Here is a 115,343-nt window from a genome sequence, read left to right as displayed (position 1 = left end):
TTGATTTGTTTTTTGCATGGATAAAATATAATGAATTAAGAATTATTTAGAAACCTTTTTTATTCAATAATTCATCTTTATTTTTTCCAATTATACGTTCAAGTCTTTTAATTTGAGAAATCGCAGTTTTGTTATTAGGATCTAGCTTTAAAACCTCTTGATAATTTTTATAAGCTTCATCTTCTTTTAGCAATCGTTGATAAGCAAAACCGAGATTATTTAGTGCAACTGGATATTCAGACTTTGCTGTCAATGCTTTTTTGTAATGAATTACTGCTGATTTAAAGTCATTTTGAGCAGCTAGTGCAAAGCCTAATGCATTTTCTATAAGTGCTTTAGCTTCTTTTGGTTCTCCATCAAGTTTCTTCAAGGCTTGTTTTAAAGTTGATGTGGCTTGTGGATATAATCTTTTCTTTAATTGAACAGATGCTAATTCATACATTTTAGCTGAATCTTCTTTTGTATTTGAATCTTCTTTCTCTAATTTTATTAGCTTCATCTCATCTTTTCTTACTTTATATAGTTGTCTTCCTACTAAAATAGCAATAACTACTAAAAGCAAACATAGTCCTATTAAGTAAGTTTGAGGAAGATTAACTATCATCATCTAAACTCAAATAATAATTTGTTGAGCATATGGTAATTATTTATTATCATTATATTCTTAATTTTTGGAATTTCTTCTTTATTCTTTTATCTTAATTCATTATTAATACAATAACTTTAAAGAAAAAGATTATTCGAACATTTTTAACCTTTTGAATTAACTGCAATATTTGTGAATGTTTTAGGATCTGTAACTGCTAGTTGAGCCAACATTTTTCTGTTGATTCTTACATCAGCTTTCTTTAAGCCACCCATAAATTTGCTGTAACTTAATCCATTTAATCTTGCTGCTGCATTGATTCTAGCTATCCAAAGTCTTCTGAAATCACGCTTTCTTCTTCTTCTATCTCGATAAGCATTACAGAGGGCTTTCATCACTCTTTGGTTTGCAGTTCGGAAAAGAGTTCCATTTCCTCCTCTAAATCCTCTCGCTAGACGAAGGATTTTGTTTCTACGTTTTCTAGCAACATTACCTCTTTTAACGCGTGCCATAATTAATAATCAGAAAAAAGAAATTGAACTAATAAACGTTTTTAAGAAGACTTATGCATAAGGAAGCATGAGGCTTACGTTTTCTGCATCACGTTCATCTACGACTGCTTTTGTTTTAAGGTGCCTTTTTAATTTAGGACTCTTGTGGTCGAGTAAATGATTGTGAAATGCACGACGTCTCATGAACTTGCCAGTGCCTGTTGCTTTGAACCGCTTTGCAGCAGCTTTGCGGGTCTTGAGCTTTGGCATTGAAAAAGCGTGGTTAGTCTACAAGAATACGTCCTTAAGCTCACTTAAGCCAACCCAAAATTATTAAATTCTTGCTGAAAGGAGATTTTTGTTGTGATTAAAAGTTATTTACAGGGTCCAAAACGTTTCTTGCTTTCTGGTTTGCTACTTTTGATTAGCTTGTATGAATCAAATAAAGTTTGCATTGCTAATACTAATAAAGTTGAGGTTTTTGCAACTCATCCTGCAATTCCTAGTACACCTTTAATTAGTCAAGAAAAAAATGTGCTACTTGTTGGGATCAAACCATATTTGGGAAAGCAAATCATTGCGCACAATAATTCGCCATCTTTGAGACTTATTAGTAATGGAAGAAATTTGATTCTGAAAGATGCTAATGGAATCATCCGAAAGGCTAAAGAAATTAATATTGGTTGGCGAGAAGAACAACTACTCAAACCAAAAGTGTTTGTTCGTCAGAAAATTGGTCCCTTCGCAAGTTTCGAGTCTGCTGAAAGATTGGCAAATGATTTAAAAGATAGAGGTATTGAATCAACGATTGCTCATCCGTTTGATTGGGAAGTTTGGGTCTCGGGCCATATCCAAATTCCACAATCAATTAAGTCGACCTATCAAAAGATTGAAGTTTCAAAGACTGTTTTACCTTATCTAGATGCAAATAACGCAAATATTGCTCTTAAAGGGCCTATTTCTTTGCAAGCCCCTGATGGATTGCGCTTGGACAAGGGCATATATTTAGGTCCGTTTTCTATTCAGCCAGATGCATATGGAAGTTGGACTTTAATTGAGCATGTTCCTATTGAGAGATATTTAAATGGAGTAGTTCCTTATGAAATTGGCGCAACCTCTCCTGAAGCAGCACTAGCAGCGCAGGCTGTTTTAGCTAGAACTTGGGCTGTCGCTAATAGTCATAGATTTAAAGTTGATGGATACAATCTTTGCAGTAATACCCAATGCCAAGTTTACAAGGATCCATCAAAAGCTAATCCAAAAATTAAAAAGGCAATTAAAAAAACTGCTGGCAAAATTCTGACCTGGAATAAAAAACCAATAAATACCGTATATCACGCAACGAATGGTGGAGTAATGGCCTCGGTAGATGAAGCATGGTCAATTAACAAAGTTCCTTATCTACAAATGCGCTTGGATGGGCCAAAAAGGTGGATTAGTACGGTTGATTTACCTCTATCAAATGAAAAGTATTTGAAATCTTTTTTATTTTCAAAGTCTGAGGCTTTTGGTTCTGATCATCCACTTTTCAGATGGGAAAGAACGTTAGAGTCTTCTCAGATATCTAAACAGCTTAATCAAGCTAAAAAAGTTAGCAGTTCTTTTTATCCAAATAAAATTAAGGTTGATCAGAGAGGAAGTAGTGGGAGAGTCACTTCATTGAAGCTTGAAGGAAAGACTGGTTCAGAAGTTTTCCTTAAACTTGATGACATTCGACGTGTTCTTAGACAATTACCAAGCACATTATTTGTTGTTAAAGAAAATAAAGATGGTAAATGGCTTTTTTCTGGTGGAGGTTTTGGCCATGGAGCAGGAATGTCTCAGTCTGGGGCTATAGAGTTAGCGAGAAATGGATGGACTACCAAACAAATTCTTTCCCATTATTATCCAAAAACTAGATATGGATTTTTGCCTTAGTGATGAAAGCCTCTTAGAGTAAAAAGTTGATAAAAGGAAAACTCCATGGCTTTAGCCAAAATCAGTGGAGCAAACCGACGCATTAAATCAATACTGTTTTTGATTTGCTGCGCTTTGGCGGGAATTTTTCCCCATTTGTTGGAGCCTAGCAAGAATTTATTTCCTTCAATCACCTTGGCTTTGATATTGGGTGGGTATGGATTAAGAGTTGTTTTAAGAGATCGCAGAGAAAATTATCAATTACAAAAAGAGTATCTATTTGAGGATGACAATTTTTTTGAAACTCTTCCCAAAGTCGATGTATTGGTTGCAGCACGCGACGAAGAAAATGTAATAGAAAGATTAGTTTCCAGACTTTTATCAATTGAATACCCAGAGGAGAAGCTTTCTCTATGGATAATTGATGATGGTAGTCAAGATCAAACACCTAATTTATTACACAAATTACGTACAAGTTTCTCTAGAATTAACGTGTTAAGTCGTCCGTTGATGAGTGGTGGTGGTAAATCAGGAGCTCTTAATTCTGTATTGAATAAAACAGATGGAGAATGGTTATTTATTCTTGATGCTGATGCGCAATTACAGAGCAATATTTTACTTAGAGCCATTAGTCTTGCGTTGCATGGTGGTTGGTCCGGTGTGCAGTTACGAAAATCAGTTGTGAATTGTGACTTGAATCCAATTGCTGCTTATCAAGCTATGGAGATGGCAATGGATGCAGTTATTCAAAGGGGCAGACTTGCTTGTGGAGGTGTATCGGAGTTAAGAGGAAATGGTCAATTAATTAATAGAAAAGCTCTTGAATCTTGTGGTGGATTTAATGAACAAACTATCACAGACGATTTAGATTTAAGTTTCCGCTTTTTATTAACCCGATCGCCAATCGTAATAATGTGGGATCCTCCTATCCAAGAAGAAGCAGTTGAATCATTGTTTGCTTTATTTCGACAAAGAAAAAGATGGGCTGAAGGAGGCTTACAAAGGTTTTTTGATTACTGGCCTTTATTGATTTCAAAGCGCTTATCAAATTTTAAAAAGTTAGATTTAGCTTGTTTTTTCTTATTACAATATGTGTTACCAGTTGTCTCATTTATAGATTTAACTGTATCAATCATTTTATTTAGAATGCCGTTATATTGGCCTTTATCTATAGTTGCTTTTGGTATTTCTAGTTTAGCCTATTGGAAAGGATGTTCTAGCTATAGTGAAGGTCCACGCTTACCTTCACCTAATTTTATTAATATACTTGGAGCCACAATTTATCTTGCACATTGGTTTATCGTCATACCATTTATAGTATTTAAGATGTCTTTATTTCGTAAGAATTTGATTTGGGAAAAAACTGATCATGTTGGTTCTTGATTAAGTTTTTTATTCAAGATTCACTATTTCTCCGTTAAAGAAGTCTGCAAATTGCTTAGCTTTTTGATCAATAGAGTTTGAATCTAAATTATTAATTGATTGCATTTTTTTCTTTTCATTTAAAGGATTTTTATTGGCTTCTCTATCAAGTTTTAATTCATTTTTTTGTTCGCTTTGGTTAGGAATGGTTTCGCCTTTTCTATCATTAGATAAGTTATCTTTTTGTTGAATTAAACTAACTTTGGTTAAGGATCCTCTTGCTTTGTAAAAAGCATCTTCAATAAGACTTTTTCGACTTTGAATCATATTTATCCATTTTTCTGAAATCGCAATTTCAGCAGAATCTGAGTTCACGTTTATTAATTTAGCTTGTTGCGAAAGTAGCATTTTGGTGGAAGGAAGCTCTAACATTGCTATCACATTTTTCCAAAGAGTATCAAGATTTACATTTTCGCTTGGTTGAGACTCTTTTTGATAAGAGGTATTTTTTATTAGTTCTTTTTTGTTATTTGATTCTATTTCGACTGCTGTATAATCCTTATTTTCAAGCTCCGAAAGTTTAGTTTTTTTTGCTTTACTCGAGGTTTGTATTTCTATATTCTTTTCTTTTGAATCTTCATTTGAGAGCATTCCTAATAATTGAATTTCTAACCATAAGTTTGGCTGATTACTATTTCTAATATAGTTTTCTGAACCTTTTAATTTAGCCTGAAGGCTGAGTATATGATCTAGAGTGATTGAATCTGCTAAGTCTTTTAATTTTTCACTATTCTCTTGTGTAATATTATATAAATTACTTGGATAGTTTGTGACTTTTTGGACAACTAAGTCTCGTAAGATTGACGCTATTCCTTGTAAAATAGCAATTGATTCTTTACCCTGATTAATTAAGCGATTGCAAATATTTAAAATAGAATAAGCATCTTTATTTATTAACGATTTTGCTAATATTATTAACTCTTCTTCTGGTACAGAACCTATTAGGTTGATGATGTTTGATTGAGTTATTGGTGGAGGAAGCAAATTTACTTGATCAAGTAAACTTTCCGCATCTCTCAATCCTCCTTGGGAATGCTTTGCAATTAATGATATTGCCTCTTTGTTGATCACAATACCCTCTTTTTCAGCAATATTGATTAAATGACTTTCTAAATCATTCAAGCCTATCCTTTTAAAATCAAAGCGCATACATCTACTAAGAATTGTAGGTAAAACGCGTTGAGGATCTGTTGTGGCAAGAATAAATACAACTTGCCGAGGTGGCTCTTCTAATGTTTTTAGAAGTGCATTAAAGGCAGCTGTTGAAAGCATATGGCATTCATCTATTACATAAACTTTCCAGCGAGCTTTTGCAGGAGCAAATTTAGACCGTTCTATTAATTCACGAATATTTTCAACACCAGTATTGGAAGCAGCATCAATTTCAATTACGTCCAATGCATTGCCTAAGTTAATCCCTGTACAGAGCTCACACTCTCCACAAGGTAAAGTTGTGGCTTTTTCACTTCGTAAACAATTTAAAGATTTTGCAAAAATTCTTGCACTTGATGTTTTGCCTGTTCCTCTAGGGCCAGAAAATATATATGCAGGGGCAATACGATTACTTGTTAAAGCCTGTTTTAAGGTAGATGTAATTGGACCTTGCCCAACTAGCTCGTCAAAGCTGGTTGGCCGATATTTATGGTGTAATGGCTCATAAGCATTTATCATTTGCAACTAAAGATATTTATGATTTTTAATATTTATTTAACTGATCATAATCTAAGTTGAAAATCATTGAAGAAAAATTTGACTAATTTAATTCTTAAAGATTTTAAGATTTTTCTAGTTTTTTTTAATAAAGATATTCAAAAAATTTATCCTTTCTAGGCAGATTCCTTAACGATTCGTTTTTCATTTGATAATAGAGGAACCACTTTTCCTCCTGTAATTTCATCAACCATTTTTTTTGTTACATTGAAGCTTTTAATCTTAGTTTGAGATGGAAGGCTATACATTAAATCTAGCATTATTTCTTCAACAATTCCTCGCAAAGCTCTAGCACCAGTTTTTCTTTTATATGCTTCTTGTGCAATTGCTTCAACAGCATCTTCTTCAAATGAAAGCTCTACATTATCCATACTTAACAAGGTTCTAAATTGTTTTACTAAGGCATCTCTTGGTTCTGTGAGAATAGATTCGAGAGCCTTAGCATTTAATGGTTCTAATATCGCACTTACAGGCATTCTTCCAATAAATTCTGGAATCAAACCATATTTCACTAGATCATCCGGCTCTAGGTCATTAATTAAGTCTGTACCAATACGATCTCGATTTGATTTGGTTCTGGCTCTATTTTCATTTGGTATGAAACCAATTGAATTTTTCCCAAGTCTTTTTTGAACTACATCATCTAAACCAACAAATGCTCCACCGCATATGAAGAGTATTTGGCTAGTGTCAATTTGAATAGCATCTCCGTAAGGATGCTTCCTGCCTCCTTGTGGTGGCACGTTAGCAACTGTACCCTCTAGCATTTTTAGTAGAGCTTGCTGGACGCCTTCTCCCGAAACATCTCTGGTAATTGATGGGTTTTCACTTTTTCTAGCAATTTTGTCAATTTCATCGATATATATAATTCCTCTTTGGGCTAAATCTACATCCATATCTGCTTTTTGTAGTAGACGTAAGAGAATGTTTTCTACATCCTCACCAACATATCCAGCTTCAGTGAGAGTCGTTGCATCAGCAACAGCAAATGGAACATCTAGCATTTCAGCTAATGTTTGGGCGAGTAATGTTTTTCCACACCCAGTTGGGCCTATTAATAAAATATTTGATTTTTGTAATTTTGTTGCCGTTAAATCAGTCTCGCCAGATCCATCCCCTTTCCATGCAAGTCTCTTATAGTGGTTGTAGACAGCCACTGATAAGATTTTTTTTGCTGATTCTTGCCCCACGACTTGATCGTCTAAAAATTTTTTAATTTCAATGGGCTTTGGTATGGACGCCAAAGTTGGAGCAGGTTTAGTTGTTGTTGTGGCATCTTTAGCTTTACGGCTTTGCTCATGTCCATTTCTTTGATGAGTTGGATTATCAATGAGTTCTTCATCTAAAATTTCATTACATAAGTCGATACATTCATCGCATATGTAAACTCCTGGACCAGCAATGAGTTTCCTCACCTGATCTTGTGCCTTGCCACAAAAGGAGCATTTAAGATGGGCCTCAAATTTTGCCATCGAGCTCTAAAAAAAACAGATTGGATAGACCGATAATTAATTTTATTCAGTCTCAAGTAATAGGATCATTGAGGATTGATGTCTTGTCAGCTTTCCTTAATGATTCATATGGAGTTGAGATTAGAAACCACTTTGTCGATCAGGCCATATTCAACCGCTTCTTGAGGAGAAAGAAAGTGGTCTCGATCAGTGTCTTCTGAAATCTTTTCAATATCTTGCCCAGTATGTTCAGCTAAAAGTGAATTAAGAGTCTCTTTTAAATAGAGAATTTCTTTTGCTTGGATTTCAATTTCCACAGCTTGCCCTTGAGCTCCACCAAGAGGTTGGTGAATCATTATTCTGGAATTGGGTAATGCAAGTCTTTTTCCTTTTGCCCCTCCAGAGAGAAGAAAAGCTCCCATGCTTGCTGCAAGGCCGTAGCAAATTGTTATGACATCCGGACTAACTTGCTGCATGGTGTCATATATCGCTAGTCCCGCAGTTACGGATCCTCCAGGAGAGTTGATATATAACTGAATATCTTTTTCTGGATCATCAGCTTCTAAAAAAAGCATTTGAGCAACTAATGCATCAGCAACTTGATCATTTACATCGGTTCCAAGAAAGATGATTCTTTCTCGAAGTAATCGAGAGTAAATATCAAATGCACGATCACCTTGACCTGATTGTTCGATTACTGTTGGCAGTACTCCCGGTCCTGAAAACAGACAAGAGTTTTTCCATAAACTATTTATGGGGTGATTTTGTCTTGCTTCAATCAACTTGAACTGTAGATAGCTATTACTTGTAATCTATGTGTAGAAACTAGGATTTGGGTGTTTTAGAACTTTTCTTTTCTTTATTCGTTTTTGTTGTTGTCTTTTTTGAACTTTTCTCTTTGCTTTTATCCTTAGTTTTTTGTGGGGTTTTCTCTATAACAGTATTATTCTCTTCAAGCCAGACAAATAATTTTTCTTGTAATAAATCATCGGTAATAGCCTCTTTGAGTCGATCTTTGTCGATATTTTTTTCGTTTGAAAGTTTGATATCAGATTCAACTTGTTCAAGTTTTGAATTGATTTCTTTTTCTGAAACTTCAATTTTTTCAGATTCAGCTAAAGCATTTAGAGCGAGTTTTTCACGAAGCTTTTTCTCTGCTTCGCCTTTTGAGGATTCCATTAGCGATTTAACCAGCTCTGGAGTAAACATTGATTTGACATCGATACCTTGCTGAGCAAAATTTTGAGCTGTCTGTTCAACAATTAGTCGCACCTCTTGGTCAATAAGACTTTTTGGTAGCTCAACCTCTAGTTCTTTGACTAAAGCGTCAAGAAGTGAATCCTGTCTATTTTTCTTTTGTTTTCTTTCAGTATCCTCTTTAAGCCTTTTTTCAAGATCTGAACGTAAGTCAGACATATTTTCTTTATCACTTGCTTGCTTTGCAAAATCGTCATTTAGTTCTGGTAATTCCTTGATTTTTAAATCTTCCAGACTGACATTAAATTCTGCTTTTCTGCCTTTGGCATCTTCTTGATGATAATCCTTCGGAAATTCACACTTTAATATTTTTTTATCGTTGATGTTCATTCCAATGACACCCTCAATAAAACCAGGAATCATTCGCCCTTCTTCAAGTTCGATTTCTACTGAATCTGCGCTTCCACCTTCAATTTCGCTTCCATCATCTAAGAAACTTCCTTTAAAGCTTACTAAAGCAATATCTCCTTTTCTTGCGGCACGATCACTAACTGGCACCTTAGTTGCTAGTTGAGATCGGGATTGCTCAATAAGCTCATCTACTTTTTTTGGATCAAAGATTAAATTCTCTACCTCTGCAGTAAGCCCTGAAGATTTTTTTAAACTTGGGATAGGGGCTATATCAGTTTCCAGGTTTAATATAAGAGTTTTGTTAGGATTGAAGTTCTCTAAAATAGTATCGAAGCCATCTTTGAGTTCAGGTTCGCACAAAGGTTCAATTCCCTCTTGATCTAATGTTTCTGTCCATACTTTTTGCAATAGTGATTCCAGTGCAGAGGCTTGTATTCTTTTTACTCCAAGTTGCTGGATTACTACTGATTTTGGGACTTTACCTTTCCTAAAACCTGGGATTGAGATAGATCTGCTGAGTTTGCTTAAAGCTTCGTCATAACTATTTTTGCATCGATTTGCTGGTACCTCTACCTCTACAGCAATTCTGCTATTAGGTTTCGAACTGGTTTTTACGTTTAATTTGGCAGCACTCATTGAAACGGAATTCTCAAATTTGGTTAGCGTAAGAAAGCGTTAATTCACTTCCAAAGCTATTGTGGCCTAAAAACCATCGAAAAATTTGTTATTTGTTGATTTTTCCAATAAGAAAAAATTTTTTGTTAAACCTTTAATTCTCTGCATCAAGTTTGAACCAACAGTTTGCTCTTCCAAATAGACCTCTTACAGTTGCGATCCTTGGATCGAGTGGAGCTGTAGGTAAGGAATTACTGACTTTGCTTGAAGAGAGATCTTTCCCTATTAAAAAATTGATTTTACTGGCCTCTCATCGTTCAGCAGGGGAAATTCAAACTTTTTGTGGAAATAAGTTGAAAGTGGAGGAAACAACTAAAGATAGTTTTGAAAATGTAGATTTAGTTTTAGCTTCAGCTGGTGGTTCCATATCTCGTAAGTGGAAAGATAAAATTCAAAATTCTGGTGCTTTGATGATTGATAACTCCAGTGCATTTCGAATGGACGAGAATGTTCCTTTGGTTGTTCCAGAAGTCAATCCTAACGATGCTAGAAAGCACAAAGGATTAATTTCAAATCCTAATTGTACGACTATTTTATTAGCCTTGGTTCTATCTCCATTGACCAGATATATCCCAATAAAGAGGGTAGTTGTATCAACCTATCAATCAGCCAGTGGTGCAGGTGCAATGGCAATGCAAGAATTAGGAAAATTAAGTCAAGAAGTTTTAGATGGCAAAATTCCAAAAAGTCAAGTGCTTCCTTATTCCTTAGCATTTAATCTTTTTTTGCATAATTCACCTTTGCAATCGAATAATTATTGTGAGGAAGAGATGAAAATGGTTAATGAAACTCGAAAGATTCTTGGAGATCCCAAACTTTCTTTGACTTCAACTTGTGTAAGAGTTCCAGTTTTCAGAGCGCATTCTGAAGCGGTAAACATTGAATTTAAAAAGCCTTTTCCAGTACAAGAAGCTTATGAGATTTTGAACTCTGCCCCAGGAGTTGAGATCCTTGAGGATTTGGGAAACAATCGTTTTCCGATGCCACAAGATGTAACTGGTCGAGACCCAATATCTGTTGGCCGTATAAGGCAGGATATAAGTAATCCCAATGCCTTAGAACTATGGTTATGTGGTGATCAGATCCGAAAAGGAGCTGCACTGAATGCAGTGCAGATTGCTGAACTTCTATTGCCAAAAAATCATGAATAAGTCAGCTTTGTTATCACCAGCACCTTTTGGAAGGATGTTAACTGCAATGGTGACTCCATTTAATGAAGATGGGAAAGTTGATTATCGTCTTGCTGCTGATTTGGCAAATTATTTAGTAGATCAAGGTTCAGATGGCATCGTTGTATGTGGAACTACAGGAGAGTCACCAACTTTAACTTGGCAAGAACAACAAAAGATGCTGGAAACAGTGAGAAACTCTTTAGGCTCTAGGGCTAAAGTTTTAGCTGGAACAGGAAGTAATTCGACCTCTGAAGCAATTGAAGCTACAAAGGCAGCAGCTGATTCAGGGGCTGATGGTGCATTAGTAGTTGTTCCTTATTACAACAAACCACCGCAGGAAGGATTAGAAGTTCATTTTCGCGCTATCGCTAATGCTGCGCCTGAGTTACCTTTGATGCTCTATAACATTCCTGGGCGGACAGGATGTTCTATATCGCCTATTATTGTAGGTAAGCTTATGGATTGCAGTAATGTAGTCAGTTTTAAAGCTGCAAGCGGAACAACCGAGGAAGTGACTCAATTAAGAAACTATTGTGGATCAGATTTAGCTATTTATAGCGGTGATGATGCTTTGCTTTTACCAATGCTTTCTGTGGGAGCAGTAGGTGTTGTTAGTGTTGCAAGTCATTTAGTTGGTCCAAGTTTGAAGGTAATCATAGAGAGTTTTTTAGAAGGTAAATACGCTGAGGCACTTTATTTGCATGAGATATTACAACCTCTTTTTAAATCTCTTTTTGCAACCACAAATCCTATTCCTGTTAAAGCGGCACTTCAATTAATTGGTTGGTCTGTTGGACCTCCTAGAAGTCCTCTAGTCTCTTTAAACAGCGAAATGAAAGAAGAACTCTTGAAGATACTCTCTTCAATGAGATTGGTTTGATCTGTTCCCTCGCTCCCAAGTGAGTGGTTCGTACTTTCATTTAGGTAACAACCAAGTTTTTTACATAAATTTTTCCATGACATCAAGTTCAATCAATTCTCAAGTTTCAAAAAATAATCAATCAAAAACTCCTTGTTTGAGGATTATTCCCTTAGGTGGGCTAGGGGAAATTGGAAAAAATACTTGTGTATTTGAATATGGTGACGACATCATGATTCTTGATGCTGGTCTGGCCTTCCCAACTGATGGGATGCATGGGGTAAATGTTGTCATGCCAGACACGACTTATTTACGTGAAAACCAAGGTCGAATAAGGGGGTTGGTCGTAACTCATGGACATGAAGATCATATCGGTGGAATTTCTCATCATCTAAAGAATTTTAATATTCCAATTATTTATGGTCCACCTCTTGCTATGTCTATGCTTAGGGGAAAGATGGAGGAAGCAGGAGTTGCTGATCGGACAACAATACAAGTATGTGGACCAAGAGAAGTAATCAAAGTTGGACAACATTTTTCAGTTGAATTTGTTAGAAATACACATTCAATTTCTGATAGTTATTCCTTCGCGGTAACGACTCCAGTGGGAGTAGTATTTTTTACTGGCGATTTTAAGTTCGACCATACTCCACCTGATGGGCAGCCTTCAGATTTAGCTAGAATGGCCCACTATGGAGATAAAGGTGTTCTTTGTCTGCTATCAGATTCAACCAATTCTGAAGTTTCAGGATTTACCCCCTCTGAATATTCTGTTTTTCCAAATTTAGACAGATACATTGCTACTGCTGAGGGCAGAGTGATGGTTACGACTTTTGCTAGTTCAACTCATCGCGTAGCGATGCTTTTAGAGTTGGCAATGAAAAATGGTAGAAAAGTCGGTTTACTTGGCCGATCCATGCTGAATGTGGTTGGGAAAGCAAGAGAACTTGGATACATGCGTTTCCCTGATGATTTATTTTTCCCTATTAAACAGATCAGAGACTTGCCTGATAGAGAAACTTTTTTATTGATGACAGGTAGTCAAGGAGAATCAATGGCTGCATTGAGTCGTATCTCCAGAGGCGAGCATCAACATGTTCAATTGAAAACTAGTGATACTGTCATTTTTTCTGCAAGTCCTATTCCTGGAAATACTATTTCCGTAATGCATACAATTGATAAATTAATAAAATTGGGAGCAAAAGTTATTTATGGCAAAGATAAGGGTATTCATGTCTCAGGCCATGGATGTCAAGAAGATCAAAAATGGATGCTTGGATTAACTAGACCTAAATACTTCATCCCAGTGCATGGAGAGTACAGAATGCAAGTTCTTCATGGGAAAACAGCAGTATCAATGGGGGTTCATCCGGAAAATGTTTTGGTTATGGAAAATGGGGACGTTGCTGAATTAAGACCTGATTCTCTCGTTCAAGGGTCTCCAGTTAAATCTGGCGTGGAATTACTCGATTCCTCTAGGACAGGGGTTGTGGATACTCGAGTCTTAAAAGAACGTCAGCAACTTGCTGATGATGGAGTTATCACGGTTCTTACTCCAATTAGCACTGATGGTGTAATGGTTGCACCACCGAGGGTGAATCTTCGAGGTGTTATTACCAATGTCGATGCTAAAACAATGGTCAATTGGACTGAGAGAGAGATTAATTGGGTATTGGAAAATCGATGGAAACAGCTCGTTCTTAAAACAGGAGGTAAGTCAGTCGAGGTCGATTGGATTGGTTTACAAAGAGAGGTGGAATCAGGATTATCTCGCCGATTAAGAAGGGAGGTTCAAGCTGAGCCATTAATTCTTTGCCTTGTTCAACCTGCTCCTGGTGGGACTCGTGCATATAAACCTCAACTTGATCAACAGCCAGACTCACGACAAGTAGTTAAAAAAACTGCAGATAAAGCATCTAAGACTACTAATACATCCCTAACAAACAAGGAGACAAGTTCGTTATCAGAACAAAAATCAAAGAATGAAATCAATTCGGACGAAATGCCAACTGGAAGAACAAGACGTCGTAGATCAGCAATTAGCTGAAAACTGAACAATTGTTTTCTTAATCAGTCTTGTTCGTTAGATAAATAGCTTTTTTATTCCATCTTATTAGGAAATCTCCGTGGAGATGGATAGTTCCAGGTGGATTACTTTGAGATGTTTTTGTATTTATTTCTTCGATCTGCAAAGCAGTTAATCTTCTTACTCCTAACATTTTTAACCAATTAGTTAGTATTATTTTTCTTATAGAGTTTTTTAAATCGCCTAGTTTTTCCCTGGAAAGAGAATTTATTTCGTCTCCTTGGCAAAACTCTATTGCTATTTTTGCTAATAATTGTTGGTCTTCGCTGTGACTTTCAAGTCTTTTAGCTAAAGAGGCTATTCTTGAATCTGCACCTTTATAGATTGAATTTAAAATCGGTAATATTTCTTTTCTAATTTTATTTCTTGTTAAATTTATATCTTCATTTGAAGGATCAATCCAAATTGGCAAATTAAACGTTTTACAAATTTCGAGAGTTTCGTTTCTATTGAAAATCATTAAAGGCCTAGTTAATTTTAAATTATTTTCTAAAGTTCTTTGTTCTTTAAGGGTACTAATCCCAATTAGATCACTCCCTCTCGCTAAGTTCATAATTATTGTCTCTGCACGATCAGTAGCTGTATGACCAGTTAATATTCTTGTACATGGAAAATATATATTTTTTGATGATAATAATTTAGCTTTAATTATTAGGTTTTTATATCTCCAATCTCTTGCTTTTTCTTCATTATCTACTTCTTTTTTTAGGGCTTTTTTAGAGTGAAATGATATTTGCTTACTCAGACACCAACTTTTTAGTTCATCTTTTATTTTCTTAGATTGTGCATGCCATTGGTGATCTCCATGCCAGATTTCGATTTGCCATTCATATAGCCTTTTTAAATCAATAATTAATTTAAGAAGGGCCATTGAATCTTGCCCACCAGATATAGCTAAAAGAAGGGTGGAGTTTCTGGGGAGTAAAGATTTATTTTGTTTAAGCCTTTTGTGCAAACGCATGTGCCATTTACTCCAAGACCTGTCATTTTCAGTGGATTGTGACATTTGCTTTGGTTTCAGAGCTCTATTCGCATTTTTTGAGTTCTTTTGCTGAGTCAGTGTCACAATCAGATTAATAGTTGATGTTTTTATGACACGTTTACGGACATTGCCAGTTTCACTTCACAAGAGTATTCAAAATAGATCTTTATTGAAAGTAATTTCTGGCTTGAATAATTTTAGTTCAGAATCAGTATTAAAAATTTCGAAAGCGGCGGGTCTTGGGGGTGCAGATTTATTGGATATTGCTTGTGAACCCAATTTAGTAGAACTAGCTGTGGAGGCCTCTAATATTCCTGTATGCGTAAGTTCTGTGGAACCAAAGCTTTTCCCTGAAGCTGTTAAAGCAGGAGCATCAATTATTGAGATTGGAAACTTTGATTCTTTTTATCCGGATGGGCGTTTTTTCTCGGCTGACGAGGTACTCTCATTAGCAGTTGAATCTCGACGCCTTTTACCTGAAGTTGTTTTGTCAGTAACCGTTCCCCATATTTTGCCTTTAGATAGCCAAGCTCAATTAGCGTTAAACCTTGTTGATAGAGGGATTGACTTAATCCAGACAGAAGGAGGGACGAGCTCTCATCCCATTAGTCCTGGAACTTTAGGTTTAATAGAAAAAGCATCCCCTACATTGGCTGGAACTTTTGCTATCGCCTCCGCTTTAAAGGAGAGAAACGATAATACACCTGTGATTTGTGCCTCTGGACTCTCTGAAGTTACTGTCCCTATGGCTATATCAGTAGGAGCTAGTGGGGTTGGGATTGGCTCAGCTGTCAATAAATTGAACAATGAATTAGCTATGATTGCCACAGTAAAAGGTCTTCGTCAGGCTTTAGATTCATTTAAATTGGCTTCCACGATTAGCCAATGATTTTTATAAGGTAATTGAAAACTTTTTGATCAAAATGTGAAGAATATGGAATCAATAAATATGTCTTTTTTAGAAATTAATTAAGTATATGCCTGAATACCAACTTCAAGCTCCCTATGTTCCAAAAGGCGATCAACCTGCAGCTATAAAAGGACTGGTTGGAGGTGTGAATGAGGGAGAAAAGTTTCAAACTTTATTAGGTGCAACTGGAACTGGAAAGACTTTTACGATAGCTAATGTTATAGCCCAAACTGGCCGGCCTGCTTTGGTTCTAGCTCACAATAAAACACTTGCAGCTCAATTATGTAATGAATTAAGGGAATTTTTCCCTGAGAATGCTGTTGAATATTTTATCTCTTACTATGATTATTATCAGCCCGAAGCTTATGTTCCAGTTAGTGATACTTACATAGCAAAAACATCATCAATTAATGAAGAAATTGATATGTTACGCCACTCCGCGACCAGATCTTTATTTGAACGAGATGATGTCATAGTTGTTGCTTCGATTAGTTGTATATATGGTCTAGGAATTCCCAGCGAATATCTAAAGGCTTCCGTTAAGTTTCAAGTTGCTCAAAGTATTGATTTACGATCTTCTCTTAGATCATTAGTTTCAAATCAATATACACGTAACGATATAGAAATCAGTAGAGGTAGATTTAGAGTAAGAGGAGATGTATTAGAAATAGGACCAGCTTATGATGACAGACTTGTTAGAATTGAATTGTTTGGAGATGAAATTGAAAGTATTAGTTATGTTGACCCTACTACCGGAGAAATCTTAAATAGACTTGACTCAATTAATATATATCCAGCAAAACATTTTGTAACACCTAAAGATCGTTTGGAATCTGCTATTAAATCAATAAAAGAAGAATTAAAAGATAGATTAGAATTTCTTAATCAAGAGGGGAAATTACTCGAAGCTCAAAGATTAGAACAACGAACAATTTATGATTTAGAAATGCTAAAAGAAGTTGGTTATTGTAATGGAGTTGAAAATTATGCTCGTCATCTTTCTGGTAGAGAACCTGGCTCTGCGCCCGAATGTCTAATTGATTATTTTCCTGAAGATTGGTTGTTACTCATTGATGAAAGTCATGTCACGTGTCCTCAATTGAGAGCTATGTATAATGGTGATCAAGCCAGAAAAAAAGTGTTAATAGATCATGGTTTTAGACTACCAAGTGCAGCTGATAACCGTCCTTTAAAGGATATTGAATTTTGGAATAAAGCCAAACAAACTGTTTTTATAAGTGCGACTCCTGGTGATTGGGAATTGACTCAAAGTAAAGATAATATAGTTGAGCAAGTGATTAGACCTACTGGAGTTCTGGACCCTTTGGTTGAAGTACGTCCAACCCAGGGACAAGTTGAAGATTTACTTTTTGAAATTAGAAAAAGAGCTTTGAAAAATCAAAGAATACTTATTACAACCCTTACGAAAAGAATGGCTGAAGATCTTACAGATTATTTATCCGAAAATAAAATAAGAGTTCGCTATTTACATTCAGAAATTCATTCAATCGAGAGAATTGAAATTATTCAAGATTTACGAATGGGAGAATATGATGTACTAGTAGGCGTTAATCTTTTAAGAGAAGGTTTAGATTTACCTGAAGTCTCTCTTGTCGTCATTCTCGATGCAGATAAAGAAGGATTTTTACGAGCTCAAAGATCTTTGATACAAACAATCGGACGAGCAGCAAGACATGTTGAAGGTTTGGCTTTGCTCTATGCAGATAACATGACTGATTCGATGGCAAAGGCTATTAGTGAGACTGAAAGACGCCGTGAAATCCAAAAGATTTATAATGTTGAGAACGGAGTAACTCCTAAACCAGCAGGAAAGAAGGCTAATAATTCAATTCTATCTTTTTTAGAGCTTTCAAGAAAATTAAATCAAGATGGAAATCCCGATGATTTTGTTGATATTGCAGATAAGTTAATTGACCATAGCGCTAAAGATTCCGATAGCACCATATCTTTAGATTCTTTGCCTGAATTAATTGAAAAATTAGAATCTAAAATGAAAACAACAGCCAAAGATTTAGATTTTGAAAAAGCTGCGATTCTTAGAGATCGTATAAAGAAACTACGACATAGATTAGTCGGTAAATAATATCTTGCTAGTTTATATTTTCTCCGAGTTTAAAGCATGAATGAATTTCATTTAATGCTTTTTCACCATATTTTTCTGAGATAATACATGTTGTTCTGATTTCACTAGTGGCGATCATTTCTATATTGATTTCTTGATTAGCTAGAGCTCTAAAAATTTTACCGGCTGTTCCTTTCGTGAAAGGCATTCCAGATCCAACTGCGCTAATTCGGACTATTGATTCTCCTTCTTCGAGTGTTGCTCCCTTCCAATTGGATATTAATTCTTTTAATGCATATTTAGCATCACTTCTATCATTTTTCTTTAATGTGAAACTAATATCTTTAGTTCTATCTTGGTGCTTTCTTTCTGATTGAACTATTGTATCTAAGCTGATATTTTTTTCAGCTAATGTTGAACATATAGTTGAAGCAGTCCCTGGTTTGTCTGGTACATGTTTCACACTGATTTGGATTTGATCTTTATCTAAAGCTATGCCTCTTACTTCTGGCTCATTGTTATTTTCAATAATAGGATTAAGAGTAATTTGTTTGTTAGTGAGTTTGAACATGTCTCCTACACTACGTAATGCTTTTTTCCCTAATTCTGCATCAATAACACAACTTACTTTTACTTCACTAGTTGCTATGAGTCTTATGTTAATCCCAGAATCAGAAAGAGTTTGGAACAGAGATGAGGTTATTCCAGGTCTCCCCATGATTCCAGCCCCATAAATACTTAGTTTAGTTAAACTCTTTTGAGAAGATATCTCGCCGCCAATAGTATTCATGATTTTTTGGCACTGATCTTGTGCATTATTTAATTCATTTTCTGCAATAGTAAAAGTAATATCGTTAGAGTTGATTTGGTGGGTTGCTTGAATAATTAGATCTACATTTACACCACCTTTTGATAAAGATTCAAAAAGTTCAGCAGCAATTCCTGGACGATCTGGAATATTAGATATAGCTACGACTGCTTGATTCTCAACAAGTTCTAAGCCATCAACAGGACTGCGATGTTCTATTCCGCTTTTGGAAAACACATGATTCTTTTTACTAGTCAGAGTCGTTCCATCAAGATTGTCCCAACTTGACTTCACTACAAGTGTTACGCCGAAATTTCGTGCTATTTCTACTGCTCGAGGATGCAATACAGCAGCTCCAAGGCTTGCAAGTTCTAACATTTCATCACAACTAATACTTTTCATTAATTGTGCGTTTTTAACAATTCTTGGATCAGTTGTTAATACGCCAGGAACATCAGTGTAAATTTCACATTTTTCGGCTCCAAGAGATGCCGCTAAAGCGACTGCAGAAGTATCTGACCCTCCTCGTCCTAAAGTTGTGATTTCAGCAATTCCTCCCATACCAAGACTCGTTCCTTGGAATCCAGCAATAACTATGGTTTTGCCTTGATCTATGAAGTGTTTTATTCGTTCTGCTCTTATCTCGAGTATTCTTGCTCGTCCATGAGCTGATTCTGTAATAATTCCAGCTTGAGTTCCAGTTAAGGAGATTGCTGGTGTTCCCAATTCATTCAGGGCCATGGTTAATAATGCTATTGAGACCTGCTCTCCAGTTGATAGGAGCATATCCATCTCTCTATGAGGAGGTTGAATTGTTATGGCTGTTGCTAGCTGTGTTAATTCATCAGTGGTATGTCCCATTGCCGAAACAACTACTACCAGATCATTCCCTTGCTCTTTGCTTGATCTGATTCTTTGGGCGACAGCTTTTATGCGCTCAATGCTTCCTAGAGATGTGCCGCCAAATTTTTGAACCAGCAAAGTCATTAAAATCTCGCTACTTATTGATTATTTCAGTTTTTAGTCGCAATTTTGCTTTCTGTTAGCAGATTATCTTTAAAGGAATCGATTGGATTGCTTCCTGATTTTATTGAGATTTCGATTTTTAAAAGTTTTTTCATCAGTTCAAGCAATGCTTCCAACGATTTACCTTTAATTTGTTTGCGTATTACAAAAATACGTTTTGGATTGGGTATCCCGGCAAGTTTAGCTATCTCTTTAACGTCCTGATTTCCCTCTGAATCTAAAAGATGTACCCAAAGCCATCCTCTTGATTGACCAGTCAATGTTGTAATTAGCCTTAAAGCTGGTTCTCCATTATTTAGTAAGGATTGAATTTTATTTAGAGCTAAAACTCTCTCTCCCTTAAGTAGTAAATTTGCAATTTCAAGGGCATTAGTGGAATTATTCTGAACTAGTTTGATGACTAAATCTTTTGAGATTTCTTGTATTTCATTTGTATTTGATTCTTCATTCAGTGCCTCTGAAAATAATGCGAGTTTTTTCAGCTCAGTATTGATTAAAGAGCTATCATTGCCTATGCTTTCTACTACTAAATCAATTGTTTCATTATTCATTTTTAGATTTAATCTATATAAATTATTCTTTACTAAGCTCCTTTGTCCATTGATATCCCATGGCAGAGGAAGATTAAAACTTTTTTCTTGAGAGAATGAATTTGATTGAATATTTTTTTGAATTAATTTAGTTGTTTTAAGTCTTTTATCAGGTTTATTTGAATTATTTAAAATCAGATGTGTATTATCAGGAATTAATTTAATTGCTTGTTCAAGCTTCTCAGCAAGCTCAATAGAACATCCGTTACAGAATGGGCTTCTTCTAACAAGTACAATTCTACCTCCGCTGCCTAAAGGAGCACTTTGAGCCTCTTCAAGAGCTCTGAGATTTTGTTTTGTATCATTTCCATCTATTTGACTATGATTAAAACTTTTCCATACAGGGTCAACAACTGTTTGAATTATTTCTTCTATTTCCCTATTACTGGCTTCATAATCATCTCCCCATATTAAATGTATTGGCATTACCTAGAGATATGTTGTTAAAAGATCCGATCTTAAATTAGCTAGACAAATTTAACAGTGAAAACACCAGAACATCCGATTTTTCTTGAAAGTATTAAATATATTAGATCAAATGTTGACTTTAATGGACTTGATCAGGTTCAACAATCAATTTTAGAACGGATCATTCATTCAAGTGGAGATTTTGGATTGAAGTCATCCATCAGGTTTAGTTCCAGGGCTTGCGAGGACGCTATAGATGCTTTGCAGAATGGGGCAACGATTTTGACAGATACTTCTATGGCAGAGGCGGCAATATCTCCTATGGCTAAAAGAACGTTAAATTCGGATGTTCAATGCATTTTAAGTATGGCTCCTACTTCGATTGATCCATCTTTGTCGACTAGAAGTGCAATTGGGATGAGAAATATATGGATAGATTTTGAGGAGAAAGATAACTTATTGAATCCTCCATTAGTCGTAATTGGGAGTTCACCAACCGCTTTAATTTCTTTATTAGATCTTGTTGAAGCTGGTTATAAAACACCTAGTGTAATTATTGGAATGCCAGTTGGCTTTATTGGTGTTTCTGAGAGTAAAATTCGACTATTGAACAGTCAATGTCAATATATTGTTTTGGAGGGGTCTAAAGGAGGTGCATCCCTAGCTGCAGCTACTATAAATGCCTTATTGAGAGCTGCAGAGAATTAAATAAAAAGAATAATTTTGTATTTTTATCTTTTAATTTATTTTGTTTACTTCAATAGTTTTGGAGCTATTTCTTTCAAGATTATTTAATATTATCTTTGCATTATCTATTACTTCTTTAGGAACTCCCGCAAGGCGAGCAGCCTCAATTCCATAGCTTTTATTAGCTCCTCCTCTTTCAACTTTATGAAGGAATGAAAGTGAATTATTTTTATATTCAACAAGAACTTGATAGTTTTCTACATTATCAATATATTCAGAAATTTGATTTAATTCATGATAATGAGTTGCAAATATTGAACGACTTTTTATTTTTTTTGCTAAAAATTCGCTCACTGACCAAGCAATAGATAAGCCATCGAAAGTTGAAGTTCCTCGTCCAATTTCATCTAATAAAACTAATGAATTTTCAGTGGCTTTATTTAAAATGAAAGCTGTTTCAATCATTTCAACCATGAAAGTTGATTGACCTGCAGCTAAATCATCTACGGCTCCAACGCGTGTGAAAAGTTGATCAGCAATTCCTATCGTGCAAGACTTAGCTGGGATCCAACTGCCGATTTGAGCCATGATTTGCAAGAGCCCTACTTGTCTTAAGTAACAACTTTTGCCACTTGCATTGGGACCTGAAAGGATTATTAGATCAGTCTCAGATCCAAGCTCTATATCATTAGGGACGAAAATTTTATCAATTAGAATTTGCTCAACCACAGGATGACGCCCATCTATAATAGATAATTTTCTTGAGAGATTTTTATCTTGATTATCAACTACTTTTGGTTGAACGTAGTTATTGGTAGCTGCTAATTCAGATAGTCCAGATAAAACATCCAAGTAAGATATTGCTTTTGCAGCTTTTCTAATAATGTTTGATTTATGTCCGACAAGAATTCTAAGTTTGCAAAAAAGTTCATATTCAATTTGCGATATTCTCGCCTTCACTTGGAAGATTTTTCCTTCTCTCTCTTTGAGATCTGGTGTTACAAAACGTTCTTCATTAGTTAATGTTTGTCTTCTGATCCAGTGATCTGGTACGTTTATAGACTTTGCTTTACTAACTGCTAAAAAGTACCCAAAAGAACGATGATATTGAAGCTTTAAATTGTTAATTTTGCTATTCTTTCTTTCTTCTATTTCTTGAGACTTCAACCATGAATTGTGATCATCAAGTTGATTTCGTAGTCCATCAAGTATAGGGTCGATACCATCATATATTAGCCCGCCTTCAGTAAGGCTCAGAGGAGGATTTTCTACGATTTGATTGTTTATTTTTAAAGCAATTTCTATTAACTCCTGATCCAAATTTATAAGAGTGTCAAAAAAATTAGTTTCCTTAAATATTGGGTCATTAAGATACTTTGCAATAATAGGAAAACGGTTAATACCTTCAGCAATAGCAATTAAATCTCTTGCTCCTGCTTGTTGGGCTCCTGCTCTACCTGCTAGACGTTCTAAATCACCCATCGCTCTTAAAACTTTTCGGATATTTCTTCTTAAGCTGGAGGATTGGACTAGTAAGCCAATTACTTTCTGTCTGTCTTCGATAGTAGTAAGATCTGTTAAAGGTTCTTCTAACCAACTCCTCATACATCTACCCCCCATTGCAGTCAATGTTTTATCAATTGCCCATAGTAATGAACCATGAAATTTATTATTTTTTTGAGTTGATGTAATTTCTAAATTTCTTCTTGTTTGATTATCTATAATTAGCCCTGCTTGATTATGTTTTACATTAGGAAAATCAATACATATATTTGTCTTCTTCCCTGTTTTTGAATTATCATTAAGATTGGGATGAGTTTTGTTTAAATATGCGATCAATCCTCCAACTGTTCTTATAGATAGAGAATCTAAATGAATACCTAATCCATCAATACTATTTAAACAATAATGATTTTTAATAGATGACTTTGCTTCTACTTTTGAAAATGATGTTTGATTAAACTCCGTTACATTTAGTAATCCTTCATACCAGTTTTTGTTTGAAATTGATTTTTCATCTGATATTACTTCAGCTACATTTAGTTTAATTAACTCTTGGCGTAAATCTTTAGTGCCTTTGCCTTCTTGAACAATAAATTCACCAGTACTGACGTCTATCTTTGCTAAAGACCAATTAATTCTGTCTTGTTTCGTGTTGGGTTCTATTAAAACAGAAGCTAGCCAATTATTTTGTTTAGCCCTTAGCATACCTTCTTCTAAAATTGTACCAGGGGTTATTAATCTAGTTATGCCTCTTTTTATTAATTTATTACCTTTTGATGGAGCAGCTTCAAGTTGATCGCAAATAGCTATGGATAAACCTTTTTTAATGAGTTCTGTGCAATAACGATCAGATGCATGGTGAGGTATTCCTGCCATAGGTACTTTGCCAATTTTTTTACCACCCTCTTTACTAGTAAGTGTGATTTCGAGAAGCTGTGAAAGTGTTATTGCATCTTCAAAAAAACATTCGAAGAAATCTCCAAGCCTATAAAGCAGTATTCGATCAGGATTCTCTATCTTTAATTGGACATAATGTCTTAATGCAGGAGTGAGATCATCAATTTCTGGCAAATTATGATGAGACCATTTTGGCTCTTCAATTTCCGAATGAGAAAACTTATCGAGATCTATTTTTTGATTTCGATTGTTAGAAGCAATTTTTTTGCGAGGTCTGAGTGATGCGTCCTCTTTCAGTTCTTGGTGTGAAAGATTCTTGTTAGATGTTTTTGAATTAACAAGTTGTTTGCTTTCATTAGTATCACTGTGCTCCTTTTCCCCAAATAGACTGCCTTGTATAGGGTTTTGGCTGGCAGCCATTTAAAGCTCTCTATTCAATCAATGCATATTAGAAGAATTAATTTTTTTTGCATGTGAAGCCTCGCTACAAATATTAAGAGGAATACGTCAAAAAAACCCTTACATGGGAGAATTATTGAATATTGAGAAATTTTCTGCAGCTTCAATTATGCTGGCTATTAATTCAATCGTCGCGAACGCACTTTTGTTCTCATCATTGCTTTTGGTAATTGGTGTTCCTGTTTTTTACATGACCCAAACCAATCCTGAGGACAATAGAAATCCCAACATTAAAAAGATCGAAATTCTTGCAGGAGTGTGGTTCCATTTAGTACTACTTCAGGCTTTGGTTGGCGAATACATCACTCATCAAATGAGTGTGTAAGAAAAACGTTTAAAAAGAATTACTTATATCGAATAATTCTCAATTCAAAGTTTTAATTTTACTCGTAAGAGGTTACTGTTAGTAAGTGTTAAAAGCCTTTAAAAAATGGCGACAATAGAGGGTACCTTTGAAAATTCATCGTCCTTAAGAGTAGCTATAGTTATAGCTAGATTTAATGATCTAATAACAAATAAGCTCTTAAGCGGATGTCTAGATTGTTTGTCCCGACACGGGATTGACATATCAGACTCGAGCAATCAATTAGATATTGCATGGGTTCCTGGTTCTTTTGAATTACCAATTATTTCTCAACAACTTGCTCGAACTGGTAAATACGAGGTTTTAATTACTTTGGGCGCAGTGATAAGAGGCGACACGCCACACTTTGATGTTGTGGTTTCAGAGGCTAGCAAAGGTATAGCTACTGTTTCAAGAGAAACTAGTGTGCCTATTGTTTTTGGTGTTTTAACTACCGATACTATGCAGCAAGCACTTGAGAGAGCAGGAATTAAAAACAATCTTGGGTGGAGCTATGCTTTGCAAGCTCTTGAAATGGGTTCTTTAATGAAGGCAGTGAATTAAAAAATCTTGTCAATTGAGAGAATTATTTGACCACAACACCTCTTTTGAGGCATGCTTAATATACAAAACACTAATGGTGTTGATGCGGATGTAGCTCAGTGGTAGAGCATCTCCTTGCCAAGGAGAATGTCGAGAGTTCGAATCTCTTCATCCGCTTTTTTAAACAAATGAAAATCACAGCTAAGTTCTTGTATTAATTAATATAAAAGAAATAAATAATTTGAAATTTGATTTATTTAGAAGACTGTTTTTGAATAAATTCAAATGTGCTTTAGACTAATTAAGACAATATATAGTTTTAAAAAAATAAATTATTTTTCATTTTTTAAAATCATAAGTGTTTGATCTCTTTCAGTTTTGAAGCCCATGCTTAAATAAAATCCCTCACAATTTGTCGTCATTATATAAATTTTTTCTACTTTAACTATTAAATTATTTTCTAATATTGAATTTACTATTAATTTACCTATTCCATATGTTTGATATTTTTTTTCAACAACTATATCCCATAAAACGGCTCTATAGATCCCATCGCTTGTGGCTCTTCCAAATCCAATAATCTGATTATTTTTCCAAACACTTACAATCGCTATACTATTTGATAACATTTTTTTAATTTCATGATTCCTTCGGCTTTTTGCCCATAAGGTATTTCTATCTAAAAAGGATTTAAGCTTTATAATTCCTCTTTGAGGTAAAAGCATTGGACCTAATCCAAATACACTTAAGCCAGGAGCACCTTTTGCATGCTTTACTAGGGTAAGATCTTTCATATCGTAAAATCTATACAAGAGAATAAATCATTACTAAGCCATCAATTTAATTTTTGATTCTATGAATGCTATAATTATAACTCAAAAGTCATTCTATTTATTATCTATTAATCTTTAATCTGATTTGATAAATACTAACTTATCTCATGTCTAAATATAATGATCATGGAATCTAACTATTACCTTGAATTTGAAAATAAATTTAGAGGAGAGCGTGAAAAGATTTTGGAAAAATTTGTAACTTATGATTCTTTGATTGATTTAATTCTACAACATGATCCATTAGCTAGTCTTCTAGATATTGGTTGTGGAAGAGGAGAGTGGCTTCAGAAATGTAGTGAAAAATTTAACAACTGCGTTGGAATAGAATCTGACTTGTCAATGATAAAAATTTGTAAAGATAACGGTTTGAATGTGATAAACGGGGATGCAATTGAAAAATTATCTAATTTCTCAGATGGATCCGTTTCTGTTATAACTATATTTCATATGATTGAGCATCTTGAGTATAAAAAGTTAGTTGAATTAATTAATCATTGCCAAAGGGTTTTGAGTGACGATGGATTTCTTATTATGGAGACCCCAAGTATTGATAATTTAATAGTCTCATCAAAAACTTTTTATGTTGATCCTACACATATTAATCCAATTAATCCAGATGGGATTTGCTTTCTTTTAGAAAAAGCAGGTTTTACTAATGCCCAATATTTATATTTAAATGGTGGCCCTTTAGAAAATGCTAGTCCATTAAAAATAACAAGAATACTGAATGGAGTTGCTCAGGATCTATGTATTATTGCTACTAAAAAACAAGAAAAATTTGATTTTATATTTTCTGATAATACACAATGGCAATCAAGCTTAAATATTGGTGTCAATACATTTAAAGCTGCCAAAGATTATGATCTCATGCTTGAAACTTTAATCAATAAATATGAGACATACAGGAAAGATTATAATGAAAAAATAAAACGGGATAAACAAGAGCTTGAAGATAAGATTTATTTCCTTAATGAAGAAGTAACTTTATCTAAAGAAGAAATTAGATTATTAAAAGCTCGATTAAAATATATTATTTATATAGCTGGCTTTTTCAGATTAATCATTAGACCAATTGTTCTTGTTTTAAAATTAATTAGAAGATTGATTCTTCTTTTATGTAATAAGATTTTTAGGATATTAGTTAAGTATAAACTAACACGTAATTTACTCACCTCAAAAAAAGTCTTATCAATAATAAATTTTATTTTGAATAGGTTATTAGGTAATCCCATAACTATTAATGCTACTCATATTCTCAATAAAGCAAATAAGATAACTAAACTTGATGATAATCTTACTAGATTTAATCAAAGATTATCATTGCATTTTGACCGCTCACCAAAGTCTAAGGAATATAGAAAAAGATTATTAGGAAGAAATAAATGAGAATTGCTATAGATCTTCAAGGTGTTCAAAGTGAAGGTAGTCGGTCCCGTGGGATTGGTAGATATTCTCTAGAGGTTATTAAAAATATTATTAAGCAACATCCAGAAGATGAAATAGTTCTTGTTGCTAACTCCTCTTTATTTGACATGAGATTAGATTTGAAAAATTATATTGAAAATGACAATGTTACTTATCTGCAATGGTATTCACCCGCTCCATATGACTATGTTTCTATGGACAAAATAAAAACTAAACTTGCTACATATTTAAGATCATATGTATTCAATTGTCTTCAGGTTGATATTATTCTAATTACAAGTTTTTTCGAGGGCTTTTCTGACAATTGCTGTGTTGATTTTGATTATGATATTTTAGATGTACCAACAGTAGCAATTTTCTATGATTTAATACCTTTAATTAATCCACACCTATATTTAACTAATAATCCAGATTTTGAAAAGTATTATAGATCTAAAATTAGAAAGATTAAAAATCTTGATGGCTTATTAGCTATTTCAAATTCAGCTTTAAAAGAGGCAAAAAAATATTTACGTTTTAATCACAATAAGATATTCAATATTTCATCTGCATGCGATAAAAAGACTTTTAATAAGTTCACGAAGATAGAGACTTCTAATTTGATTAATATTAAGGATTATACTCCTTTTATTTTATATACTGGTGCTAATGATCCCCGAAAAAATGTTAAAAGCCTTTTAGAGGCTTATAGCTTGCTTCCATCTGAACTTCATGCATATAAATTAGTTCTTGTTGGTAAATTATTAAAGGCTGAGCATGAACTTCTAAATTCTTGGATAAAATTATTTAATATTGATTCAGATAAGATTGTACATATAGGTTATGTAACTGATTTTGATTTAGTAGCACTTTTTAGAAAATGCTCTTTATTTGTCTTTCCTTCTTTACATGAAGGTTTTGGTTTGCCTGTTTTAGAGGCTATGTCTTGTGGGGCTCCAGTTATAGGTTCAAATACGACAAGCATTCCTGAAGTTTTAGGACTTGAATCTGCAATGTTTGACCCACAAGATATAGACCAAATTAAGAATTTAATCATAAGGGCTCTTGTAGATAAAAATTTTAATTACTCTCTCAAAGCAAATTCAATTAAACAAAGTGAAAAGTTTTCTTGGAAGAGTACAGCCAAGGCTGCGGTTAATGCGTGTAAAATTATTATTGATTCAAGTAAACCTAAATCAAAGTCATTAGATTGGAAAACTATTTCTATAAAGAATACTCAACAGCTCAATTTACTAATACATAAGCTTAATAAGTTTAGGTTGTTTAAAAAAATCAGTGATCAGGATTTCCATGCTCAGGTAGCTGCTTCTATTGATAAAAATACTAAGGAAATAGATTTTTTTGCTAGAAAAATCTCAACTAAAGATACTAAACTATCTTGGAAAATTGAAGGTCCCATTGATTCTTCATACAGTTTAGCCATTTTAAATAGATGTTTTATCAATTCAATGCGTAAATCAATAGATAATCTTTCAATACATATAACAGAAGGACCTGGTGACTATGAGCCTAATATTTCTTTTTTGAGCAAATATGCCGATATCTTTTCATTATATAAAAATTCTCTTAACTTAAATGTAATGACCGATGTAGTTAGCCGGAATTTGTATCCACCTAGAGTTAATGACTTGTGTTCAAAATTTAATTTGCTTCATTCTTATGGATGGGAGGAATCAGAATTTCCTTCCAATTGGGTAGATGATTTTAATAGTTATTTACAGGGAATAACAGTTATGTCTTCACAGGTAAAAAAAATACTCATTGACAATGGTGTATGTATTCCTATTAAAGTATCTGGCTTGGGTTTAGATCACTTAGATAACATAAAATCTGAAGATTTTTATGGAGGATTTACTTTAGATGATTTGGACGTAAAGAAATATAAGATACTACATATATCTTCTTGTTTCCCTAGGAAGGGCATTGATATCTTACTTAAGGCATATGAGAATTCCTTTTCAAGCAAAGATGATATTACTTTAATTATTAAAACTTTTGATAATCCTCATAACAATGTAGATGAGCAAATTGAAAAATTAATTTCTTCTAATCCTTTATTTCCTCATGTTGTATTAATTAAAAAAGATTTAAGCGATCATGAAATTAAAGAACTCTTTTTAAAAATAGATATGTTAGTAGCTCCTAGCAGAGGAGAAGGTTTTGGACTTCCAATTGGTGAAGCTATGAAGTTAGGTGTTCCAGTAGTAACTACTAATTGGGGTGGGCAGTTAGATTTTTGTAATGATGAAAATAGTTGGTTAATTGACTATGATTTTGTTCCATCTGAATCTCATTTCAAATTAGATAATTCATATTGGGCTGAACCTTCAGTAGATCATTTAAGCCTTTTAATCCGTCAAGTTTATGATGCTAATTCTATATTTTTAGAAAAGAAGACTCTTAAGGCCAAAGAGCAAATTAATAATCTTACGTGGGATGCAGTTGCTAAAAGTAATTTTAATTTCGTTAACAACGAACTTTCTGTATTTACTAATAATAAAACTCAGTTAGGTTGTATTACTACATGGAATTCAAAATGTGGAATCGCTTCATATTCTAAGAATTTATTTGAATTTATAAAGGATGACGCTTTATTTTTTACTCCTTATAATGAAGAGTTGTCTCCCATTAAGGGAGAAAAAGTTTTTCCTTCTTGGGATAGCCAAGATAATCTTTTAGAACTCTCAGAAAGAGTCTTTAGTGCCAATATAACCTCCTTAATCATTCAGTTTAATTATGGTCTTTTTGATTTTGAATGTCTATCTAATTTTATAAATATAATCCAAAAAAAAGATATTAATATATTCATTATTCTTCATTCTACAGTTGATCCAGAGGACAATGATTCGAAAAAACTTTCCCTATTATTTGATTCTTTTAGTAAATGTAAGAGACTAATAGTACATACTATAAATGATTTAAATCGACTTAAGAAAATTGGTTTGATAGATAATGTATGCTTGTTTCCTCATCCCCTTGTAACTAATAATAATCAGGATTCAAAAATAAAATCAATAGATATATCTTCTTCCACTCCTAGAGCTGTGAATATTGCATCTTATGGCTTTTGTCTGCCGAACAAAGGATTCAAAGAATTAATATTGGCAACAAATTTGCTTATCAAAAAGGGTTTAAATATCAATTTAAGTATATATTCTGCGATTTACAATTCAAACTATCAATACAGTTTTGATGAGTTAACAGAATTAGTTAAAACTTTAAACTTATCAGAATTTGTCACGATAAATCCGAATTATATGACTGATCATCAATCATTAAGCCTTTTAAGTCAAAATGATTATTTAATATTCCCCTATCAGTTCTCTAATGAATCCTCTAGTGCTGCAGTTAGATATGGTCTTTCAACTCTAAGACCTGTTTTAGTAACACCTTTACCAATATTTGATGATGTCACTGATTTGGTTCATAAGCTTAAAGGCTTTTCACCTAATGATATAGCGGAAGGAATTTTGAATGTTATCGAAGCAGCAAATATGTCTTCAAATTATTACGACGATGTGATGTCCAAAAAAATTGATCTTATTAATAATAGAAGTTTTTCTAAAGTTAGTCAAAGACTATTAAACATGATTAAGAGCTTGGAAATTAATTGAATTTAGTAGAAGATTTGTTTATTTTACTATTCAGTAGTCTTTGAATTATCTCATCAATTCTTATAGTTGTTTTCCAATTGCTATCTAAAAACATTTGAGAAGGATCACCAATACTTTTATTGATATCTTTACTCCTAAATAGAGTTTTATCTATATTAATATGCTCCTTCCAGTTCAAATTTAATTTATTGAAAGTTATTTTGATGAATTCTTCTAACTTTGTCGATTCACCTGTGCATATAATTTGGTCTTTAAAGCTTGTAAGGTTATTCATTTTGTATATTCCTTCTATATATTCTTCAGCCCAACCCCAATCTCTTTCTATATCAATATTGCCAATAGTTATTTTATGCGATTTATCTCTTGAGCATTTAACCGCTCCTGCGATGATTTTATGAATTATAAAATTTTCATTTCTGAGTGGTGATTCATGTGGAAATAGTACTCCGGTTGCAACGTTTAAGTTATATATTTCTCTATATAATTTGACTAGATACATACTCTCTACTTTGGCTATAGCATAAGGATTTTGCGGGTCGAATGGGAATTCGACTTTGGCAGCAATGTTTGTATTACCATATACCTCACTACTTCCTGCGAAAAAAATATTTCCTTTAAAAGAAATTTGTCTACATGCTTCTAATAAATTAATTGTTACTAGTGAAATGCTTTTTTGCGTTTCGATTGGATTGCTAAATGAATTGCCTACGGATGATTGTGCTGAAAAATTATAAATATGACTCGGGTTTTCTTGAATTAAAAGTTTTTTTAATTCACTTAAATCAAAAAGATTTATACTTTTAATGGGAAACTTGTCATTGATCCCAAGCAAAAGATGGTTCTTGAAAGTACATTTGTTACTTCTTGATGTGCCTACAACTTTCTCACCATGAGCAAGTAAAAGCTTGCACAAATACGAACCATCCTGTCCCGAGCATCCAATGACAAGTGCTTTGGGTCCCATAATTAATAATTCTGAATGGCGAATTGATTTCACTAATTATTCTTATCTCATTGAATCAGAAAAACACAAAGATCAAAAAAAAATCGAAAACCACTGTGAGAATTGAACAAATTCCATGTGACAGTTGAATTAGTGTATCCTTTTTTTATGGAAATTATTAGGTAATAAGCGGAATCATTTTGTCAAACTTAACAATTTCAAATATCCTTAGAGTTCTTGCTACAACATGATTTATAGATTTTTTAATGCTTTAAAGATTAAGTTCTCTGTGGTCGGTTACTACTTAATTACTTGTGTTGAAATCACTACTGATAATACGAGTTCCTATTTACTTGATCCTTTCTGCGTGTATATTTAGCCGGCCTACTGCAATAGGTAATTGCTTCATGCAATAACTATTTGCATAAATGCCAGACCCAAAGACAGGGTTCTCGGCACCCGCACCGCAATTGCGGAGTCCCCTATCTAAAAGCTCTGACTCTTTTACACTCGATGTCAACAACACTAACTACTACCCAGCTTCAACAACAGTACATCGCTTACTTTGGAAGGCCTGGAGATCCATCAGGAATTACTTTCTGGCTAGAAAGTGGCCTTACTGAAACTGAATTTGCTGAAAAAATTTACGCTCAGGACGAATATAAGAACACAACTATTGCTTCAAAGTCGACAGAAGATCAAGTAAATTCCTTATATACAAATCTTTTTGGTCGGACAGCAGATGCTGAAGGATTACTCTATTGGACTGGTGAAGTTGAGGCTGGAAGAAAATCTCTTTCAAGCCTTGCTCTTGATTTGATTTGGTCAGCTAATAATCCATCATCCGCTAACACAACTCAAGGTGCTGCTGATGCACTAGCTCTCACTAATAAGGTTGCTGCAGCTAAGGCTTTCACAGCTGATGTTAAAGCTGATACTGCTGCAATTCTTGCTTATCAGCCTGAGACAACTGGAGCGGACTTTAAAGCTGGTGCAGCTTTTGATTCTGCAAAAACATGGCTTGCAACTATAACTTCGACTGAAGCAACAGACGCAGGCGTTGATACAGCAGTCTCTAATATGACTTCTGCAAGTACCACAACAACTGGAACAACTGTAACTCTAACTGACAAAGTTGACTCAGTTTCTGGTGGTGCTTACAACGATACTTTCGTAGGAAGTAACGCTACATTGACAACTGGTGATTCACTTACTGGTGGTTCTGGTACAGATATTCTTAGATATACAGCTACTGGTACTTCTGCGGTAACAGAGAATGGTTTTACAACCTCATCAGTTGAGACTCTCAAAATTCAATCAGATGCAACTGGAGGTACTACTTTCACTGCTACTGGATCTACAGATGTAAGCACAGTTATAAACACTCTTTCTACTACTGACGTAACTGTAGACGGACTGAAAGCTTTAACAACTGTTGAATTGAAAGATGTTCAGGCTGGCGATACTCAAATTAAGTTCAATAGTGATCTTCTAACCGGTTCAGCAGACGCTATAACCCTTAACCTCGATGGAAACGTAACTACCGCTGGTGGTTCCATTGGTACTATTACTCTTGGTAATACCGCAGGTGCAGGAGTTGAGACTGTTAACGTCAATTCCTCAGGCGCTGCAAGTGAAATCACAACAATTGCTGGTGGATTAACCACCCTTAATGTTACTGGTGATAAAAACCTAACTATTTCTGGAGCACTTGCTGGTGTAACTACAATCGGTGCTTCTGCATTCACTGGAAATCTTTCAATTGTAGTTGATTCTGATGGAACAGCTAAGGATGTAGTTGTTACTGGTGGATCTGGTAATGACACAGCAGACTTCACTGATGGTTTTGAAGCTAGTGATAGCTTCACTGGAGGAGACGGAACTGACTCAATCAAATTGACTCAGGCAGTTGCTTCAGGAGCTATCAACGGAACTTTATCTGGCGTTGAGAATTTAACAGTTTCTGATTCAGGTACAGGAACTATCGATATGGATAATTTCTCCGGTATTACTAGAGTTGTATACGACGCTGGTATTACTGCAAACGGTACAGCTACTGTTGATGATGCTGTTTCAGGCATAACGGTTGAAGTTGACGCGGCAAACCTTGTAGCTGCTGATGGTTCTTTAGTTGTTGACTTGAAGACTGACGGATCAAGTGATGCAGTTACTGTTGCTATTGATGCTGTTGGAGCTGGTGAAGGAATTGCAACACTTAATGCTGCTGATGCTGAAACTCTTACCATCTCAGTCGACGATGACACGACAGACGCAACTGGTACTTTCACCATCGCAACATTGGTTGCTACTGACGCAACAAGTCTTGTATTAAGTGGAGATTCAGCAATCACACTTACTGCTACAACAGATCCATCAACAGCAGTTCTTGCAACTCTTGACGCTAGCGCTGCTACAGATACATTATCTATCTCCGGTACAGACTTTGCTAAAGGCGGAGCCACAATTACTCTAGGTTCTGCTAATGACACGCTGACTTTTGCAACTGCAACTGGTGCTGACACTATTGACCTTTCTCAAGGTGGTGACGACACTATTGTTTACACAGCTAAAGCGCAGTCAGATACTGATAAAGATACTGTTAAAGGTTTTGTAAGCGGTTCTGATGACATCGATTTAACTGGATTGGCTAGTGAAAATGTTATTTCCAGTTCTCAGTTCGGTGGAGTAGCAGCTTCGTTCGCTGAAGCTCAAGGAAAACTAGATGGAACAAAAGTTGTCGTATTTAACTCTGCAACTAACACTCTCTGGGTAGACATTGATAACGATTCACTTCTTGAAGGTACAGATGATTTCCAGATTAAGCTTGAAGGTGTTACCTCTATTGCTGCTACTGACTTAGCACTTGGTTCTGCTGTTACAGCTACTTCAAAGCAAGCAGCTTTCAATACAGCAACTAAGACTCACTTCACTGAAGGCAAAGCTCTAACAAACGAAGCTGACACTCTTGTAACTACAGTTGCTCACCTAGCTGGTTCAACAGTTGATGGTAAGGGTGGTGATGACACAATTAATGTCACAGCTGCTTCACCTAGCTCAACATTCAGTTTCGCTGGAATTACATTCAGCGACATTGAGACAATGACAATTGGTGGCAATATCTCAGGCATTACAATGGCCGCTGCAGATATGTCAGCAACTGAGACCAGTAGCATTACTGGTGTATCGGGTACTACTCAGTCATTGACTCTTGACGATGCAGCTATTGACTTCAAGCCTATTACTCTCCGTAAAATTGAGACCATAATTGCTGCTGCTGGTACAACAAAACGTATCGAGTTTGATACAGACAACCTTACTGACGTTACTACTTTAGATCTAGACGCAGGTACTGCAGATACCATTGAGCTTGCAGGAGGTACTTATGACTTCTCCTCAATCGCACTTACTACTACAGCCTCCTCTACTCTTGATTTAAATACATCGGATAACTTAGCTAAGACCTTGACTGTTGATGCCGCTGACTTTACTGGTTTCACAGTAGTAACTGGTGAAGCGACAGCAGATATCACAACTAGCATCGCTTGGAATGGTTCTGACGACATTAGTGCTATCGGGTTTACAAACATCGATACAGTTACTATTGCTGGTGCTGATTCAACACTGACTATTGACGAAGATGACATAGGTGCTGCTACTCATTTCAGTACTATTACTGGTTCAGGAACCTCAAATCTAGTCATTCATGATGAGGCTGCTGGAGACGGGGCTCTAACTTTTGCAAATACAACAATTAGTGGTTTCGACTTTATTGATATCACACAACAAGGTGCAGGTACACTCACACTTGACGCGGCTAGTTTAGGTTCTACAGCAGTGACTATTGCTGCTGACACCACTACTGACATCATCATTACTGAAGACGTCGACCTTTCTCAAGTCACTCTTTCAGCTGCTGATTTCGACGATCTAGCTTTATCAGCTGGAGTTGACCTGACAACTGATAGTGGTTTCTGGGGAACTGGTTTAAATGCCTTAGCTGGAAACACTAATGCTACCGTAACCATCAACATGGAATCAGCAGGTACCCTTGACTTGGGTGCAGTTGTTTCTACCGGAATGCTTTCAACATCTATTGTTGGTACAAGCGGTAATGACGTTATTGAAACTTACTTCAGTAACTCAACTGGTACCTTTACCATCGCAACTGGTACTGGTGTTGACGTAGTTAGAATCGCTGGTGAGGACTCAGGTAACATTCACATTGATGGTGGTACTGAATTCACAGCTACACTTGCTAACGCAGTAAGAGTTACTGATTTCGATGCTACTAAGGACCAAATTGCAGTTCTATCATCTCTTCTAGTTGATTCTTCTGGAGCTGTTGGATCAGTTGCAACTGGAACTCTCAACACAGATACAAGTCCAGGTTTTGCTCTAATTACTGGAGCTACACTTAATGACTTCACAGCTGAAACTAGTTTCTATTCAGCACTAGGTGCCGTGAATGCTACTACCAGTGACGCATCGTTTGTTGCTCTCCAAAACACAGCAGGTACTCAGGTTGGTGTTTACCACATTGATGCTGCTGGAAATACCAACGGTATAATGGACACTAATGACGACGTAACACTAGTAGCACTTCTAGATGTTACTGGTACCTTCAGTACATCTAACATGGTTCTCTACTAAATCTCAATTAACCTTAAAAACCACCCGCAAGGGTGGTTTTTTTTTGTTCTTTTTTTATGTATTCGACTATTCTTCTATTACTCGGAAAACTTCATTAGCTATTCTTCATTCGTTAATTGACCTGATACTCCTTTCTTTTTTTCCTCATTTAGAAAGTAAATCTATGAAAATTTTTATCAAATTGACGCTCAATCTATTTTTAATGGTTGCTTTTTGATGTTCTAATCCTTTATATGTTTTTATTAATTTTATATTTAATGAATAGTCACTTTTTTAGATTCCTTTATTTCTACTGATTATTTCTTGCATTAAATTTGTTCTTCTTATTCTAATTTTTACTATTAATTTATCTCTCTTAGGGAATCTGATTTGCTCTGGAATGTTCCTAAAAGTAGCTGTAGGTAAGATACTTTCCTAAGCTTTATGTTAGCTGTTACGCTCATCCCAGGTTGTAATGGAAGTTTTTCACCATTTTCAACATTTAAGGTTTGTTGATCTAGTTTTATATTTGCAAGGAACCTATATCCTTTGTTTAATCTGGGATCTGGTGCTAATGCATCAGAGCTAATTTTCACAACCTTCCCTTTTATTACTCCAAAGTCTGTGGATGGGTATGAATCTACGCTTATATCTACTGGTTTATTTAAGCTTACAAAGCCAATAGTTCTACTTTCAATTTCAACCTTAGCGTGTAAATTGTCGAATGGAACAATTTTCAGAACTGGCTGGCTTGTTTGAGCTACATAGCCTGGACCCCATGGTTTTAGATCAAACACCCTTCCATCGACTGGAGATAAAATCTTCTTGTATTTAAGGATCACTTTGCTTTCTGTTAATTGACTTTTTAAATCAATCATTTTATTTTTCTGTTCTAAATATTGAATTTCTGCTACCGCACCTTCTTCAACAAGTTTTTCCATTCTCTCAAGGATAATTTTGCTCAATTCATATCTCTGTTGAATCGATGCAAATTGGCTGTTTGTTATCTCTGAATCTAATCTGATTAATAATTGTCCTTTTTTTACTATTTCACCTTCTTTCACTAATATCTCTTTGGCGACTCCTTGCACTGGCATTTGAACATCCACTACTCCTTTTATTGGTTCTAGCTTCCCTGTGGCTATTATTATTTCTTCAGTTTTAGCAATCGACAACCATCCAACACCAAAAGCAGTGCTACCAATTAATGACCACGTAATTGCCCTTGTCCAGTATTGAGATTGAGTAAGTATTGTTTCCTCTGAGCTTCTACTGGACATTTTCTTCTCAATCCATGCCAATGCTGATTTAGTTTGATTTATATAATCAGTTGTTTTAGTTTTATCTTTTTCAGTTTGCTTTTCTGAACTATCAATTTGGTTATAGTCTTTCGTCATTCTTTTTTCTTCTGATTTTTTTGAGCCAAGACTGTCGAATTTGTTTTCAATCCATGCGAGAACTGATTTTGTTTGATTGATAAAATCGCTTTTTATAGTTTTATCTTTTTTAGATTGGTTTTCTGAACCATCATTTTTGTTAATCTCTTTTTTCATTAAGTTGACTCTTGTTGACGATAAAGTGCAAAGTAACGCCCTTTTTTATTTATAAGCTCAGTATGAGTTCCAGTTTCAGCTATTACACCATCATGAAGCATAACTATCAGATCCGCATTCTTAATGGTTGATAGCCTATGTGTAATAAAAAATACTGTTTTACCTTTGGATGATTCTCTAAGATTTTCGCATACTTTTCTCTCTGTTTCATAATCAAGAGCACTTGTAGCTTCATCTAAAATAATCATTCCTGGATTACTCATAATTGTTCTTGCAATGGCTATTCTTTGCTTTTGTCCTCCTGAAAGTCCAGAGCCTCTCTCCCCAACGTCGCTGCTATATCCCAGAGGTAAATCCATTATGAAATCATGAGCCGATGCAATCCTTGCTGCATTGACAATATCTTCACTTTTCGCATTTGGATCTGCTAAGGAAATATTTTCGCTAATGCTTCCTGCGAAAAGTAAAGGGTCTTGAGGAACAATCCCAATTTGTCGTCTCAAAGAATATAGTTCAACTTTATCTATGTCATAGTTATCTATCGAAATTTTACCTGAATTTGCTTGGTATAACCTTGGCAAAAGTTTCATCAGTGTGCTTTTACCACTACCACTTTGACCAACAATTCCTACAAAAGTACCGGGTTTAATATCGAGAGAAATATTTGAAAGTATTTGTTTATTACTTCTTGGAAAGCTAAATGAAACGTTTTTAAATGATACTTTTCCTTCAATAGTTGGTAATGTTAAATTAGCTTTGTCTGCCTCACTTGATTCTTCTGGAGTATCAATTATATCTGATAAACGTTCAAACGAAACCCTTAACTGTTGTACATTTTGCCAAATAGTACTTAGCCTAAGTAACGGTTGAGTCACATAACTTGAGATTATTCTAAACGCAATTAATTGTCCTAAAGTAAGTTGACCTTTTAAAACTAATGTTGCACCGATCCACAATACTATTAATTGAGATAACTGTTGCATCACATTACTTATCTCACTAAGACTTGTTCCTGTAATTGTTTTTTCAAATGATCTTGAAATATATTTTTTGTAAAAAGTTTGCCATTTCCATCTGCTGACTGTTTCAACATTTTGTGCTTTAACTGTTTGTACACCTGTTAATACCTCTACTAAATGACTCTGAGTGTTAGCATTTTCTATTGCGATTTCTCTAATTTGTCTTCTAATTATTGGAGCACCTAAAAGTGTCAGAGCTATTTGAATAGGGACTACAAATAATGCCGCTATTGTTAAAAGCCAGCTATACATAACCATTACAATTATATAAATAACTGAAAAAGCTGCATCAAGAATTGTAGTTAGAGCCGAGCCTGTTAAAAAGTTTCTTATTTTTTCTAATTCTGCAACTCTGCTTCCTAATTCACCAACTGCTCTTTTATCAAAGTAATTTAATGGCAGTCTTAAAAGATGATCGATAACTTCTGCACTTAATCTTATATCAATGCGATTCGTTGTTTCAGTAAATAGAAATGTTCGCAGACTGCTAATTAAACCGCCAATTACTGTAACAACAACAAGAGCAATTCCTAAAATTTGAAGAGTATCTAGACTTCTTTGAGAAATGACTTTATCAATAATAACTTGAATTAATAACGGGTTAGCTAAACCAAAAAGTTGAACAACAAAAGATGCGATTAAAACTTGTATGAGGCTTGTTCTATATTTTTTTAAAGATGGCCAGAACCAATTTACTCCAAACTTTTTATTGGGTGTTGCATTTGTTCTATCTACAATTAAAATGTCAAATCCATCAGGAAATTCATTCTCAAGATTATCTTTTTTAATTCTTATTAAGCCTTTACTAGGGGATGCTATTTCAAGGCCGCTTGAATCGCTTTTGGTGACTATTGCGAAACTATTTTTCCATGTAATTAAACAAGGTGCTTGAAGTCTTGTTGCTGCTGAATAATTGACCTTAATAGCAATTGTTGCATGTAGTCCAAGTATTGAAGCAATTGAACCACATAACTCAATAGATAGATTTTGATTTCTTGAAACACTATCTCGAAGAACTTTCTCAATACTATCTCTCCTGAATGGAAGCTTCATCAATGAAGATAGCATTTGTAAACAGGCTAGTGTTTCCTCTAATTTCCCATTTGCTTTGATGATTTTAAATGGTTGATTAGTACTATAACTTCCTAATTCGATAGCACTTACATCTGGAGTATATGGAGCTTTTGATATATTATTTTTTGAATTTAGGGGTTCTACTTTTTCTATATTTTGATTCTGATTTAGGTTTGCATTCTCAGGACTAAGTTTTTCTATTAAATATTCTACATCTTTTGAAACTTCAAGGACTCTTACATCTATTGGAGGTCTCGATTCTATCTTCTGATTATTATTTAGTATCTCTCCGGGCTTAAGGTTTATTAAGTTAGCACTACTTACAAAGCTGAAATAATTTTTTCTCGTAACACTCAATTCGTTATTTATATACGTTTTTATATTAGAGTTTGATTTGATTAAACTAAAAATACTATCTTTATTTATGCCAGATTTAAGGAATTCTATATTACATTGAGACAGGACTGAATAAATTTCAATAGAAGAAATTAATTTATTACACCAATCTCTAAATATTTTATCATTATGATAAATTTCTAGTATTAATTTATCTGGAATTGCAATAGCTGTTATCTCTGAAACTGCACTTACTTCCTCACAAGCCTCAGCACGAAGAAGAGAAATAAGACCAACAGGGGTAGGTCTTGTGAATTTATCTAATGTAATCAGCTTTTCATCATTGTTTATTAATAATCTTGCTTCACCTTCTAGTAAAAAAAGTATTTTATTAGAAATAATCTGGGAAGTTGATAATACTTGACTGAAATCATATTGAAGTACTTCAAAATTTTCTTTTATTTTTTCAATCGACTCTTCATTGATTTGTTTGAAACCCTCAATCTCCCTAAAATTTATATCGTGTTTTTTTGTCATATCTTTATGTGATTGGAGTTTTCGTCGAAGTAAGTATCTCATTGAGCATACGCTCTGTCTCATCCATTAACCACTTCTCAAAGAGTTCTGTCGTCATGGCTCGCATTGTTGACTTGTCTAAGGTCGCAGGCAGGTGTTTTTCAAGTCTAATAATTAGATAAAATCCATCTACTGTAATAGGCTGAGCTAATTCACCAGGTTCTAGAGATCTTAATGTTGCACAAACCTTAGGGCTCGCTTGGACTAGGGGGACTGGACCAACAATACCTTTCCTCATTTTCTCTGATCCTTCGGAAAACTTCGTCGCCATATCACTGAATTCAGATTCTTTTTCGTTGATTTGAACCCAAATCTCTCTTGCTTTATATTTATCCCTAACTCTTATCAAGCTATATATGACTGAATCAAGTTGTTCTTTCCTTTCTAAAAATCTATTCTCAGCTTTGATTTTGAAATTTTGATATGAGTAAATTGATTTTTTTAAGTTGCTCACTAAAGCATTATTGAGTTTATCTAACGTCAGAAAATTTATTTTCAGAAAGTGATTAAGAGATTCTTTGCTTAATAAATTCTTATTTTTGCAAAACTCTTCAAAAACAGCTTGCTTTTTTTCATCTGAAACTGAAATGTCCTTAAATAAATCTTCTGATATTTCTAAACTAATTAAAGATCTCAATAAACCATGTTTATTAAGCAAATCAATGCTTGCTTTATTAAAGCAACTAAGACTCTCCATTTTTTATTTACGAACCCTATGTAATATTATAAAGATAATAATACATCTTGAAGCTAACTAATTGTCTGCTTTAATGCATTCATATAAGCTACTTCTGAAGTCTTGTAAACAGCAGTTTGTGCTTGAAGTCTGTTTAATTCAGATTTGACAAATTGTAAACTTGCTAGATTAGCTTTGGCCTCATCAGAAAATTGATCAGTATCGTATTCTGTTCCATCGATTGTAATTTGTGGCATTTGTTTAATTAAAAATACTTAACAAAACTATTCAATTTAAAGGATTAAGTACAGATCGGATAGCCGTACTAGAGTTTAAATGGTATGCGATTGTTTAAGTTTAATAAATTTTATATTTTTAAGTACACTTAAAAATATCTAATTATTTTTAGTTTTAATATGTTTATTATTTTTCCAAAATTGAGTTGAAAAAGATTGTATTGATTTTTTGAATTACCGATAATAAGTTTAATTAGAGCTTCTAGCTTTTAGATATAATTCAACTTGAGCTTGCTTCTTATCTTCGAAAATCATTTCTTCAATCAGTTCGTCTAATGATACTTTTGGTGTCCATGACAGCTTAAGAAATGCTTTGCTAGGATCTCCAAGTAAAGTTTCAACTTCTGCAGGTCGAAAATAATTGGAATTAATTCTAATTACAATCTCTCCGGTATCTAATCTTTTTCCAATTTCATTTACCCCTTTACCTTCCCATTGTATGCCACCCCAATTTAATTTTTTAGCAGACAAATTTATAAATTCTCTTACACTAGCTTGTTGCCCAGTAGCTATTAAATAATCTTCAGGTTGATCTTGTTGTAGCATTCTCCATTGCATCTCCACATAATCCTTCGCATGTCCCCAATCTCGATAAGAATCAATATTACCCATCTCGATACATTCTTGTAAACCGGCATCAATTCTTGTTAAGCCTTTAGTAATCTTTCGGGTAACAAATGATTCTCCTCTTCTTGAAGATTCATGATTAAATAAAATGCCGTTGCATGCATATATTCCATAGGATTCTCTATAGTTAATTGTTATCCAGTACGCATATAATTTTGCCACTCCATATGGACTTCTAGGGTAAAAAGGAGTGTTTTCATTTTGCGGACTTTCTACAACCTGACCAAAAAGTTCAGAAGTACTGGCTTGATAAACTTTTGTTTTATCTATAAGATTTAATACTCTAACTGCTTCAAGGACTCTCAGTGGTCCTAATGCATCTGTTTGTGCTGTGTATTCTGGAGATTCAAAACTAACAGCTACATCACTTTGTGCCCCTAAATTATAAATTTCATCAGGTCTTATTTCACTTATAATTCTAACAATGTTAAGACTATCTGTTAGGTCTCCGTAATGTAATTCAATTTTATCTTCAATATTTTTTAACCTTGATCTATTTGAGATACTATTTCTCCTGACTATTCCATGGACAGTGTAACCTTTTTCTAATAACAATTCTGCGAGATAACTACCGTCTTGTCCCGTAATACCTGTTATTAGTGCAGTCTTCATGCAAAAAAGTTTAAAGTGTCTCTTTTTATTTTACATTATTATTGGTACTATCTAAATTGATATTTATTCCTCCTGGTCGATTTTTAAATATAAGTTGTAATTTTTTAAATCGCTTAATTCTCTAGAAACATTAAATCTATAACACTCTAATAAATACTTACTGAATCCTAGTCCTAATCATATTGCTTTACAACATTCAAGTGAAAGAGAGTATATTGTATTGATTGGTATGATTGATCCCACAACTTTAATGTTTAAGAACTTACTTGGTGATCCAAATGCTCGCAAAATCAAGCGTTACAACCCAATAGTTACAGATATAAATATCCTAGAAGAGGACATAACTCTTCTTTCGGATGATGAGTTGAGAGGGCGAACTATAAGTTTTCGAGAAAAATTTGAAAAAATTTCTTCTCTTGAAGAAGAAATTTCTTTAATGGAGGAAATTTTGCCGGAAGCATTTGCAGTTGTTAGAGAAGCCTCTTTAAGGGTTTTAGGAATGAGACATTTTGATGTGCAGCTTGTTGGTGGAATGGTTTTACATGAAGGTCAAATTGCAGAAATGAAGACTGGAGAGGGAAAGACTTTGGTCGCTACGCTTCCAAGTTATTTAAATGCCTTAACTGGAAAAGGGGTTCATGTGGTGACTGTTAATGACTATTTGGCAAGAAGAGACTCTGAATGGATGGGACAAGTCCACCGCTTCCTTGGCTTAAGTGTGGGTTTAGTTCAGCAATCCATGTCACCAGCTGAAAGAAAAAAAAATTACGAATGTGATATTACATATGCAACTAATTCAGAGTTGGGCTTCGATTATTTGCGAGATAATATGGCAGCTGATAAATCCGAAATTGTTCAAAGAGATTTTCAATTTTGTGTAATCGATGAAGTTGATTCCATTTTGATAGATGAAGCCCGAACCCCTTTGATTATCTCGGGACAGGTGGAACGGCCTCAAGAAAAATATCAAAAAGCAGCAGAAGTAGTAGAAAATTTACAAAGGTCATTAGATAGTAGTAAAGACGGGATTGATCCAGAAGGAGATTATGAAGTAGATGAGAAACAAAGGAGTTGCATCCTTACTGATGAAGGTTTCGCTAAAACTGAACAACTATTAAAAGTTACAGACTTATTTGATCCAAAAGATCCTTGGGCTCATTACGTAACTAATGCATTAAAAGCTAAAGAGCTTTTTGTTAAAGATGTCAACTACATAGTTCGCAATGAGGAAGCGGTAATTGTTGATGAATTCACAGGCAGGGTAATGCCAGGAAGACGATGGAGTGATGGACAACATCAAGCAATAGAGGCTAAAGAAAATCTACCTATTCAACCTGAGACTCAAACTTTAGCCTCAATTACATATCAGAATTTCTTTCTTCTTTACCCAAAACTTTCAGGGATGACAGGTACTGCAAAAACGGAAGAAGTTGAATTCGAAAAAACATACAAGTTAGAGACAACTGTTATTCCCACTAATCGAAAAATCTCAAGAGAGGATTGGGTGGATCAAGTTTATAAAACTGAATCAGCAAAATGGAGAGCGGTAGCCAAGGAAACTGGTGAGATTCATAAACAAGGACGACCAGTTCTTGTGGGTACTACAAGTGTTGAGAAGAGTGAGCTTCTAAGTTCTCTTTTGTCAGAGCAACAAATCAAGCATAATTTATTAAATGCAAAACCTGAAAATGTTGAGAGAGAAGCTGAAATAGTTGCGCAAGCAGGACGATCAGGTGCAGTAACGATTGCTACCAATATGGCTGGAAGAGGAACAGACATTATTCTTGGAGGTAATAGCGATTACATGGCTAGATTGAAGATTAAAGAAATTCTTAGTTCCCGTTTAGTAAAACCTGAAGAAGGGCATAAACCCCCTATTCCTCTTCAGAGAAACTCTGAATCAGTTGGATTTAAGGAAAATAATCATCAGGAATCAAAGAGTAAAAAAAAGATGCAATCACTATCTTTACAAAATATTTTTCCTGTCTCGTTGACTGATGAAACCGAACAAAAACTTGTTGCATTAGCCTCAAATTTAGTTAAGGAATGGGGAGATAGAAGCTTAAGCTCAATAGAACTTGATGACTATATTGCTACTGCTGCAGAAAAGACACCTACTCAAGATAAGAATATTGAGAATTTGAGAAGTGCCATACAGACTATAAAAAAAGAATATGAAGAGGTGCTGAGCCAAGAGGCAACTAATGTTCAAGAAGTTGGGGGGCTACATGTCATTGGAACTGAAAGACACGAATCAAGAAGGGTTGATAATCAATTAAGAGGTCGTGCTGGGCGTCAAGGGGATTTGGGTAGTACTCGATTCTTTCTCTCGCTAGAAGATAATCTCCTTCGTATATTCGGCGGAGATAGAGTTGCAGGCCTTATGAATGCTTTTCGCGTAGAAGAAGATATGCCAATTGAGTCGGGAATGCTTACTCGATCTTTAGAAGGTGCTCAAAAGAAAGTGGAAACATATTATTACGATATAAGAAAACAAATATTTGAGTATGATGAAGTAATGAATAACCAGAGAAAAGCAGTTTATTCAGAGAGAAGAAGAGTATTAGATGGTAGAGAATTAAAACTTCAAGTTATTGGATATGGCCAAAGAACTATGGAAGAAATAGTTGAAGCATATGTTAACGAAGACCTGCCACCCGAAGAATGGGATTTAAATAATTTAGTATCTAAAGTAAAAGAATTTATTTATTTATTAGAGGATCTTCAACCTAAAGATGTACTTGGATTAAATAAAAATGAATTAAAGGACTTTTTGAAAGAACAATTAAGAAATGCTTACGATGTTAAGGAAGCTAAAGTAGAACAAACACATCCAGGAATCATGAGGCAAGCTGAGAGATTTTTTATACTTCAACAATTAGATACTCTTTGGAGAGAGCATTTGCAATCTATGGATTCACTTCGTGAATCAGTTGGCTTGAGAGGATATGGACAAAAAGATCCTTTGATCGAATATAAAAATGAAGGTTATGATATGTTTTTAGACATGATGATAAATATGAGAAGGAATGTTATTTATTCTATGTTTATGTTTCAACCAGCTCAAAAAAAAGTAGAAATATAAAATAAGAATTGAATTTAGTTATATGATTAAGGTTGATTCAAATGATTTACAAAAATTATACATAGCCTATTTTGGAAGACCCGGAGATCCATCAGGGATAAATTATTGGCTTTCAAGATCTAATAAATCATTCAATTTTAGGGAAATATCTGATGAACTTTCAAGGCAAGATGAATATACTAAATATATTGCTCATGATAAATCTTTTGAATTTAAGATTAATAAACTTTATTTACACTTATTTCATAGAAAAGCAGATTTTAATGGTTTAAATTATTGGATGGAGATGATTAATCGCCATGACTATGAAATTTCAGACATTGTATGTGACTTAGTTTGTTCAAAGCAAAAACCTTACTTAATTAATTTTGAACAAGAAAAAAAGGATTATCAAGTATTGGAGAATAAGACTCATACTGCAGAATTATTTACAAAACTAATTAGCAAAAGTATTGCTTTGATTGATTTGTATCAACCTGATTCTGTATCACCTTGGCGATCAGGAAAATCATTTATTACGGTATCTAATTTTCTTAATAATATTACTTATAAGAAAGTCTCTGTTGATAAGGTTAAACATGTTATTTCTTTATTATCTGAAGCCTCAATAGGTAATCTTACAAATATTGCGATAGAAATCGAAAATGTTTCTTTGTCTATTCCTATCTATCATTTAGAGAATAGATCTTTAACCAAGAAACTCACAAAAAAAGTCATTAATATCACAGGTGGGGCATTAGATCAATCAAGGAATAGAACTAATATTATTGCTTTAAATAATATTAGTTTGACTATTGTGAAAGGTGAGAGGGTAGGCTTAATTGGCCATAATGGATCTGGGAAAAGTAGTTTTTTAAGGCTGATTTCTGGTATTTATTTGCCTACCAGTGGCAATATTAAGGTCTTGGTAGATGTTTATCCTATGCTTCAAAAGACTTTTTTGACTAGTTCAGAACTTACTGGAGTTGATGCGTGTAAAGCTCATTACTTACTTAAAAATCACAGCTTAAATGGTTTCGAATCTTTTTTAGATGAAATAATAGATTTTTCAGGACTTGGTTCATATATATCTCTACCAATAAAAACCTATAGTGAGGGTATGTCTGCAAGATTAATTTTTTCAATTCTAACTTCTAGTCCTCATGATTGTTTAGCCATAGATGAGGGTTTTGGCACTGGTGATGCGGATTTTTGTGATCGAGCGGAAGAGAGAATGAAGCAATTCATGGAATCAGCTGCAACTTTATTTTTAGCTAGTCATTCTGAAGAACTTTTAAAACAGTTTTGTAATAGAGGTATTGTTTTTAGCCATGGGTCAATTGCATTTGATGGCCCTTTAGATGAGGCTTTGAATTATTATCATACTCAAGACTATTATCGTCAAAATGTTATTTGATAACTTTAAATTTGCTTTTAAAACTAGGAAAGCATGGTGGTATACAGCTACTTCAAGATCAAGAGCAAGGTTTGCTAGGACTACCCTTGGAAGCTTTTGGTTAGGTTTTTCAAATTTATTATCTATAGCTACTTTAGGAATTGTTTATGGGACAGTTTTTGCTGTAGAAGATTTTAGGTCTTATTTTATATATTTAGGGTTTGGTTTAGTTATTTGGAATACAATCAGTTCCTCAATTTCTAACTCACCTAATCTTTTTGCCTATAATTCATCTAATATTAAGAATATGAATCTCAAGCCTATTTTTTATACTTTAGAGGAATGGTCTTTCCAATTGCAAACTTTTATTCAGTCTTTTATATTGGTTTTTTTTGTATTTCTTTTTTTTAAATTTACATTGATAAGTAATCTATTGATTTATTCATGGATACCATTCCTGAATTTATTTATTTTTACATATTGGTTTCCTGTAATAGTATGTTTGATTAGCGTTCGCTTTACAGATGTTGCTCAGTTGGTTCCTATAGTACTTCAGTTGGTTTTTTTAATATCACCAATACTTTACAGGAAAGAAAACTTAGGAGCTTTGGAATGGATTACAAATTTAAACTTTATTTACCAGATTTTATCTCCTCTTAGGGACAGTATTATTGATGGCTATATAAATTATCAGAGTTCAATTCTACTGCTGATATTCAATTTTATAGGTCTTTTTTTTACTATGAGATTACTCAATTTCGAGAGTAAAAAATTGCCTTTTTTACTTTAAATAAATGGAATTTTAGGCTTATAGAATAAATAAATTTTCTCAATCAATCATCTCCAATGAATTCAATAATTTCTTTGTCTCTTAAGCTTTGTGATTCTCCAATAATTATCTCTTCTTTTTTTCTGTTGGTTTGAATATTAATTAATAAATCTTGAAGTCCCATAATATCACTTTCTAATTGATCAATTCTTTCCATAAGGTTCCTAAGAACGTTGGCCTCTGTATCTGGCAGTGCAGAATGAGCTAAGGGATTTATTTTGACGCCACTTTGATGAACTATCCTGCCAGGTATACCAACAACGGTGCTATTTGCTTCCACATTCTTTACTACTACTGAACCAGCCCCAATTCTTGTATTAGTTCCTACGCAAATCCCTCCAAGAACTTTAGCTCCTGCGCCTACAACAACATTTGCTTCAAGAGTTGGGTGTCTCTTTCCACTTTCTTTTCCAGTGCCGCCCAAAGTCACTCCTTGATAGAGCAAGCATCGATCACCTATCTCACTTGTTTCTCCAATAACTACACCCATTCCATGATCAATAAAGACACCTTTGCCAATTTGGGCACCTGGGTGAATTTCTACACCAGTTAAAAACCTAGTGATGTGACTAAGTAACCTTGGTAGAAGAGGAAACTTGTATTTCCATAGTTTATGACTAATCCTATGAATTGATAAGGCTTGAAATCCTGGATAGCAAAATATTATTTCCCAAACACCTCTTGCGGCTGGATCTCTTTCTTTTATTATCGCGAAATCTGATTTTAGTGATCGAAACATTGATTCAAATGCAATGTTTACTCGAGGAGGCCAATCTCTTTACTCAACTCTTCAATTGTAGAGTCACTAAGATACTTTTGTGCACAATGAATTTGTGGCATTCTCATTAATTGAGATCTATTGTGCCTCAACGTATGTTCAATAACAGGCAAGCTAGGGCTATCACAAATCACATGACTAGCAGCTCTCAACAAAGCAATTAGTCGGCTTCCTACATCTGGATTTGCAGTCATCAAAAGTATTTCATTACCACGCATGCTGTGCAAGATAACCTCTGCAGCCCTAAGAATTCCTGGACTTATACTTACTATTCCGACACAACTACCTGAGCGCAGTTTTTTTAAAATATTTAGTTCTTTTTGAAAATCGCTTAGATCTACAGCTACTGCTCTCACTTTATGTCGCTTGGCTAATTCTTCTAAAGGTTGCAAGAAATATCTGCTTGTTACTACGGTGCCTTTACTGGAACTTTCTAACACACTCTCTAGTTCCTCCATTGGTACAACCTCTACTGGGACATCTAAATGAGGAGCTAATTCTTCAGCAATTAATAAGGATGCTCCAATATCTTCTCTGGGAGTACTAACAAGCAAGCGGGCTCCACATCTCAGTCTCCAATCAATTTCACGAGTAAATAACTCTCTAGTTTGTTGCAGAGTGCATCCAGCATTTAAAAGTTCATCGATACTTTTCCTTACTTCATTGTCTATGTCTTTGATGCCTTTTTTACGTATTGAATGAGAGCTACTTCTTAGTTCTTTTTGTTTTTGTTGATCTCTAACATAGATACCTGAGCCAGCAATAGCCTCAACGACTCCATCAGTTTCAAGTTGACGATACACTTTACTTATAGTGTTTCGATGTAAACCTGTTTGCATGGCAAGCTGCCTAGTACTGGGCAACCTGTGACCTGGTGGGTAATGCCTTGCTGCAATGGCAAAACAAATTTGATTATATAATTGACTTGATGCAGGGATTTCACTTTCCTGTTGTATGTGGAATCTCACGCGCTATATGCCAGGTTTGAATGTGGCCACATTAGTTAATAGAATGACTAGTGACAATTAATTCTTTGTCTAAATAAGGTTTTTATAATTTAATTTATTGTTCTCTTGGCTTTTTGGGGTTCATTGCTATCTGTCTCTTTCTTTAATAAAGGAGTTTTACGAGGGGTTAAAAACATAATCATATTTCTTCCCTCTCTTTTAGGAGATTGTTGTACTTCTGCTTTTTCTTCAAGATCCTTAGCCATTCTTATTAAGAGCGTTTCAGCAAGAGCAGTATGCTGAATTTCTCGACCCCTAAAAATTACTGTGCATTTAACTTTATCTCCAGCTTTTAAAAATCGAGTCGCTTGATTAATACGAACTTGATAATCGTGCTGATCAATTTTATATCTCATTTTTACTTCTTTAACTTCGGTTTGATGTGATTTCTTCTTCGCTTCTTTTGCCTTTTTTTCTTGCTCAAACTTAAATTTCCCATAATTCATTATTCGACATACGGGAGGAGTTGCTTTTTCGCTTACTAAAACAAGATCTAGTTCTCTGTCTCTAGCAACTTCTAGAGCTTCTTCTCGGCTTATGACACCAAGTTGTGTTCCATCTGAATCAACAACTCTTAAGCTTGAATAGCTGATTCTTTCATTTATGTTGGGCAGCTCTCTTTCTGGAGCGCGACGATCAAAACGAGGACGTGGTGGCATTCAGTGATTAATTTATGGAAAAAGTACGTTTTGGACCAATTCTAAGCATATATGAACTGATCAACCTAGAAACTCATAAATAATGGATAAAGCCTCAGGTAATGAGTTCTTATTATTTAGCCATTTAGCATTATGTTTATTTCTAAACCAAGTTTTTTGTCTTTTGGCTAATTGAGATGTTCTTTTGATTGTTATTTCTAAAGCCTCCTCAGAGTTAATCGTTCCATTAATAATAGACTTTGCTTCACCATATCCAATAGTTTTAAGCAACTGTAAATCATTGCCGTATTTAAGAATCAAATCTTCGGTTTCATCGATCAAGCCATTTTTATACATTTTTTCAGTTCTATACTGGATCCTTGTTTGTAAATCATCTGGATTTAATCCAATTTCTAAAACTCTCCATGGTAGAGATGCCAATTCTTTTTGTTTGGAAAATGGTTTCCCTGTGGCATAAAAAACCTCTAGAGCACGAATTGTTCTGATTGAATCTTCGGGATGTATCTTCTCTGCAGCAATTGGATCACAACATTTTAATAAATTATGCCTCTCATCTTTATTGATTTTAGATAGCTGATCTCTTAAGAACTTTTGAGGTGCTACGGCAGGAGGATTAAGTCCTCCAATCAAGCCTTGAAGATATAGTCCACTTCCTCCGACAAGTAAAATTAAATTTCTTTTCTTTAATTCGTTCTCCATGGAACCAATTGCAATCAATTGAAATTCATAAAGATTTATTGGGTTAGAAGGCAAGCATAAATCAATTAGAAAATGAGGAACTTGTTCTTGCTGATCTTGGGTTGGTTTCGCCGTCCCAATATTCATATCAATGTATATTTGACGAGAATCAACATTATGAATATTAGTGTTGAGTTTGTTAGCAATATCAATTGCTAGCTCAGTTTTTCCGCCAGCAGTTGGACCCATTAGAGCTATTACAAGAGGTTTATTAGCTTGCATAATTCACGCTCAGAGGGTTTATTAACAGTAAGTACATGACAATTAATTTTTTTGATTGGGTTTTGAAATTTTCCTAAGACTTTCCCTCATACCAATGTTAAATTGAAAATTCAGGAAAGGTTTCGACTAATGCTTGTATCAAAGACAACCTTGCCTGTTTGCTTTAATCCGAATGAGTAAAGATTCAAAAGTTCAAGCTGCATATGGTGCTGAGCAGATCCAAGTTCTAGAGGGACTTGAACCTGTAAGAAAGCGCCCTGGAATGTATATAGGCTCAACAGGGTCTAAAGGACTTCATCATCTTGTGTATGAAGTTGTTGATAATGCTGTTGATGAGGCGCTGGCAGGTCACTGTGATCAAATTACAATTTTACTTTGCGAAGATGGTTCGGCATCCATAACGGACAATGGTCGTGGAATTCCAACGGATATTCATCCTCGTACAGGTAAAAGTGCACTAGAGACAGTGTTGACTGTTTTACATGCAGGTGGGAAATTTGGAAGTGGTGGATACAAAGTCTCTGGAGGTTTGCATGGTGTTGGTATTTCTGTAGTTAATGCTTTGAGTGAGTGGGTAGAGGTCACAGTCCGTCGACAAAAGAAAGAGCATTTCCAGAGATTCGAAAGAGGCGCATCAATTGGTAATTTAAGATCAGAGAATCTTTCGAAATTAGATCAGGAATTAACTGGCACTACAGTTCGTTTCAAACCTGATGATCAGATTTTTACTGATGGGATAGCTTTTGAATATGGAATATTGTCATCGAGACTTAGAGAACTTGCTTATTTGAATGGAGGGGTACGTATTGTTTTTCGTGACGAGAGAAAGAATTCTTTAGATTCGAATCAAAAACCTCATGAGGAAGTTTATTTTTATGAGGGAGGTATTAAAGAATATGTTGATTATATGACTAAAGAAAAAGACTCACTACATCAAGAAATTATTTATGTCAATTCTGAAAAAGATGGAGTTCAAGTTGAAGCAGCAATGCAGTGGTGTGTTGATGCTTATTCAGATAGCATTTTGGGATTTGCTAATAATATTCGCACGATAGATGGTGGAACTCATATTGAGGGATTAAAAACAGTTTTAACAAGAACTTTGAATTCGTTTGCAAAAAAAAGAGGTAAAAGAAAAGAGGGAGACTCGAACTTAGCAGGAGAAAATATTAGAGAAGGATTAACAGCTGTTCTATCTGTAAAAGTGCCAGACCCAGAATTTGAGGGTCAAACAAAAACTAAATTAGGTAATACTGAAGTACGAGGAATTGTAGATAGCTTGGTTGGTGAGTCTCTTAGTCAATATTTAGAATTTAATCCAGGTGTTATTGATTTAATTTTAGAGAAAGCTATTCAAGCTTTCAATGCCGCTGAAGCAGCAAGACGAGCTAGAGAGCTTGTTCGTAGGAAAAGTGTTTTAGAAAGTTCAACATTGCCAGGAAAATTGGCAGATTGCAGTTCAAGAGATCCATCAGAATCAGAAATTTACATAGTTGAGGGTGATTCTGCTGGTGGATCAGCGAAGCAAGGAAGAGATAGGAAATTCCAAGCAATATTACCTTTGAGAGGCAAAATTTTAAATATTGAAAAAACTGATGATGCGAAGATTTATAAAAACACTGAGATACAATCTTTAATCACAGCTCTAGGATTGGGAATAAAAGGAGAAGATTTTGAAGTTAAAAATCTGAGATATCACAGAGTAGTGATAATGACTGATGCTGATGTTGATGGTGCGCATATTAGAACTTTACTTTTGACTTTCTTTTATAGATATCAAAAGGCTCTTGTAGAAGGTGGTTATATATATATTGCCTGTCCTCCTCTTTACAAAGTGGAGAGAGGAAAAAATCATACTTATTGTTATAACGAATCCGATTTGCAAAAAACTCTTTCAAATTTTGGGGAAAAGGCCAATTATACAATTCAAAGATTTAAAGGTTTAGGAGAAATGATGCCAAAACAGTTATGGGAAACAACGATGGATCCTACAACTAGAATGATGAAAAGAGTTGAGATAGAAGACGCTCTTGAAGCTGATAGAATATTTACAATTTTAATGGGTGATAAAGTTGCACCTAGACGAGAATTTATTGAAACTCATAGTGTTGAGCTTGATCTTGCGACTTTAGATATTTGATGAATTTACTTAGTACTTTTATAGTTTGGACTTGGCTTTTAGGCATTGCATTAGTAGTTCCCACCACATTGCCTGCTGGGGGCGCTCAAAGATCAATAGTTCAGCAAAGAAAAGATAATATTACAGCTCCATTGATTGCATTAAGGGAATTTAATTTGCTATCTTCAGTCTCTAATAATTCATCCATATTAACTAGAGTTAAATCAGGAACCCCAGTTAATATTATCAAAGTTTGGGATAGTTCTGAATACGGAAAATGGTTGTTTGTTAATGTTATAAGTCAAGATTCTTACCAATTATTTTACAAAAAAGGATGGGTAAACATTAGAGATATTTTGTGAATTGAAACATATTATTTTGGTCTCTTTAGGTGCAGCATTAGGTGCTAATTTGAGATTTTTTTTGTATAACAAAATTGGAAAATTAAAAATAGCTAAGGATCTAACTATTTTAATAATCAATACTGTTTCTTCTTTTTTTCTGGGTCTTTTTCTTTCTGCTTTACCCAAGGTTAGTTCTGTAAATTTTGCTTATGAATTAGCATTGTTTTTTTTAATTGGTTTTTTAGGAAGTTTAAGTACTTTTTCGACATTTATTTATGATTTATTTTATTTATGTATGAACTTTAAATTTTTTAGAGCATTAAATTTATTAACTATTTCAATTTCTTGTGGAATATTTGCTTTGGCATTTGGATTTTTATTAGGTAATCAATAGAGTGGATATTTAATTGAAAAAAAATGATTTTCTTATTATTTCCATCGGCGCAATTCCTGCTGCTTTATTTCGATGGCAAATTGATGAAATTTTCACAGTCAATATAATTGGTTGTTTTTTATTAGGTTTTTTTAATGCATTGCCAATTCATAGGAGGTTGAAATTGATTTTTGGATTTGGTTTTTGTGGGTCTTTGACTACATTTAGTGGATGGTCTTTTCAGCTATTTGAATTAATCAATAATGGTTTGTATAAATTATTTTTTTTAAATCAATTCTTAATTATATTTTTTGGACTTCTTGCTGTTTTTTTAGGCAATTGGGCTGCTAAGAGAATAATCAATTAGCTTAGTAAAGCCTCAATAGCTTTTTTGATCTCATTACTTTCGGGTTCTATTGAACTTTTAAACCTCGCGATAGCCTCTCCTTCTTGATTAATTAAGAATTTTTCAAAGTTCCATTCCACCTCGCCAACGGGACTGACTTTATTCAGAGTTGTAAACGGCTCTGTTGTATTACCTTTTGCATGAACCTTTTGGAAAAGTTGGAAATTCACCCCAAAAGTCATTGAACAGAATTTTTTGATTTCCTCTAATTCGCCAGGTTCTTGGTTCCCAAAATCATTGCAAGGAAAGCCTAAGACTCTAAAACCTTTAGAACCGTAGTGGTCTTGAAGATTTTGAAGTGCTTTGTATTGCTTGGTAAATCCGCACTTGCTGGCGACATTGACAATTAATAAAACATCTCCTTTGAATTCTTCAAAAGTTATTTTTTCATTATCGAAAGAGACCACCTCAACTTTGCTGATATTTACGGACATGGATATGGAGGTAACAAAAGTGAATGTTAGTCATAAAATAATATAGGCTTACTGCTCCAAATATGAAAGAAAAATTAGGGGCATCCGGTGATAATCGATCTTTGGAGAATGGTAGTTTAGTCGCTGAGGCAGTTGCAGTTCAATTGGAGGCAATGCTGTCTGCAGGTAATTACGATGGCGTCAAATCACTACTCAATCCTGTCCAGCCTGTCGATATAGCTCAGGCTATTGGGACATTGCCAATGATATTGCAAGCTTTGGCATTCCGATTATTGAATAAAAATGAAGCAATTGAAGTCTATGAATATTTAGATCCTTCAGTTCAACAAAATCTCTTAGATCGTTTGAGATCAAATGAAGTACTGGACTTGGTGGAAGAGATGTCACCTGATGATCGAGTCCGTCTTTTTGATGAGTTGCCTGCCAAAGTTGTGAGGCGCTTGCTTTCCGAACTCAGTCCTGAAGAAAGAAGAGTAACTGCTCAACTTCTGGGTTATGAATCTGAGACGGCAGGCCGATTAATGACCACTGAATTTATAGACCTGAAAGAATTTCTTAGTGTCTCACAAGCATTGAAATTAGTTCGACAGCGGGCCACTTTTTCTGAAACCATCTACAGCCTTTATGTTACCGATAAAGAAAGGCACTTAACTGGAATTTTATCTCTAAGGGACTTAGTGGTTGCCGACCCTGAATCGCGTATTGGAGAAGTTATGACAAGGGAAGTTGTTAACGTGCGAACAGATACAGATCAGGAAGAGGTTGCAAGAGCAATTCAAAGGTATGACTTTTTAGCTTTACCGGTTGTAGATCGTGAAAAAAGACTTGTTGGCATTGTCACAGTTGATGATGTGATCGATGTTATTGAACAAGAAGCAACTAGGGATATTTATGCGGCTGGTGCCGTTCAAGCAGGAGATGAGGATGATTATTTTCAAAGTAATTTATTCGTTGTAACCAGACGACGTATCGTTTGGCTTGCTGTTTTGGTCTTGGCTAATGGATTAACAACTCAAGTTATTGCAATGAATGATGAGGTTTTAAAACAAGTAGTTTTATTGGCAGCTTTCATTCCTTTATTAATCGGTGCAGGGGGCAATGTTGGAGCTCAAAGTTCGACAGTTATTATTAGGGGTTTAAGTACTCAGAGAATTCAGCGTCTTGGTCTTGTTAGGGCAATAGCAAGAGAGGCATTAGCAGGAGCTTTACTAGGAATTTTGATGGCTGTATTTGTTGTGCCTTTCGCTTGGTGGCAAGGACAGGGACCTTTGGTCGCAACAGCTGTAGGAATAAGTTTGATGGCTATTACAACTTTGGCTGCTACTGCAGGAGCGTCATTGCCTTTGCTTTTTCATCGAATGGGATTAGATCCTGCGCTAATGTCTGCTCCATTTATTACTACTGCCACAGATGTTGCAGGAGTGTTGATTTACCTGAAAACAGCTTCCTGGCTCTTGGGAAGGCTGGTGTAGAAGCCGAATGAGTGTTTGTACTCAAAGTGCGGTAAGCCGAGCTCTACGTAATTGATCTTTACAATTCTTAGTAGTATGCTTCACAAAACTCAACAAACTTATGGCAACGGTAGTAGAAGCTATTCAGACAAAAAAACCACCTACTGCTACTTCAGTTAAATCAGTATCAGATATAGATTTAGTTCGTTCATATTTAAGAGATATTGGAAGAGTACCTTTGTTGTCACATGAACAGGAAATAACTTTAGGGAGACAAGTTCAAGAGCTAATGGTTCTTGAAAATCTTGAATCAGAATTGGAGAGTGACTTAGGTGAGAAACCTGATCTCACCTTTTTTGCCGAGAAAGCTGAACTTTCTACGATTCAATTAAAAAAGAAGTTGAAAAGTGGCAAAAGAGCAAAAGAAAGAATGGTTGCAGCCAATCTTCGTTTGGTTGTAAGTGTTGCTAAGAAATATACAAAAAGAAATATGGAATTATTAGATTTAATTCAAGAGGGCACAATTGGATTAGTCAGAGGTGTAGAAAAGTTCGATCCCACTCGAGGATATAAGTTTTCTACCTATGCCTACTGGTGGATTCGACAAGGTATCACTCGAGCAATAGCTGAAAAAAGCAGATCAATAAGGTTGCCAATTCACATAACAGAAATGTTAAATAAGCTTAAAAAGGGCCAAAGAGAATTAAGCCAAGAACTTTCCAGAACTCCAACGATAAAAGAGCTTTCTGAATATGTTGAGCTTCCTGAAAGTGATGTTAAAGATCTAATGAGCAAAGCTGGACAGCCTGTCAGCTTGGAAACAAAAATTGGTGACGGTGAAGACACTATTTTGTTGGATTTATTATCTAACGAAATTGATATGCCTTCTGAGCAAATCGAAAGTGATTGCATGAAAGGTGACTTGGAAACATTATTAGAACAACTACCTGAATTACAAAATCGTGTTTTAAGAATGAGATATGGCATGGATGGCGATGATCCAATGAGTCTTACTGGTATTGGAAGAGTTTTGGGTATCAGTAGAGATAGAGTTAGAAATTTAGAAAGAGATGGTTTGCGCGGTTTAAGAAAAACTGGAGATTCAGTTCAAGCTTATATGGCTTCTTGAATTATCTTATTAATAATAGGATTAACTTTTTCAGGCATCTCATCATGGGGGCAATGTCCTGCCTCTGAAATAATATCTAGAGATTTTATACAATCAAAAGTTGCAAACCATTTTTGAGCTTCTGCAACAGGTTCCCATGGATCTTTTTCACCCCATATTAAATGTACGGGTTTATTTATTTTCTTTAGTAAATCTGGAGCAAGATAATCATCAAAAAGATTAATAAATCCCCTAAAAGCTTCAGGAGCTCCTTTCCCTTGGGTAGGCCTAAAGAGTATTTCAATTAACTCTTCATCCACATTAGAACCACTTGGATAAGCAACTTTTAAAATTTTTTTAATAAAAGCTGGATTTGCTGCATTTTTAAAAAGATTTGAACTTAAAATTCTTTGTCTTACTAAAGTTTTAAGTACTGGTCTAAGAAACCTCATCAATAATGATTGTTCCGCTAAGCGCTTATCATCCATTGTCCTTTGTGCACAATCAATTAGTATTACTCCTAAGCATTGCTGAGACAATTTTATTGATGTATTTAATGCAATGACCCCCCCAATTGAATTTCCTATTAATAAGACAGGCTTTTGGATTATTTCTTGACAAAAATCATTAACTTGTTGACTCCAGTTATCGAAACAATAGCTAAAATTGTGAGCGTTTTTATTTTCATATGAAATCTGTGAATTTGGCTGACTACTTTCTCCAAAACCTATTAAATCTAATGCATAGCATGGTGCAATTGAGCTGATATTTTTTTGATTGAATCTCCAATGATCTTTGCAAGCTCCAAAGCCATGAATTAACAATATTGCAATTTCAGAAGTATTTTCTTTCTCTTCTACTTGCCACGCTATTCGATAATTTCTCCAATTCCAGACTTTCTTCATAACTTTAAAGAGGTATTTAATTATTTTTGCTTAAAGAGATATCATTGGTAAAGTAGATAACTTTTTTATTCATATCATTCGATGCATTGACTATTTATAAAGTATTAATTTCAGTCGATAAAATCATCAAGAAAATGATATTATATTAAAAATATATTTGTAAATTTTGATTTATTTTGATGGGCATAATTGTTTCTCCTCAAAATATCCAAAATACACTTCTGGAATGGTTTTTAGAGAATGGTCGACACTGGATACCCTGGAAATTGAAGAAAGATGGTTCCACTCCTAAATTAGGTGAAAGTATATCCCCTTATGGAATTTGGATTGCAGAGGTAATGCTTCAGCAGACTCAATTGAAGGTAGTTATTCCTTACTGGGAAAAATGGATGAAGGCTTTTCCCTCTTTGACTTCTTTAACAGAGGCTGATTTAGAGAACGTCCTTATGCTATGGCAAGGTCTTGGCTATTATTCCCGTGCTAATCGTATACATAAATCTTCTCAAATACTAATTGAATTTGTTGGAAAAAATACTGATCAAGATCCACATTCTTGGCCAAATAAAATAGATCATTGGATGTCTCTTCCTGGTATCGGTAGAAGTACGGCAGGTAGTATCGTCTCTTCTGCCTTTGATCTGCCTACACCAATTCTAGATGGAAATGTAAAAAGAATTTTTTCTAGATTGCTTGCTACTGAGCGAAAATCTATTAAAGATGAGAAAAAATTATGGGAAATTAGCTCTTTATTGATTTCTAGGACTAGTCCTAGAAATTTCAATCAGGCTTTGATGGACTTGGGAGCCAATATTTGTACTCCCAAGCAACCAAGTTGTTCTTCTTGCCCACTACAACAATTTTGTGTTGTTTATGCACATTATGATCCTAATGATTTTCCTAAAAAAGAAATGGCCAGAATAAAACCCATTCAAGAAATTGGTATTGGACTTGTTTTTAATAAAAATGGCGAATTGCTAATAGACCAGCGATTGGAAAGTTCTAGTATGGGTGGAATGTGGGAATTCCCAGGAGGGAAAAAAGAAACCGGTGAATCTATTAAAAGTACTATTGAGCGAGAATTGAAAGAAGAACTAGGCATTGTTGTCAAAGTTGGTGAAAAGCTTTTATCTTTTGAACACGCTTATACCCATAAGAAACTCTATTTTATTGTTCATATATGTGAATGGATATCAGGAGAGGCTAAACCTTTAGCTAGTCAAAAATTAGTTTGGGTGAGTCCAGATAAACTTTTTAATTTTCCTTTCCCTGCTGCTAATACAAAAATTATTTCTGAATTATTTAAACATCTTGGTATTGAAAATAAAAAACTATAAATCGTCAATAATAACTTCATTGACAATTAATCAGACATGAATAATGGAAGTGTAATTGCAATTGGAGAAGCTTTGATAGATCGTCTTGGTCCTTTAGGCGGTGATCCATCTTTCGATTTGCCAGTAACAGATTGTTTTGGTGGAGCTCCAGCTAATGTTGCTTGTGCATTAAGTCGTCTAGGGGTGAATGTTTCTTTTATTGGTTGTTTAGGAAATGATGATTTTGGGAGAAATTTGCATAATTTATTGATTCAAAGAGGAATTAATACTTCTGGATTGCAGCAGGATACACTTCGTCCTACAAGAGTTGTATTGGTTCGCCGAGACTCTGATGGTGAAAGATCTTTTGAAGGATTTGAGGGTGATAATGGCTTGGGATTTGCTGATCAAGCCATATTAAGGGAGAAGATTATTCGAGACTGGCCATTGGTTAAAGAAAAGGCGCAATGGTTAATTGCGGGAACAATTCCTTTGGCTTCAGAAATATCATCTAAAGCCTTTTTGTGGTGTATCAAAAATGCCGTAAATTCAGGAATAAAAATTGCATTAGATCTGAATTGGCGTCCAACTTTTTGGAGAAGCCAAGTTTCAACGCTCCTAGAGCCAGAGCCATCTACGAAAGAAAAAAATCAAATACTTTCAATTTTAAAAAACGTTTCATTAGTAAAACTCGCAAAAGAGGAGGCCCAATGGTTTTTCAATACTTCTGATCCAACTCAAATTTCTTCATATTTTACTCAGAGACCATCTGTTGTTGTGACTGATGGATCAAATCCTATTTCATGGCAACTGAATAATCATACTGGCAAATCATTTGCGATATCGCCTTCGTCTGTGGTTGATACGACTGGAGCTGGTGATGCATTTACAGCAGGATTGATTTATAAACTGATGTCTGTTGATTTAGATGAAATAAGTAAACAAATTGCTGAAGATATTATTCAATTTGGAATTGCATGCGGTTCTCATGTTTGCACTGGAATAGGAGCGATAGACCCGCAACCTTACCTGAAAGATATTGAGAATTTATTGTCTTAATCCATTGGAGGAATTAGCTGAAAAAGACGGGATTGCTTGTTTGAGGAATATTTTAATTTTCCTCTCCAAGCGTCAGGCATTGTTAGAGATAATCTCTCTGGCCATTCAACGACCATCAAAGCACCCATTGCTTTTGATTCCTCTTCTTCTTGTAAGAAAAATTCGTTTGCAGCGTTTGAATCTTCAATTCTATAGAGATCAAGATGTATTAATGGAGGGGTTCCAAAAGGATAATGTTGGGATAAAGGAAAAGTTGGAGAAGTTATGGGCTCTTGAATTCTTAGACTTTTTGCAATTCCTTTAACTAATGTGGTTTTCCCTGCTCCAAGAGGCCCATTTAAAAGGAGAATGCTTAGATCTGGAAATTTTTTTGTTAATGTTGAACCTAATGACATAGTTGATTCAGGTTTGTCCAGCGTCCAGCAGAAATTATTAGTTTGCTGAGCAAATGAATTAAAAACCTCGAATTGTTTTTCAGTATTTTTTTCCACAATCTCCAATAGAGAGTTCTACTTATTATGTTCGCAGCAACCAAGTCAAATCTCAACAGTATTGAGAAGAATACTGATTACGTAGTTAACGATATATCCGAAGCAGAATTCGGGCGAAAAGAACTCTTGATAGCTGAAACAGAAATGCCTGGCTTAATGGCACTCAGGAAAAAATATGGATCTCAAAAACCACTAAAAGGGGCATACATAGCAGGTAGTCTTCACATGACTATCCAAACAGGAGTTCTCATTGAGACCCTTGTTGAACTGGGCGCAAAAGTTAGATGGGCTTCATGTAATATTTTTTCTACTCAAGATCATGCCGCAGCTGCTATTGCAAGTACAGGAGTTCCTGTCTTTGCTAGAAAGGGTGAGACTTTAGATGAATATTGGGAATATACGCACAAAATTTTTGAATGGAGTGAGGGTGAAGCTGCAAATATGATTCTTGACGATGGTGGTGATGCGACAGGCTTGATAATTTTAGGGAGCAAAGCGGAAGAGGATATTTCAGTTCTTGATAATCCTTCAAATGAAGAGGAAATAGCTTTATTTGCCTCTATCAAGAAAAAACTTTCTCAAGATCCAAATTTTTATTCAAAAGCTAAATCTTTTATAAAAGGAGTTACTGAGGAAACTACAACCGGAGTAGCTCGTCTTTATCAAATGGAAAAAAGTGGAGAACTTGTTTTCCCAGCAATTAACGTGAATGATTCTGTGACAAAGAGTAAGTTTGACAATCTTTATGGTTGCCGAGAATCTTTGGTAGATGGAATTAAAAGAGCTACAGACGTAATGGTGGCTGGCAAGGTAGCTCTTGTTATGGGGTATGGAGATGTTGGGAAAGGTTCTGCTCAGTCTTTAAGAGGTTTAGGCGCGACAGTAATGATTTCTGAGATAGATCCAATATGTGCTCTTCAAGCTGCAATGGAGGGCTTTAGAGTGGTAAGACTAGATGAAGTGGTTGAAGATGTAGATATTTTTGTTACTGCTACTGGAAACTTTCAAGTTATTCGTCATGAGCATTTGATCAGGATGAAAAATGAATCGATAGTTTGTAATATTGGCCATTTTGATAATGAAATAGAGGTTTCCTCCTTAAAGTCTTATAAATGGGAAAATATTAAACCTCAAGTTGATCACATCACTCTTCCAAGCGGTAACAAAATAATTCTTTTAGCAGAGGGAAGATTAGTCAACCTTGGATGTGCTACTGGTCACCCAAGTTTTGTTATGAGTAATTCTTTTACTAATCAAGTATTAGCTCAAATTGAATTATTCAAATATGGAGTAAAATATTTGAATAAAGTTTATGTTTTACCAAAACATTTAGATGAAATGGTGGCTATTCTTCATTTAGATAAGATAGGAGCAAAGTTAACTAAGTTAACTAAAGAACAAGCTCAATATATTAATGTTCCAATTGAAGGCCCTTATAAGACTGATCAATATCGTTATTAACTTTTTTGTATAGTTTAAAATTAATGGAAATCACAGAATTTATATCTTCTTTACCAGTACTAATAGGAAATGCAGTAGAGACTAACCAGTGGATTGGTTATGGAGCTATCTTATTAGCAATGTTTTTGGAAAACTTAATTCCTCCAATTCCTTCGGAATTAATAATGCCTCTTGGTGGTTTCTATGTTTCTCAGGGGCAATTAGATTTTTTTCCTGTTGTTATAGCAGGCTTAATAGGGACTGTAATCGGCGCTTTGCCTTGGTACGGAATTGGCAGATTAGTTAACGAAGAAAGACTTGAAACATGGCTTGAGAAGAATGGACGTTGGATTGGAATTAAACCTCTTGAACTTGCTCGAAGTCGTACATGGTTCAATAGGTATGGGGTGTCTTTAGTGTTTTGGGGAAGATTAGTACCTGGAATTCGGACTTTGATTTCAGTACCTGCAGGGGTTGAGTTAATGCCCATAACTCCATTCCTGATTTGGACTACTGCAGGAAGCCTGATTTGGACCTTGTTCTTAACAATTACGGGGTTTTATTTGGGCGATAATTATGCAAACATTCAAAACTGGATTAGTCCTTTCTCAAGTATCTTTAAAATAATAATTATTTTAATTATCTCGGGTGCTTTAGTATCTTTAATTTATCGAACTCTTCGTAAACTAATTAATAATTAAAAAAGCTATTTTTTAAAATGGAATTTCGTCATGACTGGGTTGTTGATTAAATGAATTGTTGTTTTGGAAATTACTATTTTCTGAATCTCTTTTAGATCCTAATAATTCAAGACGATCAACTCTAACTACGGGCTTACTCCTATCTTCTCCTGTATTACGATCTTTCCAGCTGTCCAATTTGAAGCTACCAGTTATACCAATTAAGGAGCCTTTTTTTACGTAATCAGCAGCGACTTGGGCTTGTTTACCCCAAATTTCTATATTGAACCAATCTGGTTCATCATCTCGATTTCTTCTATTTACAGCCATTGTTAGATTTGCTACTACAGTTCCAGACTCAAAATATCTAACTTCAGGATCTCTTCCTGCTCTGCCAACAAGAGTGACTGAATTTATTGCCATCATTAACTCCTCTCTTTGCTAGTTGCTGAATAATATATTTTTATCTTAGTTCAACTCTCTTTATGATGGCTCAAATGATTGAAATCCGTGTTTTTTAACCGTTTCAAATTCTCCCGCGATATTGGGATTGATTTAGGTACCGCAAATACCTTGATTTATGTTTCCGGTAAGGGAATCGTATTGCAAGAACCTTCAGTTGTAGCGATGGATTTAGAGGAGGGGATCCCTCTTGCTGTAGGCGACGATGCGAAATTAATGTTAGGGCGAACACCAGGAAATATCCGAGCAGTTAGGCCTCTCAGGGATGGTGTAATAGCTGATTTTGATGCAGCTGAGCAAATGCTTAAGACATTTATTCAAAAGTGTAATGAGGGTCGAGGAATCATTGCGCCCCGATTAGTTGTTGGTATACCTAGTGGCGTGACTGGTGTGGAAAGACGGGCAGTTCGAGAAGCTGGTCTTGCGGGAGCAAGAGAGGTGCATTTGATTGATGAACCTGTGGCTGCTGCCATTGGAGCTTCTTTACCAGTTACAGAGCCCATTGGAACAATGATCGTTGATATTGGAGGGGGAACTACCGAAGTAGCTGTTTTAAGCCTTGGCGGAACAGTTTTAAGTGAATCAGTAAGGGTTGCAGGTGATGAAATTAATGATTCGATAGCTACGTATTTAAAAAAAATACATAACTTAGTAGTTGGTGAAAGAACAGCTGAAGAGATAAAAATTAAAATTGGATCAGCTTTTCCATCTAATGAATTTGATTTGCAATCAATAGATGTAAGGGGATTGCATTTACTTTCAGGTTTGCCTCGTTCAATTAATTTGAAAGCAGGCGATTTACGTGAAGCTATGTCAGAGCCTCTTAATAAGATTGTTGATGCTGTAAAAAGAACTCTAGAAAGAACTCCACCCGAACTGGCTGCAGATATTGTTGATAGGGGGATAATGCTTGCAGGAGGGGGAGCACTAGTTAGAGGAATTAGTGATCTCTTAAGCCATGAAACAGGAATTTTTACTCACGTAGCTGAGGATCCATTGTTATGCGTTGTAAATGGATGTGGCCTGGTTTTGGATGATTTTAAATCAATGAGAAGAGTTTTAGATACGCCTGATTTTGCTAGAAATGTAATTAGAGATTGAAAAATGATTAAAGCCCGAGGGAAAATAGGGGTTCATTTGCTTTTGAAAAGTAAATTTTGGGTAATTTTTTTATTTGTGGCTTTGTTATTTGGGATTCGTTGGACAAAAGGAGCAGGATATTTAGATTTATACTCGATTTTATTAAAACCTATACTCCCAGGAACGGCTCAAAGAGAATGGATTAAGGAAGGAGAGAATATTGAAAGAACCATTCGATTAAAATTACTTGAGCAAGATAATATTCGTTTAAGAAGAGCTCTTGGTTTGCAAGACTTTAATAGTGATGAAAGAATTTCAGCTGCTGTGATATCTCGATCTTCTAGAAATTGGTGGCAACAGCTAGAAATTAATAAGGGCTCAAGAGATGGTGTTTTGAAAGGGCAAACAGTAATTGGACCAGGAGGCTTGATTGGTTTAGTTGACAGCACAACCTTACTTACCTCAAGAGTTAGATTATTGACAGACCCTGGTCATCAGTTAGCAGCTTGGATTAATCGAACTAAGCGTCATGGGATTTTGACTGGGATGGGCACAAACAGACCAAAGCTAATCTTCTTAAATAAAAGTAGTTTGGCTGAAATTGGCGATGCTGTAACTACATCTCCAGCAAGTACTTTATTACCCCCAAATTTGACCATAGGAATCGTTCAGTTTGTGAACGAAAAAGCTTTACCGTCTCCATATGCAATAGTGCAATTAACTGCATCGCCAGAGGCAATTGATTGGGTGCAAATTTTGAAAAATGATGGCTAAAAATACGAAAAATTTATTCATCTTTTTTATTATAATTTTTTTACCAGCTTTCATAATTATCACTCCTGACTGGCTTAAAATAAATGGAATAACTCCATGCTGGCCAGTTATTTTATTGTTACCATTTTCACTTAAGAATCGTCCTTGGAAAGCTGCTTTGGCTGCTTTTTTATTAGGAATTTTTATGGATTCTTTTACAATTAGTGATGTTTCTTATATCCCTGCCTTGGTTATTCTGTCTTTAGTTTGGAGCACATATGGATTGCATAATAAAAAAATCGAATTTTTTTTTAATATTGGTTTGATGGCTATCTTTGGAACTTGCTTGGTTGGACTTTCTATTTGGGTTCAAAAAATTATTTTTTATAGTGTTTTGAGGAACAATTGGTTCCATTCTTGGTCAATTTATGTATTGATTTCTGAGGTCATAATTACTGGATTAGTTGCTCCGTTTTTATCTTCTTGGCTCCTCCTTACTTATAAAAAAAGCTAATAAGAAAATTTTTAAAGCTTAAAAAAATTGAATAAATACTTATTTTAGTAGTGACTCTGTCTTTTAAATTAGTCAAAGGGCTTTGAATACCTGACTTGAAGATGATATCTTCATATAACAAGAAGCCATTTCGATATAAAATTTCGATGGTTTTGTCATTAAGGCAACAGCTAATCTCATGACCTGCATTTTGGTTGTAGATGATGAACCAGCAGTATTGAAAGTCTTGGTGACGAGGCTTAATCTTGCTGGTTATCAAGTTTTATCTGCACAGGACGGAGAGCAAGCACTAGAGGTGTTTCATAAAGAAGCACCAGACTTAGTGGTTCTAGATGTAATGCTGCCTAAGATGGATGGTTTTGCAGTGTGTCGAAGAATAAGAGCAGAGTCTTGTGTCCCAATAATATTTTTGACTGCTCTTGAAGCGATTTCAGAAAGAGTTGCGGGTTTGGACTTAGGAGCTGATGATTACCTGGCCAAACCATTTAGCCCAAAGGAGTTAGAGGCAAGAATAGCGACGATTTTGAGAAGAGTTGGACCTGCCCCGACAGTTGATGAGCCTAGAGAGGTCCCATCAGGTCAAGGAGTGATGAAGCTTGGTGATCTTGTTGTAGACACCAATAGAAGGCAAGTCAGTAGAGGAGGAGAAAGAATAGGCCTCACATATACAGAATTTAGCCTGCTGGAGTTATTATTTCGTGACCCTGGACGTGTCGTTCCTCGAGCAGAGATTTTGGAACAGCTTTGGGGTTACCCTCCTAGAAGAGCGGCTGATTTAAGAGTTGTTGATGTCTATGTAGCACGTTTGAGGGGAAAGCTTGAACCAGATCCACGGAATCCGGAATTGATTTTAACTGTACGTGGTATTGGGTACGCTTCTCAAAGAATGGGAGAATTTCCTACTGCTATTGCCAGTTAAAGATTAATAGCTCAAAATTGATAGGTTTTTCATTTGATCTCTTTTATTTCTGTCGTATGTATGAATTGCCTTGTCTGAATTAAGAGATACCCGCCTTGAGAAGGCAAAAGCCCTAAAAAGCCTAGGGCTTGGTCCGTATGGTTTGAATTTTCGGCCTACTGACTCCGCTGATCATTTACAGAAAAAATATGCAGACTTGCCAAATGGTGAAGAAAAGAAAGACAAAGTATCGATCGCAGGGCGTGTAACTTCTCGAAGAGTAATGGGAAAACTTGCTTTTTTTACTCTTGCAGATGAAACAGGTACGGTTCAGCTGTTTTTGGAAAAGGCGACCTTAAATTTTAATGACAATAGAGAAAAGCAAAAGAATAATTTTGAGAACATCACCTCTCTTGTTGATTCTGGTGATTGGATAGGAGTAACTGGAATATTAAGGAGAACTGATAGAGGTGAACTTTCTATCAAAGTTTTCGAATGGTCAATGCTTTCCAAATCTTTACAGCCTTTACCAGATAAATGGCATGGACTTGCTGATGTAGAAAAGCGATACAGACAAAGATATTTAGATTTGATTGTGAATCCGCAGTCCAGAAAAACTTTTCGCACCAGGGCTTTACTAGTTAGTTCAATTCGTCGTTGGTTAGATGAAAAAAACTTTCTTGAGATTGAAACACCGGTTTTACAGTCAGAGGCAGGAGGCGCCGATGCAAGGCCTTTTATTACTCATCACAATACGCTTGATTTACCTTTGTATTTGAGAATTGCAACAGAATTGCATCTTAAAAGATTAGTAGTTGGCGGTTTTCAAAGGGTTTATGAACTTGGAAGAATTTTTAGAAATGAGGGAATCAGTACTCGTCATAATCCTGAGTTCACTTCTGTAGAAATTTATGAGGCTTTTGCAGACTATTTCGACATGATGGAACTAACAGAAAATATGCTTTCGTCTGTTTGTGAAAAGATTTGTGGATCGACCAAAATTAGCTATCAACAGCAAGAAATAAATTTGAAACCTCCTTGGAGAAGAGTGACGATGCATCAATTAGTTCAGGAGTTTACGGGGATTGACTTTGAACTTTTTGAAGATAGGTTTGAAGACGCCAAAGCTGCAATGCTTCTTAAGGGACTTCAAATACCAGATAAAGCTGACAGCGTTGGTAGACTTTTAAATGAAGCTTTTGAACAAGTTGTAGAGCCTAATCTGGTGCAACCTACATTTGTTATGGATTACCCAATTGAGATTTCTCCATTGGCGAGAAAACACAGAACTAAGCAAGGCTTAGTTGAAAGATTTGAACTTTTCATTGTGGGAAGAGAGACTGCTAACGCTTTTAGTGAATTAATTGATCCAATAGATCAAAAAGAACGTTTACTTTTGCAGCAAGCAAAAAAAGAAGCAGGGGACCTTGAGGCGCAAAGTGTCGATGAAGATTTTATTAATGCTCTTGAAGTAGGAATGCCTCCAACAGGAGGATTAGGGATAGGAATAGATAGGTTTGTAATGCTATTAACTGACAGTCCTTCCATAAGAGATGTAATAGCTTTTCCACTTTTGCGGCCAGAATCAAATATAAAACAAACTGGAAAGTGACCCATCACAGTGGATAATAGGCGAGTAAGGATTTTGTTCAGATGAGTGGCGAGAGAGTTGGTTTTCGTTTCAAGCACGCCGATGCTGTTGTGAAACGTAATCCCCAAGGGCGTTCAAGACGCGGATGGGTCATGGAACCTGTTGAGCAAACGACAAGCAGGGGGACAAAAATGCCTGCTTATCGCATTAGATGGAGAGATAGTGAGCGTCCCGAAATTGTTTTGCAACATATGCTCATTGCTGATCCTGATCCAACACCTCCACCCGAAAATGTTAGTTTGGATGTTAATTGATAATTAATAATTAATAATTAACTATTAGCTTTCTGAAAATAACTTGCTGCAAAAAAATAAAATATTTTCCTTTAAAAACGTTTTAGAGCATTGGCTACATCTCTTTTGGAGTCATTAATTTTCTCTTGATTCCTTTTGTCATGTAACTTTTTACCTTTCCCTACTCCAATTTTTAACTTAATCCATGAGCCTTTAAGATAAAGACTTAGAGGTATTAATGCTAGGCCTTTTCTATCTATATTTATTTTTAATTTTTCGATTTCTTTTCTATGCGCAAGAAGTTTTTTGATTCTTAGAGGTTCATGATTGAAAAATTTACCGGCATGATTATGAGGTGATATATGAACGTTATGAAGTTGAATTTGATTCTTCTTAATTAAACAAAATCCATCTTTTAAGTTAACTTTTCCAGCCCTAATAGATTTAACTTCAGTCCCAAGAAGCTCTAATCCAGTTTCTAGTGTTTCTAGGATTTCATACTCATACCTTGCCTGTCGATTTTCAGCCAGGCGACGATTTCCATCAATTGAGGAATCTTTTTTTGATTTTTTCTTTCCTTTTTTGCTCATTCTTCTATTTAGCTACATTTTTTTTGAGATGCCACTACCCTTCGTTCATGGCAATTGTGTCTTCAATTACTAATCACTCTTCTCTTCCTAATGATAAAGGAGAGGAAAGATTAGTTGGTTCCACCCTCTTAAAGGAGGAACTGAAATTATCTAAAAATGATTCACTTAGGCCAAAATCTTTTGATGAATTTGTAGGTCAATCTGAGTTAAAGAAAGTTCTTGAAATTTCAGTTAAAGCATCATTGACAAGAGGAGAAGCACTTGATCATTTAATGCTTTATGGGCCGCCTGGATTGGGCAAAACAACCATGGCTTTAGTCATTGCGGAGGAATTAGGTGTTAAAGCAAGAGTTACAAGCGCTCCTGCACTTGAACGGCCAAGGGACATTGTTGGATTATTGATCAATATGGAGCCACGTGAATTAATTTTTGTAGATGAGATTCATAGACTTAATCGGATATCACAGGAGCTTTTATATCCAGCAATGGAAGATAGAAGGTTGGATTTAACTGTAGGTAAAGGCACGACTTCGAGAATGCGATCAATCGAAATCCCTCCATTTACTTTAGTGGGTGCTACGACCAAGCCAGCAGCATTGAGCTCTCCTATGCGAGATCGCTTTGGAATAACTCAACGACTAGATTTTTATAATCATTTGGATCTTGAAAACATAATTAAAAGATCTGCAAATCTTATTAATTTATCGATTTCAGAAGAAGCATCTCATCAATTAGCCAGAAGAAGTCGAGGTACGCCTCGAATTGCAAATAGACTCATACGAAGAGTGAGAGATTATGCAGAAGTCCATTCCTCCTCAAAAATGATTGATGTTCAAGTTGTTAATGATGCACTCGATCTACATCGTGTAGATCAAAGAGGATTAGATGCAACAGATAGAAGTTATTTAGGCTTGCTAGTTAATCAATATCAAGGTGGTCCAGTAGGAATCGAAACTTTAGCTGCTGCGCTCGGAGAAGATTCAACTACTCTTGAAACTGTAGTTGAGCCTTATCTAATGCAAATTGGTTTTTTACAAAGAACTGCTAGGGGAAGGGTTGTTACTCCAGCAGCTGAAAAACACTATTTGCTAACTTCTCCTAATAAAAAAGATAAATGATAAAAATCAGAGTTTTGAGAGTTCTACTTTTATTGTTAATTATTTTTGTACCATTTGCGTCGGAGGCCAAGTCCTCTCCTAAATTTTTATTCGAGAAGGCCCTTCAAGAGAGTAATGACGGCGATTTCATTCAAGCTGAAAAAGATTGGAGCTTTTACTTGAATGACAATCCCAATGATGCTGCTGCATTGAGTAATAGAGGCAATATTCGTCTTGCTCTGGGTGATCCTCAGGGGGCTATAAGAGATCAGACTATGGCAATAAGAATTTCGCCTGAAGATCTAGATCCTTACCTGAATAGAGGCATTGCCGAAGAAGCTTTGCAGCTTTGGGAGGACGCCAGTAAAGATTACCAATACGTTTTAAAGAAGAATCCTAAAGATGTTTCAGCTTTATATAACTTAGCTAATGTAATGGGATCTATGGATAATTGGATTGAAGCCAAGAAATTGTTTTCTCAAGCTGCCTCGTCAAATAATGCCATAGCCATGGCCAGGTCGAGTGAAGCGCTTGCGATTTATGAATTGGGTGATCTTGAACTCGCTGAAAAGAAAATACGAGTATTGATTGGTAAATATCCTTTATTCGCAGACGCCAGAGCAGCATTAAGTGCGCTTCTATGGCGTAAAGGCTTCACAGGTGAAGCTGAAAGCAATTGGACTGCGGTTGCTGGGCTAGATATTCGATACCGTGAGAAAGATTGGTTGCTGAATATTCGCCGTTGGCCTCCAAGACCCACCAATGATTTGATTGCATTTCTTGCTTTGGAGGATAGATGAACGATTTTGGAAAAGAAATTGACGTTTTGTCTAAGGAGTTACTGCCTGATTTGATTCAATTACGTCGTCATCTCCATGCTCACCCAGAGTTAAGCGGTCAGGAATATCAAACTGCTGCTCTTGTTGCCGGGGAGCTAAGAAAAACAGGTTGGGAAGTAAAAGAAGCAGTTGGGAAGACGGGAGTAGTTGCTGAAATGGGTAATAAAAGCGGCCCTGTTTTTGGCTTACGGGTTGATATGGATGCTTTGCCAATCGAGGAGAGAACAGGTTTAGATTATTCTTCTGCTATTCAAGGCTTGATGCATGCATGTGGTCATGATCTACATACTTGTATCGGTTTGGGAGTGGCTAAAGTATTAGCGAAAAATAAATTTATAAATTCTCGATTCCGAATCATTTTTCAACCTGCAGAAGAGATTGCTAAGGGGGCAAATTGGATGAGATCTGAAAGAGTTCTCGAGGGAGTTCAAGCTCTTTTTGGTGTGCATGTTTATCCAGATTTGTCAGTTGGCAAAATTGGAATAAGAAGTGGTATCTTTACCGCTGCCGCGGCTGAATTGGAAATAGATATTATTGGTAATGGAGGGCATGGAGCTAGACCTCATGAAGGTATAGATTCAATTTGGATTTCTGCACAAGTTATTAGTGGACTTCAAGAGGCTATTAGTAGACGTTTAGATGCTCTTAAACCAGTAGTGATTAGCTTTGGGAAAATTTCAGGAGGAAATGCTTTTAATGTTATCGCTGAGAGAGTTAAGCTTTTAGGCACAGTAAGGTGTCTTGACAGCAACCTTTATGAAAAATTGCCTCAATGGATTGAGACAACAGTACAAAATATAGCATCTAATTTTGGAGCTCAGGCTAAAATAAAATTCAAGTCAATCGCGCCTCCAGTTTATAACGATCCAGATTTAACTGGTTTGTTGTCTACCTGTGCAAAGAACTTTATGGATGAAGAAAATATTGTTTATTTAGAATATCCTTCATTAGGTGCTGAAGATTTTGCTTTCTTTTTGCAAGATGTTCCAGGGACGATGTTTAGATTAGGAGTTGCTGGAGATCAAGGTTGTGCGCCATTACATAGTGGCCAGTTCTCTTTGGATGAAAGAAGCCTCGAGCTAGGAATAAAAATTTTGTCTCAAACATTATTGATGGCATCGAAAACTTCCCCAGACATCTAGGCCCTTAATTTATGAATAGATTAGGTAACCCATTAATCTCAATTTCAGCACCTTTGCTGATTTTATTAGCAATTACGGGCTTTTTGCATAGAGAGGGCAAAGATAAAATCCAAGCAATACCTGCTTTAGTTGTTGGAAGTGGATTGGTTTTGACTGGAGCCGTTAGAAGATTTAGGCGACGACGAATGTTGTTTCTAGAGATGAAAAAAGATATTAATGATCAAAATTTTTAATTCAAAATTTTATCTATAAAAACTTTAGGGTTCAATAGCTGATTTCGAGCTACTTTGTATTTATCACTAGGGGTGCCATATCGTTTTGCTATATGGCTGAGATCACACCCTCTGAACTTGATCTGGCTTGAACCAGTGTAAGGAAAGTGAAATCTTGTGATCTTTATGCATATTGCTCCTTGTTTATTCAATAGCTTTTTAGTTTATGCGGAATTCATGGGTGGCTTCCAGAAAAGGTAAAACCAATGTTTCTCAGATGCATTTTGCCCGCAAAGGTGAAGTTACTGAAGAAATGGTTTATGTGGCAAAGCGTGAGAATCTTCCTGACTCACTAGTTATGGAAGAGGTCGCGCGAGGCCGAATGGTTATTCCGGCAAATATTAATCATACGAACTTAGAGCCAATGGCAATAGGTATTGCCTCCACATGTAAAGTCAATGCAAATATTGGCGCTTCGCCTAATGCAAGTGATATTAATGAAGAATTAAAGAAGCTTGAGCTGGCAGTAAAATATGGCGCAGACACTCTTATGGATCTCTCTACTGGAGGGGTTAATTTAGATGAGGTTCGAACCGCAATTATTAATGCCTCCCCTATACCGATTGGAACAGTTCCAGTTTATCAAGCTTTAGAAAGTGTTCACGGTTCTATTTCGAGGCTAACTGAAGATGATTTTTTACACATAATAGAAAAGCATTGTCAACAAGGAGTTGATTATCAAACTATTCATGCAGGCTTATTGATTGAACATTTACCTAAGGTTAAAGGTCGTATTACTGGAATAGTTAGTCGCGGCGGAGGAATTCTTGCTCAATGGATGCTTTATCACTACAAGCAAAATCCTTTGTATACGCGTTTTGATGATATTTGCGAAATATTTAAACGATATGATTGCACTTTCTCTTTAGGTGACTCACTACGGCCTGGCTGTCTGCATGATGCATCAGATTCAGCACAACTTGCTGAGTTGAAAACCCTGGGTGAATTAACTAGACGTGCTTGGAAACATGATGTCCAAGTAATGGTTGAAGGGCCTGGTCATGTACCCATGGATCAAATTGAATTCAATGTTAGGAAGCAAATGGAAGAGTGTTCAGAGGCTCCTTTCTATGTCCTAGGTCCATTAGTAACAGATATATCTCCTGGTTATGATCACATTTCAAGTGCGATTGGTGCAGCGATGGCTGGTTGGTATGGTACCGCGATGCTTTGTTACGTAACACCGAAGGAACATCTTGGGTTGCCAAATCCTGAGGATGTCAGGGAAGGATTGATTGCTTACAAAATTGCTGCTCATGCAGCAGATGTCGCAAGACAAAGATCAGGAGCTCGTGATCGTGATGATGAATTAAGCAAGGCTCGTAAAGAATTTGATTGGAACAAACAGTTTGAATTGTCCTTGGATCCAGAGAGAGCCAAGCAATATCATGACGAAACTTTACCTGAAGAAATTTTCAAAAAAGCAGAGTTTTGTTCAATGTGCGGTCCTAATCATTGTCCAATGAACACAAAAATCACAGATGAAGATCTTGATAAATTAAACGATCAAATAAATTCAAAAGGCGCAGCTGAATTAACTCCGATAAAGTTAAACAAAGAAAATTAGTTCTTTGTTTAACTTTTTTACTTTGGATTTAATTTAGTATTAATAATTAAGTGGTGAATTTTATTTATTGAGAAGATTTCTAGATTTCTCTAGTACGTTCTCAACTGTAAATCCAAATTTTTCCATACATAATCCACCTGGAGCAGATGCTCCAAAGCTATTCATAGTTACGCTGTCGCCATCAAGACCAATATATTTATGCCATCCGAAGCTTTCTGCGGCTTCAACTACTAGACGTTTTCTGATGTTGGAAGGTAACACTTCTTCTTTATAGCTTTCGCTTTGTTCTTCAAAAAGTTCAACGCATGGCATAGAAACTACACGCACTTTTTTCCCTTCTGAAGTAAGCTTCCTAGCCGCTTGCACACATAAATCAAGTTCAGTTCCAGTTCCTATCAGTATCAATTCAGGGGTACTATTGCAATCTTCAAGAACGTATCCACCTAAAGCAACTTTATCTACTGATGAATTTTGTTGATTGACCATACCTTGTCTGCTTAGGCATAAGGAACTTGGTCTCTTACGATTTTTAATCGCAACTTTATAAGCACCACTGGTTTCATTGCCATCGCCTGGGCGGAAAACCATCATATTTGGCATTGCTCTCAATGATGGAATAGTTTCTATTGGTTGATGTGTTGGGCCATCTTCACCAACACCGATGGAATCATGGGTTAGAACATAAATAACGCCAAGCTCACTGAGAGCTGAAAGACGCATCGATCCTCTCATGTAGTCTGCGAAGACTAAGAAGGTTCCACCATAAGGAATTAAACCACTATCGTGATAAGCAATACCATTCAATATGGCTGCCATAGCATGTTCTCTAACACCAAAATGTAAATAACGTTTTTCGGGACTTTCATATTGAAAAGATCCAGTTTCACCTTTTATATCTGTGTAATTTGAATGAGTTAAATCTGCAGAACCTCCAATTAGTTCAGGAATATTCGGACCAAGAGCTCCTAGACATATTTGAGAATGTTTTCTAGTAGCAACCCCTTTATCATCGGCTGAATAGGTTGGTAAATCTTTATCCCAACCTTGAGGGAGTTCGCCCCTCAACATGCGCTCAAATTCAGATGCTTCACTAGGGTATTTATCTTTATAGTTAGCAAGAGTTTTATTCCACTGTTCTTCGAGTTGTGAACCTTTTTTAATGGCTTGACGATATTGATCATAGGCATCTTGAGGGACCTCGAAAGGTTTGTAAGACCAACCTAGTTGTTTTCTTGTCAGTTCAGCTTCTTCTTCACCTAATGGAGCTCCGTGAATACCCGCAGTATCACTTTTATTTGGTGAACCGTAGCCAATGGTTGTCGTTACTTTAATAATTGAGGGCTTATCTGTTACTGCTTTTGCATTCTCAATAGCTTTTGATATGCCTTCTATGTCTGTATTTCCTTCAGGAATCTCTTGTATATGCCATCCATATGCTTCATATCTTTTTAAGACATCCTCAGTAAATGAGACATCTGTTCTTCCATCAATGGTGATGTGGTTGTCGTCATATAAAGCTATTAATTTTCCAAGTTTCAAATGACCAGCTAAAGAACAGGCTTCTGAAGATATACCTTCTTGATTGCATCCATCTCCCATGATTACGTAGGTGTAGTGGTCTACAACTGTTGCATCAGGTTTATTGAATTTTGCAGATAGATGAGCTTCAGCAATTGCCAATCCAACTGCATTTGAAATTCCTGCTCCCAGAGGTCCTGCAGTTACTTCAACTCCAGGTGTTTCAAAGGTTTCTGGATGTCCTGGAGTTTTAGCTCCCCACTGTCTAAATTCTTTTATATCTTCAATGGTGACAGAGTCATATCCAGTCAGATGAAGAAGTGCATACAAAAGCATGCATCCGTGTCCGGCTGAAAGAACAAATCTATCTCGATTAAACCATTTTGGATTTTTTGGATTATGACGTAAGTGTTTATCCCACAATGCATAACCCATAGGCGCACAACCCATAGGGAGCCCAGGGTGACCACTTTTTGATTTATTAATTGCATCAACAGCGAGCATCCTGATGCTGTTGACGCAAAGTGTGTCTAGAGAAGTAGTCAAGGCAACCATTTTGAATTAGTGAGTGGTGAAAAAGAAATTTAAGTGGAAAGTGAAAATGAAATTAATTTAGATCATTTGTCGAAAAGCTAGACAGACATTGTGACCGCCAAACCCGAATGAGTTAGATAGTACGACGCCTAATTTTTTTTCTCTTGCTGTGTTGGGAACATAATCGAGATCACAATTTGGGTCTGGATTGGAATAATTAATTGTTGGCGGAATTATTTCATGTTTTATTGCCAAAGCACAAGCAACAGCCTCGATGCCTCCAGAACCTCCCAATAAATGTCCTGTCATGGATTTGGTTGAGCTAGTAGGCACTTGATACGCATAATTTCCTAAAGCAGTTTTTATTGCAGATGTTTCATTGCTGTCATTGGCTGGAGTGCTAGTTCCATGAGCATTTATGTAATCCACTTCTTCTGGATTAATTTGTCCATCCAGTAATGCAAGCTTCATAGCTTCAGCACCTCCGACTCCACCTGGTGTTGGAGAAGTAATGTGATGGGCATCACATGTTGTTCCATAACCAATTATTTCTGCATGGATTGTTGCATCTCTTTTTAAGGCATGGTCAAGAGTTTCTAAAACTAATATCCCAGCTCCTTCTCCAATCACGAAACCATCTCTTTGAGAATCAAACGGCCTACTTGCTGTTGATGGATCATCGTTTCTAAATGATAGGGCCTTGGCACTGGCAAATCCTGCTACCCCTAAGGGAGTAATACTTGCTTCTGCTCCACCGCAAACCATTGCATCCGCTTTACCTAGTTGGAGAAGTCTAAAAGCATCACCAATAGCATTTGATCCAGCTGCACAAGCAGTTGAAACTGCTGAACTTGGGCCTTTAGCGCCCAGTGCAATTGCAGCTAGTCCAGTTGCCATGTTGGGAATCATCATGGGAACAGTAAATGGACTAACCCGACTCGCTCCCTTGTTTTCTAAGACGTGAGCTTGAGTTTCCATAGTTAGCAATCCGCCAACTCCAGAACCAATAATGACTCCAATTCTTGCAGCATTTGAATCGTCAATTATCAAACCTGAATGATTCAGTGCTTCTTTTGCTGCAACTACTCCAAATTTTGAGAAACGATCCCATCTTTTGGATTCTTTTGGTTCTAATTTGCCTGCCGGGTCAAAACTTTTCACCTCTGCGGCAAATCTACATGCATGGGATGAGGCGTCAAAAAGGGTTATTCCATCAACCCCATTGAGCCCTGATTGAAGACCTTCTAGGTAACTTTCGAGGTTGTTGCCAATTGGAGTTATTGCTCCAAGACCTGTTATAACAACTCGATGGAGTTTCTCCATCATGTAAACCTCTAAGACTGTTTGTCTTCGATGTATTTGACTGCATCCCCAACAGTGGCAATGCCTTCTGCGGCCTCGTCAGGGATCTCAATGTCAAATGCTTCTTCGAGAGCCATAACTAGTTCGACTGTGTCGAGAGAGTCTGCACCGAGATCATTTTGGAAGTTTGAATCCGGTTTTACTTCACCGGCTTCAACACTGAGTTGTTCTGCGACGATAGAACGAACTTTTTCGAGGATTGCTTCCTGGGACATAACCTTCTTAGACCTGACTTCCAATCTTACGGGTTAAAGTGTCGAGTTAACAAAAGTGACGGCATTGCAACTATTTTTTTTTATGTAGCGAAACGTAGGTATAGTTTTATACACTAGGAAATATGGGTTGGTAATTTGTCACACGCCGTCAAAATCTATGACACCTGTATTGGTTGCACCCAATGCGTAAGGGCTTGTCCATTGGATGTTCTTGAAATGGTGCCCTGGGATGGCTGCAAAGCTTCTCAGATAGCATCATCTCCAAGAACTGAAGATTGTGTTGGATGTAAGCGATGTGAAACTGCTTGTCCAACTGATTTCTTAAGTATCAGGGTCTACTTAGGTGATGAAACAACTAGAAGTATGGGCTTGGCTTACTAAAAAATTAGTGTTTTTGTTAACGAAGGTTTATTTTATATAAATAATTTTTGATAATAATTTATATATTATGTGTGGCATATTTGCTGTTATTGGCTCAAGAGAAGTTTCATCTTTACTTATTGATGGATTGAGAAAACTGGAATATCGAGGATATGATTCAGCGGGTATAGCAACAATTGATAATGTAAAGAACGCTCAAATTGGACAACTAAATGTCACAAAATCAGAAGGAAAGCTGTTTAATCTCTCAAATTTAATTAAAAAGAACCCCCCACATGGTCATGTTGGTATTGCCCATACAAGATGGGCTACTCATGGCAAACCAAATGAAAGGAATGCCCATCCTCATCTTGATTCCTCAGGGCAAATTGCAGTTGTGCAAAATGGGATTATCGAAAATCACAGAAAGTTATCTAAAAGCCTAAAACTTAGAGGAATTAAATTTATTTCTGAAACTGACACTGAGATAATTCCCCATTTAATCGGGCTAGAGCTAGAAAAGTCTCTGGCAAATGGACTTCCTGCTAGTGAACAAACATTATTATTTTCCGTTCAAAAGGTTCTGAAAGTACTAGAGGGCACTTATGCAATAGCAGTGATTTGGTCTAAGGCCCCCAATGCTCTTGTGGTTGCTAGAGGACAAGCACCATTGGTTCTTGGCTTTGGTGAAGGTGAGTTTTTTTGTGCGAGTGATACACCAGCATTAGTTGGCTTTACACGTACATTTTTACCTTTAAGAGATCAAGAAATTGCACTTTTAACTCCATTAGGAATTGAACTATATGATGATGATGGAAATAGGCAACATAGAGCACCATCTCTTTTAAAAGGTACAGAACTTTTTGCTGATAAGAGAAATTTCCGTCATTTCATGCTTAAAGAAATTTATGAGCAGCCAGAGACAGCACAACAATGGATAGATAGATTTTTACCTTTGGATTTGCCTTTGGGAAATTTAGTTTCTATGCCGATAGATAAACTTGTATTGGAGAAGATAGAACAAATACAAATACTTGCCTGTGGTACAAGTAGGCATGCTGGAATGGTTGGTGCTTACTTGTTGGAACAGTTTGCAGGAGTTCCTACAAAGGTATATTTCGCAAGTGAATTTCGATATGCCCCACCTCCACTTTCCAAAAATACTTTGACAATAGGAGTAAGTCAATCGGGAGAAACTGCCGACACTTTAGCTGCATTAAGGATGGAAAAGGAGAGACGAGATTCCTCCAAAGATGCTAATTTTTCTTTTCATCAATTGGGAATTACTAATAGGGTTGATAGTTCACTAGGTCGCGAATTAGAGAATGTTATTGATATTGGATCGGGCATTGAAATTGGTGTTGCAGCAACTAAAACCTTTCTTGGTCAAATGCTGGCCTTTTATGGATTGACACTTTTATTTGCTTCTAATAGACAAAAAAGAAACCCTCAAGAAATTGAAGATCTCTCTAATGACTTGAGATTAATTCCTAAACAGTTGACAGACCTTATAAAAAAACATGATTCTCTCTCTCAAGAAATAGCACATTTGTTTGTTGAAACAAAGGATGTAATTTTCTTAGGTAGAGGAATAAATTATCCAATTGCACTTGAAGGTGCTCTTAAGCTAAAAGAAATAAGCTACATACATGCTCAAGGATATCCAGCTGGAGAGTTAAAGCACGGTCCAATTGCACTTTTAGATCAACACGTTCCAGTAGTATCTCTTGCTGTTCCTGGAGTGGTTTTTGAAAAGGTTCTCAGTAACTCGCAAGAGGCTAAAGCCAGAGATGCTCGTTTAATTGGGGTTTCTACAATTGGACCAGAATCGGAAATGTTTGATAAATTATTTACTATTCCAAAAGTTAGTGAATGGGTTAGTCCTCTTTTGACCGTTGTACCGTTACAGCTATTTAGTTATCACATAGCAGCTCATAAAGGTTTAGATGTTGATCAGCCTCGCAATTTAGCAAAAAGCGTTACTGTTGAGTAAAACCTTAAAATTTAACTTTTTCTAATAAATTTCAAGCAGCTTTTAATAAAAAACGATAGCTTTTTTTAACTAATGTTTTTTATTCTGCCATATGAATCTTCAAAACGAATGATATCTTCTTCATCTAAATAAGTTCCGCTTTGAACTTCAATAAGCTCAAGTTTCATTCTTCCTGGATTGCTTAATCTATGCTTGCAACCCAGAGGGATAAATGTACTTTCATTTTCACTTAAAAGCTGTTTTTCTCCATTTTTTTCTATTAAAGCAGTTCCATTCACTACAACCCAATGCTCAGCTCTATGATGATGCATTTGTAAAGAAAGAGAAGCATTTGGCTTTACTTCTATTAGCTTCACTAGCCATCTATTCCCCTCAACTATTGTAGTGTAATTGCCCCAAGGTCTATAGATTCTTCTATGCATTTTACCTTCTGGAAAGTCTTTTGAACTGAGACTTTTTACTATATTACCAATGTTTTGAGATTGATCTCTATTAGATACTAATATAGCATCATTTGTATCTACAACTATTAGATTTTCTATTCCTATTCCTACAATTAGACGTTGATCACTTTTGAAATAACAGTTTTTACTTTTTTCAACTATTACTCTGCCATTTATATAGTTTCCATCATTATTTTTTTGACTAATATCCCATAAAGACTTCCAACTTCCTATGTCACTCCATCCAGCATTTAAAGGAAGAACGGTTCCTAATTTTGTTTTTTCCATCACTGCAATATCTAAAGATATTTTTGGACATTTCTTGAATGAATTTGCTTCTAAACGTAGAAAATCAAGATCTTCTATGTCTTTTTCAATAGCAATTTTGCAATACTTGATTATTTCTGGAGAGAATTTTTCTAATTCATCTATTATTGCACTCGCTTTAAAAAGAAACATACCACTATTCCAAGTATAGCGAGAATCTTTGATTAATTTCTCAGCTATATCTTTACTAGGTTTTTCTATGAATTTATTTATTTCTAAACCAGTTATTTGATCTTCTTCAGTAGGAAATTCTTTTGCCTCAATGTAACCATAACCAGTCTCTGCGCATGTTGGAACGATACCAAAAGTCACTAGTCTCCCATTGTTTGCATGTGCTTTTGCTGAATGAATTACTTTTTGAAATTCAACTATATCTTCTATCAAGTGATCAGCTGCCAAAATTAACAGTAAAGGATCTTTTCCTAAAGAAATTGCCTGAAGAGCAGCAACTGCGATTGCTGGAGCAGTATTACGTCCTACGGGCTCCAGAATAATTGCTTGAGGATCAGTATTGATCTCTCTAAATTGCTCAGCAACTATAAATCTATGATCTTCATTACATATTAATATTGGATTTTCAAGTCCCTCTAAACCTAGAAGCCTTTCATAAGTTTTCTGCAAAAGAGTTTTCTTTGTTCTTGAATCTAATGCTAGAAATTGTTTCGGATAACTTTCTCTAGAAAGTGGCCAAAGTCTTGTTCCTGATCCACCGCTGAGAATTACAGGAATTATCGATTTATCAGTTATTTCCATAAAAAACTGGATAATCCATTTTTGGTGTTCTGATTACAAGCCTGAATGATTATTAGAGTTCCAATAAGCCAGGGGGTGGATTGATTAGCAGCCATTTTTCTTTGATTTCTATTTCTGGGACAATTTCTTTAACAAAAGGTACCAAAACTTTTTTACCTTCTACTAACTCTATCTCTAGAAGGTCATTCCCCCCCTTGATTAAGTCAGTTACATAACCAATTAGAGTTTTTTTGGTTCCTCTTCTTGCTTCTAAACCAATTAAATCAAAGTAATGGTACTCATCTTTACTCAATCTTGGTCTGCTATCAACTGGTATGACAAATTTCCAACCAATGATTTCCTCTGCAGAACTCCGATTAGATACTCCCTCGATAGATAGAACATAGACTGATTTACCTGGAATCAACTTTCCTTTTTTTAATTTGATTTCAGTGGGCGCTTCATTGTTTTTTTGAATCCATCGTTTTCCTGGTTTTGTAAATCTTTCAGGAAAGTCACTGCTGGGTTTAATTCTAATATCTCCTCTTAAACCCTGGGGAGCAACAATTTCACCTATTGACATCCACTTCTCTTTTTCGATCATTTTTATGAGTAGACTTTTTTTAAATTTTATTTGAACATGTTAATTATGACTGATACACAAGATCCTATTCTCCCTGGAACAACCGTAACTGTTAATAACCAAGAGTCAATTTACAATGGTTATGAAGGGTTTGTTCAAAGAATAAGTGGTGATAAAGCTGCAGTGCTTTTTGAAGGAGGCAATTGGGATAAATTACTTACACTTCCTTTAAAAGATCTGATGAAAAATTAATTAAAAATTTTTCAAAACCAATTTTTTACAGATCAATAGAATTTTTATCTAAAGAATTCAAAGCTTTACGTGCTGCATTTTTTTCTGCTTGTTTCATTGACTTTCCCCAACCTTCAGCTACTGATTGATTTTTGATAAGAACAGTACAAAAAAATCTTTTTGGATTGTCATGCCTAGTATCAATCTCAATTGTTTTGTATATGGGAAGTAATAAGCCTTTACTTTGAGTTAATTCCTGAAGTGCTGATTTGTAGTTTTTTCTATATGGATCCGATAAAATTTCTTTGCTCTTATCATCCCAGAATGGAATAAGCCAATTTTTTATAGGTTCTAAATTAGTCAGACTTTCATACAAAGCTCCTATTAATGCCTCAGTTGCCTCTGCTTGAATGGTTGTTTTAGCTGATTTGTCATTAAGTGCTTTTTCCCCAATAATTAATACACTTTTGATTTTAATTGCGTTGCCAACTTGTGCTAGCCATTGATCACTTACAAGATGTGAACGCAGTTCAGACCTTTCTCCAACTTTCATGTATTGATATTTACTCTTTATAAAATCTGATGCAATTAATCTTAGAACTGCATCTCCGAGAAATTCTAGTTTCTCATAATTTATCTCACTATTTGCTGAACTATGAGTTAGTGCTTCATTGATATATAAAAGATTTTCTATTTTTTCATTAGTAAATTCTTTTTGATATTTTTTATCTAAATTCAGACCGTTAATGAATTTTAATATTTCTTCTACTCGTTTACTGGAGATATTCATAATTATTGCAAAGGTATACTTTAATTGATTAAGTAATAAGATTTTCAGTCTAATCTCTCTTCGTAAAATTAATAAAGTGAAAGCAGGTCGTAAGCCGGGTTCTGTTCATTTTTCTTTTGTTAGAAAGTAAATGGGTAATCATCTATCTGGGACTATCGTTGCCGACAGCCTCAAGCGGCTCTAATTAGGGGCATGGCCTGTGGCCTCCAGTGTCCCTCGCCTTGCTCCTAGCCGGGGTTTACCTAGCCAGCACCTCTCGATGCTGCTGGTGCGCTCTTACCGCACCTTTGCACCCTTGCCATGCATGTTGGGATTTCCCCATGAAGCATTAGGCGGTGTATTTCTGTGGCACTATCCTCACGGTCACCCGCACTGGGAATTACCCAGCAAGCCTGGCCACATAGGAGCCCGGACTTTCCTCAATTGAATTCTTCAGCATTTGCTGAATATCAATTGTGATTACCTCCCCTGCTTTCAACTCCATCATGCCTCAAGGCATAATTAATTTCAGGGGGCTGTAGCTCAGTTGGATAGAGCGACGGTTTCCTAAACCGTAGGTCGTGGGTTCGAGTCCCGCCAGCCCCGTGCAAAAAGGAAGCAAAACAAAAATAATTAAGTCCCATATGTAGTGGATGTGCACAATTGCTACTCTCTCGCTAGCGTTGGTGTAGTGAAACAGTCAAGATGGCCCAGCTTCACGATCTTCGCTTGCGATTACTTGTTCAACAGGAAAGTGAGCACATAACTAATTCACAACCAAGTGATTTAGATCTATCAATTGTTCAAGCTAGATGTTTATGTTGGTTAACACTTCTAGCTGAAGCACATGAAGATCAAGCTAATGATGCGGAGGGAAGAGGTGATACAGAGCAAGCAATGGGATGGTTCGCAGACTCAATGAGATTGCGTGATGTTATTCAAGTAGTTACTAGCATTGAAATACCCCTTCCTGAGAGCTCTGATTTGGACAGTAAAGATTCTGGAGAAGATTTATTTAATGGTGAGCCTCCTATGACGGCCTAATTAATGCAATGATGGTTTTTAAGCTGCCTTTAAGCAGGTGCCTGAAGAACCATGCCAATGTCCCGATTGCCTCAGATTTTATAGGGAGCATGATCGTTTAATTAGAGAGTTCCCCACTCTGCGTCAACAGCAAGAGATCAGTTGGGCTTCGCTTCAATCTTTTAGAACTTTATGTGGAAGAGTTTTAGAAGATTTGCAGAGGCAAGTTAATTCAAATTCATCTAATCAAGCTGATGAGAATTTAAAAAATGGAACTATTGAAAAAAAAGAAAAATCTATTACACAAGTAATATCTGATCTGGAAAATATTAATGCTCATTTGTATTCTATTGAAGCTCTTATGGAAAGAATATTTGATGTTAAAGTTCCTGAAGAAGTTGAGGATAAATTTCGAGAGGTTTCTGGCGAATTAGCTCCCGATCCATTAAATGTTGATCGATTAAGGCTGAATAGATTATTACATCAAACCCCAGACTTACCTGATAAATAGATCTTTATTTTTCGCAACTTATTTCTACTGGTAATGGTTTAACTTTCCAGATTGATTGACAATATTCTCTAATTGATCTGTCTGATGAGAAAAAGCCTGATCTTGCCGTATTTAATAATGCCATACGGTTCCACTCTTGACTATTTTTCCATGCTTTACTCACATCATCTTGTGCACGAAGGTAATCATCAAAATCTGCCATAACAAAGAAAGGATCATTTCCTGTCAAAATATTTATTATTGGTCTAAATAGCTCACTATCTCCGTTACTAAAATGCCCAACTTCTATTAATTTAAGAGTTTCTTGTAGTTCGGTTGATTTTGAAATAAAGCCATTGGGGCTATACCCTCGATCTCTTAATTCCATTATTTCTGATTCTGTCTTTCCAAATAAAAAGAAATTTTCTGATCCTACTCTGTCTCTTATTTCTACATTCGCTCCATCAAGGGTTCCAATTGTTAATGCACCATTCATTGCAAATTTCATATTTCCAGTTCCTGAAGCCTCTTTACCAGCAGTTGAAATTTGCTCAGAAAGATCAGTAGCTGGATAAACTTGCTCACCTAGTTTTACATTATAGTCCGGAAGAAAAACTACCCTTAGCAATCCATCCATATCAGGATCTGCATTAACTACATCTGCTATACCATTGATAAATCTAATCATTAACTTTGCCATGAAATAACCTGGCGCAGCTTTACCACCAAAAATGACCGTACGAGGTGCAATGTTTTTTGTGATTCCGTTTTTAATTCTTAGATATTGTGCAATGACTTGCAAAGCATTTAAATGCTGTCGTTTATATTGGTGAATTCTTTTAACTTGAACATCAAACAAACTTGAGGGATCTACCAGAACACCAGTTTGTCTATGTATGTAGCCAGCGAGTTTCCTTTTACCAGATAATTTCGCAGATGCAAAAAGATCTAAAAAATTAGGGTCTTTTTCTTTTTTTTCTAATTCAAGTAGTAGGTCCATATTCGTAATCCAATTGGGACCAATTTCTTTGTCAAGAAGTTTAGAAAGTTCAGGATTTGCTAAAGCAACCCACCTACGTGGAGTCACACCATTAGTGACGTTAGTGAATTTTTCAGGCCAGAGTTCTGCAAATTCAGGTAGAAGTTGTCTCTTGATTAAATCAGAATGAAGCGCAGCTACTCCATTGACATGATGTGCTCCAATTGTTGCTAGATGTGCCATACGAATAGCTTTACCACCTTCTTCATCAATAATTGAAAGCTTTCTCAAAATTGAGTCATTGCCAGGATACTTAAGTCTTACTTGTTGTAAAAACCTTCTGTTTATTTCATAGATAAGTTCTAGATGTCTAGGTAATAAGTTTTTAAACAGACCAAGGTCCCATTTCTCGAGAGCTTCAGGCAACAAAGTGTGATTTGTATAGGCTACGGATCTATTAGTAATTTCCCAGGCTTTATCCCAATCCAATCTATGTTGATCGATTAAGAGTCTCATTAACTCAGCAACTGCAATTGCAGGATGCGTGTCATTCAGTTGAACTGTCCAGTGATTTGGGAATTCCTCAACAGCTATTGAACGCTTTTCTAAACTTCGAAGCATATCCTGCAAGGAACAACTCACAAAAAAGTGTTGTTGCTTTAAACGTAATCTTCTTCCTTCGTCAGTTCCATCATTGGGGTATAGAACTTTTGAAAGAGTTTCTGATGCTACTTTCTCTTCAACAGCACCGTAATAATCACCAATGTTAAAAGCGTAGAAATCAAAACTTTCGGTTGCATCAGCTCTCCATAGTCTCAATCTATCGCAGCTGTTTACTCGATAACCAAGCACAGGCACATCATGTGGCACACCTATCGCGTGTTCGCTGGGAATCCATCTTGAGCGATAGTTCCCATTGTCATCCGTGTAGCTCTCAGTTTGACCGCCAAAACCTACAAGGCAAGCTTCATCTGGTTGGGGTAATTCCCAGGGCCAACCACCTTTGAGCCATTTATCAGTAACTTCTACTTGCCAACCATCTCTTATTAGTTGGTTGAAAATACCAAATTCATATCTTATTCCGTATCCCACTGCAGGGACCTGAAGACTTGCAAGTGATTCCATATAGCAAGCCGCAAGTCTCCCTAATCCTCCATTCCCAAGACCAGGTTCTTCCTCTACTTCTAAGATGTCATTTAAAGAATCAATGCCAAACCTTTTAAGAGCTTCTTCTGCTTCTTTTTTGATTCCTAGGTTTAATAAATTATTATTTAGTTGAGGTCCGATTAGGAATTCAGCTGAAAGATATGCAACTGTTTTTTGAGGTCTTGCTCGGATTGTCTCTTGACTTGTCAAGTATCTACTCATCAATCTATCTCTCACAGCAAAGCTCAATGCCATATAGAGATCTCTAAGACTTGCCGATGTAGCTAGTTTGCCAAGAGTGAAAAAGAGATGCTCAGTCATTCCATCGAAGACTGCATCAGCATCCATGCCAGCCCGAACAGGATCCGCATAGCATCCTGGGGTCGGCAGACGCAGGTCTATTGACTGGGAGCTGCTCATAAAGGCATCAACTGTTTCTGGACGCTAGCCAATAAAGCCTTAGTAATCAGTTAGTAACTTCAGATCCACACCTTATTAATTAAGTCACCTTTGATACTTCTGCCAAATATGCCCTGTGATTAGGTAATTTATGTCTTAAAGAAAAGGCTTTTTTAAAAAACCTGATGGTATTAACTCCTTTAGTCTCAGCCCTAAATACGCATGATGTTGAGGTCGCAGAGACACTTATAGGGGTCATTAATTTCTTAATGATCTTTGTTGCAGCAAGGACTTTGGCTGAAATTTTAGTTCGCCTCAGTTTGCCTACAATTGTCGGCGAACTTCTTGCGGGAGTTTTAATTGGTGCTTCAGGATTACATCTTTTATTACCGCCAAGCGCTCATGCTGAATTAAATCAAGGTTTTGTTTCTGTTATTAGCACACTTGCTTCAGTCCCCAAGGAAGCAGTCCCGGATATTTATTTTGAAACTTTTCCATCATTGCAAGCCGTAGCAACTTTAGGACTATATGCGTTGTTATTTCTAACTGGTCTGGAAAGTGAATTAGAGGAACTCGTAGCAGTTGGAGCACAAGCTTTCACTGTTGCCATGGCAGGCGTGATTTTGCCATTTGCTTTTGGAACTTTTGGATTAATGTTTATTTTCCAAGTAGATATCATCCCTGCGATATTTGCTGGTGCATCGATGACCGCGACCAGTATAGGAATTACAGCAAGTGTTTTTGGTGAGCTTGGTTATTTAAAAACTCGTGAGGGTCAAATTGTTATTGGCGCAGCTGTATTAGATGACATTCTTGGAATTGTTATTCTTGCAGTTGTAGTAGCTCTAGCAACGGGAGGATCATTGGAAATTGCTCCCATTGTCAAATTAGTACTAGCTGCAACTGTTTTTGTATTTGCTGCAATTGCTTTGAGTCGAACAGCAGCTCCTGCCTTTGATTGGTTGCTTGAAAGACTGAAAGCGCCTGGAGCTGTAGTTGTGGCTTCTTTCGTGATACTAGTTTTAAGCTGTTTTGTTGCTACTGCTATAGGTTTAGAAGCTGCTCTGGGTGCTTTTGCCGCTGGATTAATACTAAGTAGTTCAAAAAATAATCATGCAATTCAACAATCTGTTTTGCCATTGGTATCGCTATTCGCAACTATTTTCTTCGTGCTTGTAGGAGCAGGTATGGATCTTTCTGTAATAAATCCTCTTGATCCACAGAGTCGCTCTGCTCTAATTGTGGCTGGTTTCTTGTTTATTGTTGCAATTGTTGGGAAAATTGCTGCTGGTTGGTGCTTTGTCATTGATAAGCCAACAAACAGATTAGTAGTTGGCTTGGGAATGATGCCTCGAGGTGAAGTTGGATTGATTTTCCTTGGATTGGGAACAAGTGCTAGTTTGCTTACTCCTTCCCTTGAGGCTGCAATATTATTGATGGTTATTGGAACAACATTTTTGGCTCCTGTTCTTCTTAGAGTTGTTTTGAAAGATAAACCTCCCTCAGGAGGTAATTCTATTCCTGATGAGATTGCAGCTGATCCAGTTGGATTAGTTTAGGAATCATCGAAAACTCCTTTCAAAAAGGTGAGGAAATTTCGAAAAAAAGAAATAAAATCCCTAATTTTTTTCTATCAGTGATTTACTAAGATCTACAAGCGTCAATTCCTTCTTAAATGGTTTCCTCAGTTGCAGAAACAAATCTTTCTGATTGGAAATTCTTAGGTCATTCTGTTCACAGTTTGAGCGTTCTACCTGAAGCTCATAAAAGCAAAACCATTGAAGAGAAAGGTCCAGCAATTCTTTTAATTCATGGCTTTGGTGCCTCTACTACGCATTGGAGGCATAACTTACCAGTTCTAGGAAAGCAGTATGAAGTTCACGCTTTAGATCTGCTTGGCTTTGGTAAAAGCTCTAAACCTAGTGGCCTTGCTTATGGAGGCCCACTTTGGAAAGATCAAATAGTTGCTTATGTTAAAGAAAATATTGGAAGACCAACAATACTTGTAGGTAACTCTTTAGGGGGATACGCCGCACTTGCAAGTGGTGCTGCATTGGGTTCTGAAGCAGCGGGTGTGGTTTTATTAAATGCTGCTGGTTATTTCAGTGAAGACAAAAAAACAACTACAGGATTTTGGGCAACAGCTAGAAAAACTGTTGCTGGTATCTTTCTCAAAAATGCTCTACTACAAAGATTAATTTTTGAAAACCTTAGACAGCCTTCAACAATTAAACGTACTTTAAATCAAGTTTATATTGATACATCAAACGTTGATGAGGAACTAGTAGAGGCAATCCGAAAACCATCTTTGGACGCGGGAGCCTTTAATGTCTTCAAAAGTGTTTTTGATCCAGCAGGACCTCAGGGAAGACCACTTGATGAGTTATTTGCTCAGTTGAAGTCACCATTGTTGTTGATCTGGGGCAATAGAGATCCTTGGATGAATGCCCCTGGCAAAAGAGCTACTTATAAAAAACATACTCCTGAAAATACAAAAGAAGTTGTTTTAGACGCTGGACATTGTCCACATGATGAAGTTCCTGATCAGGTTAATTCTGCTCTCTTAGAATGGATTAATCAGCTTTAATCGATGACCGTAAGTTTTGAAAAAAAGATCAATCCTTATCCTCACTGGGAATATTCAAATTCTAAATTTGATTCATTAATAAAAGTTGTTCCTGAGAGAGGAGGTTTGATTACTGAATGGAGAAGCAAAGGGAAAGAACTTTTGTACTTTGATTTAGAGCGTTTTCTAGATCAAAATAAGAGTGTTAGAGGTGGCATACCAATCCTTTTCCCAATATGCGGTGATTTATCTGAGGGCTATTCAGTATCTGGTAAGAAGTATTTTTTAAAACAACATGGTTTTGCAAGAGATTTACCTTGGTCAATATGTCTGTTAAAAGATAAATTAGGAATAAGGCTAAAACTTACTGACACTGACGAATCTCGTCTTTATTTTCCTTTTTTCTTTACTCTTTTGATGGATGTTTACCTAAAAGAAAAAAGTCTTCAAATATCCGTTGAAATTTATAATCACGGTCATGATTCTATGCCCTTTAGTTTCGGCCTTCATCCATATTTTCAGATTTCAAATTTACAAAAAATAAAAATAGATGGCTTACCAAAAAAATGTATTGATCAGACTAATATGAAAGTTACTAATGTTTCTGATCAGATTAGAATTTTAGATAAAGGAGTGGATTTCCTTTCATACCCTTCTTGTTCGGTTAAACTTTTCGATTATTTATCTAGGAACTTAATTGAATTAATTCATCAAGAGCCAATGGATACAACTGTAATTTGGACTGATCCTCCTAGACAAATGGTTTGTTTTGAGCCTTGGACAAGCCCAAGGAATGCACTGGTCACTGGAGATAGAAAACTTGAAATCAAGCCAGAAGAATATATAGAACTATCTACCACTTTTAAGCATGATTCTTTTTAGTTATTTAAGTTTTAGAGGAGTATAGTTTGTAACTAATTTGATCTAATTTATAGATTTTTCTATGACAAATATTTCAATATTTTTTTGTTTTTGCATCTATGATCAATATATTATAGATTCTTTATTCATGATTTTTTGATGAATAATGTTAGGAGCTGATGTTTCCTCTCCAGGCGTACTTAATATTGATGATCTTAGGTCTAGAGCGAAAAATCGTCTACCGGCAATGGTTTTTAACTATATAGATAGTGGTGCAGATAGAGAACAAACACTTTCACAGAATTGCAATGCATATAATGAAATTTTATTTAGACCTAGATGTGCAGTCTCTGTTCCATCGTGTGATCTTAGAATATCTGTTTTAGATCAGAAATTCCAACTTCCTTTCTTGTTGGGACCAGTCGGGAGTAGCAGAATGTTTTATCCCCAGGGAGAAGTGGTTGCAGCTAAAGAAGCAGGGAAAGCTGGAACATGATATACTTTGTCGACTCTCTCAGGCTGTTTATTAGAAGATGTTAAAGCTGCTACAAATGGGCCAGCTTGGTATCAGCTTTATTTGCTGGGCGGTAAAGACGTCGCGTTAAAAACAATTGCTAGAGCTAAAGAAGCAGGATTCTCAGCAATAGTTGTCACTATTGATACACCCGTTTCTGGTTTAAGGGAAAGAGATATGCGATCAGGAACCCAACAGCTTTTATCGAGGAATCCTTTTGAGATGCTTCCATATATTCCTCAAATGTTAGTTAAACCATGCTGGTTGACTCAATGGTTAAGTGATGGAGGCTTAATGAGTTTTCCAAATGTTCAACTTGATGATGGCCCTATGGGATACACGGCAATTGGTCCTGCTTTAGAACAATCAGTTGTTACTTGGGATGATCTTCAATGGATACGCGAGGCTTGGGGTGGAAAAATTATTGTTAAGGGTATACATATCGGTGATGATGCAAAAAAAGCGACAGAGCTAGGAGCTGATGCGATAGTTATTTCTAATCATGGAGCTAGGCAACTTGATAGTGTTGCCCCCACGATCCGTGTTTTGCCCGAAATTTTAGCTGCAGTTGATGGGAAAACAGATGTTTTGCTAGATGGAGGAATTCGCAGGGGTAGTGATGTCGTTAAAGCTTTATGTCTTGGTGCGAAAGGAGTTTTGATAGGTAGAGCATATGCGTATGGACTTGCAGCTGCAGGAGGGAAAGGCGTTGCAAGGGCTATAGAAATTCTTCGAACAGATATAGTTAGAACTATGAAACTATTAGGATGTGGGTCTATTGCCGATTTAAACAGATCTTATATACAATTTCCTGACAGTTGGGAGAGATTTGAATAAATATTTGATTAAAATAGATTAATTTTTTATGAAAATAATTATCTTTGATGATGATCCGACTGGGTCTCAAACTGTTTATGGATGCCCGTTATTATTAAATTGGGATGAACAAACTCTAGAGAAAGCATTTGCAAAAGGTTCGCCTTTGATATTTATACTTGCGAACACAAGATCTTTATCTTCTGTTTTAGCTGTTAAAAAAACCAGAGAAATATGTTCATCTATTAAGAAGTTTTTTTTAAGAAAAGGTTATTCTAAAGATGATTATTTCTATATTAGTAGAGGTGATTCAACATTACGTGGTCATGGTGTTTTGGAACCTGCAATTCTTGCGGAAGAATTAGGACCATTTGATGCAACATTTCATATTCCAGCTTTTCTGGAAGGAGGAAGAACAACTGAAAACGGTATTCATTATCTAAATGGAATACCTGTGCACAGTACTGACTTTGGTCGTGACAATATTTTTGGATTTTCTACTAGTGATTTAGCTAAATGGATTGAAGAAAAAAGTTTTGGCAAGATACAGGCAGATAGCATCTTGCACATTGAAATTAAACAATTAGATATAGCTTTTAATAATGAAGAAGGTTTTAAATCTCTTTTGGGATTTTTGTCTAAATTAGAAGATAATATTTCAGTAGTTGTAGATGCTAAATTACCTCAACATTTAGAAACAATAGCTAGGGCGATTAAAGTAGTTTCTAAAGAAAAAAGATTTCTTTTCAGAACAGCAGCAAGCTTTATTAATTCTTTATCTAATTTACCACCTAACCCAAAAGATACTGCAGATTTAGTATCTTTAAAATTAAAAAATAATGAGTTTGAATACAAGCCAGGTTTGATAATGGTTGGCTCCCATGTGAAATTAGCGACAGATCAATTAGAGGTTTTATTGAAAGATAATTCCTGTGAAGGTTTAGAAATACCAGTCAGGAAATTGGCTGATATTTTTTCTTTAGAAGATTGTCAACAGGAAATCTTAGAGCTGGAGGAGATTTTATTATCGAAAATAGATGATATTTTGAAGATAAAAAAAGTACCTGTTATATATACTACTCGAGAAGAAATTAAGTTTTCTTCGTACTCTAAAAGAATGAATTTTGGACTGGAACTAGCTGAGTTTATGGCAATTCTAGTTAGAAAAAAAACTAACAAGTTGGGTTACATTATTAGTAAAGGAGGTATTACAACACAAATTCTGATTCAAAAAGGTTTGAATTTTAACCAAGTAAATTTAAAAGGCCAAATATTACCAGGATTATCAATAGTAACAAGCAATTCTGATAACTATAATTTACCAGTGGTTACTTTTCCAGGTAATTTAGGTAATGAGAAAACACTTCTAGAATCCTATCTATTGATGGAGTCAAATTATTAATTATTGAAAGACTCTAAACAATATTTAGTTAGAATCTTTCAATAATTGATTTCGCAAAATCACTACAACTAAGAGGCTCTACGCGTGGCTCCATTAATCGTGCTAGATCGTATGTAACTTGTTTATCTGAAATAGATTTGCTCAATCCATTTGTAATGAATTTTGCTGCCTCATTCCAGCCTAAATATTCCAGCATCATGACTCCACTAAGTATTACTGAACCTGGATTAATTCTGTCCAAGCCTGCATGTTTGGGAGCTGTTCCATGGGTGGCCTCGAAAATAGCTGCTCTATCTCCAATGTTTGCTCCTGGTGCCATACCCAGCCCACCAACAATTGCTGCGGCCGCATCTGATATGTAATCACCATTTAGATTGAGAGTGGCAAGTATGGAATACTCTTGAGGACGAGTTTGAATTTGTTGAAAAATACTATCTGCTATTCGGTCATCAACCATCACCATATCCTTCCATTTCCCATTGCCATGACTAGTTCCAATATTTGTTAGAACTGAATAAACCTCATCACAAATAGCTTTCTTTTTCTCTTCTGTTAAAGATGAAAAACCTGGCTCAATCAACTCAGCATTCTCCTCGTAGGAGATGCGAGGATTTTTAGCTAAATTATCTAAAATCCAACTTTCTCTCTCGGTTACGCATTCATTTCTGAATTCTGTGGTTGCTAATTCGTATCCCCAATCTCTGAAAGCTCCTTCAGTAAATTTCATGATGTTTCCCTTATGAACTAAGGTCACATGTCTTTTGCTCCCCTTAAGGTTGAGAGCATGCTTAATTGCTCGTCTGATATGCCTTTGACTACCATTTTTGCTAACCGGTTTGATTCCAATTCCTGCTCCGCTAGGAATTTCTCTGTTTTTTAGTTTTTGGCTGGCTGGAATTATTTCATTATTGAGTTGTTCAATCAATTTGATGCATTCGGGATCCTCAGATTCCCATTCAATACCCATATAAATATCTTCGGTATTTTCTCGATAAACAATTACATCTAAATCTTGCGGCTTTTTATGAGGGCTTGGAGTCCCTTCGTAATATTTGCAAGGTCTAACGCATGAATATAAATCAAAAATCTGTCTTAGAGATACGTTTAAAGATCTAATCCCACCTCCTACAGGCGTGGTTAAAGGTCCTTTGATTGCTATCCCATAAGTTCGTATAGCCTCAAGAGTATCGTTTGGTAAGTATTGATAAGTTCCATATAAGTCGCAAGCTTCATCACCTGCATAGATTTTGAACCATTCAATGGATCGATTTTTTCCATAAGCTTTTTCAATAGCTTTATCGATTACTAATTGTGTGGCAGGCCAAATATCAATGCCTGTTCCATCACCTCTTATAAATGGAATAATTGGATGGTTTGGGACTACTGGGTTTCCATCCACAAAAGTAATTCTTTGGCCTGCTGATGGAGCAATCAGCTTTTCAAAATTTGCCATAATTTTTTTTTCATCGATTAATAGATCTAATGTTGAGCTTATGTCTAAGTGGTAAGTTTTGATTAAATGATTTTGAACTCATGGCAGTAGCCTTTGCTAGGCAACTTCGTGAAGGGACTAAAAAGTCTCATACGATGGCTGAAAATACAGGTTTTATAAGTTGTTTTCTCAAGGGAGTAGTTGATAAGTCCTCATACAGAAATTTATTAGCTGATTTATATTTTGTTTACTCTGCGATGGAGGAAGAGATAGAAAAACTTTGTGAAAACTCTCATCCGATAATTTCTCAAATTGGATTTAAAGAGCTTTTTCGTAAGGAAAAATTGGAACAAGATTTGTCGTTCTACTTTGGTAGTAACTGGTCTGAATTGGTAAAGCCCTCTAAACCAGCCGTCGAATATCAAGCAAGAATTAGAGAAATTGCTCAAGATAATCCTGAACTTTTGATTGGGCATCATTACAGCAGATATATAGGTGACTTGTCTGGGGGGCAGCTTTTGAAAACTATTACTAAAAAAGCTATGAATTTATCTGGTGATGAGGGACTTCGCTTTTATATTTTTGAGCAAATTAGAGATGAAAAAGAATTTAAAATCAAGTATCGAAATACTTTAGATAATCTTCCTATAGATCAAAAGATGGCAGATTCAATTATTGAAGAAGCTAATCGATCTTTTAAATATAATATGGAAATTTTTAATGAATTGGAAGGAAATTTAATTTCTGCTATTGGAAAAGTTTTATTTAGATTTTTTACAAATAAAAAGCGAAAAGGTAGTACCGAGTAATGAAATTCATTTTTTCTCAAGACTACACCTTTGTTTATATTTATTATCTATTAGAATAGTTTCATAATGTTTGCATGTATTCTTTTTTAACAGATTAAATTACTTTAATGGAGAGAAAATTATTTAATCCTCTAAGGAGATGAATGAATATGTTTGACGATCTTCTAAGTGAGTTAACAAAAAATATTCTTGAACATGACGGTAAGGAGTTGATTGTTCGGGATGAATTTTGTGAACGCGTTTCTAAAAAAGGCAATTATAAACTGAATAGCTGGTTATGGGATGTTCCTGAATTTAGAAGATGGAGAGTAACCAGATTGGACGCAGGCGACCATCTTCAAGTATTAAATTCAGTTGCTTACCCTCATAATGAAAATGATATGCCAATTATGGGTATTGACCTTTTGTGGTTTGATAAAAAAGAAAAGCTGGTTGCTATTCTTGATTTTCAGCCTCTTGTTCAAGATAAAGAATACTTAGATAGATACTTTGATGGCTTAAAAAGTTTAAAACAATGTTTTAATGAGTTTAATTCTGATATGAAAAGTAATATATATGATCCAAGCAAGTATTTCTCTCCATGGGCTTTATTTTGCAAAGGCGGTAATTTTGAAGCGGAAACTATTTTACCAAAAGTTTTTACTTCTTTTCTTAAATGTTATTGGTTAACTCTTGATTTATCAAAAGCTAATGAAAATTATATTAAATCCCAAGAGGTAAGCTTATTGCATATAGATTATGATAAATATAGTGCTGAAAAAGATCCAGCTCATGGTTTATTTTCTGGCTTTTTTGGTAAAGAATGGTCAGAGAAATATATGAATGAGTTTTTATTTCCATTAAGCCTAGAAAATATTAATTCTTCATTTTAGTTTTTAAATGCAACTTAAACGAAATAATAGTCTTGATCCTGTTTCAATAAATAATTGGCGTTGGTCTTATTTCTTAGATGAAACTATAAATAAGTTTTCTATTTTTCAACCTACTCTTTATCCCATAAAGAATGATTTTCTTTTTAAAGAATCTTTTTTTGGCTCAAGTTCTAATCCTAAAAAAGTTATTTTGGAAACATGGGGTCTAAAGACGGAAAAAATCCGACAGGCTAGATGCTCTTGCCTACAGGCTGGTGAAATAACCTCTGTTATGAATTTGGTAATTTCACCTTTAAAAAATTATGATTTACCCTTTTTTGGAGCTGATTTTGTAACACTTCCAAATGGACATCTTATTGCTTTAGATCTTCAACCTGTATTAAAAGATGACATGATTCATACTGAATACGTTTTAGGAAAATTAAAATCAATACACGAAAATTGGCAATCTAAACTTCCTTCAGGGGGAGATATTCCACTGGAGGCCAGACAATATTTTTCTCCAGCTTTTCTTTGGTCTAGAATTCCTTTAGGAGCAGAAGGTGATAAATTAATTAGTCAGATAATCAAACCAGCTTTTGATGATTATTTGAATTTTTTCTTGGATCTAGTGGCTAATGCAAAACCTATTCCATCAGAAAGATCTGCAAAGATACTAGATGGACAGAAAAAATATATGCGATATCGAGCCGAAAAAGATCCTGCAAGAGGAATGTTACGAGGCTTCTTTGGAAATGCATGGACTGAAAGTTATATAAATAATATTCTTTTTGACTTACAATAAATTTTAAATTTGAAGATTATGGTAAAAAAAATTCTCTTTGTTTGTTTAGGAAACATTTGCCGGTCTCCTGCAGCAGAAGGCGTCTTTAACCAAAAAATTAAAGATAGAGGTTTAGAAAAACTTTTTGTAGTTGATTCGGCAGGAACTGGCGGTTGGCATGTTGGAAATCTTGCTGATCCACGTATGAGAGAAACAGCATTATCAAGAGGTATCGAACTGACCAGTAGATCCAGAAAAATTGAAGAAAATGATTTATATGAATTTGATCATATCTTGGTTATGGATAATGATAATCTTGACGCTGTTAAATCATTAATAAGAGATCATAAAAATCAAGTAAATTATAAAATAAAACTTATTTTAAGTTACTCAAAAAAATCTCAATTAGATGAGGTACCTGATCCTTATTATGGTGGTCAAAATGGCTTCGATAAGGTTATGGATTTACTGGATGATGCTATGGATGGATTAATAGATAGTCTCATTGATTAGGAGTTGGCCAGACTTCTTCTGGAATCTTTGATCTGAAAATATAAATCAGTTCTTTTAAGACATCTTCAATATTCATACCATCTGTTACTAGCTCTATTGCATCTTGAGCTTTTTTTAAAGGAGCGATTTTTCTTTCACTATCTTTCTTATCTCTCTCTTTAATTTCTTGTTCAAGAGCTTCAATGCTGGAGAATTCATAACCTCTTTTTTGTAAGTCAAAAGCTCGTCTTTTTGCCCTTTCTGTTGGAGAGGCCGTAAGAAAAATTTTTACATCTGCATCTGGAAATACAGCTGTGCCGATATCTCTTCCTTCTGCAACTAAGCCCCCATCATTGCCAATTACTTGTTGTTTTTGCGTAAGTAATTCTCTTACAAATTGTTGTTTAGCAATTTCAGAAACCATTGAAGTCACTTCTGGTGATCGTATCTTCTCAGTTACGTCAATATTATTTATGTATATTTTTTGCTCAACAAAGCTTGAGTTTTGAAATTCTAATTTTGAATCTTTCAGGATATTTTTGATTTCAACCTGGTTGGTTGGAGCAATAGAATTACTGAGTATTAACCAAGTTACTGCTCGATACATTGCTCCAGTGTCTAAATAGATAAAACCAAGTCTTTTTGCAAATGCTTTAGTTACTGTACTTTTACCAGCACCAGCTGGACCATCAATTGCGATAATTGGTTTTCGATGCATGAGAAAAGTGTGATCAATGAGCCTTGTTGAACCACATTTTACGGCTGCGGCTAAAAGGCATATACCATTTATATTTTCTATTTCACTCAATGAAAATGCATCAACGATTTTTATGTATTCGATTTCTAAATTGTTTTGTTTAAGTCTGGATTCTAATTTTTTGAGATTAATTATCTTCTCTTTCACAAAATCATTTTTAGCTTCTTGAATTACCTGGGGTAAACCCTGAGCAAGTAATCTTTCAGAATGGCTTAGGTAAGAATTTCTTGAACTATAAGCAAATCCATTTTGATCCCTTTTTGTTGCAAAGGATTCAATTTTTATAGGTATTGAAAGTTCTTCAAATAGTTTTCTAATAATAATTAACTGTTGCCAATCTTTTTCTCCTAGAATTAATTTTTCTGGTTTGACAATTTTGATCAGACGAATAACAACGGTTGCAACTCCATCAAAATGACCTTTCCTTTCAGCACCACATAATTGATTGTGCAATATTTGTGGAACTTGAATTTTAAAATGTGAATCTTCTCCTCCAGGAAAAACTTCAACATAATCTGGAGCCCAAATTGCATCTGCTCCTGCATTAAAAGCTAATTCAGCATCTCTTTTTATATTTCTGGGATATTTTTTGAAGTCTTCACCCTTGCTGAATTGTAATGGATTTACAAAAATACTGACAAGAATAATTTGGTTTATTTTTGATTTTCTTTCTTTTGCTTTCTCAATTAAATATTGATGACCAGGGTGAAGTCCTCCCATCGTAGGGATGAAAATTATTGCTGGATTGTGTTCACTAAGCCAATCTTTTAATTCAGCATTAGTTTGGAAGATTTTTTGTACCACTATGTTGGTAAATAAATTAATTTGATCAACTTATGATTGAAATGAAATAAGTTGATTGCATACTGATCCCATATGGATTTCATATTAGGGTTCATATGTTTTGAATAAGAAAGCTTTTTACTGATGGATTACAAAACTGCGGGAGTTGATGTTACTGCTGGAAGAGCCTTCGTGGAGAGAATTAAATCATGCGTTGAAAAAACTCATAAAAGTGAGGTCATCGGGGGGTTAGGAGGTTTTGGAGGGTGTATAAGAATTCCAAAAGGCTATGAAAGTCCTGTCTTGGTATCTGGGACGGATGGTGTTGGTACAAAATTGGAATTAGCTCAGCAATATGCTTGTCATTTTGGAGTTGGAATAGACCTGGTTGCAATGTGCGTCAATGATGTAATAACTAATGGGGCACGCCCTTTATTTTTTCTTGATTATATAGCCAGTGGAACTTTGACTCCCCATGCTTTGGCTGAAGTGATAGAGGGAATTGCAGCAGGCTGTGGTGAATCGGATTGTTCTCTTTTGGGAGGAGAAACTGCTGAAATGCCTGGTTTTTATCCCAAGGGAAGATATGACCTGGCAGGCTTTTGTGTTGGGATCGTTGAAAATCATCATTTAATAGATGGCACACAAATTGATCTTGAAGATCAGATTATCGGGATAAAAAGCAATGGTATTCATAGCAATGGTTTTAGTCTTGTTCGTAAAGTCCTTTCCATGGCGAATGTGGACGAGAATACTCTTTATGGGAAAAATCAAAGGAACTTGATTCAAGGTTTGCTAAAGCCGACCGCAATTTATTTCCAACTTGTTGACAAATTGTTGAGACAAAATATACCAATTCATGGAATGACCCATATCACAGGTGGAGGTTTACCAGAGAATCTTCCTAGAATTTTTCCCTCTGGATTGGTACCACATTTAGATATGGCTAGTTGGGAAATATCTGAAATCTTTACTTGGTTACAAAACGCAGGCGATATTCCTGAAATTGATCTTTGGAATACTTTCAATATGGGGATAGGTTTTTGTCTAATTGTTCCAAAAAATCATGTGAATTCTGCTTTAGAAATATGTATGAAAAACGATTTTGAAGCATGGAATATAGGACAAGTGGTTGAAAGGCAGAGTGATTCCAAGCATATCGATATCTTAGGAATACCTAGGTGAGGTTTTAAGCGGCGTTTTATAAAAACCTGTAGTATATTTTTTTCAACAAATTAAATGAAGGTTAAAAAAGATTTTCTATAACGGAAAAAAAACAGTAAGATATAAAGAAACGCAAGCCGGATATTAGTTCGGGTAATGCGAAGTTAGATCTTAATTAACACTATGCCTTTTGAAAATCAACAGCGTCTGACGCGCAGGAGAAGTTCTGCAGGGCCAACCCCTCCAAAAAGGCCTTTAGGAGGGCAAGCCGATTTGGGCCTGAGACAAAATGGAGGCCCAAGACCAACTTTCCTCACTTTAAGAGATCATGGAAAAGTTTATGTAGCTGATTTACCAAACTTGTCTGATGGACAGCTTTCTCATATTGGGAAAGAAGCTGATGAAGTGCTTACGAGTTTAGAAAGTAGAATAAATGACTTAGAGCAAGAAGCAACTAATGGGCAAAGAGATAATGATACTTTGATTAAAGCGTCGACTAAGCATGAAGTGACGCTAAGATTTATTCGGGCAATTCATGACGAACAAGAGCATAGAAAAAATAATCCTGCATTAAAAGATGCGGCATCAGAGTCTTTACCACTTACATTCCTTGAAGTCGCGAGGCATAGATTGCCAGGCGCAACTTTTGACTCATTGTTGAGAGAAGCATTAGAAGCTTGCGCAAAAGATGAGAAAGAGCCTGAGAAAGAAATAATTGAAAAAAACGCAAATTCACAGCCCATTCCACCAGCAAAAGTGATTAGTCTTCCTACTTCTTCAGATTCAATGAAGGTTATTGTCAGCCCTGATATTTGAATTTTGATTAGGGACTTGTGAAAGGGTTTTGAGGCATATTTGCTAGACATTTATTCCTGTAATAATCCAGAGTTTCTTTCTCACTTTTAGTTAAAGACCAATTAAGTGCAGAACTTGCATCTTTAGCTTGAAATGGAGTACGAATACCGACTATTGGTTTTGCCCCATGAGACCTTACCCAATTCAAGGCAACTTGTGCCTGGGAGGCTGAATACTTTTTACCTATATTAGCTAGTAATGTTCTCAATTCTATAGTTTTTGGAAGTACTCTTTGGAATAACTTCTGTCGCAAGAATGTTTTAGGTTTAGGAAATTTATTTGGTGGAATTGTTAGGACCCCCAGTCCTAATGGACTGTAAGCTAAATATTCAATTTCATTATCATCACATATATTTTTGATATTTTTATCCTCTAAAGATGGTTTGGTTAATAACGAAAGTTGCATTTGTATACTATTAATTTTAATCCCTCTTTCTTTCATTTTTTGATATAAGAAGGTCAGTCTTTTGGGACCAGTATTAGAGAGTCCGATTTCTTTGATTAAACCTTTTTCATATAAATCCCCTATGCCATTAAGTAACTGCTCTTCTTGCCAAGGTGCATAACGATAAGTACTCCAATGAAGCTGTACTCTGGTCATTTTTCCTTTTAGTCGCTGATTGCTTTCTTGAAAAGCTTTGTTGAGACCATTGCGACCAATTCTCCATGGAAAGGGTGCGAGCTTGGTAGCGATAGTAATTTTTTTGAGCTTTCTCCTTGGTAATTCTTCAAGGAAATTGCCAATCAGCTTTTCGCTTTGCCCAAATAAACTACCAGTGCCGTAAGAATCTGCACTGTCCACAAGATCTAATCCCCTGTCTATGGCATCAAAAAAAGTTTTTTTAAGTAAAATATTATCTGTCTCAGCTTCGTAGCCCCAAACGAGCTTATTCCCCCAGGCCCACGTTCCAAAACCAATCCCAATTTTGTTCTTAGTCATGATTCATTTATGTTATTTCAACTAAAGAAAACTAATATCATTATTTTACATGAATAAATTAATTAGTTTTAAAGATTCTTCTTTTGAAAAAAATAACAAAGAAAATGAAAGTAATGATGATCAAGAAAAAGTTCTATGTCATCATTGTGGAAGAACTTCTAGTAATGGAATAAGATGTCTAGGTATTTGTGTGGCAGATAATGATTATTAATACAAAGCATTAATCTATATTTAATACTATTCAATTACATCAATAATCCCCTCAGTTATATATCTTGCCATTTTAGTTATATGCTTTCTTATTTCACCCTCTTTAATATTCCACTTATTGGACATTTCCTTTACTTTTTTGTTTTCTTTAATGTACTCAATCATTTTATTTGCAAGGTATACAGGTAATTCTTGTTGATTTGTAGAGGCTAAATTTTCCCAGCCTTCTTTATCGATAAGTCCAATTGCCTTGAGATCTTTTGTATTCGTGAAATTATATAATTCTGTAATACCTATAGAGAGATAAAGAGATCCTAATTCATCAAGAAAACTTTTCGATTTATTACCATCTTTGAATTCATTAATTTTTTCATCGAGTAAAGATATTTGTTCAGATTCACCTTCTTTAATTGAATTTAATAATTTATAAAAAGAACTGAATTCAATTTGATCAGACACTGTTCCTTTTGGTTAATATGATTAATATTAATCTATGAATAATCTTTCTATGCGAATTTTTCTACTTAATTGTAATGAAAAAAAACCTTAATAACATGGATAAAAAATATTCAATCAAGTAGTGAATATAATATGTATATATTTCTTATCCTCATTATTTACAAGCTTTTCTCTAGTGGTTCTTTTAGAGGCTAACTGTAAGAATGGATATATGCTCAATATTGAGATCCATTACCAAAATTACTTTATTAATTTCTGAACCTTCTTGAAACTTGCTACTCGCTACACATGGAGCATTGTGCTGGAGGGCTTCCTCAGGAAAATTAAACGAATAATAATGAAGGCGGCACCCAGATTCGAACTGGGGATAAAGGATTTGCAATCCTCTGCCTTACCACTTGGCCATGCCGCCGAAAATGAAATTTTCATTTCCACTTCAAATCGTATCAGTCAAGCCGAACAAAATCTTTTGTTTCTTTGTAATGGACATGGAGAAGACATTATTGCTTGCAAGGTTATGGAAGCTCTCCATGAAATGAATCCAGATATCTCTTATGAAGTTCTCCCGATGGTTGGAGATGGGAAAGCATTTTCAACGCTTGTGAGAGATGGCTGGCTTGCCAAGATTGGTCCTTCAACACTTTTGCCAAGCGGGGGATTTAGTAATCAGAGTTTTAGTGGCTTGGTTTTAGATTTAAAAGCTGGTTTATTAGTAAGTCTCTGGAGGCAATGGACTTTGATTCATAGATCAGCTAAAGAAGGAAGAATTATCGTTGCAGTTGGAGATTTATTACCTCTTCTTTTCGCATGGGCTAGTGGTGCAAATTATTTTTTTATTGGCACTCCTAAAAGTGATTACACATGGGCTAGCGGGCCAAGATCCTCTTTGAGTGATTTTTACCATCGATTGAAAGGAACTGAGTGGGATCCATGGGAATATTGGTTGATGCGATCTAGTCGTTGCCGGATGGTTGCAGTAAGAGACAAAATAACCGCTCGAGGTTTGAGAAATCATGGTGTAAATGCACTATCGCCGGGGAATCCAATGATGGATGGTATTTCTAATAAAGAATGTCCTAATGACTTTAAAAGATATAGACGTTTGATTTTGTTATGTGGAAGTCGTTTGCCTGAGGCGTATCAGAATTTTAAAAAACTTTTAATTGCAATTCAGTTTATTGAAATTACATCTTCCATCGCAGTATTTGTTCCTTTAAGTTCTTTTGCAATGAGAAAAAAAATAGAATTAATATTGATGGACTTAGGTTTTAATCCTACTTATCACTCAACAGGTGAAAATGGGATTTCGGAAATATGGAAAAAAAACTCCTTACTTATATTAATTGGCTTTAACCAATTTTCTTGTTGGGCTAAGTGGGGAGAAGTAGGAGTAGCTAATGCAGGTACAGCTACAGAACAATTAGTAGGTTTAGGTATCCCATGCGTCTCCATGCCAGGAAAAGGACATCAATTTAATTTCAATTTTGCTAAACGACAAAGTCGTTTATTAGGTGGTGCGGTAGCTGTTGCTGAGGGTGATCAAATTTTCGCAAAACAAGTGGGCTTTTTACTGAATTCTGATTCTGATAGAGAGATTATTGGCCTAAGAGGGTCTAAAAGAATGGGTTCTGAGGGTGGAAGTCATGCTATAGCTCTTAGTATTTTGACTCACTTGTCTAAGGGTTTGTAGTGCGGTGTAATCTAGTAAAGGATTTTTTATGAAGATTTTCTATTCAAGCTTCTGCATATGCCACTAATTGAAGATCATAATTATCTTAAAATTTGTGCTCGGTTAGCATCTTCTTTGAGTATAAGTATTTCAGCCGCTCGACGAAAAGTAGAGGTAGCTGCAGCTAAAGAAGGAAAAAAAGATTTGCAATCGAGAAAGGAAATTGCTCAAAAAATTCTTGAGCAAACTTTAAATGAGGATAACAAACAAAGTGTTTCGGCCTCTGCATCATTTGATCAATTATTAAAGGCTCTAAAAGAAGAGGAGAATTTTATGCTTGAGGATTAATCGATCTTGAAGTTGAAACAATTAATGATCAAAAATATTTGTAAATCTTCTTCTATCAAGCTCTGACAAAATAGGTACGCATTGGAAACATTTTTTGGCTAATTCCCATCTTTTCTCGCGTTTCAACATCTCCTCAAGTTTGTTTTTTGCTCCTAGTAAATATCTAACATCATTTGCTGCATAAATAAGTTGTTTTTGAGTTAAATCACCAACTTTTCCCCAGTCACTGCTTTGAGCTTGTTTATCTAATTCCACTCCAACAGTTTCCATAACTACTTCTTTCAACCCATGCCTAGGACTGTAAGTTCTACCTATTTTACTTGCTATTTTTGTACAAAAAATTGGATTAACGTCAATATTTAGATTACTTGCTAGAGCAGCAACATCAAATCTTGCAAAATGAAAGACTTTTTCAATTGTGTTCTTCTCAAGAATAGATTTTAAGTATGGTGCTGAATGTTGATCTCGTTCTATACGAATACAGATAACATTATCAAATTCATCACATATTTGTATTAAACATAGCCTGTCTCTACCATGAATTAACCCCATGGCTTCGGTGTCAACTGCTAAAGCCATAGATGAGCTTAAAGCAATTTCAGTTTCATTATCTATGTCTTGCTCAAAGATCTTAAATGTCGAGGGGGCATCAAGTTTTTTTTGCATAATAAATTTAATGAGAATTAAATTTTCAGTTATTTCATTATGATCTAATTCTAATACCTAAAATAATAAAAAATATTTATTGAATTCATCGATTTTATCTTTTCTAAAATCTTTTAATTTTTTTAGCTCACTTTTGTAGCTATGTTTTCCAGAACAATTAAGATAAAAGGGATCGTATTATTGAGATGCAATCTGCATTCTCCTCAACTTTGTTTCTCACTATCCTATTAGCGATAGGTTTAGGATTTTTTCTGCGAGCTGCAAGTAAGGACCGCACAACAGTTGTAGATGTTCAGTCTCCTTTGCCTCCTCTGGAAGTTTTGAAAGGTATTAGTTTTTGGTTAGAAGAACGTGGTTGGAAAAATAATGGAGGCAATGCTGAAGAGAAATTGTTAATTTTTAACGGCAATGTTGCTTCTAGTACTTTTTTGGTGATCTTTTTGGCTTGCCTTGGAGGACTAGGCTCAGCTTGCTTGGGACTTGTTTTAATTCAGCTATATCCTTCTTTGGATTGGTGGCCTTTACTACTAGCTGCAATTGGCGCACCTCTTGCTGGAATTATTTATCGTGTTAAATCCAAACGAGAGGAATCATTAGAAGTTAAGTTATTAAGTTCAGATCTATCTGATATCAGTATTTTACGAATCAAAGCTCATCGTGATGAGCTTATAGCAATTCAGTTGGAACTAGCTGAAAGTCTTAAGCTTACTAGCGAAAACTCTCTACTTTCTTCTCCTATTTAATTAGTATTGTGGTGAGAAATAAAGTATTAAATAATTTAAAATTTATAGTACTTTTAATTGTTTTTTATTCTTTTTACCATTTTTACTATAATAGAAATTTTAATTTTACTGAAGATTTTGAATTAATTATTGGTGAAGGCTCAAAACTTCCTGCAACTTGGGTTGGGAGTAAAGATGTAGATAAAAATATCCCTATTTTAATATTGGCTGGCCATGCAGATTCTCAGGGATTGGCTGGTGCTGGCACACCTGGCGAAGCTGTTGATAAGTTTGGTTTGAATCCAATGAATCCTGAAATAAGTGATGAACTTTTTTGGAATTTAAAATTACAAGAATCAATTGTTAAGCTTGGCAAAAAGAAAGGTTTAAATATTAGATCTTATGACCCAGGAGTGAGAAATATAGATGATCATAATGATCCAAGAACAAATTGGTCAGTGGGTAGTAAATTCGCTAAACGCGGTGGGTATGCGATTGAGATTCATTTTGATGCATATGGTAAGTATGGTGTTGGTTCAGGCTTGATCCCTCCTTTTTCTGAGACGCCAAATAAAATAGACGAGTCAATCGCAAGAAAATTCGGACGCTTTCCTGTTTTATTTAGAGGAGGTTTAGGTGCTCCAAGAAGGAAAATAAGGATTCTTGAAATAGCAAAATTAGAGGGTCTGCTAGAAAAAAATCTTAGAAATTTAAAAACCAGGCAAAAAACAATAGAACTCCTTGCCAATGAGATAATTCAAGCTTTTTTAAATGGAATAATCTAGAAGAGCAGTATCTAATCCAATGCTTGATGAGGTAAACACCTTTCTTCCAGAGATTTATCTGTGAACCAATCTTGAGGCTTAGTAAATAAATCTGTTAACAGCGCTTCACGTGAATTTTCTTCTGGCTTATATCCATACTCCCATCTTGCTAAGGGGGGTAATGACATCAATATTGATTCTGTTCTTCCATTCGTTTGTAATCCAAAAATTGTGCCTCTATCCCATACCAAATTGAACTCAGCATATCTACCTCGCCTATAAAGTTGAAAGTCTCTTTCTTTAGTTGAAAAGCTCTGATTTTTTCTCTTTTTGATTATTGGCTCATATGAGGGTAGAAATGCCTGCCCGCATGCTTTTGCAAGTGAATAAAGATTTTCCCAATTCAAAGAATAGTTCCCTAGCTCTTTTGAGATTTTAGAGGCGTTCCCATTGGCATTTTGTCCTTTATAAAGCAAGCCTGATCCATCTTGATAGTCATAAAAAATACCTCCAACACCTCTTGTCTCATTTCGATGTTTTAGAAAGAAATATTCGTCACACCAAGGTTTGAAAACCTTATGGAGATCTTTGTTGATTGTGTCACATGCAGCTTTATGGCATGAGTGAAAGTGACGCGTATCAGATAGATATGGATAGAAAGGGGTTAAATCAGCCCCTCCGCCAAACCACCAAACTGGACCTGCTTCGAAATATCTGTAATTAAGATGAACAGTTGGAATGTAGGGACTTTTGGGGTGTAGAACCATTGAGGTTCCTGTCGCAAACCAAGAGTGACCTTTTGCTTCGGGTCTTTGGCTAATAATTGAGGATGGAAGTTCATTGCCATGTACTTCAGAAAAATTTACCCCTCCCTGTTCAAAGATTTTTCCATCTTTCAAGACTCTTGAGCGTCCCCCACCACCCTCGGGCCTCTCCCAAGATTCTTCTATGAATTTGCCCTCTCCATCAATAGTCTCCAAGCCAGCGCAAATTTCATCTTGAAGCGCTAAAACAAGCTTTTTGGCTCGATCTCTTGAGTTGTTTGCCGGTAAATTGGCTTGATCTTTTGAGGAGGACAAAATTAAGTGTATTTTGCTTTACTTAAAAAAATACTTTCAAATGATGCAAATTTCGCACTAATATTGGAAAAGTTTGTATTGAGAATAGTTCTTACTTATTACTAAAGGCAATATCATTGGATAATTAGGTGGAATATGTGCCGATTTTTTTACTATCATCGAATGTAATAGAAAATAAGAATGAAAACCAACGAGAAGGTTTTAAAAGCGTTTAATTCAATCAAGGATGTTGGAAGTGAACGATCTATTGTTGAACTTGGGTGGTTAGAAATAGTTTCAGTAAAGCCACCGAAAATTGTTGTCAGACTCAATCTTCCTAATTTTGCAATAGCTCAAAGAGGTCAGATAGCAGATGATATAAGGGAAAGCATTAAGTCATTGGAAGGAATAGAAGAAGTACAAATTGAGATTGGTGATTCATCTCCATCTAAGGAGTCTCCTATTGGTCAAGCCGGCCATGGTGCTCAATCTCAGGGATTAACTCCAATACCAAACGTGAAAAATGTTATCGCCATAAGTAGCGGGAAGGGTGGTGTCGGTAAAAGTACTGTTGCCGTGAATTTAGCGTGTGCCCTTGGTCAAACGGGTTTCAAGGTTGGCTTGCTCGATGCAGATATCTATGGACCAAATACGCCTTATATGCTTGGTGTTAGCCAAATAACTCCTGAAGTTAGTGGCTCAGGTGCAGAGCAAAAAATTATTCCCATAGAAACATGTGGAATTGGAATGGTTTCAATGGGATTATTAATTGATCAAAATCAGCCAGTAATTTGGCGTGGCCCAATGCTTAATGGAATTATTAGGCAATTTTTATATCAAGCTTGCTGGGGTGAACGTGATTTTTTAATAGTAGATCTTCCTCCCGGGACCGGAGATGCCCAACTTTCTTTAGCTCAGGCAGTCCCCATGGCAGGTGTGATAATAGTAACTACTCCGCAAAATGTATCTCTTCAAGACTCAAGAAGGGGCTTGGCAATGTTTAAACAAATGAATATTCCAGTACTCGGAGTGATAGAAAATATGACTTATTTTATCCCACCAGATCAGCCACAAAAATCATATGAGATTTTTGGTTCAGGAGGAGGTAATCAATTAGCTAAAGAGAATGATGTCCCTTTACTCTCTCAGATACCAATAGAGTCAGATACTTTTTCAGGTACAGGTAAGGATCTACCAGTCGTTCATACATCTCCAGATTCAATCACAGCAAAAGTATTTTTAGAACTTGCTGGAACTTTATGTAAAACATTATCTGTTAAATAGTGATTTAAATTAATGATGGGTCTTCGTCGAAAAAAAATATCTTCTTTTAAAATAGTCAGAAATAAAAAATTTTGGAAAGATCTAGATTTTATAATTTGTATTGTCCCCTTTATTTTAGTACATTTATCTTGTGTATTAATTGCAAGTACCCAAAGAAATCTTGGAATTACAGATTGGTATCAACATGCAATTATTGCTTATATAGGTTCTTTTATTGCTTATTTTCTAGCTCAATTTCCTTTGCAAGATTTACGAAAATATATTCTAATAATATATTTTTCGACTATTTCAACACTTTTGTATGTGAATTTTAGTGGTACTTCTGCATTGGGAGCACAAAGATGGTTCAGCTTCGCTGGTTTGTATATTCAACCCTCTGAGTTTGCAAAATTAACCTTAATACTGATCTTGGCTTCTATTTTAGATCGAAAAAGGTTTTTTGATTTATCTCATTTAATTAAACCTTTATTAGTGTCCTTTTTGCCTTGGATTTTGGTTTTTATTCAACCTGATCTTGGTACATCTCTTGTTTTTGGGGCCATACTTCTTGGAATGTTGTATTGGTCGGGGATGCCATATGAGTGGGCATTTATTATTTTGGCTACTTTTCTAACAGGATTAATAGCCTATTTATATCAATTTGGACTTTTTATATGGATTCCAATAATTGGTTTTTTATGTTATCGATCTCTGCCAAATAAAAAAAAATTACTAACGTTATTTGTTGTCTTTTATCATTTGTTAATAGCGAAAATGTCTCCTTGGTTTTGGGAATCTGTTTTAAAAGATTACCAAAGAGATCGACTAATCCTTTTTCTTGATCCTAGTCAAGATCCTTTAGGTGGTGGATATCATATGCTCCAAAGTAAAATAGGCATTGGATCTGGAGGATTGATTGGATCGGGTCTGATGCAAGGCCAATTAACTAAATTAAAATTTATCCCAGAGCAACATACAGATTTTATTTTTAGTGCTCTTGGGGAAGAGACAGGATTTTTAGGAACTTTATTAGTCTTATTTTTATTTTTTATTCTAATTTTTCGATTAATAAAGATAGCTATTGAGGCGCGTAGTGATTTTGAATCTTTGATTGTGATTGGAATAGCTTCAATGTTTATCTTTCAAATTATGGTGAATATATTTATGACTATTGGCCTTGGTCCTGTGACTGGAATTCCTCTTCCTTTTATGAGCTACGGCAGAACTGCGTTATTTGTCAATTTTATCAGTCTGGGTTTTTGTTTGTCTGTGGCTCGACGAGGACAGTCAATAAGAAAAAATCTTTGATTAGATTTTTTATGTTTTTTATAAACGCATTAATTGAGGAAAAATAGAGCTTTGAGACTCACTATGGTTCAGATCCTTTACCATCTTGAGGTTAAGTTTTTTCATCTATGTAAAGGAAGGAATCCTCACTCTCAGATTAAACATTAGTTTCATTTAATTAGTTACTATGAAAATTATTGGTATTAAAGGTTTTCTTCTCACTAATCCTTACTTAAGACTAGTTGTTCCCATGATCTTATTTTTGTCTAAGGAGACTTTCTTGACCTATTAAATGAATGATAGTGAAATTCTCAATCCATCTATTTGAAAAAATTCAGTTTAGACACCTTTAAGAGTTGCAATTTTATTTACATGCTTTTTTATCCTTTACAACCTAATGAGCCAAATGCATTTAGAGGATCAAAGGAGGTTTGGAGGAATTCGTGACCAAACCTCTGATAACTATAAAAACTTTGCAAGAAAGAATGGCTCAAGGAGTCCCTCATGCCAAATGCAGTGAATCTGCAGTTAGGAGAATGTGGTGGGCAGCTCTAGATATTCTCCAGTCAGAAATTTTGCTGCCAATGAACCTTACGAGAGGTTTATGGCTATCCTCTCCTTTACCAGCTTTATACGAACCTAAATTACTGAAGAAATTTCAAGGATGGGTTTGGGCGCCAAAGGACTTGTTGAACCTAAAAAATCCTTCTATGGGTATGTTGCCACCCAGTCAATCAGCTTCGATGGATTTCCAAAATGATTCTACTGACTATGAGCGCTTGACTCTTCTAGAGGAGGATGGAAACGATCCATTGCTAATAGTTATTACTCCTGAAATTCAAATTGCTTTAGCTTTAGAAGGGCAATCTCATGAGAGAAAATTATTAATGCGGAGTGACCCTGAAACGTTGAGTGATCTTTTGACGCTATTAGATAACAGATTAAACACAGAAAATGTTGAACAAGCAAATAGTCTTAGAAATGCTCTAGGAGAGATGGGTCAGCTTAAAACAAATGATGATTTATCTAAAGTATTTTGGCCTCTATTATCACAACGACTCGCAGATATTGCACCGAGTTTGAATATTCAGACTTTGCCAGATAACGTAATTAATGACGACGAATCAAGTGCAAAAAATAGTGAAATCTCCTTACTAGAAGCTTTAACTCATGAAATTAGAACTCCATTGGCAACCATAAGAACATTAATAAGATCTCTCCTTAGGAAGCAAGATTTACCAAAAGTGGTAGAAAGCCGTTTGAATCAAATAGATATTGAATGTACAGAACAAATTGATCGCTTTGGTTTGATTTTTAATGCAGTGGAGTTAGAAAGAAGCAAACCTGAACAAACAAATTTAGCTTTAACAGATTTAGGTAAAATGCTCACCATGCTTTCACCACTCTGGCGCAATCAGCTAGAGAGAAAAGGCTTGAAACTTATTCTTGATATAACTCCTGATTTGCCTAAGGTTTTGAGTGATTCTGAAGGGCTTGAATTAATGTTGACCGGTCTTATTGATCGGAACAGTCGTGGATTACAAACTGGTGGAGAATTAACTTTGAAATTAAGGCCAGCAGGGCAGAGACTAAAACTTCAAATTTTAACTCAGCTCTCCACAATTTCCGACTCTGGAGTATCAGAAAATGTTTCCAATGAAGAAATTGGGCCAGTACTGAGTTGGAATCCATCTACAGGTAATTTACAGCTTAGTCAGGCTGCGACACAAAGGCTATTAAAAAGTCTTGGTGGGCGACTCACTAATAGGAGAGATAGTGGAATGACGATATTTTTTCCTATTTCTGAATTTAAAGAGCTTGATCTGCTGAATTAATGTTGACGCGTGTGAAGTTGACGAGAAATGAGTCAAAAGGCACAAAATAAAGTGCTAATTTAAAAATATAAAGAATAAGTTGGTTTAATTGAAAGCATGACTGAAGTATTACCTGGAGCACTCCCAAAGCACATTGGTAGCACTGGTGGACTTTTAAACTCGGCTGAAACCGAAGAGAAATATGCAATTACTTGGACAAGTAAAACATCTGAGGTCTTTGAACTTCCAACTGGAGGAGCTGCAGTAATGCATGAGGGAGATAATCTTATGTACTTTGCAAGAAAAGAACAGTGTTTTGCTTTGAATACTCAATTGAGAGGATTTAAGCCAAGAATTGAAACAAGTAAAATATATAGAATCTTTCCAGGAGGAGATAGAGAATTACTTTTTCCAAAAGATGGTGTTTTCTCTGAGAAGCCAAATGAAGGGCGTCAAAAAGAAGGATACAATAATAGGCGAATTGGTGAAAATCCTAATCCAGCAAGCTTGAAATTTAGCGGGAAACGAACCTACGATGCATGAGTCATTAAAAATTAAATTTTGTTCCCTTTAAATATATTTATTGGGCTGCCATTATGCAGTCATGCTTAGTTTAGATAAGGAACAATTTCTTTTATCTGCTTCCAGAGGGGCAAACTATATTCCCTTGGCAAAAAGTTGGCCAGCAGATTTAGAAACCCCTCTTACAACATGGCTTAAAGTTGGCAACGATAGTCCTCCAGGAGTATTGCTTGAATCAGTAGAGGGGGGAGAAACTCTAGGCAGGTGGAGTGTGGTGGCATCAGATCCTCTTTGGAAGGCGACAGTTAAAGGAAATGAATTGATTAGATGCTGGAGAAATGGAGAACAAGAAAAGTTCTATGGAAGTCCAATTCAAATACTTAGAAAAATGCTTGACCCTTATAAATCTGTTTCTTTGTCTGGTTTACCACAACTAGGACAACTGTTTGGAATGTGGGGGTATGAATTAATTCAATGGATTGAGCCCTCAGTACCTACCTATCAATTAACTGATAAAGATTTGCCCGATGGGATTTGGATGTTTATGGATAAAATTTTAATTTTTGATCAAGTTAAACGTCTCATAACAGCTGTTGCATATGGAAATTTAAGTGATGGGGTATCTCCCGAAAACGCTTATGAAACTGCCTGTGGACAAATAAAGGAACTTCAAGATTTGATGTCTGCACCTTTAAAGCCCATAAAGTCTTTAATGTGGAATGAAAAAGGCAGTAGATCAATTGATATGAAAGCTAATGTATCTAAAGATGAATTTGAAGATAGTGTCAAATCTGCAAAAAAATTCATTAAAAAAGGTGATATTTTTCAGTTAGTTATTAGTCAAAAATTGGAGTCGAATGTCACACAAAAACCTTTTGAATTATACCGAAGCCTGAGGATGGTTAATCCCTCCCCATTCATGGCATTTTTTGACTTTGGCGATTGGCAACTTATTGGTTCTAGTCCAGAGGTAATGGTTAAGGCCCAGCAAACAGATAAGGGAATTCAAGCAAGTTTGAGACCAATTGCAGGTACACGCCCAAGAGGAAAAAATGATCTGGAAGATTTAACTCTAGAGAAAGATCTTTTAAAAGACCCTAAAGAAA

103 protein-coding genes, 3 tRNA genes, 1 other RNA gene, 1 pseudogene and 1 riboswitch (2 of these 109 cut by a window edge) are annotated in these 115,343 nt (G+C 35.5%); of the genes and pseudogenes, 65 read left to right on the top strand and 43 right to left on the bottom strand.

The annotated features are described in order from the left end of the window. The 4 genes from AC6EIZ_RS07445 to rpmI all read right to left on the bottom strand — a co-directional run. Nucleotides 1-18: the 5' portion of a thiazole synthase gene (locus AC6EIZ_RS07445; protein WP_498510093.1), read on the bottom strand. It extends 789 nt beyond the left edge of the window; only the first 18 of its 807 coding nucleotides appear in the window; the start codon lies at nucleotides 16-18; the stop codon falls past the left edge of the window. A gap of 28 nt (nucleotides 19-46) precedes the next feature. Next, nucleotides 47-604: a tetratricopeptide repeat protein gene (locus AC6EIZ_RS07440; protein ID WP_498513222.1), complete on the bottom strand. Its 558-nt coding sequence runs from the start codon at nucleotides 602-604 to the stop codon at nucleotides 47-49. A 146-nt stretch (nucleotides 605-750) separates the two neighbouring features. Then, nucleotides 751-1,098 (bottom strand): 50S ribosomal protein L20, encoded by a 348-nt coding sequence (gene rplT, locus AC6EIZ_RS07435; protein ID WP_498510091.1) that lies wholly within the window; start codon nucleotides 1,096-1,098, stop codon nucleotides 751-753. 51 nt (nucleotides 1,099-1,149) lie between these two features. Further along, nucleotides 1,150-1,347, bottom strand: a complete 198-nt coding sequence (gene rpmI, locus AC6EIZ_RS07430; RefSeq protein ID WP_038654742.1) for a 50S ribosomal protein L35 — start codon at nucleotides 1,345-1,347, stop codon at nucleotides 1,150-1,152. A 93-nt stretch (nucleotides 1,348-1,440) separates the two neighbouring features. On the opposite strand from rpmI, the gene AC6EIZ_RS07425 reads away from it, so the two are divergent. Together AC6EIZ_RS07425 and AC6EIZ_RS07420 are read left to right on the top strand one after the other, a co-directional pair. Beyond that, nucleotides 1,441-2,994 carry a SpoIID/LytB domain-containing protein gene (locus tag AC6EIZ_RS07425; protein WP_498510089.1) on the top strand — a complete coding sequence of 518 codons (1,554 nt, stop codon included), beginning with the start codon at nucleotides 1,441-1,443 and terminating at the stop codon, nucleotides 2,992-2,994. Between the two features lie 45 nt (nucleotides 2,995-3,039). After that, complete coding sequence (locus AC6EIZ_RS07420) at nucleotides 3,040-4,356, top strand: glycosyltransferase family 2 protein (protein WP_498510087.1); 1,317 nt, start codon at nucleotides 3,040-3,042, stop codon at nucleotides 4,354-4,356. Between the two features lie 9 nt (nucleotides 4,357-4,365). Here the strand turns inward: AC6EIZ_RS07420 and AC6EIZ_RS07415 are convergent, their stop codons facing one another. From AC6EIZ_RS07415 to tig, 4 genes are all read right to left on the bottom strand, one after another. Next, nucleotides 4,366-6,066, bottom strand: coding sequence for a DNA polymerase III subunit gamma/tau (locus AC6EIZ_RS07415; protein ID WP_498510085.1), 1,701 nt, complete (start codon nucleotides 6,064-6,066; stop codon nucleotides 4,366-4,368). A gap of 155 nt (nucleotides 6,067-6,221) precedes the next feature. Then, nucleotides 6,222-7,577, bottom strand: coding sequence for an ATP-dependent protease ATP-binding subunit ClpX (clpX, locus tag AC6EIZ_RS07410; RefSeq protein WP_498510083.1), 1,356 nt, complete (start codon nucleotides 7,575-7,577; stop codon nucleotides 6,222-6,224). Between the two features lie 104 nt (nucleotides 7,578-7,681). After that, entirely contained in the window at nucleotides 7,682-8,338 is a 657-nt protein-coding gene (gene clpP, locus AC6EIZ_RS07405) for an ATP-dependent Clp endopeptidase proteolytic subunit ClpP (protein ID WP_498510081.1), read from the bottom strand. 43 nt (nucleotides 8,339-8,381) lie between these two features. Further along, nucleotides 8,382-9,800, bottom strand: coding sequence for a trigger factor (gene tig / locus AC6EIZ_RS07400; RefSeq protein ID WP_498510079.1), 1,419 nt, complete (start codon nucleotides 9,798-9,800; stop codon nucleotides 8,382-8,384). 152 nt (nucleotides 9,801-9,952) lie between these two features. On the opposite strand from tig, the gene AC6EIZ_RS07395 reads away from it, so the two are divergent. The 3 genes from AC6EIZ_RS07395 to AC6EIZ_RS07385 all read left to right on the top strand — a co-directional run bounded on the left by AC6EIZ_RS07395 (nucleotide 9,953) and on the right by AC6EIZ_RS07385 (nucleotide 13,917). Next, nucleotides 9,953-10,990: an aspartate-semialdehyde dehydrogenase gene (locus AC6EIZ_RS07395; RefSeq protein WP_498510078.1), complete on the top strand. Its 1,038-nt coding sequence runs from the start codon at nucleotides 9,953-9,955 to the stop codon at nucleotides 10,988-10,990. Then, a complete protein-coding gene (dapA, locus tag AC6EIZ_RS07390; RefSeq protein ID WP_498510076.1) occupies nucleotides 10,983-11,891 on the top strand; it encodes a 4-hydroxy-tetrahydrodipicolinate synthase in 909 nt (302 codons plus the stop codon). The genes AC6EIZ_RS07395 and dapA overlap by 8 nt, the downstream gene beginning before the upstream one ends. 76 nt (nucleotides 11,892-11,967) lie before the next feature. Beyond that, entirely contained in the window at nucleotides 11,968-13,917 is a 1,950-nt protein-coding gene (locus tag AC6EIZ_RS07385; RefSeq protein WP_498510074.1) for a ribonuclease J, read from the top strand. A gap of 19 nt (nucleotides 13,918-13,936) precedes the next feature. Here AC6EIZ_RS07385 and tilS read toward each other — a convergent pair whose 3' ends face one another. Beyond that, nucleotides 13,937-14,917, bottom strand: coding sequence for a tRNA lysidine(34) synthetase TilS (gene tilS / locus AC6EIZ_RS07380; protein WP_498513220.1), 981 nt, complete (start codon nucleotides 14,915-14,917; stop codon nucleotides 13,937-13,939). Nucleotides 14,918-15,047: 130 nt separating this feature from the next. Here tilS and AC6EIZ_RS07375 point away from each other — a divergent pair, with 130 nt between their 5' ends. Next, entirely contained in the window at nucleotides 15,048-15,827 is a 780-nt protein-coding gene (locus AC6EIZ_RS07375) for a DUF561 domain-containing protein (RefSeq protein ID WP_498510072.1), read from the top strand. A gap of 88 nt (nucleotides 15,828-15,915) precedes the next feature. Then, entirely contained in the window at nucleotides 15,916-17,952 is a 2,037-nt protein-coding gene (gene uvrB, locus AC6EIZ_RS07370) for an excinuclease ABC subunit UvrB (RefSeq protein WP_498510070.1), read from the top strand. A 7-nt stretch (nucleotides 17,953-17,959) separates the two neighbouring features. Here the strand turns inward: uvrB and AC6EIZ_RS07365 are convergent, their stop codons facing one another. Both AC6EIZ_RS07365 and holA read right to left on the bottom strand, forming a co-directional pair. Continuing rightward, nucleotides 17,960-19,726, bottom strand: coding sequence for an aspartate kinase (locus AC6EIZ_RS07365; protein ID WP_498510069.1), 1,767 nt, complete (start codon nucleotides 19,724-19,726; stop codon nucleotides 17,960-17,962). Between the two features lie 26 nt (nucleotides 19,727-19,752). Continuing rightward, the gene (gene holA, locus AC6EIZ_RS07360) at nucleotides 19,753-20,781 is read right to left on the bottom strand and encodes a DNA polymerase III subunit delta (protein ID WP_498510067.1); all 1,029 of its coding nucleotides are present in this window, start codon (nucleotides 20,779-20,781) and stop codon (nucleotides 19,753-19,755) included. Nucleotides 20,782-20,838: 57 nt separating this feature from the next. Between holA and AC6EIZ_RS07355 the strand changes: the two genes are divergently transcribed. Continuing rightward, on the top strand, nucleotides 20,839-21,471 hold the full coding sequence (locus AC6EIZ_RS07355) for a precorrin-8X methylmutase (protein ID WP_498510065.1): 633 nt from the start codon (nucleotides 20,839-20,841) through the stop codon (nucleotides 21,469-21,471). A gap of 30 nt (nucleotides 21,472-21,501) precedes the next feature. Here the strand turns inward: AC6EIZ_RS07355 and mutS are convergent, their stop codons facing one another. Then, nucleotides 21,502-24,270 (bottom strand): DNA mismatch repair protein MutS, encoded by a 2,769-nt coding sequence (gene mutS, locus AC6EIZ_RS07350; RefSeq protein ID WP_498510064.1) that lies wholly within the window; start codon nucleotides 24,268-24,270, stop codon nucleotides 21,502-21,504. A gap of 103 nt (nucleotides 24,271-24,373) precedes the next feature. On the opposite strand from mutS, the gene psbZ reads away from it, so the two are divergent. The 3 genes from psbZ (at nucleotide 24,374) to AC6EIZ_RS07335 (ending at nucleotide 25,372) form a co-directional block, all read left to right on the top strand. Then, the gene (gene psbZ, locus AC6EIZ_RS07345; protein ID WP_498510062.1) at nucleotides 24,374-24,634 is read left to right on the top strand and encodes a photosystem II reaction center protein PsbZ; all 261 of its coding nucleotides are present in this window, start codon (nucleotides 24,374-24,376) and stop codon (nucleotides 24,632-24,634) included. Nucleotides 24,635-24,739: 105 nt separating this feature from the next. After that, nucleotides 24,740-25,216: a 6,7-dimethyl-8-ribityllumazine synthase gene (gene ribH / locus AC6EIZ_RS07340; RefSeq protein ID WP_498510060.1), complete on the top strand. Its 477-nt coding sequence runs from the start codon at nucleotides 24,740-24,742 to the stop codon at nucleotides 25,214-25,216. Between the two features lie 84 nt (nucleotides 25,217-25,300). Further along, a tRNA-Gly gene (locus AC6EIZ_RS07335) sits at nucleotides 25,301-25,372 on the top strand. 155 nt (nucleotides 25,373-25,527) lie between these two features. Here AC6EIZ_RS07335 and AC6EIZ_RS07330 read toward each other — a convergent pair. Continuing rightward, a complete protein-coding gene (locus tag AC6EIZ_RS07330) occupies nucleotides 25,528-25,989 on the bottom strand; it encodes a GNAT family N-acetyltransferase (RefSeq protein ID WP_498510058.1) in 462 nt (153 codons plus the stop codon). Nucleotides 25,990-26,154: 165 nt separating this feature from the next. On the opposite strand from AC6EIZ_RS07330, the gene AC6EIZ_RS07325 reads away from it, so the two are divergent. Together AC6EIZ_RS07325 and AC6EIZ_RS07320 are read left to right on the top strand one after the other, a co-directional pair. Then, the gene (locus AC6EIZ_RS07325) at nucleotides 26,155-27,417 is read left to right on the top strand and encodes a class I SAM-dependent methyltransferase (RefSeq protein ID WP_498510056.1); all 1,263 of its coding nucleotides are present in this window, start codon (nucleotides 26,155-26,157) and stop codon (nucleotides 27,415-27,417) included. Beyond that, a complete protein-coding gene (locus tag AC6EIZ_RS07320) occupies nucleotides 27,414-31,070 on the top strand; it encodes a glycosyltransferase (RefSeq protein ID WP_498510054.1) in 3,657 nt (1,218 codons plus the stop codon). The genes AC6EIZ_RS07325 and AC6EIZ_RS07320 overlap by 4 nt, the downstream gene beginning before the upstream one ends. On the opposite strand, the gene AC6EIZ_RS07315 is transcribed toward AC6EIZ_RS07320, so the two are convergent. Then, the gene (locus tag AC6EIZ_RS07315) at nucleotides 31,063-32,067 is read right to left on the bottom strand and encodes a GDP-mannose 4,6-dehydratase (protein WP_498510053.1); all 1,005 of its coding nucleotides are present in this window, start codon (nucleotides 32,065-32,067) and stop codon (nucleotides 31,063-31,065) included. The genes AC6EIZ_RS07320 and AC6EIZ_RS07315 overlap by 8 nt on opposite strands. A 459-nt stretch (nucleotides 32,068-32,526) precedes the next feature. On the opposite strand from AC6EIZ_RS07315, the gene AC6EIZ_RS07310 reads away from it, so the two are divergent. Continuing rightward, entirely contained in the window at nucleotides 32,527-36,663 is a 4,137-nt protein-coding gene (locus AC6EIZ_RS07310; RefSeq protein ID WP_498510052.1) for a DUF4214 domain-containing protein, read from the top strand. A gap of 341 nt (nucleotides 36,664-37,004) precedes the next feature. Here the strand turns inward: AC6EIZ_RS07310 and AC6EIZ_RS07305 are convergent, their stop codons facing one another. The 5 genes from AC6EIZ_RS07305 to gmd form a co-directional block, all read right to left on the bottom strand. Then, entirely contained in the window at nucleotides 37,005-38,195 is a 1,191-nt protein-coding gene (locus AC6EIZ_RS07305) for an HlyD family secretion protein (protein WP_498510051.1), read from the bottom strand. Next, entirely contained in the window at nucleotides 38,195-41,161 is a 2,967-nt protein-coding gene (locus AC6EIZ_RS07300) for an ABC transporter transmembrane domain-containing protein (RefSeq protein ID WP_498510049.1), read from the bottom strand. The genes AC6EIZ_RS07305 and AC6EIZ_RS07300 overlap by 1 nt, the downstream gene beginning before the upstream one ends. Nucleotides 41,162-41,165: 4 nt before the next feature. Then, on the bottom strand, nucleotides 41,166-41,897 hold the full coding sequence (locus AC6EIZ_RS07295; RefSeq protein ID WP_498510048.1) for a peptidylprolyl isomerase: 732 nt from the start codon (nucleotides 41,895-41,897) through the stop codon (nucleotides 41,166-41,168). A 53-nt stretch (nucleotides 41,898-41,950) separates the two neighbouring features. Next, the gene (locus tag AC6EIZ_RS07290; RefSeq protein ID WP_498510046.1) at nucleotides 41,951-42,133 is read right to left on the bottom strand and encodes a DUF6447 family protein; all 183 of its coding nucleotides are present in this window, start codon (nucleotides 42,131-42,133) and stop codon (nucleotides 41,951-41,953) included. A gap of 228 nt (nucleotides 42,134-42,361) precedes the next feature. Continuing rightward, nucleotides 42,362-43,411: a GDP-mannose 4,6-dehydratase gene (gene gmd, locus AC6EIZ_RS07285; RefSeq protein ID WP_498510044.1), complete on the bottom strand. Its 1,050-nt coding sequence runs from the start codon at nucleotides 43,409-43,411 to the stop codon at nucleotides 42,362-42,364. A 250-nt stretch (nucleotides 43,412-43,661) separates the two neighbouring features. Here gmd and secA point away from each other — a divergent pair, with 250 nt between their 5' ends. The 3 genes from secA to AC6EIZ_RS07270 are packed head-to-tail and all read left to right on the top strand — an operon-like array spanning nucleotide 43,662 to nucleotide 48,661. Beyond that, entirely contained in the window at nucleotides 43,662-46,496 is a 2,835-nt protein-coding gene (gene secA / locus AC6EIZ_RS07280; protein WP_498510043.1) for a preprotein translocase subunit SecA, read from the top strand. 22 nt (nucleotides 46,497-46,518) lie between these two features. After that, nucleotides 46,519-47,892, top strand: a complete 1,374-nt coding sequence (locus AC6EIZ_RS07275) for an ABC transporter ATP-binding protein (protein ID WP_498510041.1) — start codon at nucleotides 46,519-46,521, stop codon at nucleotides 47,890-47,892. Continuing rightward, the gene (locus tag AC6EIZ_RS07270) at nucleotides 47,882-48,661 is read left to right on the top strand and encodes an ABC transporter permease (protein ID WP_498510039.1); all 780 of its coding nucleotides are present in this window, start codon (nucleotides 47,882-47,884) and stop codon (nucleotides 48,659-48,661) included. Before AC6EIZ_RS07275 ends, AC6EIZ_RS07270 begins: the two co-directional genes overlap by 11 nt. A gap of 43 nt (nucleotides 48,662-48,704) precedes the next feature. Here the strand turns inward: AC6EIZ_RS07270 and cysE are convergent, their stop codons facing one another. The 4 genes from cysE to miaA all read right to left on the bottom strand — a co-directional run bounded on the left by cysE (nucleotide 48,705) and on the right by miaA (nucleotide 52,104). After that, nucleotides 48,705-49,439, bottom strand: a complete 735-nt coding sequence (gene cysE, locus AC6EIZ_RS07265) for a serine O-acetyltransferase (RefSeq protein WP_498510037.1) — start codon at nucleotides 49,437-49,439, stop codon at nucleotides 48,705-48,707. Between the two features lie 17 nt (nucleotides 49,440-49,456). Next, the gene (locus tag AC6EIZ_RS07260) at nucleotides 49,457-50,446 is read right to left on the bottom strand and encodes a GntR family transcriptional regulator (protein WP_498510036.1); all 990 of its coding nucleotides are present in this window, start codon (nucleotides 50,444-50,446) and stop codon (nucleotides 49,457-49,459) included. 89 nt (nucleotides 50,447-50,535) lie between these two features. Beyond that, nucleotides 50,536-51,144 (bottom strand): translation initiation factor IF-3, encoded by a 609-nt coding sequence (gene infC / locus AC6EIZ_RS07255; protein ID WP_498510035.1) that lies wholly within the window; start codon nucleotides 51,142-51,144, stop codon nucleotides 50,536-50,538. A gap of 60 nt (nucleotides 51,145-51,204) precedes the next feature. After that, complete coding sequence (gene miaA, locus AC6EIZ_RS07250; RefSeq protein WP_498510033.1) at nucleotides 51,205-52,104, bottom strand: tRNA (adenosine(37)-N6)-dimethylallyltransferase MiaA; 900 nt, start codon at nucleotides 52,102-52,104, stop codon at nucleotides 51,205-51,207. A gap of 172 nt (nucleotides 52,105-52,276) precedes the next feature. Here miaA and gyrB point away from each other — a divergent pair, with 172 nt between their 5' ends. The 4 genes from gyrB to AC6EIZ_RS07230 are packed head-to-tail and all read left to right on the top strand — an operon-like array spanning nucleotide 52,277 to nucleotide 55,307. Beyond that, the gene (gene gyrB, locus AC6EIZ_RS07245) at nucleotides 52,277-54,244 is read left to right on the top strand and encodes a DNA topoisomerase (ATP-hydrolyzing) subunit B (protein ID WP_498510031.1); all 1,968 of its coding nucleotides are present in this window, start codon (nucleotides 52,277-52,279) and stop codon (nucleotides 54,242-54,244) included. Further along, entirely contained in the window at nucleotides 54,244-54,585 is a 342-nt protein-coding gene (locus AC6EIZ_RS07240) for a hypothetical protein (protein WP_498510029.1), read from the top strand. Before gyrB ends, AC6EIZ_RS07240 begins: the two co-directional genes overlap by 1 nt. 1 nt (nucleotide 54,586) lies before the next feature. Continuing rightward, nucleotides 54,587-54,961 (top strand): fluoride efflux transporter FluC, encoded by a 375-nt coding sequence (locus AC6EIZ_RS07235; protein WP_498510028.1) that lies wholly within the window; start codon nucleotides 54,587-54,589, stop codon nucleotides 54,959-54,961. 13 nt (nucleotides 54,962-54,974) lie between these two features. Continuing rightward, a complete protein-coding gene (locus AC6EIZ_RS07230; protein WP_498510026.1) occupies nucleotides 54,975-55,307 on the top strand; it encodes a fluoride efflux transporter FluC in 333 nt (110 codons plus the stop codon). On the opposite strand, the gene AC6EIZ_RS07225 is transcribed toward AC6EIZ_RS07230, so the two are convergent. Further along, nucleotides 55,304-55,780, bottom strand: a complete 477-nt coding sequence (locus tag AC6EIZ_RS07225; RefSeq protein ID WP_498510025.1) for a glutathione peroxidase — start codon at nucleotides 55,778-55,780, stop codon at nucleotides 55,304-55,306. The genes AC6EIZ_RS07230 and AC6EIZ_RS07225 overlap by 4 nt on opposite strands. A gap of 62 nt (nucleotides 55,781-55,842) precedes the next feature. Between AC6EIZ_RS07225 and mgtE the strand changes: the two genes are divergently transcribed. Next, complete coding sequence (mgtE, locus tag AC6EIZ_RS07220) at nucleotides 55,843-57,252, top strand: magnesium transporter (RefSeq protein WP_498510024.1); 1,410 nt, start codon at nucleotides 55,843-55,845, stop codon at nucleotides 57,250-57,252. A 100-nt stretch (nucleotides 57,253-57,352) separates the two neighbouring features. Then, entirely contained in the window at nucleotides 57,353-58,360 is a 1,008-nt protein-coding gene (locus AC6EIZ_RS07215; RefSeq protein WP_498510022.1) for an RpoD/SigA family RNA polymerase sigma factor, read from the top strand. On the opposite strand, the gene AC6EIZ_RS07210 is transcribed toward AC6EIZ_RS07215, so the two are convergent. Beyond that, a complete protein-coding gene (locus AC6EIZ_RS07210; protein WP_498510020.1) occupies nucleotides 58,345-59,244 on the bottom strand; it encodes an alpha/beta fold hydrolase in 900 nt (299 codons plus the stop codon). The genes AC6EIZ_RS07215 and AC6EIZ_RS07210 overlap by 16 nt on opposite strands. A 179-nt stretch (nucleotides 59,245-59,423) precedes the next feature. Here AC6EIZ_RS07210 and mutT point away from each other — a divergent pair, with 179 nt between their 5' ends. Then, nucleotides 59,424-60,578 carry an 8-oxo-dGTP diphosphatase MutT gene (gene mutT / locus AC6EIZ_RS07205; RefSeq protein WP_498510018.1) on the top strand — a complete coding sequence of 385 codons (1,155 nt, stop codon included), beginning with the start codon at nucleotides 59,424-59,426 and terminating at the stop codon, nucleotides 60,576-60,578. A 36-nt stretch (nucleotides 60,579-60,614) separates the two neighbouring features. Next, nucleotides 60,615-61,616, top strand: coding sequence for a carbohydrate kinase family protein (locus AC6EIZ_RS07200; protein WP_498510016.1), 1,002 nt, complete (start codon nucleotides 60,615-60,617; stop codon nucleotides 61,614-61,616). Here the strand turns inward: AC6EIZ_RS07200 and tsaE are convergent. Beyond that, nucleotides 61,613-62,107, bottom strand: coding sequence for a tRNA (adenosine(37)-N6)-threonylcarbamoyltransferase complex ATPase subunit type 1 TsaE (tsaE, locus tag AC6EIZ_RS07195; RefSeq protein ID WP_498510015.1), 495 nt, complete (start codon nucleotides 62,105-62,107; stop codon nucleotides 61,613-61,615). The genes AC6EIZ_RS07200 and tsaE overlap by 4 nt on opposite strands. Before the next feature lie 27 nt (nucleotides 62,108-62,134). Between tsaE and ahcY the strand changes: the two genes are divergently transcribed. Together ahcY and AC6EIZ_RS07185 are read left to right on the top strand one after the other, a co-directional pair. Beyond that, a complete protein-coding gene (gene ahcY, locus AC6EIZ_RS07190; protein ID WP_498510013.1) occupies nucleotides 62,135-63,568 on the top strand; it encodes an adenosylhomocysteinase in 1,434 nt (477 codons plus the stop codon). A gap of 23 nt (nucleotides 63,569-63,591) precedes the next feature. Then, nucleotides 63,592-64,248, top strand: coding sequence for a DedA family protein (locus AC6EIZ_RS07185; RefSeq protein ID WP_498510011.1), 657 nt, complete (start codon nucleotides 63,592-63,594; stop codon nucleotides 64,246-64,248). 12 nt (nucleotides 64,249-64,260) lie between these two features. On the opposite strand, the gene AC6EIZ_RS07180 is transcribed toward AC6EIZ_RS07185, so the two are convergent. Then, nucleotides 64,261-64,650, bottom strand: a complete 390-nt coding sequence (locus tag AC6EIZ_RS07180) for a single-stranded DNA-binding protein (RefSeq protein WP_498513218.1) — start codon at nucleotides 64,648-64,650, stop codon at nucleotides 64,261-64,263. A gap of 87 nt (nucleotides 64,651-64,737) precedes the next feature. Between AC6EIZ_RS07180 and AC6EIZ_RS07175 the strand changes: the two genes are divergently transcribed. From AC6EIZ_RS07175 to AC6EIZ_RS07150, 6 genes are all read left to right on the top strand, one after another. Then, on the top strand, nucleotides 64,738-65,790 hold the full coding sequence (locus AC6EIZ_RS07175; protein ID WP_498510009.1) for a rod shape-determining protein: 1,053 nt from the start codon (nucleotides 64,738-64,740) through the stop codon (nucleotides 65,788-65,790). A 3-nt stretch (nucleotides 65,791-65,793) separates the two neighbouring features. Beyond that, nucleotides 65,794-66,543, top strand: a complete 750-nt coding sequence (gene mreC, locus AC6EIZ_RS07170) for a rod shape-determining protein MreC (RefSeq protein ID WP_498510007.1) — start codon at nucleotides 65,794-65,796, stop codon at nucleotides 66,541-66,543. Continuing rightward, the gene (locus AC6EIZ_RS07165) at nucleotides 66,533-67,036 is read left to right on the top strand and encodes a hypothetical protein (protein WP_498510006.1); all 504 of its coding nucleotides are present in this window, start codon (nucleotides 66,533-66,535) and stop codon (nucleotides 67,034-67,036) included. The genes mreC and AC6EIZ_RS07165 overlap by 11 nt, the downstream gene beginning before the upstream one ends. A 178-nt stretch (nucleotides 67,037-67,214) precedes the next feature. Beyond that, entirely contained in the window at nucleotides 67,215-67,955 is a 741-nt protein-coding gene (rpaB, locus tag AC6EIZ_RS07160; RefSeq protein WP_158467370.1) for a response regulator transcription factor RpaB, read from the top strand. 70 nt (nucleotides 67,956-68,025) lie between these two features. Continuing rightward, nucleotides 68,026-69,546 carry a lysine--tRNA ligase gene (lysS, locus tag AC6EIZ_RS07155; RefSeq protein ID WP_498510004.1) on the top strand — a complete coding sequence of 507 codons (1,521 nt, stop codon included), beginning with the start codon at nucleotides 68,026-68,028 and terminating at the stop codon, nucleotides 69,544-69,546. Nucleotides 69,547-69,587: 41 nt separating this feature from the next. Further along, entirely contained in the window at nucleotides 69,588-69,839 is a 252-nt protein-coding gene (locus AC6EIZ_RS07150; RefSeq protein ID WP_269609046.1) for a DUF8660 family protein, read from the top strand. A gap of 71 nt (nucleotides 69,840-69,910) precedes the next feature. Here the strand turns inward: AC6EIZ_RS07150 and smpB are convergent, their stop codons facing one another. After that, nucleotides 69,911-70,408 carry an SsrA-binding protein SmpB gene (smpB, locus tag AC6EIZ_RS07145; RefSeq protein ID WP_498510001.1) on the bottom strand — a complete coding sequence of 166 codons (498 nt, stop codon included), beginning with the start codon at nucleotides 70,406-70,408 and terminating at the stop codon, nucleotides 69,911-69,913. Between the two features lie 47 nt (nucleotides 70,409-70,455). On the opposite strand from smpB, the gene ruvB reads away from it, so the two are divergent. The 5 genes from ruvB to thiC all read left to right on the top strand — a co-directional run bounded on the left by ruvB (nucleotide 70,456) and on the right by thiC (nucleotide 75,325). Next, nucleotides 70,456-71,526, top strand: a complete 1,071-nt coding sequence (gene ruvB / locus AC6EIZ_RS07140) for a Holliday junction branch migration DNA helicase RuvB (protein ID WP_498509999.1) — start codon at nucleotides 70,456-70,458, stop codon at nucleotides 71,524-71,526. Next, on the top strand, nucleotides 71,523-72,305 hold the full coding sequence (locus AC6EIZ_RS07135) for a tetratricopeptide repeat protein (RefSeq protein WP_498509998.1): 783 nt from the start codon (nucleotides 71,523-71,525) through the stop codon (nucleotides 72,303-72,305). The genes ruvB and AC6EIZ_RS07135 overlap by 4 nt, the downstream gene beginning before the upstream one ends. Next, a complete protein-coding gene (locus tag AC6EIZ_RS07130) occupies nucleotides 72,302-73,486 on the top strand; it encodes an amidohydrolase (protein WP_498509996.1) in 1,185 nt (394 codons plus the stop codon). Before AC6EIZ_RS07135 ends, AC6EIZ_RS07130 begins: the two co-directional genes overlap by 4 nt. An 11-nt stretch (nucleotides 73,487-73,497) precedes the next feature. Beyond that, the gene (locus tag AC6EIZ_RS07125; protein ID WP_498509994.1) at nucleotides 73,498-73,719 is read left to right on the top strand and encodes a DUF3188 domain-containing protein; all 222 of its coding nucleotides are present in this window, start codon (nucleotides 73,498-73,500) and stop codon (nucleotides 73,717-73,719) included. 58 nt (nucleotides 73,720-73,777) lie between these two features. Continuing rightward, nucleotides 73,778-73,881: riboswitch (TPP riboswitch) on the top strand. Between the two features lie 43 nt (nucleotides 73,882-73,924). Continuing rightward, nucleotides 73,925-75,325, top strand: coding sequence for a phosphomethylpyrimidine synthase ThiC (gene thiC / locus AC6EIZ_RS07120; protein ID WP_498509992.1), 1,401 nt, complete (start codon nucleotides 73,925-73,927; stop codon nucleotides 75,323-75,325). Nucleotides 75,326-75,385: 60 nt separating this feature from the next. Here thiC and tkt read toward each other — a convergent pair whose 3' ends face one another. From tkt to acpP, 3 genes are read right to left on the bottom strand one after another with little or no spacing between them, the layout of a single operon-like run. After that, the gene (gene tkt, locus AC6EIZ_RS07115; protein WP_498509990.1) at nucleotides 75,386-77,398 is read right to left on the bottom strand and encodes a transketolase; all 2,013 of its coding nucleotides are present in this window, start codon (nucleotides 77,396-77,398) and stop codon (nucleotides 75,386-75,388) included. A 57-nt stretch (nucleotides 77,399-77,455) separates the two neighbouring features. Further along, nucleotides 77,456-78,703, bottom strand: coding sequence for a beta-ketoacyl-ACP synthase II (fabF, locus tag AC6EIZ_RS07110; RefSeq protein ID WP_498509988.1), 1,248 nt, complete (start codon nucleotides 78,701-78,703; stop codon nucleotides 77,456-77,458). A gap of 8 nt (nucleotides 78,704-78,711) precedes the next feature. Then, nucleotides 78,712-78,954 carry an acyl carrier protein gene (acpP, locus tag AC6EIZ_RS07105; RefSeq protein WP_269609037.1) on the bottom strand — a complete coding sequence of 81 codons (243 nt, stop codon included), beginning with the start codon at nucleotides 78,952-78,954 and terminating at the stop codon, nucleotides 78,712-78,714. Nucleotides 78,955-79,089: 135 nt separating this feature from the next. Here acpP and psaC point away from each other — a divergent pair, with 135 nt between their 5' ends. Continuing rightward, complete coding sequence (gene psaC, locus AC6EIZ_RS07100; RefSeq protein WP_011295528.1) at nucleotides 79,090-79,335, top strand: photosystem I iron-sulfur center protein PsaC; 246 nt, start codon at nucleotides 79,090-79,092, stop codon at nucleotides 79,333-79,335. Nucleotides 79,336-79,402: 67 nt separating this feature from the next. Continuing rightward, entirely contained in the window at nucleotides 79,403-81,307 is a 1,905-nt protein-coding gene (glmS, locus tag AC6EIZ_RS07095; RefSeq protein WP_498509986.1) for a glutamine--fructose-6-phosphate transaminase (isomerizing), read from the top strand. A 65-nt stretch (nucleotides 81,308-81,372) separates the two neighbouring features. On the opposite strand, the gene AC6EIZ_RS07090 is transcribed toward glmS, so the two are convergent. Both AC6EIZ_RS07090 and rimM read right to left on the bottom strand, forming a co-directional pair. Further along, nucleotides 81,373-82,830, bottom strand: coding sequence for a mannose-1-phosphate guanylyltransferase/mannose-6-phosphate isomerase (locus AC6EIZ_RS07090; protein ID WP_498509984.1), 1,458 nt, complete (start codon nucleotides 82,828-82,830; stop codon nucleotides 81,373-81,375). Between the two features lie 52 nt (nucleotides 82,831-82,882). After that, nucleotides 82,883-83,413, bottom strand: coding sequence for a ribosome maturation factor RimM (gene rimM / locus AC6EIZ_RS07085; RefSeq protein ID WP_498509982.1), 531 nt, complete (start codon nucleotides 83,411-83,413; stop codon nucleotides 82,883-82,885). 45 nt (nucleotides 83,414-83,458) lie between these two features. Between rimM and AC6EIZ_RS07080 the strand changes: the two genes are divergently transcribed. Beyond that, the gene (locus AC6EIZ_RS07080) at nucleotides 83,459-83,644 is read left to right on the top strand and encodes an NAD(P)H dehydrogenase subunit NdhS (RefSeq protein ID WP_498509980.1); all 186 of its coding nucleotides are present in this window, start codon (nucleotides 83,459-83,461) and stop codon (nucleotides 83,642-83,644) included. Between the two features lie 25 nt (nucleotides 83,645-83,669). Here AC6EIZ_RS07080 and rnc read toward each other — a convergent pair whose 3' ends face one another. Together rnc and rnpB are read right to left on the bottom strand one after the other, a co-directional pair. Continuing rightward, nucleotides 83,670-84,413, bottom strand: coding sequence for a ribonuclease III (gene rnc, locus AC6EIZ_RS07075; RefSeq protein ID WP_498509978.1), 744 nt, complete (start codon nucleotides 84,411-84,413; stop codon nucleotides 83,670-83,672). Nucleotides 84,414-84,487: 74 nt separating this feature from the next. Continuing rightward, nucleotides 84,488-84,889, bottom strand: an RNA gene (rnpB, locus tag AC6EIZ_RS07070) — RNase P RNA component class A. 35 nt (nucleotides 84,890-84,924) lie between these two features. Between rnpB and AC6EIZ_RS07065 the strand changes: the two genes are divergently transcribed. The 3 genes from AC6EIZ_RS07065 (at nucleotide 84,925) to AC6EIZ_RS07055 (ending at nucleotide 85,926) form a co-directional block, all read left to right on the top strand. Beyond that, a tRNA-Arg gene (locus AC6EIZ_RS07065) sits at nucleotides 84,925-84,998 on the top strand. A 99-nt stretch (nucleotides 84,999-85,097) separates the two neighbouring features. Then, on the top strand, nucleotides 85,098-85,436 hold the full coding sequence (locus tag AC6EIZ_RS07060; protein ID WP_498509977.1) for a DUF8670 family protein: 339 nt from the start codon (nucleotides 85,098-85,100) through the stop codon (nucleotides 85,434-85,436). Nucleotides 85,437-85,473: 37 nt separating this feature from the next. Beyond that, nucleotides 85,474-85,926 carry a DUF8661 family protein gene (locus tag AC6EIZ_RS07055; RefSeq protein WP_498509976.1) on the top strand — a complete coding sequence of 151 codons (453 nt, stop codon included), beginning with the start codon at nucleotides 85,474-85,476 and terminating at the stop codon, nucleotides 85,924-85,926. Nucleotides 85,927-85,930: 4 nt separating this feature from the next. Here the strand turns inward: AC6EIZ_RS07055 and AC6EIZ_RS07050 are convergent, their stop codons facing one another. Continuing rightward, complete coding sequence (locus tag AC6EIZ_RS07050) at nucleotides 85,931-88,450, bottom strand: glycogen/starch/alpha-glucan phosphorylase (protein WP_498509974.1); 2,520 nt, start codon at nucleotides 88,448-88,450, stop codon at nucleotides 85,931-85,933. A gap of 164 nt (nucleotides 88,451-88,614) precedes the next feature. Between AC6EIZ_RS07050 and AC6EIZ_RS07045 the strand changes: the two genes are divergently transcribed. The 5 genes and pseudogenes from AC6EIZ_RS07045 (at nucleotide 88,615) to AC6EIZ_RS07025 (ending at nucleotide 94,588) form a co-directional block, all read left to right on the top strand. After that, nucleotides 88,615-89,988 carry a cation:proton antiporter gene (locus tag AC6EIZ_RS07045; RefSeq protein WP_498509972.1) on the top strand — a complete coding sequence of 458 codons (1,374 nt, stop codon included), beginning with the start codon at nucleotides 88,615-88,617 and terminating at the stop codon, nucleotides 89,986-89,988. A gap of 116 nt (nucleotides 89,989-90,104) precedes the next feature. Continuing rightward, a complete protein-coding gene (locus AC6EIZ_RS07040) occupies nucleotides 90,105-91,016 on the top strand; it encodes an alpha/beta fold hydrolase (RefSeq protein ID WP_498509970.1) in 912 nt (303 codons plus the stop codon). A 3-nt stretch (nucleotides 91,017-91,019) separates the two neighbouring features. Next, a complete protein-coding gene (locus AC6EIZ_RS07035; protein ID WP_498509968.1) occupies nucleotides 91,020-91,877 on the top strand; it encodes an aldose epimerase family protein in 858 nt (285 codons plus the stop codon). Between the two features lie 145 nt (nucleotides 91,878-92,022). Beyond that, nucleotides 92,023-93,207, top strand: a pseudogene (locus tag AC6EIZ_RS07030) (alpha-hydroxy acid oxidase). Nucleotides 93,208-93,235: 28 nt separating this feature from the next. Next, nucleotides 93,236-94,588 carry a four-carbon acid sugar kinase family protein gene (locus AC6EIZ_RS07025; RefSeq protein WP_498509966.1) on the top strand — a complete coding sequence of 451 codons (1,353 nt, stop codon included), beginning with the start codon at nucleotides 93,236-93,238 and terminating at the stop codon, nucleotides 94,586-94,588. 28 nt (nucleotides 94,589-94,616) lie between these two features. On the opposite strand, the gene AC6EIZ_RS07020 is transcribed toward AC6EIZ_RS07025, so the two are convergent. Then, on the bottom strand, nucleotides 94,617-96,041 hold the full coding sequence (locus AC6EIZ_RS07020; RefSeq protein ID WP_498509965.1) for an NADP-dependent isocitrate dehydrogenase: 1,425 nt from the start codon (nucleotides 96,039-96,041) through the stop codon (nucleotides 94,617-94,619). Between the two features lie 80 nt (nucleotides 96,042-96,121). On the opposite strand from AC6EIZ_RS07020, the gene AC6EIZ_RS07015 reads away from it, so the two are divergent. From AC6EIZ_RS07015 to AC6EIZ_RS07000, 4 genes are all read left to right on the top strand, one after another. Next, entirely contained in the window at nucleotides 96,122-96,829 is a 708-nt protein-coding gene (locus AC6EIZ_RS07015; RefSeq protein WP_498509963.1) for a biliverdin-producing heme oxygenase, read from the top strand. 149 nt (nucleotides 96,830-96,978) lie between these two features. Further along, complete coding sequence (locus AC6EIZ_RS07010) at nucleotides 96,979-97,701, top strand: 15,16-dihydrobiliverdin:ferredoxin oxidoreductase (protein ID WP_498509961.1); 723 nt, start codon at nucleotides 96,979-96,981, stop codon at nucleotides 97,699-97,701. Nucleotides 97,702-97,708: 7 nt separating this feature from the next. Next, nucleotides 97,709-98,485: a phycoerythrobilin:ferredoxin oxidoreductase gene (locus AC6EIZ_RS07005; protein ID WP_498509959.1), complete on the top strand. Its 777-nt coding sequence runs from the start codon at nucleotides 97,709-97,711 to the stop codon at nucleotides 98,483-98,485. 18 nt (nucleotides 98,486-98,503) lie between these two features. Further along, nucleotides 98,504-98,977, top strand: coding sequence for a low molecular weight protein-tyrosine-phosphatase (locus AC6EIZ_RS07000; protein WP_498509957.1), 474 nt, complete (start codon nucleotides 98,504-98,506; stop codon nucleotides 98,975-98,977). Here the strand turns inward: AC6EIZ_RS07000 and AC6EIZ_RS06995 are convergent. After that, complete coding sequence (locus AC6EIZ_RS06995; protein WP_498509956.1) at nucleotides 98,967-100,517, bottom strand: bifunctional pantoate--beta-alanine ligase/(d)CMP kinase; 1,551 nt, start codon at nucleotides 100,515-100,517, stop codon at nucleotides 98,967-98,969. The two genes, AC6EIZ_RS07000 and AC6EIZ_RS06995, sit on opposite strands and share 11 nt — an antisense overlap. A gap of 123 nt (nucleotides 100,518-100,640) precedes the next feature. On the opposite strand from AC6EIZ_RS06995, the gene purM reads away from it, so the two are divergent. Then, nucleotides 100,641-101,681 (top strand): phosphoribosylformylglycinamidine cyclo-ligase, encoded by a 1,041-nt coding sequence (purM, locus tag AC6EIZ_RS06990; protein ID WP_498509954.1) that lies wholly within the window; start codon nucleotides 100,641-100,643, stop codon nucleotides 101,679-101,681. Nucleotides 101,682-101,843: 162 nt separating this feature from the next. Continuing rightward, nucleotides 101,844-102,476: a DUF8655 family protein gene (locus AC6EIZ_RS06985; protein WP_498509953.1), complete on the top strand. Its 633-nt coding sequence runs from the start codon at nucleotides 101,844-101,846 to the stop codon at nucleotides 102,474-102,476. 7 nt (nucleotides 102,477-102,483) lie between these two features. On the opposite strand, the gene AC6EIZ_RS06980 is transcribed toward AC6EIZ_RS06985, so the two are convergent. Next, the gene (locus tag AC6EIZ_RS06980) at nucleotides 102,484-103,455 is read right to left on the bottom strand and encodes an aldo/keto reductase (protein WP_498509951.1); all 972 of its coding nucleotides are present in this window, start codon (nucleotides 103,453-103,455) and stop codon (nucleotides 102,484-102,486) included. 49 nt (nucleotides 103,456-103,504) lie between these two features. On the opposite strand from AC6EIZ_RS06980, the gene AC6EIZ_RS06975 reads away from it, so the two are divergent. Continuing rightward, nucleotides 103,505-103,666, top strand: a complete 162-nt coding sequence (locus AC6EIZ_RS06975) for a DUF8639 family protein (RefSeq protein WP_498509950.1) — start codon at nucleotides 103,505-103,507, stop codon at nucleotides 103,664-103,666. Between the two features lie 26 nt (nucleotides 103,667-103,692). Here the strand turns inward: AC6EIZ_RS06975 and AC6EIZ_RS06970 are convergent, their stop codons facing one another. Beyond that, nucleotides 103,693-104,124: a hypothetical protein gene (locus AC6EIZ_RS06970; RefSeq protein WP_498509948.1), complete on the bottom strand. Its 432-nt coding sequence runs from the start codon at nucleotides 104,122-104,124 to the stop codon at nucleotides 103,693-103,695. Nucleotides 104,125-104,465: 341 nt separating this feature from the next. After that, nucleotides 104,466-104,536: transfer RNA gene (locus tag AC6EIZ_RS06965), tRNA-Cys, on the bottom strand. 105 nt (nucleotides 104,537-104,641) lie between these two features. Here AC6EIZ_RS06965 and AC6EIZ_RS06960 point away from each other — a divergent pair. Together AC6EIZ_RS06960 and AC6EIZ_RS06955 are read left to right on the top strand one after the other, a co-directional pair. Then, complete coding sequence (locus tag AC6EIZ_RS06960) at nucleotides 104,642-105,814, top strand: lipid-A-disaccharide synthase-related protein (RefSeq protein ID WP_498509947.1); 1,173 nt, start codon at nucleotides 104,642-104,644, stop codon at nucleotides 105,812-105,814. 57 nt (nucleotides 105,815-105,871) lie between these two features. Beyond that, entirely contained in the window at nucleotides 105,872-106,141 is a 270-nt protein-coding gene (locus tag AC6EIZ_RS06955; RefSeq protein WP_498509945.1) for a DUF8658 family protein, read from the top strand. A 21-nt stretch (nucleotides 106,142-106,162) separates the two neighbouring features. On the opposite strand, the gene AC6EIZ_RS06950 is transcribed toward AC6EIZ_RS06955, so the two are convergent. Beyond that, complete coding sequence (locus tag AC6EIZ_RS06950; RefSeq protein ID WP_498509943.1) at nucleotides 106,163-106,807, bottom strand: ribonuclease D; 645 nt, start codon at nucleotides 106,805-106,807, stop codon at nucleotides 106,163-106,165. Nucleotides 106,808-106,992: 185 nt separating this feature from the next. Between AC6EIZ_RS06950 and AC6EIZ_RS06945 the strand changes: the two genes are divergently transcribed. After that, nucleotides 106,993-107,550: a cofactor assembly of complex C subunit B gene (locus AC6EIZ_RS06945; RefSeq protein WP_498509941.1), complete on the top strand. Its 558-nt coding sequence runs from the start codon at nucleotides 106,993-106,995 to the stop codon at nucleotides 107,548-107,550. 11 nt (nucleotides 107,551-107,561) lie between these two features. Next, the gene (locus AC6EIZ_RS06940; protein WP_498509939.1) at nucleotides 107,562-108,314 is read left to right on the top strand and encodes an N-acetylmuramoyl-L-alanine amidase; all 753 of its coding nucleotides are present in this window, start codon (nucleotides 107,562-107,564) and stop codon (nucleotides 108,312-108,314) included. Between the two features lie 11 nt (nucleotides 108,315-108,325). Here the strand turns inward: AC6EIZ_RS06940 and hemF are convergent, their stop codons facing one another. Then, entirely contained in the window at nucleotides 108,326-109,372 is a 1,047-nt protein-coding gene (gene hemF, locus AC6EIZ_RS06935; RefSeq protein WP_498509937.1) for an oxygen-dependent coproporphyrinogen oxidase, read from the bottom strand. Between the two features lie 180 nt (nucleotides 109,373-109,552). Here hemF and AC6EIZ_RS06930 point away from each other — a divergent pair, with 180 nt between their 5' ends. The 5 genes from AC6EIZ_RS06930 to AC6EIZ_RS06910 form a co-directional block, all read left to right on the top strand. Beyond that, nucleotides 109,553-110,635, top strand: a complete 1,083-nt coding sequence (locus AC6EIZ_RS06930; RefSeq protein ID WP_498509935.1) for an Mrp/NBP35 family ATP-binding protein — start codon at nucleotides 109,553-109,555, stop codon at nucleotides 110,633-110,635. A gap of 12 nt (nucleotides 110,636-110,647) precedes the next feature. Beyond that, entirely contained in the window at nucleotides 110,648-111,922 is a 1,275-nt protein-coding gene (gene rodA, locus AC6EIZ_RS06925; RefSeq protein ID WP_498509933.1) for a rod shape-determining protein RodA, read from the top strand. Nucleotides 111,923-112,344: 422 nt separating this feature from the next. Then, a complete protein-coding gene (locus AC6EIZ_RS06920; protein ID WP_498509931.1) occupies nucleotides 112,345-113,736 on the top strand; it encodes a sensor histidine kinase in 1,392 nt (463 codons plus the stop codon). Nucleotides 113,737-113,832: 96 nt separating this feature from the next. After that, the gene (gene psaD, locus AC6EIZ_RS06915) at nucleotides 113,833-114,258 is read left to right on the top strand and encodes a photosystem I reaction center subunit II (protein WP_498509929.1); all 426 of its coding nucleotides are present in this window, start codon (nucleotides 113,833-113,835) and stop codon (nucleotides 114,256-114,258) included. Between the two features lie 61 nt (nucleotides 114,259-114,319). Next, nucleotides 114,320-115,343, top strand: the 5' portion of a protein-coding gene (locus tag AC6EIZ_RS06910) for an anthranilate synthase component I family protein (protein ID WP_498509927.1). Its footprint extends 497 nt past the window's final position; 1,024 of the gene's 1,521 nt are visible here — the first part of the coding sequence; its start codon is at nucleotides 114,320-114,322; the stop codon falls past the right edge of the window.

Source organism: Prochlorococcus sp. G4PB16 (assembly GCF_059772465.1).
This window is presented reverse-complemented; position numbering and strand designations above follow the sequence as displayed.

Excerpts from the sequence above, each read along its gene's own strand:
- AC6EIZ_RS07440 (WP_498513222.1), bottom strand. The coding sequence starts at position 604 with ATGATAGTTAATCTTCCTCAAACTTACTTAATAGGACTATGTTTGCTT.
- rplT (WP_498510091.1), bottom strand. The coding sequence starts at position 1,098 with ATGGCACGCGTTAAAAGAGGTAATGTTGCTAGAAAACGTAGAAACAAA.
- rpmI (WP_038654742.1), bottom strand. The coding sequence starts at position 1,347 with ATGCCAAAGCTCAAGACCCGCAAAGCTGCTGCAAAGCGGTTCAAAGCA.
- AC6EIZ_RS07420 (WP_498510087.1), top strand. The coding sequence starts at position 3,040 with ATGGCTTTAGCCAAAATCAGTGGAGCAAACCGACGCATTAAATCAATA.
- AC6EIZ_RS07415 (WP_498510085.1), bottom strand. The coding sequence starts at position 6,066 with ATGATAAATGCTTATGAGCCATTACACCATAAATATCGGCCAACCAGC.
- clpX (WP_498510083.1), bottom strand. The coding sequence starts at position 7,577 with ATGGCAAAATTTGAGGCCCATCTTAAATGCTCCTTTTGTGGCAAGGCA.
- tig (WP_498510079.1), bottom strand. The coding sequence starts at position 9,800 with ATGAGTGCTGCCAAATTAAACGTAAAAACCAGTTCGAAACCTAATAGC.
- dapA (WP_498510076.1), top strand. The coding sequence starts at position 10,983 with ATGAATAAGTCAGCTTTGTTATCACCAGCACCTTTTGGAAGGATGTTA.
- AC6EIZ_RS07385 (WP_498510074.1), top strand. The coding sequence starts at position 11,968 with ATGACATCAAGTTCAATCAATTCTCAAGTTTCAAAAAATAATCAATCA.
- tilS (WP_498513220.1), bottom strand. The coding sequence starts at position 14,917 with ATGCGTTTGCACAAAAGGCTTAAACAAAATAAATCTTTACTCCCCAGA.
- AC6EIZ_RS07375 (WP_498510072.1), top strand. The coding sequence starts at position 15,048 with ATGACACGTTTACGGACATTGCCAGTTTCACTTCACAAGAGTATTCAA.
- uvrB (WP_498510070.1), top strand. The coding sequence starts at position 15,916 with ATGCCTGAATACCAACTTCAAGCTCCCTATGTTCCAAAAGGCGATCAA.
- AC6EIZ_RS07365 (WP_498510069.1), bottom strand. The coding sequence starts at position 19,726 with ATGACTTTGCTGGTTCAAAAATTTGGCGGCACATCTCTAGGAAGCATT.
- holA (WP_498510067.1), bottom strand. The coding sequence starts at position 20,781 with ATGCCAATACATTTAATATGGGGAGATGATTATGAAGCCAGTAATAGG.
- mutS (WP_498510064.1), bottom strand. The coding sequence starts at position 24,270 with ATGGCTGCCAGCCAAAACCCTATACAAGGCAGTCTATTTGGGGAAAAG.
- psbZ (WP_498510062.1), top strand. The coding sequence starts at position 24,374 with ATGGGAGAATTATTGAATATTGAGAAATTTTCTGCAGCTTCAATTATG.
- ribH (WP_498510060.1), top strand. The coding sequence starts at position 24,740 with ATGGCGACAATAGAGGGTACCTTTGAAAATTCATCGTCCTTAAGAGTA.
- AC6EIZ_RS07330 (WP_498510058.1), bottom strand. The coding sequence starts at position 25,989 with ATGAAAGATCTTACCCTAGTAAAGCATGCAAAAGGTGCTCCTGGCTTA.
- AC6EIZ_RS07325 (WP_498510056.1), top strand. The coding sequence starts at position 26,155 with ATGGAATCTAACTATTACCTTGAATTTGAAAATAAATTTAGAGGAGAG.
- AC6EIZ_RS07320 (WP_498510054.1), top strand. The coding sequence starts at position 27,414 with ATGAGAATTGCTATAGATCTTCAAGGTGTTCAAAGTGAAGGTAGTCGG.
- AC6EIZ_RS07310 (WP_498510052.1), top strand. The coding sequence starts at position 32,527 with ATGTCAACAACACTAACTACTACCCAGCTTCAACAACAGTACATCGCT.
- AC6EIZ_RS07305 (WP_498510051.1), bottom strand. The coding sequence starts at position 38,195 with ATGAAAAAAGAGATTAACAAAAATGATGGTTCAGAAAACCAATCTAAA.
- AC6EIZ_RS07300 (WP_498510049.1), bottom strand. The coding sequence starts at position 41,161 with ATGACAAAAAAACACGATATAAATTTTAGGGAGATTGAGGGTTTCAAA.
- AC6EIZ_RS07295 (WP_498510048.1), bottom strand. The coding sequence starts at position 41,897 with ATGGAGAGTCTTAGTTGCTTTAATAAAGCAAGCATTGATTTGCTTAAT.
- AC6EIZ_RS07290 (WP_498510046.1), bottom strand. The coding sequence starts at position 42,133 with ATGCCACAAATTACAATCGATGGAACAGAATACGATACTGATCAATTT.
- gmd (WP_498510044.1), bottom strand. The coding sequence starts at position 43,411 with ATGAAGACTGCACTAATAACAGGTATTACGGGACAAGACGGTAGTTAT.
- secA (WP_498510043.1), top strand. The coding sequence starts at position 43,662 with ATGTTTAAGAACTTACTTGGTGATCCAAATGCTCGCAAAATCAAGCGT.
- AC6EIZ_RS07275 (WP_498510041.1), top strand. The coding sequence starts at position 46,519 with ATGATTAAGGTTGATTCAAATGATTTACAAAAATTATACATAGCCTAT.
- AC6EIZ_RS07270 (WP_498510039.1), top strand. The coding sequence starts at position 47,882 with ATGTTATTTGATAACTTTAAATTTGCTTTTAAAACTAGGAAAGCATGG.
- cysE (WP_498510037.1), bottom strand. The coding sequence starts at position 49,439 with ATGTTTCGATCACTAAAATCAGATTTCGCGATAATAAAAGAAAGAGAT.
- infC (WP_498510035.1), bottom strand. The coding sequence starts at position 51,144 with ATGCCACCACGTCCTCGTTTTGATCGTCGCGCTCCAGAAAGAGAGCTG.
- miaA (WP_498510033.1), bottom strand. The coding sequence starts at position 52,104 with ATGCAAGCTAATAAACCTCTTGTAATAGCTCTAATGGGTCCAACTGCT.
- gyrB (WP_498510031.1), top strand. The coding sequence starts at position 52,277 with ATGAGTAAAGATTCAAAAGTTCAAGCTGCATATGGTGCTGAGCAGATC.
- AC6EIZ_RS07240 (WP_498510029.1), top strand. The coding sequence starts at position 54,244 with ATGAATTTACTTAGTACTTTTATAGTTTGGACTTGGCTTTTAGGCATT.
- AC6EIZ_RS07225 (WP_498510025.1), bottom strand. The coding sequence starts at position 55,780 with ATGTCCGTAAATATCAGCAAAGTTGAGGTGGTCTCTTTCGATAATGAA.
- mgtE (WP_498510024.1), top strand. The coding sequence starts at position 55,843 with ATGAAAGAAAAATTAGGGGCATCCGGTGATAATCGATCTTTGGAGAAT.
- AC6EIZ_RS07215 (WP_498510022.1), top strand. The coding sequence starts at position 57,353 with ATGGCAACGGTAGTAGAAGCTATTCAGACAAAAAAACCACCTACTGCT.
- AC6EIZ_RS07210 (WP_498510020.1), bottom strand. The coding sequence starts at position 59,244 with ATGAAGAAAGTCTGGAATTGGAGAAATTATCGAATAGCGTGGCAAGTA.
- mutT (WP_498510018.1), top strand. The coding sequence starts at position 59,424 with ATGGGCATAATTGTTTCTCCTCAAAATATCCAAAATACACTTCTGGAA.
- AC6EIZ_RS07200 (WP_498510016.1), top strand. The coding sequence starts at position 60,615 with ATGAATAATGGAAGTGTAATTGCAATTGGAGAAGCTTTGATAGATCGT.
- ahcY (WP_498510013.1), top strand. The coding sequence starts at position 62,135 with ATGTTCGCAGCAACCAAGTCAAATCTCAACAGTATTGAGAAGAATACT.
- AC6EIZ_RS07185 (WP_498510011.1), top strand. The coding sequence starts at position 63,592 with ATGGAAATCACAGAATTTATATCTTCTTTACCAGTACTAATAGGAAAT.
- AC6EIZ_RS07180 (WP_498513218.1), bottom strand. The coding sequence starts at position 64,650 with ATGGCAATAAATTCAGTCACTCTTGTTGGCAGAGCAGGAAGAGATCCT.
- mreC (WP_498510007.1), top strand. The coding sequence starts at position 65,794 with ATGATTAAAGCCCGAGGGAAAATAGGGGTTCATTTGCTTTTGAAAAGT.
- AC6EIZ_RS07165 (WP_498510006.1), top strand. The coding sequence starts at position 66,533 with ATGATGGCTAAAAATACGAAAAATTTATTCATCTTTTTTATTATAATT.
- rpaB (WP_158467370.1), top strand. The coding sequence starts at position 67,215 with ATGACCTGCATTTTGGTTGTAGATGATGAACCAGCAGTATTGAAAGTC.
- AC6EIZ_RS07150 (WP_269609046.1), top strand. The coding sequence starts at position 69,588 with ATGAGTGGCGAGAGAGTTGGTTTTCGTTTCAAGCACGCCGATGCTGTT.
- smpB (WP_498510001.1), bottom strand. The coding sequence starts at position 70,408 with ATGAGCAAAAAAGGAAAGAAAAAATCAAAAAAAGATTCCTCAATTGAT.
- ruvB (WP_498509999.1), top strand. The coding sequence starts at position 70,456 with ATGGCAATTGTGTCTTCAATTACTAATCACTCTTCTCTTCCTAATGAT.
- AC6EIZ_RS07135 (WP_498509998.1), top strand. The coding sequence starts at position 71,523 with ATGATAAAAATCAGAGTTTTGAGAGTTCTACTTTTATTGTTAATTATT.
- AC6EIZ_RS07130 (WP_498509996.1), top strand. The coding sequence starts at position 72,302 with ATGAACGATTTTGGAAAAGAAATTGACGTTTTGTCTAAGGAGTTACTG.
- AC6EIZ_RS07125 (WP_498509994.1), top strand. The coding sequence starts at position 73,498 with ATGAATAGATTAGGTAACCCATTAATCTCAATTTCAGCACCTTTGCTG.
- thiC (WP_498509992.1), top strand. The coding sequence starts at position 73,925 with ATGCGGAATTCATGGGTGGCTTCCAGAAAAGGTAAAACCAATGTTTCT.
- tkt (WP_498509990.1), bottom strand. The coding sequence starts at position 77,398 with ATGGTTGCCTTGACTACTTCTCTAGACACACTTTGCGTCAACAGCATC.
- fabF (WP_498509988.1), bottom strand. The coding sequence starts at position 78,703 with ATGATGGAGAAACTCCATCGAGTTGTTATAACAGGTCTTGGAGCAATA.
- acpP (WP_269609037.1), bottom strand. The coding sequence starts at position 78,954 with ATGTCCCAGGAAGCAATCCTCGAAAAAGTTCGTTCTATCGTCGCAGAA.
- glmS (WP_498509986.1), top strand. The coding sequence starts at position 79,403 with ATGTGTGGCATATTTGCTGTTATTGGCTCAAGAGAAGTTTCATCTTTA.
- AC6EIZ_RS07090 (WP_498509984.1), bottom strand. The coding sequence starts at position 82,830 with ATGGAAATAACTGATAAATCGATAATTCCTGTAATTCTCAGCGGTGGA.
- rimM (WP_498509982.1), bottom strand. The coding sequence starts at position 83,413 with ATGATCGAAAAAGAGAAGTGGATGTCAATAGGTGAAATTGTTGCTCCC.
- AC6EIZ_RS07080 (WP_498509980.1), top strand. The coding sequence starts at position 83,459 with ATGACTGATACACAAGATCCTATTCTCCCTGGAACAACCGTAACTGTT.
- rnc (WP_498509978.1), bottom strand. The coding sequence starts at position 84,413 with ATGAATATCTCCAGTAAACGAGTAGAAGAAATATTAAAATTCATTAAC.
- AC6EIZ_RS07060 (WP_498509977.1), top strand. The coding sequence starts at position 85,098 with ATGGCCCAGCTTCACGATCTTCGCTTGCGATTACTTGTTCAACAGGAA.
- AC6EIZ_RS07050 (WP_498509974.1), bottom strand. The coding sequence starts at position 88,450 with ATGAGCAGCTCCCAGTCAATAGACCTGCGTCTGCCGACCCCAGGATGC.
- AC6EIZ_RS07045 (WP_498509972.1), top strand. The coding sequence starts at position 88,615 with ATGGTATTAACTCCTTTAGTCTCAGCCCTAAATACGCATGATGTTGAG.
- AC6EIZ_RS07040 (WP_498509970.1), top strand. The coding sequence starts at position 90,105 with ATGGTTTCCTCAGTTGCAGAAACAAATCTTTCTGATTGGAAATTCTTA.
- AC6EIZ_RS07035 (WP_498509968.1), top strand. The coding sequence starts at position 91,020 with ATGACCGTAAGTTTTGAAAAAAAGATCAATCCTTATCCTCACTGGGAA.
- AC6EIZ_RS07025 (WP_498509966.1), top strand. The coding sequence starts at position 93,236 with ATGAAAATAATTATCTTTGATGATGATCCGACTGGGTCTCAAACTGTT.
- AC6EIZ_RS07020 (WP_498509965.1), bottom strand. The coding sequence starts at position 96,041 with ATGGCAAATTTTGAAAAGCTGATTGCTCCATCAGCAGGCCAAAGAATT.
- AC6EIZ_RS07015 (WP_498509963.1), top strand. The coding sequence starts at position 96,122 with ATGGCAGTAGCCTTTGCTAGGCAACTTCGTGAAGGGACTAAAAAGTCT.
- AC6EIZ_RS07010 (WP_498509961.1), top strand. The coding sequence starts at position 96,979 with ATGTTTGACGATCTTCTAAGTGAGTTAACAAAAAATATTCTTGAACAT.
- AC6EIZ_RS07005 (WP_498509959.1), top strand. The coding sequence starts at position 97,709 with ATGCAACTTAAACGAAATAATAGTCTTGATCCTGTTTCAATAAATAAT.
- AC6EIZ_RS07000 (WP_498509957.1), top strand. The coding sequence starts at position 98,504 with ATGGTAAAAAAAATTCTCTTTGTTTGTTTAGGAAACATTTGCCGGTCT.
- purM (WP_498509954.1), top strand. The coding sequence starts at position 100,641 with ATGGATTACAAAACTGCGGGAGTTGATGTTACTGCTGGAAGAGCCTTC.
- AC6EIZ_RS06985 (WP_498509953.1), top strand. The coding sequence starts at position 101,844 with ATGCCTTTTGAAAATCAACAGCGTCTGACGCGCAGGAGAAGTTCTGCA.
- AC6EIZ_RS06980 (WP_498509951.1), bottom strand. The coding sequence starts at position 103,455 with ATGACTAAGAACAAAATTGGGATTGGTTTTGGAACGTGGGCCTGGGGG.
- AC6EIZ_RS06975 (WP_498509950.1), top strand. The coding sequence starts at position 103,505 with ATGAATAAATTAATTAGTTTTAAAGATTCTTCTTTTGAAAAAAATAAC.
- AC6EIZ_RS06960 (WP_498509947.1), top strand. The coding sequence starts at position 104,642 with ATGGAAGCTCTCCATGAAATGAATCCAGATATCTCTTATGAAGTTCTC.
- AC6EIZ_RS06955 (WP_498509945.1), top strand. The coding sequence starts at position 105,872 with ATGCCACTAATTGAAGATCATAATTATCTTAAAATTTGTGCTCGGTTA.
- AC6EIZ_RS06950 (WP_498509943.1), bottom strand. The coding sequence starts at position 106,807 with ATGCAAAAAAAACTTGATGCCCCCTCGACATTTAAGATCTTTGAGCAA.
- AC6EIZ_RS06945 (WP_498509941.1), top strand. The coding sequence starts at position 106,993 with ATGCAATCTGCATTCTCCTCAACTTTGTTTCTCACTATCCTATTAGCG.
- AC6EIZ_RS06930 (WP_498509935.1), top strand. The coding sequence starts at position 109,553 with ATGAAAACCAACGAGAAGGTTTTAAAAGCGTTTAATTCAATCAAGGAT.
- rodA (WP_498509933.1), top strand. The coding sequence starts at position 110,648 with ATGATGGGTCTTCGTCGAAAAAAAATATCTTCTTTTAAAATAGTCAGA.
- psaD (WP_498509929.1), top strand. The coding sequence starts at position 113,833 with ATGACTGAAGTATTACCTGGAGCACTCCCAAAGCACATTGGTAGCACT.